A 109,889-nucleotide genomic window follows, 5' to 3' on the forward strand; every position below is an offset into this window, starting at 1 on the left:
GACCGTCGATTGCGATATCGCAGGCACCGCTGATCGGGCGGCCGAAATTGTCACGTGTGATCACTTCCCAGTTGGCCAAAGCCGTCTCGTCGATGTCGAGCACCAGTGCGGGGCGAGGCACCTCCGTCGCGCGCTTGACGACCCAGTCGCCGGCCTGCTTCGCCACTGCGGCAAGGTCGCGATCATAGTCGCCGGAATCATGATAATTGGCAGCCGCCAGCATCGCATCGCCGACATTGGCTGGCTGGGACGGGCTTGTGAGAAGGAGCGAATCGGAACGTGCCGGCACAGGAACATTTGTGCCGATCATCAGCACGATTGCCCCGACACGCGCAATTCTATTCCAACCAATCGCCCGCATCATGAGACTTTGCGGTCACGAGAAGTCCGCTGTCAAGCGAGACCGAACAGACGACCGTGCTCCCGGGTGAATTGTGACACGCTTTCGTAACCGACCGCGAACGCCGCGCTGCTCGCGGTCTTTTCCTCCGACAGGTGACGCACCGCCGAAATCTCCGGCGCAAGTGCGTCACCCCAGGTCATAGCCAACACGGCCTTGACCGTGCCCTACGCCGCCTGAACGATCTCGACCAGTTCAACGTCGAACACCAGATCCCGCCCGGCCAACGGATGATTGCCGTCGAGCTTGACGCTGGCGTCGTCCACGCCGACGACTGTTACCGGCATGGGGCGCCCTTCTGGGGTTCTGACCTGCAATCGAGTGCCGATATCGACGTTGATGTTGTCTGGTACGCGGGCGCGGTCAACGGTCATGACCGCTTCGGGGCGGTGGGGGCCATAGGCGGCCTCGGCGGGAACAGTCACGGTGCTTTTCGCGCCCACCTCCATGCCCTCGACATGGGTTTCAAGACCGGGAATCACCTGTCCTTCACCCAGCGTGAATTGCAGCGGTTCGTTGCCGGAAGAATCGAATTGGGTGCCGTCTGCGAGGCGGCCATTGTAATTGATGCGCACGGTGTCGCCATTCTTGGCCTGTGTCATGGTAGTCATCCTTTTGGAAGGTTTTGAGGGGCCGGCCAGAGCTCACGGTCCCGTCCTCGATCATCCACGCACTCAAGTGCACGGCGCGAAACGTTAAAACTAGGTGCCTGGCTGCCGATGTAAACCCCGATTGAGCTACGTCGGTATGACGCCGCCGGCGCTCGCCGCCTCCGGCAGGAGTGCGCCGGACTGGCGGTCATGCCGCCTCAACCCATTCAGGCGGCGTGCAAATGGCGGCTAGATCAGGTTATGGCCGCCATCGATGCGGATTGTCTCGCCGGTCGTGAAGTCACTTTCCATGAGGTAGAGGTAGGCGGCGGCGACGTCCGCAGCGGTCGGAATTTTTCTCGATGGCAACCGGGCAGCCATGTCGGCAAAGAAGCCGGATTTGGCTTCTCCAACGATGTCCCACATCGGTGTGTCGACCCATCCGGGCGACACGACATTGACGCGCGTCGGGCCCAGTTCGAGCGCCAGGGCGCGGGCGAAGTAGCTGAATGAGCCGGCAATCGCCGCGACGACTGAGCCTCCCGGCACCGGCGGCTTGTCCTTGTTGATACCCGACGTGAAGGTCATGGAGCCGTCGGCCCTCAGGGTGCGCACCGCGTGCTTGGCGAGCATGACGGCGCCAATCAGCTTGTTGTCGACGAAGCGCCGCACCGCCTCCATGTCGGCGCGCTCGATGGGGTCGCCGGGCGGCAGTGTTCCGGCTGTCGATACGAGGTGATCGAACGCACCGACTTTGTCGAACAGGCGAGCGACGCCCGCTTCGTCGGTCATGTCGGCGACCAAGCTTGTCACGCGATTACCCGCATTGAGCGCCCGTTCGGCGGCCTGCAGTTTCTCGTGCGACCGCCCGACGATCACGACCTTAGCTCCGCTGTTGAGCGCAGCTTCCGCGACGCCAAGACCGATGCCGGAACTGCCTCCGACGACGATGACTTTCCTGTCCACGAGCGATGTCACGGGAGGTCTCCATTCGTTTGCGATGTAGGTGAGGGTCAAGCCTTGCCGGCGTAGGCGGCTTCGAGGTCGGCGATGATGATCTTGCGCATCCCATACATCGCCTGCCGGACGCGGTTGGCCTTTTCGCGATCCGGATCGGCACTGAGCCGCGGCAGGATTTCCGGGATGACCTGCCAATAGACGCCGAACTTGTCAGTGAGCCAGCCGCAGGGTTGTTCCCTGCCGCCGCCGGCGGTGAGCGCCTCATAGTAGTAGTCGGTCTCGGCTTGGTCCTTGGTCTCGATGTAGAGCGAGAGCCGCTCGTTGAAGGGCGGCTGCGGCCCGGCGTTGAGCGCTGTAAGGTGCAGTCCCTCGAGCTCGAAATCGAAGGTGGCATGCGGGACCGTCTTGTTGGTTCCGGACACCCAGTCGGTGTATTCGATCGTCTCGAGCACTTTGCCGTTCTTGAAGACCGAGAGATAGAAATCGCGGGCCTCCTTGGCGTCGGTGTTGAACCAGAGGAATGGATGGATGGTGGCCATGTCCGTTCTCCGTTAATTCCTTGCGACAGCGATCTTTCGCGAAGAACCTGTCCGCCGTTACTTTCGTTCAGGCTAGCGGCGGTCCGACTGCCGATAGATCGAGCCGTCCCAGTCGCGGGCAAACCCGAGGTCTTCGAGCCGGCGGGTCGAGAAGCGTGCAATCAGCCGCTCGGTCCGGCGCCGGCTGCTCGAGGCGAGGATGCGGCCGGCCATGCCGGTCAGGACGTCGACGATTGGTTCAACTCGTTTGGCGCTCATGGTGCTCTCCGTGGATGTGGGCGGTTGCCCCGCGACTTTCGTCAGCGAGAGTATCAGTCACATCAGACTTGCCTCTTGCAGCGGCGGCGGATGACTGATTACGTGAGCAAACATGCCGTCTTCCGGTCTGGACGACAAACGACTTATCGGCGACAGTATGTGAGCAAAGCTCACACATGCAGGTATCGAATCATGCACCGGAAGCTGCCTCCCCTCACCACCTTGCCGAGCTTCGAGGCCGCGGCGCGCCTGTTGAGTTTCTCCAAGGCGGCAGAGGAACTTCATGTCACCCACGGCGCCATCAGCCGGGCGATCAAGAACCTTGAGGATCAGCTCGGTGTGCAGCTGTTCGAGCGCGGTACGCGTTCGGTGAGCCTGACCGCCGTCGGCGAGCCCTATGCGCGGGCGGTGCGCGAGGTGCTCGACCAGTTGGCTGCCGCCACCGCTGCAGCAACGGCCCGCTATTCGAGCTCGACACTGAACGTCAGTACCTCCGATGGCTTCGCGGGGAGATGGCTGGTGCCACGCCTCTATCGCTTTCACCGTGCGCATGGCGACATCGATGTGCGGGTTTCGACGAGCGGGAAGCTGACCAACTTCCTCGGCGACGGCATCGATGTCGCGGTCCGCTATGGCAGCGGAAATTATGCGGGGCTCACGTCAGAGTTCTTGACCGGCGAGGAGGTGTTTCCAGTGTGCAGCCCAAAGCTTCTTGAGGGTGCACATCCGCTCCGCACTCCTCAGGATCTTAAACATCACACGCTGATCCGTGACAGCTTTCCGATCGACTGGGCGACCTGGCTCGCAAGCGCCGGGGTCGACGGCGTGGACCCGCAGAGCGGGATTACCTTCGACTCTGCCACCTTTGCGATGGAGTCGGCAGCACAAGGCGAAGGGGTGGTGCTGGGCCGGACCATGCTCGTTGCAGCCGACCTTGCCGCCGGGCGACTTGTCCGCCCCTTCGGCCACGCCCTGAAATCCCCCTCCAGCTTCTATCTCGTCTACCCGCCAGCGGCGATCCGTCAGCGCAAAGTCAGGGCTTTTCGGGATTGGCTGCTTTCAGAAGTCACGCCGCAAATAGGGTGACGGGAAGGCCGAGCCGAGGGGACAGTTCGCCTACAGATCAATGTCCGAAAAACCGCTACTATCAGCTCGCCCGAACTGCGGTGATGATCCAGGCACGCGAGTCGAAAAGCACGCCGTCCGCGGTCAAGCGCGCGTCGAGCAGTTCGCGCAACCGCCGCAGCGCCGCAGCGACATCCACATCCGCGCTAGCCAGCGGATCCTTCACCAGTTGCAGGCCAAGCAAAGCGTCATAAGCCGCATCGACGTCCAGGCCATAGAAAACCGGTTCATGCACTTCGGCAAAGTCGACCGAAACAAAACCGGACGCACGCAAGACCTCCGCGGTGATGACGGGGTCACCGAGCGAAAACGGGGTGGCGGCGGCTGCCGATATGGCGGTCCCCGGCGCAATCGCCCGCTGAATGGCAGTCGCCCACTCGTTGCGGTCCTGGCCCTGCCATACCATCCACACAAGACGTGCCCCTGGTCGCATCGCCCTGCCGATATTGGCGAACGCCGCCGCCGGATCGGCAAAGAACATCACGCCAAAGCGACTGATGCACAAATCGAAGCCGGCAGGCGGAAACGCCAGCAATTGCGCATTGCCGCGCTCGAAGGCGACGTTTCGCAATCCCTCGTCCGCGCTACGCCTCCGGGCGAACTCGAGCATCTCGGCCGATACGTCCACCCCGAGCACGCTGCCTTCCACCGCGACGCGGGCAGCATCGCGAGAAGATTGTCCCGAGCCGCATCCGATATCGAGCACGCGATCACGCGTTCCCGCCTTGACGGCAGCCCTGAAGACCTCGTTGTGCCGTCGCAGCTCGGCGTCGTAAAACTCGGCGCAGTTCAACACCATCGCACGCCTGCCTGGACATGATGGGCACGGCGGCATTCCCAGCCGCTCCGCTCTGATCTTGTCGATGATCTCCTCAGCCGGGTGATGCACCGACTTCTGCTTCGGGTCACCCGAGCACTATCAGCCGCGCCGCGCTGCCTCGATCGCGGCAACGTCGATTTTCTTCATCTCCATCATCGCCTCGAATGCGCGCTTTGCTTCGTCGCCGCCGGCAGCCATCGCCTCGGTCAGAACGCGCGGCGTGATTTGCCAGGAGATGCCCCATTTGTCCTTGCACCAACCGCAGGCACTTTCCTGGCCGCCATTGCCGACGATGGCGTTCCAGTAGCGGTCGGTCTCCTGCTGATCGTCGGTGGCGATCTGGAAGGAGAAGGCTTCGTTGTGTTTGAACGCGGGACCGCCATTGAGGCCGAGGCAGGGGATGCCGGCGACCGTGAACTCGACCGTCAGCACGTCGCCCGCCTTGCCGGACGGGTAGTCGCTGGGAGCGCGGTGGACGGATTTCACCAAGCTGTCGGGGAAAGTCTCGGCATAGAAGCGGGCCGCAGCCTCGGCGTCCTTGTCATACCAAAGGCAGATCGTGTTCTTGGCGATTGTCATTGCTGGTCCCTTTGCTTTTGAATCAACCTGGGCTTTTGATCAACCTGGGCTTTTGGAAACAACCTGGGCTTTTGAAATCAACCCGGGCCTTGAAGTCAATCCGGGCTTTTGCACAGCCAGCCTCGGCGTTGCACTACGAAAATGGAATGCGCTCGTGCCATCTGACGTTCCGACAGCAACACCTGCACGGCATCAAGGTATCACGGCTGGCACTTTTAAGACCAGATGTGGGCAGTGACTCGAACGGGCGACGGTCCGCCGGGTCCCGACCGGTGGCCTTCACTTTTTTGTCTGGGGCAGCTTTGTCTGGGGCAGCGCCGCTTTGCTCAAGGGCGTGCTGGCTTTCGGTTGGGCGCCCCGGTGCCTCAGGAGGCGCACAAGCAAGTTCCGTCTGCCCTTGCGCGGGACGAGATCGATATCGCTGACAAGCTTTGCGCCGCCCTCGCGACGCTCCAACGTGATCTTGCGGCTATGAAAGGTTTCCAGCTCGGCGCGATGCGCTACGCTGATGATGGTGACCTTCGGCAATTCGCGAATGATCATCTCCATCATCTTGTCCTGGCTCTTCTCATCAAGTGCTGAGGTTGCTTCATCCAGCACTATGATATCGGGGCTGTGCAGCAGAAGACGCGCGAAGGCGAGCCGCTGCTTTTCGCCACCCGACAAGGTCTGGTCCCATGGCGCGTCCTCTTCGATCTTGGCGTTGAGATAATCGAGTCCCACCTTGTCGAGAGCCGCCTTGATCTTTTTCAGCGTCCAGTTGTCGGCGGCGCCTGGATAGGCGACTGCGCGGCGAAGCGTCCCGGTGGGGATGTAAGGCCGTTGCGGCAACATGAACAACCGTCTGTCGGCGTGGATGTTGACGCTGCCGCTACCCCACGGCCACAGGCCTGCGACGGCCCGCACCAGCGTGCTCTTGCCTGAGCCGGATTCGCCGGCAACGAGCACCCGCTCGGCTGGTTTGATCACGACCTCGGTTTCCTTGACCACGGCGGTACCGTCGTCGAGCGACACGGAGAGATTGTTCAGCCCAAGCATCGCATCGCCTTCGGTTTCGCCGCGCTTAATGCGTCCAAGGGTGTTGCTCTGTTCCGCCCGCTCGAGCCCGTCGAGCGACATCATCAGCGAGGCGATGCGCCGTGCACAGGCATTCCAATCAGCGAGACGGGGGTAGTTGTCGACCAGCCATCCGAACGCGCCCTGCACGATGGCAAAGGCCGAGGCAGCCTGCATTACCTGTCCAAGTGTCATGCTGCCTTCGAGAAACTTTGGAGCGCAAAGCAGAACCGGCACGACCGGCGCAAACAGGCTCGACCCCTGCGACACCAGCGCTGTGCGCATGTGCTGGCCTGCAAGGAGCGCCCACTGCCTGAGCACATGGGCGAATGTCTTGTCCATGCCGCTGCGCTCCTCCTCCTCGCCGCCGAGCAATGCGATACTCTCGCCGTTTTCCCGCACGCGCGTCAGCGTGTAGCGGAACTCAGCTTCCGCCTGGTTTTTTTCCTCGGAGAGGTGGACGAAATGGCGGCCGATGACCGCCATCGAGGTGGACGTGATTGCGGCATAGATTACCGCGGTGACGACCAGGAAGCCGGGAATGGTGACGGTCGAACCTGCAATCGGCAGGGTCAAGGCGCCGCCGATCGTCCACAGCACCACGATGAAGGTCGAGGCCGACAGAAATGCGACGATGACACCGGCAATGAAATCGACGGGCGATTCTGTGGCAATCCGCAAATCCTCGGCGATGCGGGCTTCGGGATTGCTGTGGTCGCCGCCGACGAGGTTCAGCTGATAGTAGCGGCCACTTGCGAGCCAACGCGCGATGACTGCGGTGGTGAGCCAGGAGCGCCAGCGGCGCTGTATCGTCATACGAAAGAAGACTTGTGCCACCACAAGGCTTGTGCTTCCGAGCACGAGCGGCACGAAAACGGCGCTCAGCCGATATACGGTATGGGCGTTGCGTTGCTCAATGGCGTCGAAAATTGCGCGATTCCAGACATTGATCCCATACTGGAAGCCGACATTGGTGACGATCAGGACCAACAGCCCGATCGTGCATGGCCAAGCGAGCCTATCGCCAATGCTGCCCCAGTAACCGCGCGCGCTGATCCAGAAACGCTTCAGCAGGTACCTCTTGCGCGCCTGCTCAGCCTCTTCGGGTGTCAGCTCCGGATCGGGTTCGATGAAATCCGGCGGCGGCGCGGCCTCGCCGACGACCTCGGACGCGGCTTCGACAGTCGAGTGTTTCTCGTGGCGCGACCTCTCGGCATCGCGCAATTGGGCGGCGTCAACCGATTTCGGCTTGAATCTAGCCTCGGGCATCCGGCGATAACGGCTTAAAAATCAGAAGGTTTCATAGCGTCCGCTTGAGATGGTCAGCTGCCAACAGCGCCTGGGTTTCGCTCATGATTGCCGGCTGCCCTAGCGGCCTCGCTCCTGCATCGGCTCCTGTGACCGCGACGCAGCTCCGCCGGCAGGCGCATCGCGTGCAGTTGCCTGGAGTGTCAGCGATGCACCGGGACGGCGTTTTCGTACCGGGCCATCTACGCCGACGCGGCCCTCGTCGGACAGAAAGGGGAGACCAGATTCTGGCGCAGAACCTGGTCGTCGGGACAATGGTTGGAGCAGACATTCTGCACCATTTGCGGATCGGTCGTTTTCATGCGGGCAGAAGGATTGAAGGATGCGCTGTCGGTCTCGGTCGGCTGTCTGGAGGACCCGCATTTTCCGGCCCCGGCAACGCTCCACTGGCCTGACAGGAAACATAAATGGCTTTGTTTGGAAGGCTTGCCCAAGGTCGCTTGAGGAGCGAAATGGCGATGCGTGCAGACGCTGGCACAGAGTTGCAACAGAACTTCAGGGATCACTCTGCTGGACGAGCAGTCTCGACAATTCGCTTCAGGCTCTCAAGATTTATTCGCATGCCGCGTTCGAAGAAGCTGGACGCGAGCGGCGCGAGAAGCGCCATCGGCCCGGGAAGCCCTTTTCCGGTAATCGAACCCTCGAGGTGGAGATGCGTTCTGTGGCCTGTCGGCGCCAGCCGAAAGCGGTAGGTGAATGGCGTCGGCCCGCTCAAGCTGGACAAAGTCAGCAGTGCATCGACTTCGAACTCGGTGACCTCCACGATGTTTTCGAGGACCCGCCCGACCGGGCCGGCCGTGAGCTTGGCTACGGACTGCACAGCCGAGTACCAGGCCGGAGCCGCTTCAATATCCTCGATATGACGGAAGACGGTCTGGGCAGGCCTGTCGATCTCGATTGATATGTCGAACATTTGTGACTTATTCCTTCGGGAGATCGGATGATGGCCCATCGCGCCGGGCGATTGCGTTGCCGGCGGCTGTTCCGGCGACCAGAACTCGCAGCAGCCCGACGGCGGTTGTGACCTCGTTCGGCGTGAGCCGCTGGCCCAGCCATCCGTAAAGCCGGGATTCGACCTGCCGGATTTCGGCGGCGAGCCGGTGCCCCTCCTGTGTCAGTTCGAGCTCCACCTGCCGGCGATCGTCGGAGTTTTCCCGCCTGACGACGAGCGCCCGCTCGACCAGCGTGCTTACCAGCCGGCTGGGACTGCCGGTCTCGCAGACCAGCAGCTTGCCAACAGCATTGAGCGACATTGGTCCGCCGGCCTTCAGGCAGCTGATGACTTCAGCCTGGGAAGGGGTGACGCCAAGCGGCGAGAGCAAGTCGGTAAGCAGCCTGTTGCCTTCGCGCTGGGCGCCGAGAATGAGGAATCGCAGCTCCTCTTCTGGTTTCATGCCGCCGCTCCCAGTTCGACCGGGGCGGTCACCAGCTGACGCGTCGCCAGCCGCACGGCGCTCTCCGGATCATGGGTCGGCAGATAGATCGTCGGCTGCTGCTCGGCGAGCTGCCGGACGGCTCGCAGGGTGGCGGCGGCAATTTTTGTATCGGGTCCCACGCCGTCCACCTTGCCGGCAAGCATCAGTGCCTGGTTGTAAGACGTGTCGCCGGCGAGAAAGAGCGTTGCGTCGCCATCCTCCACCAGCACCGAAAGATGACCGGCAGTGTGACCAGGAGTTGCGATCGCCACGACGTCGCCCGCTTTGGTCAAGCGCTTGCTCGCCGCAAATTGGCCGAACGGTCCATCGTCGAGCTCGAGCCGTATGGGGTTGAACCAGTCGGGCCAGCGCTGCGGCAGGTAGCCGCGGAGCATTCCCATGAAACCCGACGCCGTGTCGATCTCACTGGGGGCGGCGAGTATCTCGCTATGGGGAAAATGCACCAGGCCCGCATCGTGGTCCATGTGCAGATGCGTGAGCACCACCCGTTTGACGTCGCGCGGCCCGATACCCAGGCCACGCAGCTGCGGCCCGATCTCTTCTTCCGGCTCGATACGAAAGTGCACTTCCCAGCGAAAGAACGGATGCAGCGAGCGTCCGTGCCCGTTCAGCAGATGCGCCGCCTGTCCAGTGTCGACTACAATGACGCCTTCGTCATGCTCGATGGCCCAGGCGAAGGTCGGCAACCAGCCGGACCAGTTCCTGTCGGCAAAGATGCTGGCAAGCCCATGACCGCGTCCTTCGATCTGGGCCGTCTTGATGCGGACCGACCCGGTCCGGATGGCATGTACTTTCATTTTTTCCTCTCCATTAGATGATATGTCATCGTATGACACGTCATATATTTAGGAGTCAATAGGACGGAGGAGAAAAGATCAGCGCGATGGCGATCGCGAGCATCTGCCGCTCAGCCCGATCGCGCAGGCGCTGAATTCCGGAACAAGGGTGCGATTTTGCCGTTGAGCCAGAAACTGGAAGCGACCCGCATGTCCGAATTGCCGAATGAAGAGATCGAAGGGCGGCTGAACGCCCAGCGCGAGACTTTGGCGCTGGTCGTCGCACTGCTTGCCAACAAGGATACGGCACCCGAGCGAATATGGGCCGAACTGGAGGCCCGTTTTCAGCTTCAGAACAGTCAGGAGGACCCCGGCGTCCTGCCAAGCAGCGCATTCGCCATCGAGGCTGCGAAGATGCGGGAGTTCAAGCTGATCGCCGAAGAGGCGCGGGCGCGCACTGCGGAATGGAACGGCAGGGACAAGCCACAGGGCGCCAGCTGAAGCCCCGGCGAGTGGTTGCAGGACCGGCTATTTTGCGAGGGGCCGAGCAGGCGTCAGCTTTGCCCTAGAAGTGCACGCGCCAACTCTTCCCATTCCTCGTCAAGCGTTGAGGTCGACGGCGCGGCATTGCTGCGGCGATACCAATATTCGGCATTCGACTGGTCGCCTTCCTTGCGGTGGAGATAGGCATGCACGTGCATGCCCGCCGTATCGTCGCGCTGCTGCGCGCATTCGTGCGCCTTAGCCCAATCGCCCTTTGCATCCCACCACAGCGCCTGCAGGGCAGGGCTCAAGCCGGCTGGCGGCTGTGGTTTTGCAATCGAATCCCTGAAGATTTGCAGATCCATTTTTCCACCCTAGCAACGTACAGGGCGCCGATAATACCTGCACCGGCAGCCGACCGATAGCGTGCATCGGGCGGGACAACCGGAATGGGTGTCGGGAGCCGATAACCGCACGGCCAGATGCTTGATTTGGTGACGTGCATGAAATAGTGCGCACCACGGCACCATGATGCCTGAGACAGCGAGGATGGGTAGCGAGCCGATGACAGCCCCCGACAACGCACGCCAATTCTACCACGGCACCCGGGTCGACCTTAAACCGGGAGACCTGATAGAAGCCGGCTACAGCTCCAATTACGGTGCGAGAAAGCAGGCAGCCTGGGTCTATCTGACCGGCACTCTGGATGCGGCCATCTGGGGTGCCGAGCTGGCCGCTGGTGACGGGCGGGAAAGGATCTACATCGTGGAGCCAACCGGCCCGATCATGGACGACCCCAATCTTACGGACAAGAAATTTCCCGGCAATCCGACGCAGTCCTATCGCTCCCGCGAGCCGCTCAGGATCACGGGCGAGGTCGCCAAGTGGCAGGGCCACTCCCCGGAGCGGCTGAAAGAGATGAAGGACCATATCGAACGGCTGAAGGCGCAAGGCATCGAGGCGATCGATTGAACGCTAAGTCCTGCAATTGCCAGGCCTGGCTCTGACCTACGGTCGGCGGCAGTCGCCGCGAAACACGGCTCGCCGTCCGCAATGGGTCAGGACCCAACCGCACCGCCTCCTATCGCACGACCTCGCGGTGGGCGCCGGGCAGTCGGGTGGCGATGAGCTTGTCGATGCGGCGGCCGTCGAGGTCGACGACCTCGAAGCGCCAGCCTTGCGCGTCGACGCATTCGCCGGTCGCCGGCAGATGGTGCATATGCGACAGCACATAGCCGGCGACGGTTTCGTAGTCGCGGTTCTCGGGCAGATCGATGCGGAGAACCTCCGCCATCTCGTCGGCCTGCATGTAGCCGGCGAGCAGCCATGAGCCGTCCTCGCGCTTGACGGCGTTTTCCTCGTCGCCGGCATCGAGGTCCGAGCGGAAGACGCCGGTGATCGCTTCCAGTATGTCGGCCGGGGTGACGATGCCTTCGAAATGGCCGTATTCGTCGTGCACCAGCGCCATCGGCACGTCGGATTCCTTCAGCGTCGCAAGCACATCCAGCGCGTCGGCCTGGTCATGCACGATCGGGGCGGTGCGCACGTGCCGGCGCGGGTCCAGGGCGCGGCCGCCCAGCATCGCGGCCAGCACGTCGCGGGTCTGGACGACACCAATCATGGCATCGACGCCGCCGTCGCCGGCCGGCAGGCGCGAATGCTGGGTATCCATCAGCAGCTTCCTGATGGCGGCCTCGTCAGCTTGCAAATTGATCCAGTCGACCTCGGTGCGCGGCGTCATCACCGCGCGCACGGCACGGTCGCCGAGCCGCATGACGCCCGCGATCATGCGGCGTTCGTCGGATTCGATGGTGCCGTGGTGCTCGGCCTCGGCGACCAGCATCTTGATCTCCTCGTCGGTGACCTTCTCCTCGCTCTGGCCGCGCTGGCCAAGCAGCCACAGGAGGGCACGGCCGGAAAAGTCGAGCAGGAAGACCAGCGGCGCCGAGAAGCTGGCGAGGATGGTCATTGCCGGAGCGACCCTGACGGCGACCCGTTCGGGGTCGCGCAAGGCGATCTGCTTGGGCACCAGTTCGCCGATGATCAGCGAGCCATAGGTGATCAGGGCAACGACGATGCCGACGCCGAGCGGGTCGGCGAGGCTTTCGCGGATACCGGCCGACGCCAGGAAGGTGGCCAACCGCTCGCCAAGCGTGGCGCCGGAAAAGGCGCCGGACAAGACGCCGACCAAAGTGATGCCGATCTGCACCGAGGACAGGAATTTTCCCGGATTGGCGCCGAGCGCCAGAGCCCGGCCGGCGCCCTTGACGTTGCGGTCGATCATCGCCTTGAGCCGCGCCGGCCGCGACGAGACGATGGCGAGCTCGGACATCGACAGAAGGCCGTTCACACAGATGAGGACGACCACGATGGCTATTTCAGCATAAAGCATGCCGGGTCCATAGCATTGCCACGCGGTTTTCGAAAATAGGACGGTCGCGATTTTTCAGGGCAATCGCTTCAGACAGAAAAGATAATGCCCAATTCGTGTTGGAGGTTATCAATTGTCGAAGTCGGCGCCGCCCTGGCAGCGCAAACCTTAAGCAATGGCCCTTTGTCTTTTCAACTAGCCGGCGGAGCAATCAAGCGGCATCCCAGGGCGGCGCGGAAAAATGCTCGATCAGGGTGTCGACGACGACGCGCACCTTTGGCGCGAGGTTGCGTGTTACCGGCCAGATGGCATGCACCACGGTATTTTCGACAAGACAGTCCGACAGAACCATTTCGAGCTCACCGCGCCTGATGCTGTCGGCCGTCAGCCATGTCGGCAGAAAGACGATGCCGCAGCCGGCCAGTACCGCATCGAGCATCGGTTCGCCGTGGCCGAGCACCAGCCGCGCCTTGGGCGCGAATTTTTCGAGACGCCCGTCGGCATGCCTGACGGTCCAGGGATGGACAGCGCCGTCGCGGCCGTAGCCGATGAGGCTGTGCCTGGCGAGATCCTCGATCGATTGCGGCCTGCCATGGGCATCGAGATAGGCGGGGGCGGCGACGATGCCCGAACGCTGGGCATAGATGCGGCGCGCGGCGATCGAAAGGCTGTCGTCGAGATCGCCCATGCGCACCGCCAGGTCGATGCCTTCCTCGATCAGGTCGACGCGCCGGTCGTTGAACGAGATTTCCATCGTCAGATCCAGGAATTTTTTGGAAATGTCGAACAGCACCGGGGCGACGCATCGCCGGCCGAAAGCCAGAGGCAGGTCGACGCGCAGCCGCCCGGAAGGCACCTGCTTGCGGGAAGCGAGCAGTGACTGGGCGGCTTCGATCTCGGCCAGCGCCCTGACGCAGGCTTCATAGTAGCTCACGCCCTCGCTGGTTGGGCTGAGGCTACGGGTGGTACGGTTGAGCAGGCGAACGCCCAATCGCTGTTCCAGCTGTGCGATCGACTTGCCGACCGCCGATTTCGTGACATGCAGCCGGACAGCGGCGCCGGTGAAGCTGCCAGCCTCCACCGTATGAACGAATGCGACGATGCCCTGCAGATTGGCCGTTTCCAATGAAGCGCTCCTATTGTAGAGTTTCGCTCATTAATCTGTTGCGAAACATGCCACATCGAAGCGCTTTTCTCCATAGTGAAACGGCGTAAATGTCCGCGCAGCCATCAACCGCGGAGCGCGAACCAAATGAGCACCGAAAACAAATCCTGGCAGATGAACGGTTTCGGCCTGTCCAGGCTGAAGCCGGCTGAGGGAAAGCTGCCCGAACCCGGGCCGCATGACCTGCTGGTGCGCGTCACAGCGGTATCGCTGAATTACAAGGACAGGATGATCGTCGATGGCGTGCTGATACCCGACCTCAGCTTTCCGTTCGTGCCGACATCGGATGCGGTAGGCGAAGTGGTCGCTACCGGCGGCAAAGTCAGCCGCTTCGGCATCGGGCAGCGCGTGCTCGGCCAGGTCATCGCCGACTGGCCGGACGGCGACGCGCCGCCCGTGCTGCACAAGCATACGCTGGGTTCGTCACTGCCCGGCACGCTGTCCGAGCATGTGCTGTTTCATGAGGATGCCGCCGTGGCGGCGCCGCCGTCGCTCAGCGACATCGAGGCATCGACGCTGCCGATCGCGGCGCTGACGGCCTGGTTCGCGCTGGTCGAGGCGGCCAAGCCGATCCCGGGCGAAACCGTTCTCATCCAGGGCACTGGCGGCGTGTCGCTGTTTGCGCTGCAATTTGCCGCCGCCTTAGGCCTGCGCGCCATCGTCACCTCGAGCTGCGACGAGAAGCTCGAGCGGGCGAAGGCGCTCGGCGCCTGGAAGGGAATCAATTATCGCAGCCAGCCGGCATGGGACGAGGCGGCGCGCAAGCTGACAAACGGCGCCGGCGTCAGGCATGTGCTGGAAATGGTCGGCGGCGACAATGCGCGGCGCTCGCTCAATGCGCTGGGCGCCGACGGCAGGCTGTCGCTCATCGGCCTTCTCGGCAGCATGGAGCTTAGTTTCCCGATCATTCCGTTCCTGCGCAACCGGATCGTCGTACAGGGCATATCGATCGGCCATCGCCGCGCTTTCGAGCGGATGAACCAGGCGATCGAGACGCTTGCGATCAAGCCGGTGATCGACAAGGTGTTTGGCTTCGACGAGGTGCCGCAGGCATTTGAGCGATTGGAGACGGGACCGTTCGGCAAGATCGTGATCGCCGTGCCCTGAACCCCGTCGGCACGAAAATGGCTGTCAGACGGGAAGGCTGATGGCGCCTACGGCAGTTGCAGCAGCACGCCGACAATGGCCTTGCCGTCGGTGAAATAGGGATCGCCTTCGCCGTTGCGCCCGGCCTTTGTGGCGCCGACGCCTGGTATCTGGCTGGTCGAGATCAGCATGCCGGCAGCGGCGAGGTCGCGCATCAACCCGTCGCGCTCGGCGTCGATGTCGGGGCCGATGTGATGGGTGATCGCGCCGGTATCGTGGCTGAGGCCGACGCCGCGGTCGAAGCTTGCCGAGCCAAGCCAAAGCGGCCGGCCGTCGTCGCCGGTCGCATCGGTCTGCCAGAAACGGACGTGGTGGCGCCGGTCGGCGCTGTCGCCGACCGGCTTTTCGAAGGCGAGGTCCTGGGCGCGGCCTTCGAACAGCAGCCGGCTGACCGGCGCATCGGGATAGGGGCGGTTAAACAGCACGCTTTCGCCGATCTCGATCGCGGTCTTCAGCGTGATCGCGTCTGCCGTATCCCAGCCGGCGACGGCAAAAGCATGGACAAGCTCCTTCCTGGTGCCGACAAGGCCGACATTGATCGGATCGCCCAGAATGCCTTGCGGCGTGTGCGTCACCATCTCGAATTGCCGGCTGCGAAAATTGCGGTCCCGCAACGTCCAGAACTCAGGCGCGGCGAAATAGGCGAGCGAAAGATAAGCGGCACAGCATGCCACCAGCCAGGTCGTTGCACGTCGTCGAAGGCTTCGTTGGCTCATGCATTGGCGCTCGAATTGGCAGGCCCGTCAGGCCGTCGAAATCCTTGGCAAGCGGCGCGCAGCCGGTCTATCGTAGCATGAAATGGCGTAGAACCGGCTAGCACGAATGAGGGCGTGATGAAGGGCAAACCGGCGCGCGGCACTGCCATGGCGTTGACCGCCGACCTTGTCGCGCTGGTCGAACGTGTCGAGCCCGACCCCGGCCCCGAGCCCGGGACGACAGAGCACACCGACGCGGAGTTCGATGGTCTTGTCGAGCAACTGCTGCTGAAATACCGGCCCGAAATGCTCTGGGTCTTTGCCTACGGCTCGCTGATCTGGAATCCCGAATTCGACTATGTCGAGCAGCGCCCGGCCACGGCGCCAGGGTGGCACCGCTCGTTCTGCATGAAGCTGACCCGCTGGCGGGGAACCCGTGATGTTCCGGCCTTGATGCTGGCTTTGGACCGTGGCGGCAGCTGCAAAGGCGTTGTCTACAGACTTCCGGCAGAAGATCATTTCGGGCAACTCGGTCGGCTGATGCGACGGGAGATCGACGCCAACCCGCCTACCAACGTGCCGCGCTGGATCTGGGTCGAGACCAGCGATGGTCCGCTACGCGCCTTGGCATTCGTCGCGGCGCCCGACGGCAAGGCTTATGCCGGGCGGCTGCCGCTCGATCAGGTGGCACAGACATTGGCGCGCGCAGCCGGACATTGGGGTTCGTCCGCCCAGTATCTGTTCCGCACCGTCAGCATGCTCGAGGAAAGCGGAATCCGCGACAGAAACTTGTGGCACGTCCAGGGTCTGGTCGCGCAGCACATCAAGGCTTCCACCGGCGGCACGCAACGCAGCTGATCCGGACGCTCTCGCGAAATACTTGTTCCAATTTCATCTGAAAACCGGAACGGTCAGCGGCAGGCGCGGTAGCCGTTCTTGCGGTTCTTGATGTCGAAATGGAAATGGTTGCGGTGATCGTAATTGTAGCCGGGGCCGAGCACGGTGGTGAAGTACTGGCAGCCGTCGGCGCGCACATTGTTGAGGAAGCCGCGTGTGCGGAAGGCGAACAGGCCGGGCTTGCGGACGTCGATGTCGTCGCCATTGTTGAGCTCGATGCTCATCACGTCGAGCGCATTCCCCTTGCCGTGTTCCGACAAAACACCTTCGCCGGCAATCCTGCGGCAGGAATAGCTCGAGCCCTGGTGGATGGTCCTGACGCCTGAAAAATAGCGCCAGCGGGCCGACGGGACGAGTTCGTTCCTGGTCCAGCCGGCAAAGGTGGCGGCCATGTCGCAGGTCAGCGTCGCGGCCGGCTTCATCTCGACGCTGCCGATGGCCGAGACCTTGACCGGATAGTCGATGCCGCACTGGCCTTCGTGGATCGGCGCAACGTCGGTGTAGATGACGCCGAGGCGCTTCAGTTCCTTGCGGCAATCGATCTCTGCGGCCGGCATCTGTTCGGCCGGCGACATCGGGTTGTCCAAGCGCGGATAGGCGGCCGTCAAATAGGGGTTGGACGGGACGAGGCGCTGCATGCCGGAATATTCCGGACCGGAATCTTGGGGGCCGGAATCTTGCGGGTCGGAATTGGGCGGAACGGCAGCGGTCTGGCTGCCGACATCGACGGCCGGCTGCAGCGACAATACGCTGCCGGTGTTGCAGGCGGAGATCGCCGCAATGGCAAGCATGGCGGCAAGCCTGCCGGCCATGCGCGCGCGTCCTGTGTGCCGCGCAGCGGCAAGCGCAGCGCCAAATAGCCCGGCCATCGGAAGGGTCCCTGTCCCTGGATGGCACAGACTCTAAACCTGAAGTGTAAAGGAAAAATCAGCGGCGCCGTTCACGCCTGCGGCCAAATTGCGGCGCCACTGTCGGCGCCCGGCGTCATTGGCAAAACGTGCCGCCATTGCGGCGCGGTTCGAGGTCGAAGTGGAGATGCAGGGAATGATCGGCGTCGCTGCCCGGGCCAAGCACGGTCTTGAACGGCCCGCAGGCGGCCTTGCGCACTGCATCCAGGAATTCCGCGTCCTTCTGCGGCGGCGTTGGACCGACATCGATCTCTTTCCCGTCGGAAAGCGTGAAGCTGGCGATGTCGAGGGCGTTGCCGAAGGCGTGCTCCGACAGTTTGCCGCCGGCGTGGCGCGGCCGGCAGACGAAGGCGGAGGCCTGGCCGATCGATTTGATATCCGTGCCGAACTCGGCCTTTGCGGCAGGCTGGATGACCGAAGCAGCAAAGCGGGCGGCCGCTTCCGCCATCTGGCAATTGAGCTCGGTTTCGGGACCGATGGCGATGGATTTGCCGAGCGTTTTCAGCACGACCGGGTAAGGGATCGAGCAACCGACCGCCGTATCATGCTCGGGCTTGCGCTCCTCGAAATCGACGCCCATCGACTTCAGCCGCCTGCGGCAGGCCAATTCTTCGGCCGGCATTTCCTTCCCGGCAATGGCGGCCGAGCGAGGATCTGGAAGGATTTCTTGCTCCGTCTTTTTGTCTGCCTCGGCCGGGTTTGGTGGCGCGGCCGGTGGGCTTGCCGGCGGCTCAGCCTGCGCCGGCTTTTCAGGAGGCTGTGGTGCAATCGCCGGCGGCTCCGGCTGCTGGGTCTTGGGCTGGCCATTTTGGGGCTGCCCGTTTTGCGGCTGCTCGTTTTGGGGCGGCTCAGCCTCCGGGGCATCCGCCGGGCGCGGTTCGGGGACCGGGATGTCGGCTGGCGACGGCGGAGTGGCTTCCTGGTTGAACTGCGGAACCGGTGCAGTTTGCGGCAGTTCGGGCGCCTTGGCCAGAGCGGGTCCCGTCAGCGACGTAGCCGTAACGGCCAGGAGCAATCTACCCAATCTGAAAAAGCCAAACGCCGCCATTACTTCGCAACGGCCAGAATGCAGGGAAGTTGCCTTGGGCGAGGGGGGCCGGCGATCACAATCGGTAACCGCGCAGTCACGCGCCGATCGCTTCCAGGCCCTCCTCGAGCCAGTCCGCCAGCAGCGGCATGCCGAGCAGGTACTTTGCCGTGCGCTTGTTGGCGCGCTCGCGGGCGGCGGTCAGCGCGTCCGTCCATTCCGTCGCGTCATAGTCGCCGCGGCCGACCCAGGCCAACGCAATCAGTTCGGCCGCTTCGTCGACATTGAGGTCGTCGATCAGTTCGCGCAGTTCCTCCTCGGTGAGATTTTCGGAGCTTTCCTCGGCAAGGCCGTCGTGATGGTGGTTGTCGTGCGCGTTGCCGTCGAGCTCTACCTCGTGCTCGGCGCCGTCGGCATAGTCTTCGTTGACGGCGGCGCTGAGCGCCTTCGCCTTCAGGATGAACAGGCGCACGGTGTCGGGACCGATCGAAAGCTCCCAGTCTCGTTCAACGCGTTGCTGCACCGGCCGTCTCCCTGCTTCGTGCTCGGTCGGCCCGATGATAGCGGATTTGCAGCGCTCGTCACGTTCTCTTGCGCGTCGGCGTTGATCGTGAACCATGATTTCCGATGCCCTCTGTTCCAGGGATAAGATGGCCTTGCTGGGAGAGATCGCGGTTTTGAGATAGAATGGCATTTTCCGGGGACGAAACGGCTTCGGCCCGGCGTTAGTGTTGCATTGTCAGGTTCTAAGGAGAGTTCGATGCGCAGACGATTGCTGATTTGTGCCATGGCCATGGCCGCCCTGCCGCTGATTGCGGCTCCGGCGTTTTCGGCTGGTGAAGGCGGGGGAGGTGGTGGCGGCGGCGGCGGCAATGGCGGCGGCGGCCAGAGCCAGTGCAAGAAGGGGGAGGCCTGGGACAAGAAGCAGAAGAAATGTGTCTCGCCGAAGCAAGGTATGCTGGACGACGACAGCATCTATGATGCCGGTCGCGCGCTGGCGATGGATGGACGCTATGACGAGGCGATCGCCGTGCTCAGCCTCGCCGCCAACAAGCAGGACCCGCGCATCCTCAACTATCTCGGCTATTCGCACCGCCATTCCGGCCGCATTACCGTCGGCCTCGGCTATTACGAGGAAGCGCTGCGCATCGACCCCAATTACACGCTGGTGCGCGAATATCTCGGCGAGGCGCACCTGCAGATCGGCGATCTTGCCGGCGCCCAGGAACAGCTCCGCGAAATCGAGAAGCGCACGGGCAAGGGATCTCGCGAATACGGCATGCTGTCGGAGCAGATCGATCATTTCATGAGGAGCTGATCCTCCGGAACGCTCGTCATAACCGGCTGTGAGCGATCGCAGCCGGTTTTTTGCTGTGCTGCGCACGTTTGGCACAACCGGGATCTGGCATCACGGTACACGCGATACGATCTTGGAACCCCGCTTTACGTTGGGTCAGCCGCGCAATCGGTCGATGATTTTTCAAAAACCGACTTTTTGGACGTGAAAAACCCGCGAAGATTGCTATATCTTGCGAAATTGTGGTGAGACGGTTCCGTTAGCCCGAGGCTGCCGGACCGTTTTCTTTTTGTACCATCGACAAGGTCGCTCCCGATTGCGGGGGCGGCGGCAGGAAAGGTCAGGCATATGAACAAGGTCCCGATGACAGGCGAGGGGTTCGCGTCATTGAAGGAAGAACTGCGCTGGCGCCAGCAACAGGAGCGGCCGCGTATCATCGAGGCGATCTCCGAAGCGCGCTCGCATGGCGACCTCTCCGAAAATGCCGAATATCACGCGGCAAAAGAGGCGCAGAGCCTCAATGAGGGCCGGGTCAACGAACTCGAGGATCTGATCGCGCGGGCCGAGGTGATCGACGTCACCAAGCTCAGCGGCGACAAGGTCAAGTTCGGCGCCACCGTGGTGCTGGTCGACGAGGATACCGAGGAGAAAAAGACCTACCAGATCGTCGGCGACCAGGAGGCTGACGTGAAGTCCGGCCGCATCTCGATCTCCTCGCCGATCGCGCGTGCCCTGATCGGCAAGGAAGTCGGCGACGCCATCGAGGTCAACGCACCGGGCGGCGCCAGGGGCTACGAGATCGTCCAGGTGCAGTTCATCTAGGACCTTTTGATAATTCTACTCTGGCGGCCGACTAGCGCGGTTTTCTGCGCTTCCGGTGCTCACGTACTTTAAGTACGCTCCGCTCGGGTTCTCGAAAACCACGCTATTCGACTCGCCAGAGCGAGTTCTGAAAAGGTCCTATGCAGCGCCTTGTAATTTAAGCGCCAGCAATCTCTCGGCTTCCGCCATCACCTCCGGCGGCGTGATGCTGCGGCCGGGTCTGGCAAGCAGCGTCGATGAGAACGGGCCGCGCGGGCCGGTCAGGCCGGGCTCGGTGGCGAGGAATACCGCCACCGTCGGCAGGCCGAAGGCGCTGGCGAGATGGGTCAGGCCGGTGTCGGCGCCGATCACCAGCGCTGAGCCGCCGATGACAGCGGCGATCTCGGCAAGCGGCGACCTGGGAACCACCACGGTTTGCGAAACGGCGCCGGCGATCGCCTCGGCAACTGCCTTTTCCCGGTCGTTCGACCAGGTGGTGACCGGCGTCATCCCCTTATCCACCAGCAGGCGGGCGGTTTCGATCCAGTCCGCGACCGGCCATTTCTTGTCCTCGCGGCTGGTGCCGTGCAGCAGGAAGGCGGTCTTTTCGCCGACAAAAGTCGATCTTCCGGCTGGCGGCACGATGCCGGAGTCAAGCCGGGAAAAATCCGGCTCGTAGCCGAGCGCCAGCCCGAACAGCCGTCTCGTGCGCTCGATGGCATGCAGGTCGCGCGGCACGGCGTAGCGATGGCCATAAAACAGGCTCGCCGAAGGCTCGCGGGCGCTCGAGCGGTCGAACCCGGCGATCGGTCCTGCCGCCAGCCGCGCCACCAGCGCCGATTTCAACAAGCCTTGCGCATCGAGAACGAGGTCGTAGCGGCAATCGCGCAAGGCGCGGCACAAGCCGACCACTTCCCGCCATGTGCCGGGCTCGAGCAGCTTCCTGCGCCAGCGCCGGATCGCCACGCTGTGGATGGTTTGGATGGCGGGATGCAGCGCCACGATGCCGGCAAAGGCCTCTTCCACGCACCAGTCGAACGACAGGCCGGGCCGGGCGCGGCGCGCATCCTCGATCGCGGGAAAGGTGTGGATGACGTCGCCCATCGACGACGTCTTGACGATCAGCACCTTCATGCGGCGGCCGGCATTTCCAGCAGCCGCTCCGCCGCCACCACGACGCGTTCGACGTCCAGCGTCTTCAGGCAGTTGAGATGACCGAGTGGGCAGGTCTTCCTGTGGCACGGCGAACAGGACAGGCCGAGCCAGACCAGTTCGCGACGCTCTGCGAGCGGCGGCGTGTTCTGCGGCGAGGTCGAGCCGTAGACGGCGACAACCGGCGTGCCGACCGCGGCGGCGACATGCATCAGCCCGCTGTCGTTGGAGACGGCGAGCCTCGCCGCGGCGATCAGGTCGATGGCATCCTCCAGCCGCGTCTGGCCGGCGAGATCGACGGCGCCCGGCGCAAGCGCGGCGATTTCAGCCGTCACCTCGGCGTCGTTCTTCGATCCGAACAGCGCCACGCCAAACCCCTTCGCCATCATCTCGCGGGCGAGGCCGGCATAGTGTTCGCTCGGCCAGCGCTTGGCCGGGCCGAATTCGGCGCCGGGCATAAGTGCCACGAATTTCCTCGCCGTCAGCCCGAAACGGCCGAGCAGTGCCGCCTGGTTATCCTGATCGACGGCAAGCTTGGGAGCCCGGAAGCCGCCGCCCTGGGCAAGGCCGAAATAGGCCTGCGCGGTGCGCCGTTTCAGGCGATCGGGCAAGGGCACGATGTCGGTCAGCAGCCCATAGCGCATTTCCTTGAGATGGCCGACGCGGCGCGGAATGCCGGCAAAGAACGGGATCAGCGCCGACTTCCAGCTGCCCGGCAGGATATAGGCCATGTCGTAGCGGCCGCGCAGCAGGCGGCCGAAGCGCCTGCGGACGCGGAATTCGAACGCGCCGGATTTCAGCGGCAGATCGATCTGCTGGCGTATTTCGGGCATGCGCTTGACCAGGGGGGCTGCCCAGGCCGGCGCCAGCACGTCGATGGCGGCGCTCGGATGAAGCTCCCTCAGCGCCTGGAACAGGCACTGCGCCATCACCATGTCGCCCACCCAGCGTGGGCCGATCACGAGGATCGTTGGGCTTTCAGCCATTCGACATAGTCTCTGACGCCGGTTTCCACTGTGCGGAACTGGCCATTGTAACCGGCTGCGCGCAAGCGGGACATATCAGCTTGCGTAAAGCTCTGGTAGCTGCCCTTGAGGTGGTCGGGAAATTCGATGAATTCGATCTGGCCTTGGCCGAGCGTATCGATCACCGTTTCGGCAATGGCGCGGAACGGCTGGGCCTTGCCGGTGCCGCAGTTGAAGATGCCGCTCGAGCCGCGTTTCCACAGCCACAGATTGACGTCGGCGACGTCGCCGACATGGATGAAATCGCGGCTCTGCTCGCCGGGCCCGAAACCGTCATAGGCGCCGAACAGCTTGGGGTTTTCGCCGCGTTCGACCTGGTTGAACAAATGGAAGGCGACCGAGGCCATGGCGCCTTTATGCGCCTCGCGCGGTCCGTAGACGTTGAAATAACGCAGGCCCGCCACCGGCGAATGGTCGGTATCGAACACGGTGCGGCGGACATAGTCGTCGAACAGCTTTTTCGAATAGGCATAGACGTTGAGCGGCCGTTCGTATTGCGGATCCTCGCGGAACTCGGCGCTGCCGCCATAGACCGAAGCGGACGAGGCATAGAGGAAGGGTACGCGCAGGGCCAGGCAGGCGTGCAGCAAGTGCTTCGAATAGGTGTAGTTGACGTCCATCATGAACTTGCCGTTCCATTCGGTGGTGGTCGAGCAGGCACCCTGGTGGAAGACGGCCTCGATGCGGCCGAGGTCCCCGGCTTCCATCCGCGCCAGGAAATCGTCCTTGTCGAGATAATCGGCGATCTCGAGATCGGCGAGATTGGCGATCTTGTGGCCGTCGGTGAGGTCGTCGACGACGAGGATGTCGCTGAAACCGTCGGCGTTGAGCGCGGCGACGATGTTGGAACCGATCATGCCGGCGCCGCCCGTGACGATGATCATGAAAGCCTCTGGTACCTTGTGTCGGTTGTAGCCTTGTGGGATTCTGGCCTTATAGGGGAGCCGGGCCGGGCTGTCGACAAAGCAGGTGGCGGGCGGCAGGATGAGCGTCATAGTGGCGCCGCAAAGGTCTCGTTTCGGTCGGCCTGCCGGCCGACCGGCGACAGGAGCAAGGTAATGCCGTCAACCGAACTGCTTGTCGCCTTTTTCGCCACCACGGCGATCTTCGCCTATATCCCCGGTCCGGCGATGCTCTATGCCGCCGCGCAAACCATGGCGCGCGGCCGCTGGTCCGGCCTGATGGCGGCGCTCGGCATCCATCTCGGCGGCTATGTCCATGTCTTCGCCGCCGCTGTCGGCCTGTCGGTGCTTTTCCATGCCGTGCCGGTGCTTTACATGGCGGTCAAGCTGGTCGGTGCACTGTATCTGATCTGGCTCGGTGTTTCGCTGTTTCGCGCCAAGGCCCAAGGCGATGCGGTTTTGCCGGGAATTCAGCCGAAATCCGCCCGCCGCGCCTTTTTCGAGAGCGTTGCCGTCGAGGTGCTCAATCCCAAGACGGCGATTTTCTTCATGGCGTTCCTGCCGCAATTCATCGATGCCTCGGCAGGGTTTCCGGTCTGGCTGCAGTTCGTCGTGCTTGGAACGATCGTCAATTTGATGTTCTCGTCGGCCGACATTGTTTGCGTGATGCTGGCCGGCGCGGTGACCGCCAGGCTGCGGCGCTCGAGCCGGGCGCAACGACTGATGCGGCGCGCCGGCGGTGCGGTGCTCGTCGGGCTGGGCGTGCATGTCGCGTTGCAGAAAAGCTGACGCACCGTCGCGCTGCCGCGATCGGTCGAAGGCCTGCCGTTGCGTTGGCTGGAATTGCGGTATATCGGCATCGCCATGAACGGCCGGCCCTGCCAATCGAATTTCCCTGTCACTGAAATCGGCTCTCCCGCGCGTTGACATGATCAAGCTGCCTTCACCCGAACCTCTTCACCGCGCCATCTCGCGCTTCGGCAGCGCCACCGTGCTGGTGGTCGGCGATTTCATCCTCGACCGTTTCGTCAATGGCGTAATCGAGCGCATTTCGCCGGAAGCGCCGATCCCCGTGCTGCACGGGCGCGGCGAAACGCTGGCGATGGGTGGCGCCGGCAATGTCGTCGCCAATATCGTTTCGCTCGGCGCCGCCGCCATACCGGTCTCAGTGATCGGTGCTGACGAGGCCGGCAAGAACCTCATGCGCATGCTCGACGAGTTTGGCGTCGACACCGGCGGGCTGGCGCAGGATGCCGATCGCATGACGTCGTCGAAAAGCCGCTTCAGCGCGCTCAACCAGCAGGTGCTGCGTTTCGACGAAGAGGAAATCAAGCCGCTGGGCGATGCCGAGCGGGCGATGATGGTCGGGCATTTCCGCGACGCGCTGGCGCGCGCCGACATCGTCATCCTGTCCGACTATGGCAAGGGCGTGCTGCTCGACGGCGTCGCCGGCGAGCTGATCTCGATCTGTCGGGAAGCGGGCAAGCCGGTGCTGGTCGATCCGAAGGGCAGCGACTATGCGCGTTATGCCGGCGCGACGGCAATCACGCCCAACCGTAAGGAGCTCGGCGAGGCGGTCGGCCGCGCGGTGTTCGCCGACGACGAGATCGAGGCGGCGGCGCGCCAGCTGATTGCGGCGCACGGTTTCGATTTCGTCGTCGCGACGCGCAGCGAAAAGGGCATGAGCGTCATCGGTGCGGACGACGCCCGGCATATCGCCACGCAGGCGCGCGAAGTGTTCGACGTTTCAGGCGCCGGCGACACGGTGATCGCGACGTTTGCACTGGCGCTTGCTGCAGGGGCGGATCGCGTCATGGCCGGATCGATCGCCAACGCCGCCGGCGGCGTTGTCGTCGGCAAGCGCGGCACGGCGCGGCTGACGATCGAGGAACTCACCGGCGCGCTGTTTCGCTCGCATGGTCCGGTTGCCCACAAGGATGCCATCCTCGATGCCGCCGCCGCCGCGCGGCTGGTGGCGGGCTGGAAGGACGAGGGCTTGAGCGTGGGCTTCACCAATGGCTGTTTCGATATCCTGCATGCCGGCCATGTCAGTCTGTTGCACGCGGCGCGCAGCCTGTGCGACCGGCTGGTGCTCGGCCTCAACAGCGATGCCTCGGTGCGCCGGCTGAAAGGGCCGGGGCGCCCGGTCAACGACCAGCATGACCGGGCCTGCGTGCTGGCAGCACTTGCCTCCGTCGACGCCGTCGTCATCTTCGAGGAGGATACGCCGCTTTCGCTGATCGAGGCGCTGAGCCCCGACATACTGGTCAAGGGCGCCGACTATACGGTCGATCAGGTGGTTGGCGCCGATGTCGTGCAGAAGGCCGGCGGGCGCGTCGTGCTGGTCGACCTCGTCGCCGGCAAGAGCACCACCGGCACCATTGGCAGATTACGCGCCGGAAACTGAGGATTTCATGTCCGAACTGAACGATTACCTGGCCCGCTCGGCGGCCGCCATTTCGGCGATGGTCGAGCGCGACCTGACCAGCGAGATGGAGCGGGCGGTCAGCGCCGTCCTCGCCGCGCTTTCGCAGGGCAAGGCGCTGCTGATAGCCGGCAATGGCGGCTCGGCCAGCGACGCCATCCACATCGCCGGCGAGCTGGTCGGCCGCTTCCTCAGGGAGCGCAAGGCCTACAACGTCATCGCGCTGCCGGCCAACGCGGCGGTGCTGACCGCCTGGGGCAATGATTACGGCTTCGACACGGTGTTTGCGCGCCAGGTCGAGGCGCATGGTTCGGCGGGCGCCGTGCTGCTCGCCATCTCGACCAGCGGCAATTCGCCGAGCATCCTCGCCGCCGCCCAACAAGCGCGCATGATGGGCATGACGGTGATCAGCCTGACCGGCGACACCGGCGGCAAGCTGAAACCGCTCTCCGACATCCTGCTCAACGTCCCCTCGACCTCGACGCCGATCATCCAGCAGGGGCATTTGTGCCTCTACCACCATCTCTGCGAAATGGTCGAAACGCGCCTCTGCGACGCAGGGTGATTGTGCATTCGGAGTTGATGCCGTCGGCGAAGCTGCAATCTCCCCCGCAAGGGGGGAGATCGGCAGCTTCGTCGATGCCGCCACATTTTGTTCTTGCTTTGTGCCGGCAGCTATGCTACTAATTCAGCTATGGTGCTGATTCGCGCCGAGACCCGCCGTTGAGGCGGGTTGTTTGATGTCAGGCGCTTGGCAAGGTGCACGTAGATAGCGTGGATATGCCGGCTGCGACGTATGGCGTTCCGGGGTCCAGAGCCGCCAACGCCTCCTGACGAAGCCAGCAAGCGTGCGGCGCTTGGCGTTGATCTTCTCAGCGTCTCGCTCAATGCGACGCCGTTCAGCTGCCGCTTCGCCTTCTCCGCCCTGATTAGGCGCATGATCGTCGCCGGGTCCGGCAAGCGGACCGAAGATGGATTCGAGACGTGCGAAGTCATCACCGCTCAGCTTCGTGAGTTCGACGGTCTGGATCGGTCCGCCACCCCGGCCGGTGTGCTGCATGGAGGCGAGCTTGGGATACGGGGCTGGCGCTTTGGCCATGTCGTCCCGCCTCGTGGCGTCCGCTTTGCTGTCGCGCCAGAGAGGTGTCGCCGGTCGCAGCGACTTTTTTGACGCCCTACGCTCGCTTTATTCGGTGTACCACGCTTGCAGCCAGCACCAGGTCTATTGCCCCGGCGAGACATATTTGATTTCTCTGTTTCTAGTTTGATTGTTTTTCACCTGGAGGAGCGCTTGCAAATCTACAAGGTGGGCCAAGTATGCGTTAACGGCCATGCGATTACCGGGAATGTCGAGGCGGCCGCGAGCAGCAAATTTTGCCCTCGGTGTGGGGAAGAGACAATCGTCACCTGCCCCTCCTGTCGTGCATCAATTCGCGGCAACCGAATAATTCGTAGCGATTTTGGCAACATCTCTTCCGGGATGCACATTCCTGCCTTCTGCCATGCATGCGGGAAGCCGTTTCCCTGGACTGAACGTGCTGTCGCAGCTGCAAAAGAACTCGTCGACGAAGTAGAGGGTATCGAGACCGATGAACGCGAGAAGGCTAAGTCCAGCTTCATCGCCCTCGCTTCAGACACAGCTCAGACAACCGTCGCTGCTACTCGCGTGAACAAGCTGATCGCAAAAGCGGGACCAATCCTTGGAAAGGGCATTCGGGATATCGTGGTGTCAATCGCAACCGATGCCGCGAAGAAGGCCATGGGACTATAGCAAACCCGGCAGACCTTCGCTCTGCAACATCAGTTTGCTCGTTCGCCAGTCTTCTTGCCGGCAGTCATCTAACCTGATCTACTTTCCATCTATTTTAGACGGAGGGACATCGAATGGATCTGTCTGTGATTGCGAGTGGCTATTCGGCCCTCACAGCAGCCTTTGAAATCGCGAAGGGCCTGAAGAATGTTGACGACCAGGTAAAACTGAATGCTGCCGTCATAGAGCTCCAGCAGAAGATCGCAGATGCTCAGCACTCTGCCTCTGCATCGCGCGACGCCATGCGCGAGCTACAAGAAAAGATCGCCGAGTTTGAAAGATGGGAGAAAACAGCAGATCGCTACCTTTTGAAAGACTTTGGCGACCAGACTTACGCTTATGAACTGATAGCGGGGAAACCGGGCGATGAACCGAGCCATCTCGTCTGCCCGAATTGTTTTCAACAAAGGAAGCGATCCATCCTTCAGTATGACGACAAATACTCAGGGCGGAGACGATACAACTGCATGAACTGCGGGAAGCACGTTGATCTCGGGCGTTATGAGTATTCATAGTCGCCGACGGTGATTGATGACAGATGGCCCTAGGCTCTCAGGAGCATTTTGCAGGGAGCGTTGCGGCGCTGCTTGCCGGTGAGCGCCATGTATGATTACCTGCAATCGGGTTTGCTGCTGGCAAATAAGGGGTAGAATGAATTACTTGGATTTCTTTGCTTCCCTATTCGCATCAGCGACTTCCTTGGCATGGCCCGCCGCCATTGTGGCAGCCGTCTGGATCTTCCGCGGAGAGCTCCGCCCTTTGCTTCCTCGGCTTCATTTAAAACACAAGGATACGGAGATATCGTTTCGTCTCAGCGAAGCCGAAAAAACGGCAGAGCACCTGCCGCACAAGAATATCGAGATCCCTCCACCAACACCGGAAGAGATTTCTCGGTTTGACAAAATCGTCCAAATATCCCCACGCGCAGCTATCCTTGAAGTCCGTGCCGAATTGGAGTCGGCTGTTTACGGGCTGGCCGAAAGCTCGGGGCAAGCCCGTAAACTTCCGTTCGGCAACATGATCCGACTTCTTCGCGACAACGAACTCATAGACGCTGGCACGTCTGCTTTGCTCGATGATCTCCGGGTACTAGGCAATAGAGCTGCGCATGAAACGTCACATGATTTTAGCGTCGACGATGCCAGACGCTACAAGGCCATCGCTGATAGGGTAATGAACAGCCTGCAAGCGGCAAAATGGTTTGAACCTCAGGCCAGCTAGTAGGCCCCTCGCTTCGATATTCCTCGGACGCGGGTCAGGCGCCGCTTGCCACCATACCCACGTCTGATTACCTTGGATTAACTTCATACTGGAGGTGCGCATTTGGACTTAAATCCAAAGGAGAACTTGGGTCACCACCATCCGCAAGTAGTCTCTCTTCGCTGCCCTCATTGCCGTCATACCGGATCGTTTCATGGATACTCTAACTGCCCAGATGTCACATGGCTAATAACATGGGCGGATCCTAATGGGCGTAGGGTTGCCAAGTCGGCAGCGGCCGGCATGCGAAGGTGCCCGAACCCAGCGTGTTCGTCGCTTGTGTTTGTCGCTACGTCCAACAACGAAGTGGTCTCATACCCACCAGAAGTCATCGACTTCGATGCGACGAACCTCCCGCCAGACATCCTCTCCACCTTGGAGGAGTCAATAAAATGCCACGCTGCGGGCTGCTACCGAGCGGCCGCTCTGATGGTCCGGCGCACTTTGGAAGAGCTATGCGACGACAAAAAAGCGGCTGGAAAAGATCTCAAAGGTCGCTTGGCTGCGTTGAGCTCAGTCGCCGTAGTGCCTTCCGAGCTACTCACCGCGGCTGACGAGTTGCGGATTCTTGGTAATGATGCCGCACATATTGAGGCTAAGGATTATGACGCCATAGGCAAGGAAGAGTCCGAATTGGCGATAGAACTTGCCAAGGAATTGCTGAAAGCAGTCTACCAGTACACATCCCTGGTTGCGCGGTTGACCGCTCTAAAGAAACCGAAAGTCGTGCCCTAGTCGGACCCGATATCCGGGCGAGGCGCTCACGAGGACGTTCCAGCCACCATTAACCGACTGCGGCTTTGTTCGGCGTCCATCGCCTACGTTGCGCAGATCATTCCCACGAATTGTCAAGGAGCCGGTTTCCTGCGTGATGCTTGCCGCTGCCGCCGCATTTCGTTCCGCTTGGCAGCCCAAGAGAAATCGTCATGGTCCGAAGACAGAATTTTGGCGAAGGCGCCGTCTGTGGGGCCTCCTCAAGCCGAAAACGCCACTAGCCCTTCATCCTTGACCCGGCGGATGGTCAGCGCGGTTCGCACCGTATCGACATTGGCTGCCGAGGCCAGTTCCTCGATGACAAAGGTCTGGAAGGTGCCGAGGTCGCTCGCCACGCAATGCAGCAGGAAGTCGGACTCGCCCGACACCATCCAGGCATCGCGCACGATCGGCCAGCCGCGGGTGCGCTCGGCGAAGGTCTTGAGCTCGGCGTCGGCCTGGTGATGCAGGCCGATCAGGCAGAAGGCGACGACGTCGAGGCCGAGCGCCGGCGCGTTGAGCAAGGCGCGGTAGCCGCGGATGATGCCGGCTTCTTCCAGCCGCCTGACGCGGCGCAGGCATGGCGGCGCCGAAATGCCGACCCGGCTCGACAGTTCGACATTGGTCATGCGCCCGTCCTGCTGAAGCTCGCGCAGGATCTTCCAGTCGATGGCATCGAGATCGGCCTTGATCGGCATGGCGGCTTCCGTGCGGGCTTCCGTGGTGACGCGAAAGAATCTTTCGCGACTTTGTAGTTAAACGACTTTGCTGTCTATTCCATCCGGTGGATCGAGGATTTTCGCATCATCTTGCTACCGGTTGCTTGTCGCCGTCGCCGGTGCGGAAGCTTTCCGGGGACGAACGGCAACTTGCCTTGCTGGCGTCGCAGGCAACACTTACATTACGCGCAACAATCGACGAGAGTTCATGCCACAATCCATGGCTGCTCCCCCGCAGAGGCTTTTCATGATCACCAAGCACGCGCCTGTTCTCATCATCGGCTCCGGCCCTGCCGGCTATACGGCGGCGATCTATGCCGCCCGCGCCATGCTCAAGCCAATGCTGGTCGCCGGCCTGCAGCAGGGCGGGCAACTGATGATCACCACCGATGTCGAAAACTATCCGGGCTTCGCCGACCCGATCCAGGGCCCATGGCTGATGAGCGAAATGCTCAAGCAGGCCGAGCATGTCGGCACCGACATCGTCAACGACATCATCACCGAGGTCGACCTCAATGTGCGGCCGTTCCGCGCCAAGGGCGATTCCGGTACGACCTATACCGCCGACGCGCTGATCATCGCCACCGGCGCGCAGGCGAAGTGGCTGGGCATCCCGAGCGAACACACCTTCATGGGCTTTGGCGTCTCGGCCTGCGCCACCTGCGACGGCTTCTTCTATCGCGGCAAGGATGTCGCGGTGATCGGCGGCGGCAATTCGGCGGTGGAGGAAGCGCTCTATCTCTCCAACCTGGCCAAGAGCGTCACCGTCATCCACAGGCGCAGCGATTTCCGCGCCGAGCGCATCCTGCGCGAGCGGCTGCTGCAGAAGGACAATGTCCGCGTCATCTGGGATACGGTCGTCGACGAGATCACTGGCCGGCCCGGCAAGGCGCCGATGCCGCCTTCGGTCGAAGGGCTGAAGCTGCGCAATGTGGTGACCGGGCAGGAGATGCATCTCGTGGTCGACGGCGTGTTTGTGGCGATCGGCCACGCACCGGCGGTCGAGCTGTTTGCCGGCAAGCTGAAGCAGAAGCCGAACGGTTATCTGTGGACGGCACCGGATTCGACCCGCACCGACATGCCGGGCGTGTTCGCCGCCGGCGACGTGACCGACGATATCTACCGCCAGGCGGTGACGGCGGCCGGGCTTGGCTGCATGGCCGCGCTCGAGGCGGAAAAATATCTGGCGGGGATCGAGGTTCACCGCGAAGCGGCGGAGTGATTGTTGAACATGCGGCTGAGAAAAGCCGCGCAAAAGCCTGATTTTTCATTCAGACGCCAAAACAGGCGGACGCCAGAAAACAGGACGAGGGGAAATCATGGCGTTGGATTGGGACAAGCTACGCGTGTTTCACGCCGCAGCAGAAGCGGGGTCGTTCACCCATGCCGCGGAAACACTGCATTTGTCGCAATCGGCGATCTCGCGGCAGGTCAGCGCGCTCGAGCATGACGTCGGCGTGCCGCTGTTCAATCGCCACGCCCGCGGCCTGGTTCTGACCGAACAGGGCGAGATGCTGTTCCGCACGGCGCACGACGTGCTGATGAAGCTCGAAACCATCAAGTCGCGGCTGACCGAGACCAAGGACCGGCCCTCCGGCGTGCTCAGGGTGACGACCACGGTCGGCCTCGGCGCCGGCTGGCTGACCGAGCGCGTGCAGGAATTCATCGAGCTCTATCCCGAGGTCAGCCTGCAGCTTATCCTCGCCAATGAGGAGCTCGACCTCACAATGCGCCAGGCCGATTGCGCCATCCGGCTGCGCCAGCCGCAGCAGCCCGACCTCATCCAGCGCCGCCTGTTCACCGTGCATTTCCATCTCTACGCGGCGCCCTCCTATGTGAACAAATACGGCAAGCCGAATTCGATCGCCGAGCTGAAGGCCCATCGCATCGTCACCTTCGGCGTGCCGGTGCCGGCGCATCTGTCGGAACTGAACTGGCTGGAAACGGTCGGCGATTTCGAAGGCGGGCAAAGGGTGCCGACGCTGCAGATCAACGACATCCTGTCGATCAAGCGGGCGGTGCAAGGCGGCGCCGGCATCGCCATGCTGCCGGATTACGTGGTCAGCAAGGATTCGGGGCTGGTGCAGTTGCTGCCCGAGACCGAGGTGCCGTCTTTCGACACCTATTTCGCCTATCCCGACGCGATGAAGAACCAGGCGAAGCTGCATGTCTTCCGCGATTTCATCATCGCCAAGGCGCGCAGCTGGTCGTTTTAGTTTCTAGTGCAGCTCGCCGACGTTTCTGAGCAACATCGGCGAAAGCTTCGGCGAAAGCGTTCTTCTCCCCATCGTTATACGGGAGAAGATGGCGGCAGCCGGTAGTGGGTCAGTTTGAAATCTGGCTTTGAAACGCGCGGACGACAATGCCATATTGGCCGTATGACAGCTAACGCTCCAGGTACAAACCATCCTCCACGTCAGCGCTTGCAAAAGGCGATGAAGCGGCAAGAGGAACTCGCAGCCAAGTTGATGGCGGAAAACGCAGAGCTATCTAAAGAAGAGGCGATGGCTCGCGCGCAGGACATGATGCGCGACAACGGACGTGGCGATTGGCGGGCAGGCTGATGGCCGATAAGCACCCCAAGCGCCCGCGCGACCCAAACCAATTGGCGAAGTCGATTGTCGCGCTCGCCACCGGCGAGAGCGAAGATAAGAAGCCACTCACCAGCGCAGTCAAGGGCGGGACTGCCCGCGCGAAATCCCTGACGCCGAAACAGCGCGCCGAAATTGCCAAAGTGGCTGCAGAAGCCCGCTGGAAGAAATCCAGTTAGGCCGCTTCCGCTCCCGGTTCGTCGTCGCTGGCTTTCCGAATCTCGATATCGAGGCCAAGGTCCATTGGCAGGTTGATCGGATCCAATTCTGGATTGACGTTGTTCCAGTGGTCGAGGTCGAGGGTGAGGTTGTAGCCATCGCTGACCATCTGCTCCCGGCGGTTCACCGCTGATTTCAGCATCTGGTTTCGGCTCGCCTCGTCGATATCGATGTACACGAAGAGGTTTGTCTGCCCGCTGGCGGGAAGCGCGTGATAGACGCGGTATGGCTTGCCGGTTTTCTTGTCGTGCTTTCGTTCGGCCTGAGCGTCGTCGGCAAACTGTCGCGCCAAAAGCTCAACCTCGGATGGCGGCGTAGGCATTTTCCAGCCCATGGTTTTCGCGAACTCTGCGACCTTGTGCATATCGATTTCAGGTTCACCAGAAACGTCCCTGTAGTGCCTGATGAGGCGCTGTCTGTCTTGCCTTTTGCTCATGCTTACGCTGGTCCTTCTGTTAAGGCTCGATTGGAGCGACATCGCCCCAACCGTCTTTGAATGCGTTTGGCAAAATGATGTCGCGCACCTTGGCTAGGTGATCGCGGAACCGATCATATCGATTGGTCTTGCGCTGGAGTTGGCCGGCGATGATACCAGGATGAACTTTGCAGACGCGAGCGAAGCCGATTAGGTCACGCTCAGAAAAGAACGGAGCCTTACGCGCTATAAATGCATCCATGGTTGCCGATGGGACGCAAAACTCTTGTGCTGCCTCATTGGCCACGCGTTCTTCGGCGGCGACAGTTGGGCCGACACCTGCGCGCTCCTTTTCCAGCTCGGCATCAAGCATCGCAGCTATATGGCCATGTCCTTGAAGGACGTGTTCCAACTCATGCCGAAGGACAAACCAGAAATTATCGATACGGTCGAACCGAAGTGACAGGCCGATCACTGGCGAGCGATCATTCAACCAGAAGCAAACGCCATCGATCTTGGCCGATGCCAATGTCTCGACCACCACAAACCGGATACCGCATTCGGCCATGATCCTTGGCACACCCGCCGCCCCTTCTGCCGAGACCATCAAACCGCGTAATTTGGTCAAAGCAACCCGTGTGGCGTCTGGTGAATAAGGCCGCACCAGCATGCCTTCTGCAATCTGTTTCACCCGGTAAAGCCACGCGATTTGTGCCGGCGTGGCGTCGGAACTGACCTCCGTTTTTTTGGCCGCATGTGGGAGAATTTGAATATCGTCAATGCGGTTCACCCCGAAGAACCGCATTAGTTCGATATCTACTTGGCTTGTGTCGCGGACGCTCTCCGCATCGATCCAGCCGCGCTTAATCATCTCGGCAACAGGAAGATCACCGTAGAGCAATGCACGTGTGGCGCGCGTAGGGTCAGGCCGTGTTGTGATGCGAGCCTTGGCGAGATCAAAGCTCCGCTGAAGTTCCAAGAATTTCTCGGCTGGGACGTGGAAGACCTCTTCAAGCGCCAACGCCATCGGGGCGTCAACTGGGCGCTTGTCGGCGGCAAGCCGATTGATCCCCGTCTCATCCATGTCGAGAACGATGGACAAAACCCGTTGCGTCCATCCCTTTTCTGCCAGCAGCGCCAATATCAATTGTCCCGGTGTCTTGTGTTCCATGCTGCACTCTTGCCCCTGCGATTCGAAATAATATGCCGACCTGCGCAAAAACGCAAACTGACTGATAATGCTTGCTGTGCGCCGACAGGTATGGCACAACTACGGCATGAACAAGCTCGACACCAAGACCCGCTCGCAAATCCTGCACATGCTCTGTGAAGGTCAGTCCATCCGCGCTATCACGCGCGTCATGGGCATGAGCAAGAACACTGTCGCCAAGCTCCTTTCAGACGCTGGCGCGGTGTGTGCCGAGTATCAGGACCAGACCCTTCGCAACCTGACCAGCAAGCGCATTCAGGTCAATGAAATCTGGTCGTTCACCTATGCCAAGCAGAAGAACGTCGCGACCGCCAAGGCTGCACCGGAAGGCGCTGGCGACACTTGGACGTGGGCGGCTATCGATGCCGACACCAAGCATGTCATGTCGCAGCTGGTCGGCGGGCGCGACAGTGAATACGCAATGGGCTTCATGGACGATCTTTCCCGCCGTCTCGCCAATCGCGTCCAGCTGACCAGCGACGGCCGCAGGGCTTATCTAGAGGCTGTTGAAGGTGCTTTCGGTGGCGATATCGACTACGCTATGCTGATCAAGCTCTACGGCGCTTCCCCTGACAGCGCCAAGGGCCGTTACAGCCCCGCCGAATGTACCGGCATCAAGAAGAACCGTATCGAAGGCTCGCCCGATCTGGCGCACGTCAGCACATCATTTGCCGAACGCCAGAACCTGACCGTGCGGATGCACATGCGCCGCTTTACGCGCCTGACCAATGGCTTTTCCAAGAAAGTGGAGGCTCACGCGAACGCCGTTGCTCTGCACTTCATGTACTACAATTTTGTTCGCATCCATGCCACGTTGCGCATGACCCCGGCGATGGCCGCTGGCGTGACTGGCAAACTTTGGGAGATTGGCGACATCGTTGCGCTGATAGAGGCCAAGGAAGCGGAACAGCCGAAAGTGCGCGGCTCATACAAAAAGACCGCGAGCATCACCATCTAACGATCAAAAGCAGCTTCGCAAAAGTGCGAGGAGCCGAACCGGTTGAAAAAGCCCGGCGGTTGCAGAGTGCGGCGGCATTACAGCGCTTCCGCATCAGAGGGGTAGGCGTACGCGCCTGCCCCTTCTCAATTTCAAACTAACCCACTACCAGGCAGCCAGATGAGGGCAGCACCAGCCTTTGTCGTGACATCGTACTTGGCTCTGCGATGGGTAGTCCTGATGTGTCGCGCCGCCCCTCATCGCGCTGCCGGGCACTTCTCCCCGCATAGTGACGGGGAGAAGGGCTGTCTCGCCGGTTTCGCCAGTTGTCAGCGTCCAGGCTGGGACGCGAAATTCAACCATGCAACGCGCCTGGGCAGCGCCAATGTCGGCGGCTATCTCTTTGGCATTCACGCTCGTCTGAATTAGCCACGCCAAGATGTCAGCCGGGGCAGCCAGCCTGGTACGGCGCGGCGGTAGGCTTCGTATTCGGCGCCGTAGCGGCGGGCAAGCGTCGGTTCCTCATATAGTTTCACGAAGGAGATCATGGCGGCTGCGGCGATGACTAGATAGGCGGCGACCGTCCCGCTCGAAAACAGCAGTGCCTGGCCGAGGACGATCGACAGCACGGCGACGTACATCGGGTTGCGGACATGGCGATAGATGCCGCCGACGACCAGCCTCTCGGTAGGCGCGACTGGGGCTGGCGTACACAGGCCCTCCAGGGCAAAACGGGCAAAGGCGTGCAGCAGCACGACTGTGCCGGCGACAATCAGCAGCCAGCCCACAGGAACGAAACCGGGCAGTCTCGACCAGGGCAGGCGATAGCGGTCGGTCAGCAGCCAAGGCAGCAGTCCGGCGACCACGCCGGGCGCTATAGCAAGGAAGATGACGCTGCCGGCGATCGCCGAAGCGGGCCCGCATGGAGGTCTCCCTACCTAGAGCCTGTTCCATCCCGATGAAATCGGGATGGGCTCTATCTTCCTGTTCGACCGGGATCATGCTCTAAGGCGCGCCCTTGAACGGTTTCCTGCAACGCTCCTCAGGTCTTGTTCTTATTCATGCATCACAAACCGCTGCACTCTCGGGTCAAGTCCGAGGCGGGATTTTAGGCGACATGCACCAGCAAGGTCTGGCTGCCGAAAAAACAAACGCGTGCTGCACGATTCCACGTCATCCTGCGTTTTCGACTTTCCGAGCAAGAATCGCTGCTGATTCGCGGCTGCAGATCAATTTTTGCCTTGCCACAGGCTGCATTTCAGCGATTCAACTGGTCCTATTGCGCTTCGGGACGGATTAGACCACAGCCGGCGCCTTTTTGCATGTGTGTGTTGCAAAATAGATGCTTGTTTCTTGGGCATGGAGAGCACATATATAGATCATCTCCTGAGCGCGTTCTCCTCCCATTAGCGCTCTCGAGTGTTCCCCTCTGGAGGTTAGCCTTAACAGGCACTTCCAATCAAACTCAGCCGGGTCTTCATTGATCCGGCTTTTTTGTTGCCCGAAACCAACACATCGCCAGAAAATTGGCCGGAACGGTCGCGTAACAGTGACATGTAACCTCGGGTAACATGCCGCGGGCGCGCCAAATTGATTAAGCAGAACATAGGACGCGGTGTGGCTCGTCCGGGGGATGGGGGCATCACTCGGACGACCCGGGCTCAGGCGGCTACCGCGTCCGAACCTTCCTCCGCCGCCAGGCACCGGCGGCAAGCATGCGGCGGACCTGCCGTTTCGCCTCCCACGAAGACGGTCCGCAACGAAACGGCGCCCGGATGATCCGGGCGCCGTTTCCTTGTGTGCTTCCTTGTGTTCTGGCCGCAAGCTGCCGTTTCAGGCGGCCTTGCCGTTGGCGTTCAGCGCTTCGTCGGCCAGCCGGCCGGTGAGTTCGGCCATGTGGTCGAAGACGGCCCGGTAGCTGGCGACACCCGCAGTGGCCGAGCGCAGCTCGATGATGAGGTCGCCGATCTCGGCCTGCGGCATGGTCGCCTCAACAACGTCCCATCCCGGCCAATCAGGCCGCGCGTCGTAGCCGAGGATCTGGCCGCGCCGCTGCGGGATCAGCGCGATGATCTTGGACGTCGCATCCGACGGCGTGACGATCTCGACCTTCATCACCGGTTCGAGCAGCACCGGCGAGCACGCGGCCATACCTTCCTTCATCGCCAGCTTCGCCGCCATCTGGAAGGCCATATCGGAGGAATCGACGGCATGGTAGGAGCCGTCGGAAAGGTTGACGGCAACATCGACGACCGGGAAGCCGAGCGGCCCGGATTTCAGGTAATCGCGCACGCCGGTCTCGACCGACTGGATGTAGGTCTTCGGCACGACGCCGCCGGTGATCGTATCGGTGAACTGGAAGCCTGACCCGCGCGGCAGCGGTTTGATCTCGATCACCACGTCGCCGAACTGGCCGTGGCCGCCCGATTGCTTCTTGTGGCGGCCGCGCTGCTGCGTCGTTTTGCGGATCGTCTCGCGGTAGGGCACGGCCGGCACATGGCCTTCGACCGGGATCTGGTTCTTGCCTTCCAGCCGCTCGCGCACGACGCGCAGATGCATCTCGCCATGGCCGGACAGCACGGTTTCGGCCGAATCCTGGTTGTGATGCAGGTTGAGCGAGGGATCTTCCTCGGCCAGGCGCTGGATGGCCGCCGACATCTTCACCTCGTCCTTGCGCTCCTTCGGCCGCAGCGCGAAGGCGAAGACCGGTTGCGGCGGCGTCAGCGTGACCAGCGGCTTGATGCCGCCCTTGGTCGAGCTCAACGTCTGGCCGGTCCTGACGGCGTCGAGCTTGCCGAGCGCGACCGTGTCGCCGGCCTTGGCCGAAGTCAGCTTGACCTGGTCCTTGCCGAGCATCTTGTAGATGCCGGAGACCTTTGCCGTTTCGCCATTGGAAAGGAACAGCTCGGCGGCGTCGGCGACCTGGCCGGACAGGATGCGCGACACCGACAGCTTGCCGCCATGCGGGGTGTGGACGGTCTTCATCACCTGGACCACGGTGGCATTGCCATCGGGCGCGCCGAGACGCTGGCGCGTCGCCTCGATGTCGGGTGCGTCGTGACGGATTGTCTTCAACAGGCGCAGCACGCCATTGCCCTTCTCGGCGGTGCCGATCAGCACCGGTGTCACTATGCCGTCGCGCAGGTCGGCGGCAAGATCGTCGAAGATGGCATCCTTTGGCGGTTCGATCTCGTCCAGCAATTGCTCCATCAGCCGGTCGTCATGGTCGGCGAGCGTCTCCAGCATGGAAAAGCGCGCCTCGAGCTCGCGCGCCTTGTCGTCGCTCGGGATCTGCGCGACCTCGCTCTCGGCATATTCGCGGTAGATGTAGGCTCGCTCCAGAGCAAGATCGATCGAGCCGATGACGACGCCGTCCTTGCGCAGCGGGATCTGGCGCAGCAGCAGAGGCACCGAGCTTGCAGGCTGGAGCATCTTCAGCGTGTCGCGCACGCCTGCTATCGCCTTGTCGACCTTGTTCAGGAAAAGGATGCGCGGCACGCCGAGATCATCGAGCTTGCGCATGATCAGCTGCAGGGCAGGGATCTTCTTCTCGTCGGCTTCGGCGACGACCACGGCGACGTCGCAGGCGGCCAGCACCGGCTCGGCTTCGAAGGAGAATTCGATGGAACCGGGACAATCGACGAAGGTGAACGGCTCGCCCATGAATTCGGTGGTAGCGAAGGTCGCCTCGACGCTCATCGCATGGGCACGCGCCTCGGGCGAATGATCGGAAACGGTATTTCCCGACGAAACGGGATTCTGGCGGGGAATGGCGCCTGTACGGGCGAGTATGGCTTCGAGAAGTGTCGTCTTACCGCTTGCGAAGGGACCGACTATGGCAATGCATTTCGGTCCCGTGCGTCGTCCTCCGGCGCGAGTACCCATGGCTGACCTCCACTCAGGCGTTTCCCTGTGAGCGGCGGCCGGCCTGTCGGCCGTCGCGGGCGAGGCTTTTTTCAATTTGCCACCTACCCAAAGGGCATCGTCCCACGGGCAGGCCGGGAGGGCAAGGGATTTGAAGTTGAAGGGATTGGAAGTTGACGTTCAGCCGGTGCCGGTGCGCCGCGACGCCAGCGGGGTTGCGTCCACGCGCTGCACTGCCGCCGTCTCGGCAAAGCGCGCGAGCAACGGATTGAACAGGTCCGCACGCTCCCAGAAAGGCGCATGCCCGGCGCCGGGGATGATGTGGCAATGCTCCCACAGCGAGCCGTAGGCCAGCGTCTCAAAATAGCCGAGCCGGACGAAGGGGTCGTTCTCGCCATTGACTATGGCGACCGGAAATGCGGCTTGCTCGACCACCTGTCGCTGGTCGGCGCCCTTGCCTGTGAGCATGCCGCGCGTCACCGCGGCGCGCAGCCGGCCGTCGGTGCGCAGGATGGTTTTGCGGAAGGACGGATCTGCCGTGTCGCCGAAACACAGCGCCTCGAAGCGCTCGGCATCGCGTTCGGAATAGGTCTTTTTGGACGCCAGCAGCATGTCCCAATGCGCATGGAAGCCGCGCAGCATGCCGAAAGGGCCCTTGGATACCGGCGGCGCGCCGGTTAGCATCAGCCCGCCGACGGCGCGGTGGAAACTCGCGAGCTCGATTGCCACGTGCCCGCCAAGCGACCAGCCGAAGACGACGGCGCGGCCGATCCCCAAAGCATCGAGGAGATGAGCCGCCGATTGGGCAAGGCCGGAGGTGGTATAGTCCGTCGCCGGATCGCGGGCGTCAGACGATTCGCCATGGCCGGGCAGGTCGAAAGCAATCAACCGATGGGCAGCGGCCAACGGGCTGTCGAACTGGCGGGCGAATACGGCGCGCGAACTGCCCGAGCCGTGGATCAGGACAAGCGGGATGCCGCGTCCCGACGACTGGCTGAGGCGCAAATCCGCTTGCGGCGTGCGGATCGTGCGGTGGGAAACGGCCATATCTGGTTGGACCTTCGGATTGTCTCGAGGTCAACATCGCACGCCGAGATCACCATGTTGTTTAGAACGGTGGTTAAGAAATGATTTCTCGGCTTGCGCCGGGTATGATGCAGCGAATCCACCACAGCTAACCCCGGGACCCTGATGATGGAATCCACACTCGACCTTCTCCTCTCGATCAGCAGCATCGCCACGCTCGGCCAATATGCCTGGTCGATGCGCGCGCATTTCCAGTCATCGAGCATGTCTCAAGGCGCCATGATCATTTCGGCCGTCGTCGTCGGCACGGCGCTGTTCTTTCTTGCACTGCTGTGGATCGAGCGGCAGCCGGTTGCAGCGAAGATCGTCGGGCTCGCCATCGAACTGGCAAGCTCGGCGCTTTTCTGGTGGGCGATCTCGGTCTCGCGCAAGGCGCGGCTGCGTTTCGCGTTCGATCCGGACAATCCCGACAGCCTGGTGACCGAAGGCCCTTATCTCCATGTCCGCCATCCGTTCTACACGTCCTACATCATCTTCTGGATCGGATGGGGCATCGCGACCTGGTCGGTGTGGGCGGTGGTGCCGGTCGCCGGCATCGTTACGATCTATGTGATCGCGGCCTTGGACGAAGAGCGAAAATTTTCGCGGACAAGGCTGGCCGATGCCTACAACGCCTACCGCACGCGCACCGGCCTGTTCTGGCCTCGCCTTGCCCGTAGCCGGGCAGGACATGCAGCCGGCATCGGACGAAAGTGGTAGGGTCTAAGTCCGCACACCGAGGAATCAAATCGAGGATTGCGACGATGAAGATCATTGCCTGCGGCAGCGTGCCGACGATCGTTGCGCCGGAGACATATTTCACCGGCCGGGTTTTGCAGACGCCGATCATCGAGAAAGAGGCGCCGGCGCGGCTCAGGGCCACGCTGGTCAGCTTCGAGCCCGGCGCCCGCACCCACTGGCACACGCATCCGCTCGGCCAGACGCTCTATGTCACGTCCGGTGCCGGCCTCGCGCAAAGCTGGGGCGGGCCGATCCAGGAGATCAGGGCCGGCGACGTCGTCTCCTTTGCGGCCGGCGAAAAGCACTGGCACGGCGCCGCGGCCAAATCGGCGATGACCCACATCGCCATGCAGGAGGCGCTCGACGGCTTGCATGTCGACTGGCTGGAGAAGGTCAGCGACGAGCAGTATGGCGGCTGAAACGTCTCAGGCCAGCGAGGCAGTAAAGCGCTGGATGCGCGTGCAGGCCTCTTCGAGCAGTGTCTCCGATGTGGCGTAGGAGATGCGGAAGTTCGGGCCGAGGCCAAAGGCCGAGCCGAAAACAACCGCCACGCCCTCGGCCTCGAGCAGTTCCGAGCAGAAGGTTTCGTCGCTGTCGATCACCTTGCCGCTCTTGGTCTTCTTGCCGATCAGCTGGGCACAGGAGGGATAGACGTAGAAAGCACCCTCCGGCGACGGGCAGGTGATGCCGCGCGCCTGGTTGAGCATCGAGACGACGAGATCGCGCCGGCCCTGGAAGATCGCCTTGTTCTTCGGGATGAAATCCTGCGGGCCGTTCAGCGCTTCGACCGCCGCCCATTGGGCGATGGTGCAGGCGCCGGAGGTCTGCTGGCCCTGGATCATGTCCATCGCCTTGATCAGCGGCACCGGGCCTGCCGCATAGCCGATGCGCCAGCCGGTCATGGCATAGGCCTTCGACACGCCGTTCATGGTCAGCGTGCGCTCATAAAGCTTAGGCTCGACCTCGGCGATCGTCTTGAAGACGAAGTCGCCATAGGTCAGATGCTCGTACATGTCGTCGGTCAGCACCCAGACATGCGGGTGCTTCAACAGCACGTCGGCCAGGCTCTTGAGCTCCGCTTCGGTATAGGCGGCGCCCGAGGGGTTGGACGGCGAGTTCATCAACAGCCATTTGGTGCGCGGCGTGATCGCCTTCTCCAGCACGGCCGCCGTCAGCTTGAAGCCGTTGTCGATCGAGGTCTCGACAAAGGCCGAGGTGCCGCCGCAGATCGCTACCATTTCGGGATAGCTCACCCAATAGGGCCGCGGGATGATCACCTCGTCGCCGGGGTTCAGTGTCGCCATGAAGGCGTTGAACAGGATCTGCTTGCCGCCGGTGCCGACGATGGTCTGCTCCGTCCGGTAGTCGAGATTGTTCTCACGCTTGAACTTTTTCGCGATTGCTTCGCGCAGCGGCACGATGCCGGAGACCGGCGGGTACTTCGTCTCGCCGCGGCGGATCGCCTCGATTGCGGCGTTCTTGATGTTGTCGGGGGTGTCGAAGTCCGGTTCGCCGGCGCCCAGCCCGATCACGTCCCGGCCGGCGTTTTTCAGCTCGCGCGCTTTCTGCGTCACCGCGATGGTCGCGGAAGGCTTTACGCGGGAAAGGGCGTCGGCAAGAAAGGCCATGAGAGATATCTCCAGAAAGCACCGGCGCGGCGAAGGCGCCGCGGCGCCTCTCATGTCGCATCATCTGGTCAAGCGCAAGCCCCGGCGCAAGCCCAGCGCAGGCATTGTCGAATGAGCCAACGCGCAATGCTGGCAACAATAAATTCATCAACGATCGGTAAAAGCTTGAACGGCAGGACCGTGGCCGGTCTGCCAGTCTCGTACAGCGAGGAACCGTGACGCGCAGCATCGAGCTTGCCCATATCATCCGCCATGATGACGGCACCGCCAGCGGTGTCTGGGGGCTCTATACGCTGCAAAGCGCTTTCCAGCCGATCTTCGCCTTCAACAAGGGCAAGCTTTCCGTCGTCGCCTTCGAAGGGCTGATCCGGCCGTTCCGCGACGGCGAGCCGCAGCAGCCGATGAGTTTCTTCAACAGCTGTCCGGCGGTCGACCGCCTGCATATCGAGGCGCTGACACGGACGCTGCACCTTCTGAACGCCGGCGCCTGCCTGCCGCGAGACGCCTCGATCTTCATCAATTTCGATCCGTCGGTGTTCACCGACCGCGGCATCGCCGACAAGGCGCTGCGCGACATGCGGCTGGTGCTGCACGAGGCCGACATCGATCCGCGCCGCGTCGTCTGCGAGGTCACCGAGCAGAAATCGGCGTCGCAGGAAACGCTCTACAATTTCGTCGAGGCGCTCAGGGGCAACGGTTTGCGCATTGCAGTCGACGATTACGGCGCCGACGAATCCGACATCAATCGTATCAAGGAACTCAGACCCGACATCGTCAAGTTCGATGCCGACTGGATCATGACGCTGATGGAATCCGGTGCCGGCTTCGCCTTGCTGACCGCCATGGTGACCAGCTTCGAAGAGCAAGGCATCCGTACGGTATTCGAGGGCATCGAGACGGGCTGGCAGCTCGAGCTTGCCGAAAAGTCGGGCGCCTCGATGGTGCAGGGCTACGTGCTGGCGCGCCCTGAGCTCGCGCCGACCAGCTTCCGCGTCTTCGACACGAGCGGGCAGGCGGCCGCGGTGTCGGCCGATGCGGAGAAGGTGCCTGCGGCGGTTCCGCCATCGCGACGGCCGATGCGGCCCTTTGGCCGCAGGGTGGCATCGTGACCGGGCAAGCCGACATGCGGCGCAAGGTCGGAGAGGCGATCTTTGCCGACGAGGTCGGCATCGAATATGGCGTCTACGGCGCATTCCGGCTGAGGAGCGCCTACCAGCCGGTCTTCGCGTCGCGCGGCAGATTTCTCGCCGCCGTCGCGGTCGAGGGACTGATCGAGCCGCATCGTGCCGGCAGGCCGGTGGCGCCGCAAATGTTCTTCGAAGGCGTGCCGGCAGCGGATCGGCTATTTGTCGAAACCATATGTCGGGTGCTGCATTTGCGCAACTTCCGCAACATCGGCGTCGACGGGCTCGACCTGTTCTTCAACTACAATCCGCTGATCAACGATGACCCCGCACGGGCGCTGGCCGAAATCAGGCTGATGACCAGGCATCTGGCGGATTTCGGCCTGCATCCCGGCATGCTGGTCTGCGAGATCACCGAGCAGGCTGCCGGCGACAAGGTGCTTGTCAGCCTGGCGCGCGAGATGCGGCGCGACGGCGTCCGTATCGCCATCGACGATTTCGGCACCGGGCATTCGACGGAAGAAAGGGTCGCGCTGGTGCAGCCCGACATCGTCAAGATCGACGGCACCTGGTTCGCCGAATTCTGCCGCCATGCCGCCGCCGAGCGGTTTTTCCGGCCGTTGGTTTCGACGCTGCACGACCGTGGCGCCAAGGTGCTGGTCGAAGGCATCGAGAACGCCACGCATCTGCGCGTCGCGCTGGATGGCGGCGTCGACCTGCTGCAGGGTTTTTACCTCGCCCGACCGGCGCTGGCCGGCACGCTGTTCGACGAGGAGCCGCTGTCGATCGACGGGCTGCTTGGCAGGGATAGCAACGTCATTCCCTTGTTCGGCTAGGATATGTCGAGATTCAAGTGATGCCGGCCTGCGAACGGCGGTTTCCTGCGCTTCCGGTGCTCACGTACCCAAAGTACGCTCCGCTCCGGTTCTCGGAACCCACCAGTCTGGTCGCTTCGCGCCCGTCTTCGACTCCGGCTCGGCCTGACTTGAATCTCGATATATCCTGAAATGCATCAGCGGCGCTGATGGTTACGCCAAAACAAATCACTGGATGAAGCCGCCGCTGCCGCGATAGAGGCTGGATCAAGCCCGGAGACGGGTGGTTGCGAGCAAGGGGGAGCACCGATGATACTCTATGGAATGATCGACAGCGGCAATTGCTACAAGCCGCGCCTGTTGATGGCCAAGCTCGGCATCGCTTTCACCAATGTCGAGGTCAGCTCGCACACCGGCGACACGCGCAAACCCGACTATGTCGCGAAAAACCCGAACGCCATGGTGCCGCTGCTCGAACTCGACGACGGCCGCCGGCTGGCCGAATCCAATGCCATCCTGCTCTACCTCGCCGAAGGCACGCGGTTCCTGCCGGCGGACAGATACGAACGCGCGCTGGCCTATCAGTGGCTGTTCTTCGAGCAATACAGCCACGAGCCCTATATCGCCGTGCGCAGAGCGCTGCTGACCTTCCCTGAAAGAGCCAAGGACGCGACGCCCGAGCGGCTGGCGCTGACGCTGGAGCGCGGCAACAAGGCGCTCGGCGTCATGGATAAGCACCTGGCCGGGAGCAGCTTCTTCGCCGGCAGTGCGCTCAGCGTCGCCGACATTGCGCTCTATGCCTATACGCATACGGCCGAGACGGGCGGCTTTCAGCTCGACGCCTATCCGGCGGTCGCCGCCTGGCTGCAACGGGTCGAGGCCGACCCGGGACATGTGCCGCTGGAGTGGTTGCCTTAGTTCTGTGCTCACGCTTGTCGCCGCTTCGCGGCTCGCTCCGGACGTCGCGCCTGTGGCTTCGGCCCGTGGCGTGAATGGTCGCGCGGCTATTTCAGCAGGCGATCATATTCGGAATGGGTGCCTATCCAGAACCAGACCACGTCATCGTGGTCGCGAACAGCTACGGCGCGGTAATTGACATCAACCCGCGCCGACCAACAGCGCCCGACCTGTTTGAAAAGCAACGACGGGTGGAACGGCCCAGAATTCAGTTTGGCGAAACGTCTGTTCGCCTTTGCTTTGATCAACGAGGGCAGTTTTGCGTAAGCCTCCCAAAACGAGGGAGTGGCAAAATGCTTCACAGAGGCCGAGTCCGGCCGGCGCGATGATCAGCCAAGGCCTGCTCGGCAAGCCTGTCCAGCCTGCCGGCCTTGGCATCGCCTTCAAACTGCTGGTCCCACATGTCGGCCTGCAGCGCCTCGAACCATGCGGCGAACGCCTTGAGCTCTTCGGGGCTTAGTTCGGCGACGGATTTCTCAATCTGTTCAAGCTTGCTCATGGGTTGATGGTACCATGACCGGGGTAAAAACACCACAAAGTGGTCCCACAGGACCAAGGCGGTGGTTCATCGGAATCCAGACAGCAAAAAGGCGGGACAAAATCCCGCCTTCCCATGCTTGGTAGCCTGATCGGGAGCGTTTTGGCCGGGCCGGCAGCAATCTGCTGCTTCGACTTGTCGGGGTCTTTCGCTCCGGCGCGCTTCTCGCGCGACCGCCAGTACATCCGTGACTTGCCGCGCGCCCCGGGCTATCGCCCGGCGCGCACCATTCGCAAAATCAGGCTGCCTTGCTCAGAGATCCAGCGGACGACTTGCCAGTGCGGCGGTCCTGCTCGATCTCGAAGTTGATCTTCTGGCCTTCGACCAGGGTCGACAGTCCAGCGCGCTCGACTGCGGAGATGTGAACGAAAACGTCCGCGCCGCCGCTGTCAGGCTGGATGAAGCCGAAACCCTTGGTGGAATTAAACCACTTGACCGTACCTGTTGCCATTTCGATAGTCCTTTACGTTTGCTTTAGTTTGACTGGACCGAAACCCAGCCGGTTTGTATCGAGATTTTGGAGATAGAACGTCAGCAAACGCGAATATCGCGAGGCCCGGATCGATCGGCCGAAATATCAATGGGCCGCATATAATATGCTTTCGCGCGAAAAACAAGACGGGGCGGAAAATGGCGCGGCGGCAACGCTGCCCAACGGCCGCCCCAATCGCGTGAGAGCGTCGTCGTTGCGCGCCTGACGCGGGAGGACCGCGCCGGCTTCGGGCGCGACCGGGTTTTGGGGGAGAGGGCCATGAAAATCGTTCTGCTTGCCGCTTGCCTGACGCTGGTGGCCGCCGAGGCGCAGGCGGTCTCGCGCTACGACCCGACCCGCATGAGCTGCGGCAAGGTGCAGGCGACGATCGCGCGCGAGGGTGCGGTTATCCTGCGCTACAGATCGGCGCGCGTGCCGGGGCTGGCGCTCTACGACCGCTATGTGCGGAGCCAGCAATTTTGCGACATCGGCGAGGTCAGGGCGCGGGCCTCGGTGCCGAGTGCCGACACGAATTCCTGCACCGTCTACAAATGCAAGCGGGTGGAGATCGATCGGCGCTTCCGCCGGCGCCTGCTTCCGGATTAGGGGCGGTTGGCGTGCAGGGTGTCGGCCTCACCTGAATATCGACATACCTAAAACCCGAACGACACCTGCGCGGGCGGCGGCGGGCCAACCCGCACGCCTTCCATGGCCAACATCTTTTCCTTGGTGGCCGAGCCGCCGGGCGCGGAAAATCCGCCGATCTTGCCACCGGCGGCAAGGATGCGATGGCAAGGGATGACCAGCGGCACCGGGTTGGCGCCGAGCGCCGCGCCCGTCTCACGCGCGAGCCCGGCATGGCCAGCGCGTTTGGCCAGTTCGCCATAGGTGGTGGTTTCGCCGAAGGCGAGCTTTCGCGCCGCGTCATAAATCGCCAGGCGGAACTCGTCGACGCCGCTGAGATCGACCGGCACGCCGGAGAAATCGATATCCTCGCCGGCGGCATAGGCCTTGATCGAGGCGATCAGCTCCGTAACCCATTGCGGCTCGGGCTTGGCTGCCTGGTCGGCGGCGGCATGGCGCAGCAGCCGGCGCTCCACCGCGTCGCGATTGCGCTGCGGCAGGCAGAGCCGGGTCAGCCCTGCATCGCTCCAGGCTATGCCCATGAAGCCGAGCACGGTTTCGAAGACCGCGTGGCCGGCGGTGGCATGAGATGCATTCATGGCGTGCTCCTTCCGGAATCCTTCGAAGTACAAATCCAGAACAATATCGCATTTCCCGGCCCGGCTCGCCACCCGAAAACCACCGTCTCCCGCGGATTGCCGGGGGAAAGATGCTGGTGTAAGGACTTCTTAACACCCGACGAACCGGACCCGAGCGCCGCTTGCCAGCAAAATTCCTCTTTCCCGTCCTTGCGGCGGTGTTGGCCGTGGCCGCTCTCAGCGGTTGCACCTCGACTTCGCCGGTGACCTCGGCGCCCGCCTTCACGGAAAACTCTGCCAACACCGATGCCGGCTTCACGCTGGCGCTGCCCGACACGGTTTCGGTCCTGCCGGAACCGTCCGGCCTCACCCAGACGGCAGCGCTGCCGGTCGAGCCGGCCGCCGCCTTTGCCGGGCCGCCGCCGCTGGCGGCTTCTGCGCCAGCCGTCATGACGGCCGATGCCCAGCCAGCCATCGCAACGGCCGCTGTCGCCATGCCGGTCACCGAACAGACCGCCGCCATGCCCGGCGTTCAGCCGGTTTCGTACACCGTGCCGCAGAACCCGGCCGCTCTGGCCGCGACCGACCTGGCAGAGGGCCAGTCGAACGCCGGCGGCCGCAGCGAGATCGAGCGGCTGATCGAGAAATATTCCGCGCTTTACCAGGTGCCGGTCGATCTGGTGCGCAGCGTCGTCAACCGCGAGAGCACCTTCAACCCGAAAGCCTACAATCGCGGCCATTGGGGGCTGATGCAGATCAAGCACGCGACGGCGCGCGGCATGGGCTATAACGGGCCGGCGAGCGGCCTGTTCGACGCCGAGACCAATCTGAAATATGCGGTGAAATATCTGCGCGGCGCCTGGCTGGTCTCAGGCGGCAACCCCAAGCGCGCCGACCGGCTCTACCAGAGCGGCTATTATTACGACGCCAAACGCAGGGGGATGCTGGGCGAAACCGGCCTCGGCAGCGACCGCCTGCGCCGCCGCATGCAGCCCGATGCCTGAGCCGCGTCCGCCGGCGCCAAACGAAATAAGACTGCGCAAGGTCCTCGACGACACGCTTCTGGCGCCGCGCTGGCCAGAAGGTTTTTTCATGCGCGGCTTCGAAGCCGCCGATGCGCTTGCTCTGCATGCGCTGTTGACCGCGGTGTTCGACGACGGCGCCGACGGGCCGTTCGACGAATGGTGGCCGCGCATTTCGGGCGACGCCGAATTCGATCCCGCTTTGTGTTTTCTGGTCATCGACCGCAAGGGCCGGCTGGCGGGCGCGGCACTCTGCTGGACGCGGGCTTTCGTCAAGGACCTTGCCGTCCATCCCGAGGCGCGCGGCAAGGGCATCGCCGAGGCGCTGATGCGGCACGCCTTTGCGGTGTTTCAGGCAAGGGGCGCGGTGCATGTCGACCTCAAGACCAACACGGTCGAGAACGCCGCCGCCGTCAGGCTCTATCAGCGGCTGGGAATGGTCGAGGTGGATTGGGCGGGGTGAGAGGTCGGGGCAAGCGCCTCGGTAAGTGCGGCGATGCTCAGCAGAGGCTGCGACACTCAAAAGTAGCGGCATGGATCCTAGGGTCTCCGCGACGTCGCTTCGCTCCTGGTCCGCCCTAGGATGACGAAGGTACAGTGCATAAGGCCAATCGCGGACGTTGGAGATTGGCTGGAAACCTCCCCTCGCTTCGTCATCCTAGGGCGGAGCGAACGCGAAGCGGAGCGCAGACCCTAGGATCCATGCCGTTACCATGGCTGTGGAGCGCAGCGCCCCAAAAGGCCCTCATGTGATTTGACGCTGCCGCGCGCTGACCTACCCTCTAATGCCGGAACCGAGGAGACGAGCGATGCAGTCACCTTTCAGCCGGAGCGTCACGCTGGCGGCGGCGGTGATGCTTGCCGCGGCAACCGCGGCCTATGCGCATCATGGCTGGTCGTGGACGCAGGACGGGTTCTTCGAACTCAAAGGCAGGATCACGGCCATCTATATCGGCAATCCGCACGCCACGCTGGACGTCGATGCCGAGGGCGAGGCCTGGCGGGTGGAGATGGCGCCACCGTCCCGCACCATTGCCGCCGGCTTCACGGAAGGTGTTGCCAAGGTCGGCGACGAGGTGACGGCGATCGGCCATCGCTCGCGCGACGAGAGCGAAAAGCGCATGAAGGCAGTCCGCATCATCGTCGGCGGCAAGACCTATGATGTCTATCCCGACCGCTTGCCGCCGGCCTGAATGGACGGGTTTTTCGCCGGCATCGAGCAACTCGCTTTGGTGCGGGGCCTGAAGGCCTCCTTCGTCGCCTACCCCATAATCAATGCGCTGCACATCATGTCGATCGGCGCGTTGCTGACCAGCGTCTGGCTGATCGACCTCAGGATTCTGGGCGCCTTCCGGTCGCTGCCGCAGGCGGCGTTCGTGGCGCTGCTGCGCCGCACCGCATTGGGCGCGTTCGGCGGTGCGCTTGTTACGGGCTCGCTGCTGTTTTCAGTCAGGGCGAGCGAATATGCGGCGATGCCGATCTTCCTCACCAAGATGACACTCATTCTTCTCGCCGGCGCCAACTTCCTTGTCTTCGTGCGCTGCGCAAAAGGCGGTGACGAGCCGGCCGGTGGGGCCGTCACGGCTGTGCTTTCGCTGGTGCTGTGGACGTCTGTGCTGTTTGCGGGGCGGTTTATTGGGTTTCTCGGCTGAGGCGAGCGAGGCGCTGGCGTTCGCAGAGCGGGCCACAAGGCCATCAACCGCGATTAGGCCAAGGATTTTGCGCCGCAGGCATCAAGTTCCGCCGTCAAGTCCCCGTTGGGGGTTTACTGCCGGTTTCGTATGTGCCGAGGCTATGTTGGTCGTCCAGATTGACGGCGGCCAGTATGAGGGTTCGGATTTTTTGATGACGAGCGGGACATCGCTCTGAGGCGATGTGGTTTTCGCGCGTGGCGCTTCTAGAACGATGACGCGCTGCGCGAACTGGATTTCCGTCTGCGACACGATCATCGCCTATGGCAGGGACACGAGCCTGCAGCCGTGGCGGTGACTGCTATCAAAATCCGGCCGTCAAAATGATCACTCCCAAGGTCCAATCAAACGGCTAGTTTTTAAAAAAATCATCAAATTTGACATTGTACGTGTTGACTTTGATGAGAAGGCCGATCATTGTGATGGGGGACAGGAGATTGCAATGGATGTGAGACCTAGATCGCGCGAAGCCCTGCTAGAGTTTTTGGATTACCTAGCGAGAAAGGGCCTGCTCAATAAGACTACCGCTAATGCCAGGAAGGCAGCGGCGGGAAAAGTCCTTGCATTGCTTGATGATACCGAGGCTGCTGATTTAGCTAACGTCGATCTTGACCACTTGATGCATAGATTTTCGAATATCGCTGGCGGCGATTATACACCAGGGAGCCTCAATACTTACAAGAGCCGCATTAAGTCGTCGGTTGAAGATTTTTTAAACTACCAAGATAACCCAATGACGTTTAAAGTCGGAGGGGCGGCTGGAACGCGAAAGGTGAGTGAGCGCCAAAAGGTGGGCCAAGGGTCAGCAGAACGGCCTGCTGCTCGGTCGGCCGCCCCGGCGGTGATGGCTCCGCCGACCAGCGTATCGGTGCTTCCGATACCAATTCGCCAAGATTTGATCGTTCAAATCCAAGGATTGCCTTTTGATTTGACGACAGCAGAGGCAAATAAAATTGCAAATGTCGTGCGAGCTATGGCAACATCTGACTGATTCTCCCGTCCAAACGGAGAATCGTTCTCGGCCTAGCCGAGGCATCGGGGCCGCTGGTAATAGGGTCCATACCTAAGACCAGCGGCCTCCACCAATCTGAAAACTTTTCCAGATATTCAGATTAGATAGCCGATTTGCCGGCCCCAGGCAAACTGGCCCGGCTAAGAGAGCGACGTCCAGTAGACATCTGCCAAGCTGGAGCACCCCTCATCCGTCTCGGCGCCAAAGCGCCGATCCACCTTCTCCCACAGGGGGAGAAGGGGCCAAAGCGCCGATCCACCTTCTCCCACAGGGGGAGAAGGGAAGGCGCTAATCGCCTACGCAAAATACTCCTGCAGCGGCCGCACTTCCAGGCTTCCCGCCCGCAGCGCCGCAATCGCCTCAGCCACCGCAGCCGCGCCCGATAGCGTCGTGTAATACGGCACCTTCTGCATCAGCGTGGCGCGGCGGAGCGACTTCGAGTCCGAGACCGCCTTCTGGCCGTCCGTGGTGTTGAAGACGATCTGCACCTGGCGGTTGCGGATGGCGTCCTCGATGTGCGGGCGGCCTTCCAGTACCTTGTTGATTTTCTCGGCGGCGACGCCGTTTTCGGCGAGGAAGCGGGCGGTGCCAGAGGTGGCGAGCACCTTGAAGCCCTGGCCGGCGAGCCGCTTGACCGCCGGCAGGATGCCTTTCTTGTCCTCGTCGCGCACCGAGACGAACAGCGTGCCGGAGCGCGGCAGGTCGACGCCGGCGCCTAGCTGGCTCTTGGCGAAGGCCAGCGCGAAGTCGCGGTCGAGGCCCATGACCTCGCCGGTCGAGCGCATTTCCGGGCCAAGCAAGATGTCGACGCCCGGAAAACGGGCGAAGGGGAACACCGCTTCCTTGACCGCGATGTGGCCGGGATTGCGTGGGTCGGGCATGGCGCCGTAATGGGCGAAGGCGTCTTCCAGGCTCTCGCCGGCCATGATGCGGGCGGCGATCTTTGCGATCGGCCGGCCGATGGTCTTGGCGACGAAGGGCACGGTGCGCGACGCACGCGGATTGACCTCCAGCACATAGACCGTGCCGTCCTTGATCGCGTACTGCACGTTCATCAGCCCGCCGACATTGAGCGCGCGGGCAAGGGCCGCCGTCTGGCGCTCGAGTTCGTCGACGAGCTCCGAAGGCAGCGAGTGCACCGGCAGCGAGCAGGCCGAGTCGCCCGAATGGATGCCGGCCTCCTCGATGTGCTCCAATATGCCGGAGACGTAGGTCGACCTGCCGTCGCAGAGGCAATCGACATCGACCTCGATGGCGCCCGACAGATAGGTGTCGAACAGCAGCGGGTTCTTGCCGAGCAGCGTGTTGATCTGGCCGGTCTTGTCGTTGGGGTATTTCTGCTTGATGTCCTCCGGAACCAGGCCGGGCACGGTGTCGAGCAGATAGGATTGCAGCATGCTCTCGTCGTGGATGATCTGCATGGCGCGGCCGCCGAGCACATAGGACGGGCGCACCACCAGCGGGAAGCCAAGCTCGCCAGCGACGAGGCGGGCCTGCTCGACCGAATAGGCGATGCCATTCTTCGGCTGGCTGAGGCCGAGCTTGTGCAAGAGCTTCTGGAAGCGGTCGCGGTCCTCGGCCAGATCGATCATGTCGGGCGAGGTGCCGAGGATCGGGATGCCAGCCTTCTCCAGCGCATCGGCGAGCTTGAGCGGCGTCTGGCCGCCGAACTGGACGATGACGCCGACGAGTTCGCCCGAGGCCTGTTCGGCGCGCAGGATCTCCAAGACGTCCTCCGGCGTAAGCGGCTCGAAATAGAGCCGGTCGGAAGTGTCGTAGTCGGTCGACACGGTCTCGGGATTGCAGTTGACCATGATCGCCTCGAAGCCGGCGTCGCGCAGCGCAAAGGCGGCATGGCAGCAGCAATAGTCGAACTCGATGCCCTGGCCGATGCGGTTGGGGCCGCCGCCGAGAATGACGACCTTTTTGCGCGACGAGACCTGCGCCTCGTTGGCGAGCGCGCCGGCAAAGGGCACTTCGTAGGTCGAGTACATGTAGGCGGTGGGCGAGGCAAACTCGGCGGCGCAAGTGTCGATGCGCTTGTAGACGGGATGAACGTCGAGCTTGTCGCGTATCTTCTGGATCTCTTCGACGTCTTTCCTGACCAGCGACGCGAGGCGGGCGTCCGAGAAACCCATCGCCTTCAGCATGCGCAGATTGGTGGCATCCTCGGGAATGCCGTGCTCGCGGATGCGGGCTTCCATGTCGAGGATGCCGGCGATCTGCTCGAGGAACCACGGGTCGATCTTGCACATTGCATGCACGTCTTCCAGCGAGGTGCCCATGCGGATCGCCTGCGCCACCATGCGCAGCCGGTCCGGCGTCGGCGTGCCGAGCGCGGCGCGGATAGCGTTGCGGTCGTCGACATGGCTGGCGGGCGCGTTCCCGTGGCCGATGCCGGGGATCTCGATCTCGTCGAGGCCGGTCAGGCCGGTCTCCAGCCCGCGTAGCGCCTTCTGCAGCGATTCCTGGAAGGTGCGGCCGATGGCCATGACCTCGCCGACCGATTTCATCGAGGTGGTCAGCACCGGCTCGGCGCCGGGGAATTTCTCGAAGGCAAAGCGCGGGATCTTGGTCACGACATAGTCGATACTCGGCTCGAACGAGGCCGGCGTCGCGCCGCCGGTGATGTCGTTCTCCAGCTCGTCCAGCGTGTAGCCGACGGCGAGCTTGGCGGCGATCTTGGCGATCGGAAAACCGGTCGCCTTGGAGGCGAGCGCCGAGGAGCGCGAGACGCGCGGGTTCATTTCGATCACCACGAGTCTTCCATCGGCAGGATTCACGGCGAACTGCACGTTGGAGCCGCCGGTCTCGACGCCGATCTCGCGCAGCACCGCGATCGAGGCGTTGCGCATCATCTGGTATTCTTTGTCGGTCAGCGTCAGGGCAGGGGCGACGGTGATCGAGTCTCCCGTATGCACGCCCATCGGGTCGATGTTCTCGATCGAGCAGATGATGATGCAGTTGTCGGCCTTGTCGCGGACAACCTCCATCTCATACTCCTTCCAGCCGAGCACGCTCTCCTCGATCAGCACTTCGGTGGTCGGCGAGGCGTCGAGGCCGGACTGGACGATCTCGAAGAATTCGGCGCGGTTGTAGGCGATGCCGCCGCCGGTGCCGCCCATGGTGAAGGACGGGCGAATGATGGCGGGCAGGCCGACATGGTCGAGCGCTTGTGCTGCGATCGCCATGCCGTGGCTGATGTAGCGCTGCTTGCGGTCGCCCTCGCCGAGGTTCCAGCGCGTCTCCAGCGCGTCGAGCGCGGCGTCGAGATTTTCGGGCTTTTCCGCCTTCAGCGCGGCGCGCTCGGCCTCGTGTGTCTTGCGGTCGGCATTCTTGACGTCGGTGGCGTTGGCCAACATCGACTTCGGCGTTTCCAGGCCGATCTTGTTCATCGCCTCGCGAAACAGCGCGCGATCCTCGGCCTTGTCGATGGCCGTGGCGTCGGCGCCGATCATCTCGACCTGATAGCGGTCGAGCACGCCCATGCGGCGCAGCGACAAAGCGGTGTTGAGCGCGGTCTGGCCGCCCATGGTCGGCAGCAGCGCGTCGGGCCGCTCCTTGGCGATGATCTTGGCCACCACTTCGGGCGTGATCGGCTCGATATAGGTGGCATCGGCCAGTTCCGGGTCGGTCATGATGGTGGCCGGGTTGGAATTGACCAGGATGACGCGAAAGCCCTCTTCCTTCAGCGCCTTGCAGGCCTGGGTGCCGGAATAGTCGAACTCGCAGGCCTGGCCGATGACGATGGGGCCGGCCCCGATGATCAGGATCGACTTGATGTCGGTGCGTCTTGGCATGTCGAGGGTCCGTTCGGCGGGCGGCTTGCACAAAAAGCCGGACGGGATGACCCGGCCGGTTGTGCTCGCGATTCTGGTATCAGGCTAGGAGGGCCTTATAGGGAAGAGTTTTGCCGGATGTAACCCCCTAAAATGCGAGTAGGGGAGTAGGGCAGTAGGGCAGTAGGGGAGTAGGGCAGTAGGGCAGTAGGGGAGTAGGGGAGTAGGGGAGTAGGGGAGTAGGGGAGTAGGCAGAGGTTCGAGCGCCCTTTTAAACATACTGCCCTACTGCCCTACTGCCTTATTCCCTAACCCAGCCAACTGATCCGTGATCTCGAACCGCTCGGAAGCACCGATGCGGATCATGTTCAGGCTGCCTTCGCGCGTGAAGCGGAATTCGCCGGGCCCGTTTGAGCCGGCCGGCTTGCCGGCCTTGAAGCTGATGATGCGCGTGCCGCCATCGGGCCATGTCACGGTCACGTCGGTCTTGTCCCCGGTGCGCACGACCGCCGCCTTGCAGTTGGTCATCGGCTGGCCGAGATAGCGCGCGCAAGGGATGGCGTTGCCAGCACCAGGGACCGGTGTCCCCGGCGGCTGAAGCCGCGCAACGGTCTGTGCGTCGGGCGGAGGCGCCGCGTTGGCCGCGCCGAAATTTTGGACGGGACCCATTGCGGCGGGCGCCGATCCATCAACCTGTCCGGTCGAGGGGTTTCCAGCGGCCAGGGCCAGGCGGTAAGCATCCTCGATCGCCACCCTGCCGATTGCGTCAGCGGAGTTCAGCTCCGTCTCGGGAGCGGTCGCGCCGAGGCGCGTTGTCAGATCGGGCAGCGGTTGAGAGGCAGGGCTCTCCGTATTGGCCGCCGCCTGGGGTGTCACTTGCTGGGGATTGATAGGGTCGAGGTAGCGCGCGGGCGCCCATCCGCTCAGCTTGGGGTCGTCAATGTCTTCAACCTTGCACCACCGATGGCCGCTGACGTCGCCGCAGCCGAGATTTTTCAAGCTCGAACCAATCGGCAGCCGCGCCTCGATCTTGCCCATCGCCGATGCCGTGGCGCGCACGTTCAGGAGATCACCCGGAGCGAGACCAGTCACAATCGAGATGATGGGCTCCGGCTCCTGGGCACTGGCCGGCGGGCCCGCCAGCATCAGCGGAGCGGCAATCACCGCAAGCAGCGTCGTCGGGAGTGTTACTGTGCGCCTAATCATCTGCCATGGGCGGTAGGTTGCATTGCCGAAGGCGCGGCCAGGCACGGAAACGCCATCGCACGCCAGCCGGTTTTTATAGGCGACGAGGCGGCGCTGTGTAAGCCCCGAAAATGAGTAAGGTGCCGCGTGTTGAATCGCGGAGCAGGCCACTTCCGTGAGCTGAAAGCCGGCAAAATATTGCACATTTCATGTAAATATGCACTCTCTCAAGTAAGGTTTGGGAGGGAAAGATGGTCGACCTTGAAATATTCGCGCAAGTGGAAAACATAGTTCGCCAGCGTATCAAGAAAACGCGCGCGGAAATTGAGGCTTCACTTGGTCACATCGCCAACGGCAATCCGCTGGCCGCCGAACAGACCCTCTCCAGGCGACTCGACAGGTTGCAGGTAAAAGCGTCGCTCAGCCGCACCGAAGCGGAGATGATATCGGCAGCAATCGACATGAGGTCTGCCGGGGAGAGAAAGGCCGCCGCCAAACAGCCAGGACCGGAGGCAATTCTCGGCCCAACGCTCGATTTCATCGGTGTCGCATTTCTGGAGCGTGGGCGCCGTGTGGCCGATGCGGTCGGCCGCGTTGCCTTTCTCAACGGCAATCCACAAGGATCGGGTTTCCTGGTCGGGCCAAGGCTGTTCCTCACAAACAACCATGTGATTTCGTCGCCGGCAGATTCCCGGCGCTTCCAGGTCCAGTTCGATTATGAGCAGGACGGTGCGAATGCCGTGCGCACGCCGACGACGTTCCTGTTCGATCCTGAATCCTGTTTCGTGACCGATAGCATAGAGGGTCTGGACTATACGCTGATCGGGGTCGGTGAGCGGCGTTCCGGCCCAAAGGAACTGGGGGAGTTCGGTTTTATCTCGCTGTCGGACGCGCGCGACAAGCATATGCTTGGCGAAATCGCCAACATCGTTCAGCACCCCGATGGCCGCTTCAAGGAACTGGTGCTGCGTGAAAACCGGCTGGTGGCCCGCGACGAAACGGTTCAAGTGCTGCACTATGTTGCCGATACCGAACAGGGTTCGTCCGGTTCACCGGTTTTCAACAATGAATGGGAGCCAATTGCCCTGCACCATTGGGCCGGCCCGTTCCACGAGGTGACGGGCATAGCTGGCTATGCGCTTGCGCGCGAGATCAACGAAGGCATACGGATCAGCGCCATCGTTGACGATCTGGGCGCTAGAAAGTCCAGGCTGCCGGGCTCCTCGGCATCGGCGGTTTCGCAAGCTCTGGCGATTTGGGCCGGCACGCCGCGTATGATGGACGAGACAGTTCGGCTGAACGCCGACATTCGCGAAGATGTGCTGGACAAGCCGGTGCAGCGGCCGGAACCGGATGACAATCCACCGGCGACGAGACACAACGCCGATGGCTCGGTCACCTGGACTTTTCCCGTCGAGATAAATGTCCGGGCGCCCTTGATCGACCGCGACGGAGGCGATGCGAGACGAAGCGACGAAGGCCCGGCAAGCGAACCCGCAAAGTTAGCAATCGCCGAGGCAGCGGGTTGGAAAACGGAGGATTTCGACGATCGTGGAGGGTATGAACCCGGCTTCATACCAGGCTTTGTCCTGCCAATGCCGACGGTTGCCAATTCACCCTACCGGTTGGCCAAAAACCTCCTTGCCAAACCGGGCGAGGACCCACACGAATTGCGCTATCATCATTTTTCGATCTTGATGAACGCCGATCGCAGGCTTGCCTTCGTCACCGCCTGCAATATCGATGGATCCCGCACCAAGGCGGTCAATCGTGACGACAAGACCGTCATCGACAACCCGTCGCTTGTCGAGTTGGGAGTGGAGTCGATTTCCGGTTCGGAAGCCAGCGACGCTTTCCGGCCCGACCGTCGCATCGACCCTGGCGAGCAGATGACCCAGGAATTCTATTCGAGCCAGAATGTGCCTGGATTTCCCGTCCCAAAATCCAAGGAACGAATAGCTCGAATGTTCCAGAAGGGCCATATTACGCTTCGCGGCGACCCTGCATGGGGGGTGGATCAGGAGGCCGTCGCGGCAGAGCGGGACACGTTCTTCTATCCCAATGCTGCGCCGCAAGTCGGCTTTTTCAATCAGGGAAGCTCGCTTGACCATCCCGGCTCCAAGGGGAAACTGAGATGGCGCGCGGTGGAAACCTATGTGCTGCGCAACGCCTATACGACGCGAGGCCGTGTCACGGTGTTTGCCGGGCCAGTGTTCCGCGAGGACGATCCTCCTTACCGCTTCGACAGCCATATTCCGCTCAAGTTCTGGAAGATCGCGCTGTGGTCCGATCAAACTGGCCTGCGCGCCATCGCGCTGCTGGCGGACCAGAAGCCGGTTTTGGAAGTGATGCCCGAAGCGTTCGGTGGGCGTGCCGAGGCATTCGACGACCCGCTTGAAATTGCCAGGGTATCGGAGTTCCTTTCGACGGTGGCCGAGATTGAACGGCTGACCGGCCTGAACTTTGGCCAGCAGGTGCGCGCCGCCGACATTCGGGCCGGCTCCGAATCGGTTCCGGCACAGACTTTCAACCCAAAGCAACTGGCGCCCAGTGCGTCACGGCCAAAGGCTTCATCGCCCAAGACTTCGGCGGCCAAGACTTCGGCGGCCAGCACCCGACGTCCTGCCAGGCGATCGAAGCGATCCGCGTCCGACAAGTGAAGATTGGACCGGTCGCGGCCATTGAGGCTGCTTGCCTGCCGCTCGAAGGCGGTCATCCGTTCAGCCTGGCATGAGCAAGCTCAGCCCGGCATGAAGCCGGTGCGCAACGCGTGAGCCCATTCGGGCCATCCAGCCTGCTCGGCCCGACGCGCCGCCCCCTCGTGGTCATAGTCGACGGCGATGGCCTCGAAACGATCGGGATGCAGGTCGATGATACCATAGCGGGCGTGCGGCGAGCCTTGTTCGGAGACATGCGCCGGCGGCGTATCGTCGTGATAGGCCGAGCAACCGATGCTGCCTGGATTGAAAATGACCGGACCGCCGGGAATGCGGACCAGCTCGCTGCGGTGGCTGTGACCGCAAAGCATGATGCGGCAGGCGGGATCGATCGCGCCGAGCCGCCGCTCGATGGCAGCCAGCGGGGCGCGCACCAGCCGGCCGTCGACTATCGCGTCGGCAAGATATTTTTCGTCGTGGTCGGGCCGGGCGTGGAAGGCGAGTACGCCGGGCGCCACCTCCAGCGTGACGGGCAGCGCGAACAGCGCCTCGCGCTGGGCTGCCGTCAGCCGTTCATGCGCGTAGCGGTCGGACGGCCACATGGTCTCGTCGCCGGTGTCGTAGGCAACGCGGCGGTCGTGGTTGCCGCGCACCGTCGGCAGCTCGAGCGCTTCGAGCCGCTCCATAGTCTCGCGCGGCCAGAGAGGGCCGGAAACGCAATCGCCGAGATTGACGATGAGGTCGGCGCCGCCGCGTCGCCGCAGATCATCGAGCACGGCGTCGAGCGCCAGGACATTGCCGTGGATGTCGGCGAGGACGGCAATGCGCATGGCAGGCTCCGTTTGTTGGAATGGCTGGAGGACAATTATCTTCCTCACCTCGCGAAGCGGGCGAGAGCGGAATGCAGCTTCGGGGTCGCTCTAGGCGCGGACTTCGATCTCATGGCCGCCGACCGCCGGCAACGATGCATCGTCGCCGGCCGCGGCAATCACGCTGTCGAGCAGGCCCGGGAAGCGGCGGTCGAGATCGTCACGGCGCAGCGTGATCAGCCGGCTGGTGCCAACCGCCTCGGTGCGGGTAACGCCGGCCTCACGCAGCTTGGCCAAATGGTAGCTCAGATTGGTCTTCGAGCAGAGGTCGAGGAACCGGCTGCAATTCAGCGGCACGCCCTCCTTGCTCGCGAGATAGCGCACGATGGCCAGTCGCGTCGGGTCGCCGAGCACGGCAAGCACGTTCGGCAGGCTGATCTGGTCGGCGGTGGGATGGGGCAAGGTCATGACCAGGAATTAAGCACATTCGGGGCCGATTTCAACGCATCTGATCCTTCGCGGTTCTGGTGGTATTCGGGCCTGTCCTGACACAGGGCTGTCAGTAGGGTTCGATTAGTCTGCACAAGCTCATTGACATCATGCCCTGTTATGTCCAATTGTTCAATAACCTTTGAACTAAGGAAATTGCCATGGATAAGCGCCTCATCTGGCTTGCGCTCGGATCATTCACGATTTCGACCGAAGGTTTCGTCATCTCCAGCCTTTTGCCCGACATTGCAAAGGATGCCGCCATCTCCGTTCCGCTCGCCGGCACGCTGATCACGGCGTTTGCGCTCGCCTATGCGATCGGCACGCCGATCCTGGCAACGCTGACTGGCGAATGGGACCGGCGCCGCGTCATCCTGTGGACGCTGGTGTTCTTCGTGTTGGGCAACGTCGCCGCGGCGCTGAGTTCCTCCTTCGAATTGCTGTTGATCGCGCGCATCGTCATGGCGCTGTCGTCAGGCCTGTTCGCGGCGACCGCGCAGGGAACGGCCGTTGCGCTTGTCGACGATCATCACCGCGCCCGCGCCATTGCCGTGGTCGTCGGCGGCACCACGGTTGCGGTGGCGGTCGGCGCGCCGCTTGGCGCGCTTGTTGCGACGGTTGCCGGCTGGCGCGGCACCTTCTTTGCCATTGCCGGCCTTGGCGCGCTCGCCGGCGCGATCCTGTGGTACCGGCTGCCGCGCGGCATCGTCGGCACCAGGCTACCGCTCCGGATGCGGCTAGCAGCGGCACTCCGCCCCGGCGTCATGCCCATCCTGGTGACGACGATCCTGGCACTGATCGGCGCCTTCACTGTCTTTGCCTTTGTCGCGCCGCTCGCCATCGAAGGCGGCGGCCTGAGCCCGATCGCGCTACCCGGAATGCTGCTCGCCTTCGGCGTTGGCGCGGTCATCGGCAATATCGGCGGTGGGCAGGCCGCCGACCGTTTCGGCGCGACGCGCACCGTCTGCTGGTCGCTGGCGCTGAGTGCCGCCATGCTGGTCACGTTTTCGCTGATCCCGACATTCCTGCCGCGCGAGATCGCCGGGCCGGCACTGATGGCCATGATGGTGCCGTGGGGTATCGTCGGCTGGGCGTTCCCACCGGCGCAGGCCAGCCGCATCATCAAGCTGGCGCCCGATGCCGCGCCCATCGTGCTGTCGCTGAACGCTTCGGCGCTCTATCTCGGCGTCGCACTGGGGGCCGTGGTCGGCGCCGCGGTGCTGCGCTATGGCGCACCGGCCGACCTCGGCGTGGTCGCGGCGGCATTCCCGATCATTGGTTTGGGCGTGATGCTGGCGGGACACCTGGCCGCACGTCCGGTGGCGATGCCGGCCGAATAAGGCTTGTTAGCAAAGCTTGGCTGCCGGCCGCCGATAATTCAACTCGCGGCCGGCGCTGCGTCAAAATCCAGCGCGGCGATTTCGTCCAGCGTCGCTCGCAGGCTTGCCGCCTGCTCTTTTCCAAACATCTCCTCGAAGCGCTGCTGGGCGACTTGCCACAGCTTCAGAGCTTCTTCGAGCTTGGTCCAGCCCTGCGGTGTCAGCCTGACGCGCCTGATGCGGCGGTCGGCAGGGTCGGCGAAGGCCTCGACATAACCGTCCCGGATCAGCGGCTTCAGCGTATGACCGAGGGCCGACAGGTCCATGACGAGGGCTGCGGCAATGGCACCCATGGTCGGTTCATTGCCGACGTGGATTTGATAGAGCAGGCCCTGCTGCGTGGCCTTAATGCCGGAGGGCGCGAGCACATCGTCATAGAACTGGCCGAGTTTCCGCGTTGCGCGGCGTAGCATGGCGTTGTTGCAAAACACCAGGCCGGGCAGGGTGGTTTGGGACATTGGCGGATTTCCGATGAGGGGACCGGAAGGGACCCTCGATGCAAACCAGAAATAGTCCTTGCTCCGCGGATTGACAAGATGGTGGCATATGCCTACGTATCGATAGTGGCATATGCCATTAATCGATCTGCCAGTCGAAGCAAGGGTGTTGCGCTGCGGCACCGGCATTTGGGATCGAACCAGAAGGAACAAGACAATGAGCAATCAGGACAAAGGCACGGCGGTCGTCACCGGCGCCTCTTCCGGCATCGGGGCGGTCTATGCCGACCGGCTCGCCGGCCAAGGGTATGATCTGGTGCTGGTGGCGCGGCGCGCCGACCGGCTGGAGGAATTGGCGGAGAGGCTCCGCTACGCGTATGGCATCAAGGTCAGCGTCATCAGCGCCGACCTGGCCGACGACGCCGATCTGCGACGGGTCGAACAGGCGATATCAACCGACGACAGCGTGACGCTGCTGGTCAACAATGCCGGCCTTGGCGGCGCGCAGGTGGTGGCAACGGCCGACGCCGATGTCGCCGAGCGCATGATCAAGGTCAATGTGGTGGCGCTGACCCGGCTGACGCGCGCGGTGCTGCAGGGACTATTGGCGCGCAACCGCGGCGCCATCGTCAACATCGCCTCGGTGCTGGCCTTCGACACCTCGTTCGGCGGCATCTATAGCGGCACCAAGGCCTATGTCGTCAACTTCACCGAGGCCCTGCAGCGGGAAGTCGCCGACAGCAGTGTAGCCGTACAGGTCGTGCTGCCGGGGGCCACGCGGACCGAGTTCTGGGAAGTCGCCGGAAGCGATATTGCCAATGTGCCCCAAGAGATTGTCATGACTGCGGACGATCTGGTCGATGCCGCGCTTGCCGGCCTGGCCAAGGGTGAAGCGTTCACGGCACCGGGTCTTGCCGATGTTGCCGGGGTGGATGCCTTTCTTGGCGTCCGACAAGGCTTCTTCGGTAGCCTGCTGGCCGGCAAGCCGGCGGCACGCTACGCTGCCTGAAATAACTGGTCTTACGCTGTCCGCCACATCGGAATGATCGAGGCGGCCAGCAGCAAGCCAAGCACGGCGTTGAGGATGCGCCACTGCCGCTCGGTTCGCAGCAACCGGGCGAGCAGCGTGCCCGCCACGCACCACGCCGCCAGCGATAGCGCCGCGGCAAGGCCGAAGACCGTGCCGAGCAGCAAGGCGAGCTGCAGTGGCCCGCTGGCGAGCGCGGCAAAAGATGCCGCCGCTCCCAGCCCCATGGCCCAGCCCTTTGGGTTCATCCATTGCAGGCCGGCGCCGCCCAAAAAGCTGTTCGGCTTTGCCATGGTCACGTCCAGATTGGGCGGGCCGCTGCGGCCGATCTTGAGGGCAAGCCATACCAGATAGAGGGTGCCGGCTATTTTCATTGCCAGTTGCAAAGAAGGGGCGGCGGCCAGCAGACCGGCGAGCCCGGCAGCACCTGCCGCAGCCACCGTGGCCAGGCCGGCCGCACTTCCGGCCATCAGCGGTATAGAGCGGCGAAAGCCGAATTGCGCGCCGGACGCCGTCGACAAAGTCGTGGCCATGCCGGGTGTTGAGGTTGAGACCAGTGCAAACAGGACGAGGGGAAGGACGGTTTCAAACATGCTGCTTCCTTTGAAGCCTGCACGGTAGGCTGTTTGGCTCATCAGTAAATGCAATGTTTGCGATGACGCGCATTAGCAAATATAATGGCCAGATGCTCCGCAACCTCGATACTGCTCTGGTTCGAACCTTCGTCACCGTTGCCGACAAGGCAAGCATGACGGCGGCGGCCAACGCGCTGCATTTGACGCAAGGTGCCGTCAGCCAGCAGATCAAGCGTTTGGAAGAGGTTCTCGGCTGCAGCCTGTTCGAGCGCGACCGGCGTGGATTGCGGTTGACCCGATCCGGCGAGCGATTATTCGGCAAGGGCAAGCGCCTGCTTTCCCTCAATGACGAGATCCTGGCGGAGATGGCGGGCGATGCGGTTGCCGGTCAGGTGCGGCTTGGCGTGCCGTATGACCTTGTCGGCACCTTGCTTGCGCCGGTGCTCAAGGCCTATGCCGAGGCGTATCCGCAGGTCGAGATTTCGCTGATCTGTGCTTCGTCGCCGGAGTTGGCTGCGGCCTTGGCGGCCGGCACGATAGAGCTCGCGGTGATCGAGGAGCCGATCGGTCGGTCGGCCGGCGAATGCCTTGTTGTCGACCGGCTGGTTTGGGTCGGCGCCAAAGGCGGCGGGGCTCGCAGCAAGCGCCCCTTGCCGGTTTCGATGGTGGCCGAGACCTGCGCGTTCCGCCCGGTGGTGCTGGAGGCGCTTAACGAGCACGGCCTGGAATGGCGCACCGTATTCGAAAACGGCAGCATCGACGCGACGACGGCGACGGTGCGTTCGGACTTGGCCGTCACCACCTGGTTGGCGTCGACCGTGCCTGCCGACCTCGATATTTTGGCCAACGATCCGGAACTGCCGTCGCTGCCGAATTTTTCGATCAATCTGCATTTGCCGAAGCACGGCCTTGCGCCGGCTGCACTGGCGTTCGCGGGCCACCTCCGCGATGGGTTGGCACGGCGACGGGAGGCGGCTTAGAAAACAGCAAAAAGGACGGCCAGTGTTCAGCCGTCCTTGATCGCCTCGGCAGCCTCTATTTCCAGTTCTTGCGCCGCTCGATCTCGGCTTCGGACGGCTGCTCCGTGGCAAAGGACCCGGTCTTGATCTCGCCGGAGCGTTCATAGCTCGCCATGATGACACCGGTGGTCGATGCCTGCGAGCGGGTCAGCTTGAAGGCGGCAGGTATTGTGCCGCTGCCGAACAGTTTTTTGCCCTTGCCCAGCACCAGCGGGAAAATCAGCAGGCTGATCTCGTCGATCAGGTCATTGGCGAGCAAGGTCTGGATCAGCTCGCTCGATCCCTGAATGAGCAGGTCCGGGCCGTCCTCCTGCTTCATCCGGCGCAATGTCGCCACGACGTCGCTGCCGAGCGGCTGGCTGTTTTGCCAGGACAGCGTATCTGGCCTGTGCGTCGCCACATATTTGGTGACGGCGTTGAAGCTGTCGGCGATCGGGTCATTCTTCTGATAAGGCCAGTGGGCGGCGAAGATGTCGTAGGTTTTGCGGCCGAGGAGCAGCGCGAACGGTTTTGAAAACGTCTCGCCCATGGCGGCGCCCATCACATCGTCCCGCCGACCGGGTCCTCGTGCGGGCCGCCGGGCGCTTGCATGACGCCGTCGAGGCTGACGAATGTTGCGGCGATGATCTTCCTCATTGGAGCTCCCTTTCCCTGATCCGTGCCGTCATGGCCGGACTTCGAGCCAAGGACGGGCGAACGGACATTTGTCCGACAGCGGCCGGCAAATTTCCAGGGCTGGAAGGGCGGATGACTGCCGACCTTAGTTGCGTCAGTTTGGAGCAGACGCTCAGCCCAGACCGACGACCGTATCGTAGAGCAGCTTGAAGTTGAGCACCAGGATGAGGGCGGCAACCACCCAGGCCAGCACGGCGACGGCGCGGGAAATGGCGAAATTGCCCATTTTGCGCTTGTCCGAGACGAACTGCACCAGCGGGACGACCGCGAAGGGAAGCTGCATCGACAGGATCACCTGGCTGAAGACCAGCAACTGGCCGGTGCCCTTCTCGCCATAGAGGGCGGTGACGACCACCACCGGGATGATGGCGATGCCGCGCGTCAGCAGGCGGCGCGCCCATTGCGGGATGCGCAGCCGCAAGAAGCCTTCCATCACGATCTGGCCGGCCAGCGTCGCCGTCACCGTCGAGTTCAGGCCGGAGGCAAGCAGCGCCACGGCAAACAGAATGGAAGCAATGCCGAGGCCGAGTAGCGGCGACAGCAGCTCGAAGGCCTGGCCGATCTCGGCGACGTCATGATGACCGGTGCCGTGGAACGCCACCGCCGACACGATCAGGATGGAAGCATTGACGAACAGCGCCAGTATCAGCGCGATGGTCGAGTCGGTCGTCGCCCATTTGATGGCGTCGCGCTTGCCGCGATCGGTGCGCTCGTAGGCGCGGGTCTGCACGATCGAGGAGTGCAAATAGAGATTGTGCGGCATCACCGTGGCGCCGATGATGCCGATGGCAATGTAAAGCATCGCCGGATTGGTGACGATCTCGGACGACGGCACGAACATGGCGTGCAGGATGGAGCCGACCGGCGGCGCGGCGGCAAAGATCTGAATGGCGAAGCAGCCGAAGATGATAATCAAAAGCGCTATGATGAAGGCCTCGAGGAAACGGAAGCCCTTGTTCATCAGCAACAACAGCAGGAAGGCATCGAGCGCGGTGATGATGGCGCCGCCGATCAGCGGAATCCCGAACAGCAGTTGCAAGGCGATCGCCGTGCCAATGACCTCGGCCAGGTCGCACGCTATGATGGCCAGTTCGCAAGCGACCCACAGCATGAAATTGACCGGCCGCGGGTAATAGGCGCGGCACGCCTGCGCAAGGTCACGGCCGGTGGCGATGCCGAGCCGGGCGGCGAGCGCCTGCAGCAGGATCGCCATCAGGTTCGACAACATGATAATGAATAGCAGCGTGTAACCGAACTGGGCACCGCCGGCGAGGTCGGTCGCCCAATTGCCCGGATCCATGTAGCCGACCGAAACCATGTAGCCCGGCCCCACGAAGGCGAACAGCCGGCGAAGCCAGATCCCCGAGTGCGGCACCGCGATCGTTGCGTTGACTTCGCGAAGGCTGGGCTGCTCGTCGTCTTCCGGGCGGGCAAATCGCCACATGGATCGGGGGGCTGAGGTGGCTTCGGCTTCCGACATGAAATGGCTTTCCACTGGAACGATCGATGTTGTCTCCTTATCTATGCCACGGCTGAACATTATGCAATATGCTATATTTCATTGTTCATGCTTTTTCGTGTGCCCACTTGACGGTGCGACCGGAACGGCAGTGAACGCCGGTTGCGCCGGCCACCGAATGGAAATAAACGGCCAGAACCAATAGGGTTCCGTGTTATGACTGCAATGCCGATTCAAACTGCCGGGAGGAGCGCGTATTGGCGCTGAAGAAAAGACCGGTTCCTCGCGAAAAGCCGCTGCCTGACGCAGAAATCCACTCGGAAGGGTTCCGGCAGACGCGTGAAGCGCGCCGCAGCGCGCTGGTCGAGGATTATGTCGAGCTCATCGCCGACCTGATCGAGGACGGCAACGAGGCGCGCCAGGTCGACATCGCGGCACGGCTCGGCGTCGCCCAGCCGACGGTGGCGAAAATGCTGACGCGGCTGTGCGCAGACGGGCTGGTCTCCCGGAAACCCTATCGCGGCGTGTTCCTGACCGATGCCGGGCGGAAGGTTGCGGAAGAGAGCCGCATTCGCCACCAGACGGTCGAGGCTTTCCTGCGCTCGCTCGGCGTCAGCGCCGAGACGGCGCGCATCGACGCCGAAGGCATCGAGCACCATGTCAGCGCCGAGACGCTCGAAGCCTTTCGCAAGGCAATAATCGCCGCCCGCTGATTGATCGAAGCGATATGCAGTGCGACTGACCTGCTCACTCGTTCGTATCCTGCACCCAGTTGCGCGGGTGACCATCGACGCGAAACTGGAAGATGAAATAGGGTGGGATGCAAGTGCCCTTGCCGGGCTTTGCTTCCGGCAGATCGTCAAAACCGGCGGTGCAGATATAGTCCTCGCGGCAGGGATGGGCCTTGTCGCAAGCACGCAGGCCAGCGGTCTTGGTGAATTCCCTGGTGCAGAATTCGTGGTCCTTGCCGGAGCCTATGCAGTCGTTGAAGCCGGTCTTGGCGAGGCGGCCGCAGCTTGCCTCGTCGGGCAGCTTTTCGCAGGTCGCCTTGCGCAGCATGCCGCCGGGAAAGCCGCCAGTCTTCTGCTCGGGATTATCGTAACGCTGGCGCGCCGCGCCATAGCCGGCGAGCTTTATCGGCGGTTTTCTGTCCCTGGCCGGGTCGATGGCGCAGGCCTTCGCGGTTGCCGGTGACAGACGGCAATATTGGTCGTTGCCCCATTTCGACATCCTGATCTCGCCGAACTCCACCGGATCGCCGACTGCGGTGCCGGCCTCGCTGACGCAGGTACCAAAGCCCGGATGGATGGCGCTCTCGTGGACCCCGGCGCAACGCAGGCCTTCGTCGCAGGTCCAGTCCACGAAACTTGGGTCGGCGCCGCGATAGCAGATCGAGCCCCATCCATTGTAGAGATCGGTGCCTTTCAGCGCTTCGGCGTATTTTGCCTCCGGACGGCCGGCAAAGCCGCGGCTGAAATCCGGGTGTCTGCCAGCGGCGAACGACTCGACAATGGCGCGGCGGCGCGGCAGGTCGGCAAAAAACACAGCCGAGCCCGGCACGAACACCGCGTTGCGGCGCGGTTCGCTGGCCGGGTCGGCGCCGGTGTAATGGAACCCGGCGATGCCGTGCGTCTGGTGACAGCCGGTGCAGGTCATCTCGTTGAGGCGCAGATTGAAGCCGGCCACCGATTTGACGGTGCGAAGCGTATTGCCCTTTGCGACATAGTCCTTGAGCGCTTTGTCGATAGCATCGTCGTCGAGCAGCCCAAAAGCCAAATTGTTTTGCGACCGGCTCATACCGCCGGGTGCCACCGAAACCGCGGTGGTCGCGAGGAATTTTTCGTCGATCACCAGGCGGCCACGGTCGAGATCATAGATGTTGCGATCGGTGAGCAGCCATCTTTCGAAGGTTTGCCTGTCGGCCAGCACCAGCTTGCGGTCGATCTGGTTCTCCATTTTCGCTTCCTGGAAAATGGCTTTGGCCGGGTCCCACTTGAATATCTTCAACAGATACTCAGCGTGGCCGCCGAAATCGCGCCGGCTCGAAGCCGATAGGCGCACGACCTGCATGTTGAGCTCGAGCCGCATGATCTGCGAAGAATTCAACATCGCGCTGGAAAGCGGGCCTTCTTCCGAGCGCAGCCAGGCCGCCAGTTGATCCGGCTCCAGATTCTTCTGCCCGGCGACAAGCCAGCGCTTCGCCACGTCCGCGCAGGAACCGTTAGCCGAGCGCGGACGGTCCTTCGAGGCGCGAATCTGTGCCGAAGCCGGTATGGCGTTGAAGACCAGGCTCAGGGTCAGCGGCAGGCGCGACGAGATGCGTTGCCCAGGCTTCTCCTCGACCGAATAGTGGAAGCGGTAGATCAGCCTGATCTCGCCGCATTCGGTGTGGCCGAGATAGCCGCGATCCATGCGATTGACGATGCCGGTCAGGTCCAGCGTCGAACCGTCGTCGTCGATGTATTTCGGATTGAACTTCTGGGTGATGTCTTTCGAGTTTGCCAGAGCGGTTACATAGGAGTCGGGGCTGTTCCTTGGTTCGTCTACGATCTGCTGTTTGACGGCGTTGCGGACCGGGCTCAGCGCGCGCACCGAAAACAGCCCGCGATTGTCGACGTCGCGTGTCAGTCCGAGCGCTGGCCCAAGCAGACGGCTGATCGATAGCCCGCCGCGCTCGAGCGCCTGCAAGGTCTCGGGATCGGTGATTGCGACACTGGAATCGAGAGTGACGGCGCTGGCCGGCACGGGGCCTAGGCAAGACAATGCCGCAAACAGCAACAGAACCCGCCCGATCATCCGCAAGCGCCCCCTCGCTTCCACAGCCACGGTGGATGCTACAGACCTTGCGACGTCTAAGCCAGAGCAGACCCGCGTCAGCCGGCATTGCTTATTAGCGCGAAAAATACTGTGACTTGGCGTAACCATTGGGATAATTGTTTGCTGGGTTGGAACCGGCCAGGACATCGGCGGGTTGATTGCAAACATGCATCACGGGGGTTGCCATGCTCTGGAAGGGCCGTCGTCAGAGTGACAATGTCGAGGACGAGCGCGGCCAGAGCGGCGGGCTTGGCGGCGGGCCGGGGCAGTTTCGCATCCCGATCGGAGGTCGCGCCGGCGGCGGCGGCATGTCGGGCATCATCATCGTAGGATTGATTTTCCTGGCAGGGTGGTATTTCGGCTTCGACCCGAGTCAGATACTCGATAACAGCGGCTTGCAGCCCGGCGGCGGCGGCCAGATCACCGACAATAGCGGCGAGCAAGGCGGCGGTACCGGTGCGCCGGCCTCCGACGAGATGAAGCAGTTCGTGTCGACCGTGCTGGCCGAGACCGAGGATACCTGGACTGGTATTTTCCAGTCCGAGGGCCTGACCTATCAAGATCCAAAACTGGTCCTGTTCAGCGGCCAGATTCGCTCCGCCTGCGGTTCGGCCTCGTCAGCGGCCGGACCATTCTACTGTCCCAACGATCGCAAGGTCTATCTCGATACCACCTTCTTCCAGCAACTCGATCAGCAGTTCGGTGCCTCGGGCGATTTCGCACAGGCCTATGTTATTGCGCATGAGGTCGGCCATCACGTGCAGAACCTCGTCGGCATCCTGCCCAAATTCAACCAGATGCGGCAGAATATGAGCGAGGCCGACGCCAACCACATGTCGGTGCAGGTCGAGCTGCAGGCCGACTGCTTTGCCGGCATCTGGGCACATTTCACCGGCCAGAAGGGCATTTTGGAACAGGGCGACATGGCGGAGGCATTGAACGCCGCAAAGCAGATCGGCGACGACACGCTGCAGAAGAAGATGCAGGGCTACGTCGTGCCGGAAAGCTTCAACCACGGCACGTCGCAGCAGCGGCAGGCCTGGCTGGCGCGAGGCTTCCAGAACGGCAAGCTTTCGGACTGCGACACGTTCAACAATCCGATCTGAGCCGACGGTTTTCTCGCGAATCCGAGAGACTGGATAGCAGTCAGGGGATGTCAGGATGAAAACACCCTGCCCGTTCCCTCATTGTTCCCAGCGATGTGTTCGCCTATAAGGTGCGTTCGCCTTCGCCCCGGGCGGCCCGAGGAGATACCATCATGATAGACCCCAAAACCGCCAGGCGGGGCCTTGCGCTTGTTTTCACCACCCTGCTGCTCGACATCATCGGCTTCGGCATCATCATGCCGGTGCTGCCGGCCTATCTCAGAGAATTGACCGGCGTCGGCATCAGTGAGGCGGCTATCGAGGGCGGCTGGCTGTTCTTCGCCTATGCGGCGATGCAGTTCATTTTCGCACCAGTGATGGGCGGGTTGAGCGACCGGTTCGGACGACGGCCGATTCTGCTCGCCTCCGTGCTGACGTTTTCCATCGACAATCTGATCTGTGCCATCGCCTGGTCCTATCCGATGCTGTTCATCGGGCGTGTGCTGGCCGGCATTTCCGGCGCCAGCTATTCCACGACATCGGCATTCATCGCCGATATCTCGACCGACGAGAACCGTGCGAAGAATTTCGGCCTGCTTGGCATCGCTTTCGGCGTCGGCTTCGTCATCGGGCCGGTTCTGGGCGGGTTGCTCGGCACGTTCGGGCCGCGCGTGCCATTCTATTTCGCTGCCGGGCTTGCCTTCGTAAACTTTTTGATCGCGCTGTTTCTGTTGCCGGAAACGCTTGATAGCAAGCATCGTCGCCGCTTCGAGTGGAAACGCGCGAACCCGGTCGGCACGCTCGTCCAGATGCGCAACTACGAAGGCATCGGCTGGATCGGGCTTGTCTTCTTTCTGATGACGCTGGGGCACATGATGTATCCTGCGGTCTGGTCGTTCGTCTCCAGTTATCGCTATGGCTGGAGCGAACAACAGATCGGCTTCTCGCTCGGTGCCTTCGGCCTGTGCGGGGCTATCGTCATGGCGACGGTCCTGCCGCGCGTGATCCCCAAGCTCGGTGAGTGGAAGACGGCGGTAATCGGTCTGGCATTTACGGCACTCAGCGCCTTCGGCTACGCATTCGCGTCGCAAGGCTGGATGATCTATGCAGTGATCGTCGTCGGCTGCCTCGAGGCGTTGGCCGATCCGCCGCTCAGGAGCCTTGCCGCCGCCAAGGTGCCGCCTTCGGCACAAGGCGAACTCCAGGGCGCGATGACGTCGATCTTCTCGATCACCTCGATCATCACGCCGCTGCTTTATACGGCGATCTTTTCCTGGTTCACGGGGCCGAACGCGCCCGTGACCTTCGGCGGCGCACCCTACCTGCTCGGCGCGATTTTCCTGACGCTGGCGCTCATCGTCTTCGTCACGAAAGTAGCCAAGCCGGCGGCGCTCAGAAACGTCACGTCCGGCGTTGCTGAAGACGGAGCACAGATATGAGCCATGACGGCCGCATCGCCCTGACCAAGGACGGGCTGTGGAGACAGATCCGGCCAACGAAATGCCCGTCACACTGGTTCTTCGGGAGCCTTCTTCTCTTTGCGCGACTTAAACAGACCGGTTGACCGGTTTTAATGGCTTCATTGAAAAAAAATAGGAATGAGGGCAACAACGCAACTCCGGTAATCGCGCAGTCCGCCTCGAGGCATTCGCGCCGCATTTTGTAACTCTGACCATTCGAACTCCCGCCCTAGTTTACGTCAGAAGCAACAAACGCGGGGCCTGGATCGAAGAGGAGAGGAGAGCAACATGTTGAACCGGATACTTCATCGCGCGGCGCTCATGGCTGTGGCTGTCTGCGCGGTGCTCGTTGTAGTGGCGGCTCATGCGGCGCCTGCTGGACGGGCAGGTCAGGTGCCGCCCGGGTTCACCTCGGCCAAAGCCGCGGTGAACGGCAGCAGCATGCACTACCTGCGTGGCGGGCACGGACCAGCCCTTATCCTGGTGCATGGATTTCCGGAAGATTGGAACGAATACCAGGCCGTCATGCCGAGACTGGCGCAACGCTTCACCGTCGTTGCCGTCGACCTGCCGGGCATAGGCCGCTCGGAGCCTGCCAGGGGCGGCTATGAAGCCGCCAATCTTGCGGCGCAGATCCATGGGCTTGCCGACGCTCTGCATCTGGAAAAACCCTATGTGGTGGGTCACGACCTCGGCGGCATCGTCACCTATGCCTATGTCAGGCGCTTTCCCGACACGCTGCGCGGTGCGATGATCCTCGATGTTCCGATGCCCGGCATCGACGGCTGGGACAAGGCGATGTCGGGCACGTGGCATATCGGTTTCATCCAGGCGCCCGGCGGCCTCGCCGAAAAGGTGGTTCCCGGTCGGCAGGCCGCCGTGCTTGGCTGGTTCCTCGACTTCGGCAAGTTCACCAGGCAGGAACGCAAATACTATTTTCGCATCTATCGAGCGCCTCAACTGCATGCCGCGTTCGAGATCTACCGCGCCTTCCCCAGCGATGCCGAATGGAACGCCGCCCAGACGGCGCCGAGCACCGTTCCGCTCGTCATCGCCTTCGGCCAGAAGTCCCCCTTTGTTGCGCTGCTGCCGACCTTCCTCGCCGGCTACCGCGCCAAGGGCATGAGCCATGTCGAGCGCGCCGAGATCCCCGATGCGAGCCACTATGTGCTGGCCGACAATCCTGATGCGGTTGCCGAGCTGATTGAGAAGCGGGCGGGCGCCGGCGCGCCATGACCGGGATCAGCTAAAACCAAGGGAGAAGAAGCCGCAAACCAGTGTAGCATCACCTAGTGCTCAATCCATTCGGTTGGAATGTCGAGCGCCTTGACCAGCATTGCACCTGTCTGCGCCGATGGTTTGCGGCGATTGGACCCCAGGTCCGACAGAAAACCCTGGCTGACGCCGATCATGGCCGCCAAATCGGCTTGCGTCAGCCGCCGCCGGTTGCGCAGCGCCTTGAGCCGGCTGGAGCCCGCAAGATGTCCATGGTCACGTCCGCGGGCAGTGCCTTTTCCGCTCGGAGATCGGCCTTACGCTCGTCGTAGATCGCCGCATCGGCAGCGTCTTCCAGAGCTTCTTCGGCGGCACGCAAAAGGATCTCGTAGTCCCCTTGGGATAGCGACCAGCTCCTCACCGGTTGGGGTCTTGATGATTTGCGGGGCGTTCATGGTGTTCTGTCCTACTATGGCCGACGGGTAGGTTGTCGTTTCGCGTTTGCCGACATAGACCGCAAGGATCGTGGCGCGGTCTTCGTCAAACATGACTCGGTAGCGACCGATCCGAAGTCTGTAACCTTCCCTGCCGACGAGGCGCTTGGTATCTCCGCGACCGCCGACTGCGTAAGAAATCAGACTTTCTGAGACCTGCTCGCGGACGTCCGGAGGCAAGTTGTCCAGATCACGCGCCGCCGATATGTTATAGCTGATGCATCGGCTTGGTCAGCGCTCGGCCAGTGCCGGTTCGCCACGCTTTTCGCGGATCAGGTTGACGAAGCGGCGGAACAGATAGTGCGAATCCTGCGGGCCGGGCGAGGCTTCCGGATGATGCTGGACCGAGAAGACCGGCTTGCCGGTGAGCGCGATGCCGCAATTCGAACCGTCGAATAGCGAGACATGGGTTTCCTCGACGCCGCTCGGCAATGAGTCGGCGTCGACGGCAAAGCCGTGGTTCATCGAGACGATCTCGACCTTGCCGGTGGTGTGGTCCTTGACCGGATGATTAGCGCCGTGGTGGCCCTGATGCATTTTTGCGGTCTTGCCGCCCAGCGCCAGCGCCAGCATCTGGTGGCCGAGGCAGATGCCGAACAGCGGGATATCGGTCTTCAACAGATCCTGGATGACCGGAACGGCGTAGTCGCCGGTGGCTTCCGGATCGCCGGGGCCGTTGGATAGAAAGATGCCATCGGGCCGCATCGCCAGGATCTCCTCGGCGCCGGTCTTGGCCGGCACCACGGTGACCCTGGCGCCGAGGCCGGCAAGCAGGCGCAATATGTTGCGCTTGACGCCATAATCGATGGCAACGACGTGCATCGACGGGTCGGCCTGTTCGCCAAAGCCCTCGTTCCAGGCCCAGGGTGTCTCGCGCCAGACCGAGGATTGGCCGGAGGTGACCTCCTTGGCCAGATCAAGCCCGATAAGCCCCGACCATGCGGCGGCGCGGCGCTTGAGGTCTTCGATGTCGAAGATACCGTCTGGGGCGTGCGCGATAACGGCATTGGGCATGCCCTTTTCGCGGATCAGCGCGGTCAGCGCGCGCGTGTCGATGCCCGAAAGTGCAACGATGCCGCGCTTCTTCAGCCACTGGTCGAGACCGGTTCCGGCGCGGTAATTCGACGGGTTGGTGACATCGGCCTTGAACACGGCGCCGACGGCGCCGGCGCGGGCCAGCGGATTGAGATCCTCGATGTCTTCGTTATTGGTGCCGATATTGCCGATATGCGGAAAGGTGAAAGTGACGATCTGGCCGGCATAGGAGGGGTCGGTGAGGATCTCCTGATAGCCGGTCAGCGCGGTGTTGAAGCAGACCTCGGCAACGGCGGAGCCGGAAGCGCCCAGACCACGGCCCTCGATGACGGTGCCGTCGGCCAGCACCAGCAGGGCGGTCGGCTTCTCGGTGGCCCAAGGGGGGGTCGATGCGGCGGTCATCGTTGCCATGGCGGCACTCCTAAAGGCTGCGCTCCTCAATCGGCGCAACAAAAAGCGCGAAGCGGCAATCTCACAGCCTCGGCGCGCTGCATGTCGTTGCCCCAAAACCGCTACGCACTTTTGGGCGACGTGCACTAGAATTCAATTCATGCAAGGCGCAGTACATAGGGGAAGGCGCCAAGGCGGTCAATGATGCCGCGCCGTACGTGCCTGGATTTATTTCGTCGAACAATATCAGGGATTTGCCGGACAGACTTGAATTTGCCTTGGGCTTTCGGCACGGCTATTGTCCGCCGCATTCGAAGGAGAAAGCACCATGCGAGGCAAAATCGCCGAATCCCTGAAGAGCGCGATGAAGGCACAGGACAAGCGCCGGCTGCCGACATTGCGGCTGATCCAGGCGGCCATTCATGATCGCGACATCGCCAATCGCGGCGCCGGCAAGGAGCCGGCCAGCGACGACGAGATCCTGCAGATCCTGGCCAAGATGGTGAAGCAGCGCGAGGAATCGGCCAAGGCGTTCGATGACGGCAAGCGGCCGGAACTTGCCGCGCAGGAGCGCGACGAGATGGCGATCATCCGCGACTTCCTGCCGACGCAACTGGGCCAGGCCGAGACGGAAAGCGCCGTCCGTTCCGCTATCGCCGAGACAGGTGCCAGCGGCGTCAAGGAGATGGGCAAGGTGATGGCGGCGCTCAAGGAGAAATATGCTGGCCAGATGGATTTCTCCAAGGCGAGCGGCATCGTCAAGAGCCTGCTTCAGTAGGGATTTTTCCCGCCTTAGCGGTGCTCATGAGACTCGAAGAGACCATCGCGAGGAGCCAGGCCAGGAGCGGGCGGAGCGGACGGCAGTTCGCACCGACATGTTCATCGCCACGGCCGCGCGAATGAACCTGTATGTTCGACGTCTGGCGTCTCACGACGGCATCGATGCGGCGAGCCGTTTGCTTGTTAGGCCTCGTGCCGATGCCGGGCGGCAACGTCTCAAGTCGAGGAGGAACTTCCTCCCTGCGGACACGTTTGCGAGACGATCATGCGAAAATGGAGCTTCGATTTGGCGGCGCGTTTGTTGAATATTGTCGGTGCGGCCACGAGTGCCGGCGCCTATTCGCCGGGTCAGGAACAGGCCCCCGCGGCCTTTCGGCGAAATGGGCTCGCAGAAGCGATCACGAACCGAGGCAGATCCATCAGGGATCGTGGCGATGTTGCATCGTTCCGATGGCGACCGGACCCTTCGCGGTCGCAGGCTATGAACCTGGAAGCCGTGCGCGACGCCTGTGAGTTGGTCGCAAGCCACGTAGCGACGGCGATCGCAGCGCAGGAAGACGTGCTTGTTTTAGGTGGCGATTGTACTGTGGAACTGGGGACGGTCGCCGGGGCGAATGCGGCCGGCGCGCGGATCGGACTCGTTTACATTGACTTCGACTCCGATCTCAACACACCTGACACGAGCGACGGCGCCTTGGACTGGACCGGCGTCGCCCATCTGCTCAATATCCATGGATGCGAGCCTTCGCTCGCGAGGCTCGGCCCGACCCGCCCGATGCTCGTGCCTCAGCAACTCCTCTATTTCGGCATCGAGAACATCACCCCGCCCGAAGCGGCCGTGATCGGAAATCACGCGATCAAGATCATATCGCGTGAGGAAGCTTTGAGTGACATCGAGGCGGCGTCGGCGCGCGCGGCCGAATGGGCGGCGCGCTTTGACTGCGTGCTTATCCACTTCGATGTCGATGTGCTCTCCTTTATCGATTTTCCGATTGCGGAGAATGTGCGCCGTTGCGACGGTCTCAAACTGGAGCAAGTCGCCTTTGTGCTAAAGCAACTGACAGCCCTGCCGCAATGGCGCGGCCTGACCATCACAGAAGTTAATCCGGCCCATGCGCCAGACGAGTCCGCAGCATTCGCACGCTTGAATGAGATGCTTGCAGACGCCCTTGGATAGTTCGAGATCCATCTCACGGTCGTTCGCGGGCAATTGGCCGGCTTGCCTCATCCAAGCGGAGCCAGCCTTATGCGCCCGGTCGCAATCATTGCGCGACATGGGCGCAATGCGGAAAACTTGGGAATTACGGTCGATGGCGGGGCAGTTTTGTCGTAGTCGCTACAGCCGCAAGCCCGCCTTTGAGGGCCGACAGCCAAAAGCTCGCGCTCAATGATCGAACTCGTCAAACCGGCGTTTGAACACCTGCCGTCCTACAAGGCGGCCCTCGAGCGCGGCTGGTCGCCGGACAATGTGCGGCTGCTCGACGCGACGCGCGAGCAGCTTGCGGCTATCGAAAAGGATCCAGCGACTTTCCTTGCCGATCTCGACGATCCTGATGGCAAGGGACCGCCGATCGTCTTGCCGGACGGTTCGACGGTGCCGCGGCTGCCTGGATTTCGGCGCTGGATCTGGGACGGGGAAGTCTCAGGCTCGATCGGCTTGCGCTGGCAGCCCGGAACCGCGGCGCTGCCATCGCACGTGCTCGGCCACATCGGCTATGCGGTGGTGCCGTGGAAACGGGGATGCGGCTATGCGACGGAGGCGCTGCGGCTGATGCTGGAGGAGGCGAGGGCGGTTGGCCTGCCCTTCGTCGAAATCACCTGCAAGCCTCACAATGTGCCCTCGCAGAAGGTCGTTCTGGCCAATGGCGGCGGGCTCGTCGGGCGTTTCTTCGAGGATGCTTCCTATGGCGGCGCGGAAAGCCTGCGTTACCGGATCGATCTGTAGCCCTATTCGGCGGCAGCCGGCAGCGGCGGCGCCGCCCGGCTCCGCCATTCCCAGACATGCGAGGCAAGCGCAACCGCGACCGCGACCAGCATGGCGATCGCGCCAACCACCGGCAAGCTGCGATAGCCATAGCCGGCATTGAGCATCGCCGCGCCGAGCGATGCGGCGAGCGCGATGCCGACATTGAAGCCTGACGGAATGAGCGACGAGGCGAGATTGGAGGCGTCCGCGGTCCAGGTCAGGATGCGGGTCTGGATCGGCGTGCCGATGGCGAAGTTGAGGCCGCCCCAGACGAAGATCGCCATCACCATCGGCAGTGGGTAAGGACTGACGGCGTAGATCGAGGCGAGCATCGCCGCCTGCAGGAATAGCATTGCGATGAGCGACGGCATCAGCTTCCAGTCGGCGAGGCGCCCGCCGACGAAGACGCCGATTGTAGCGCCGACACCGTTGAGCAGGAGCACCCAAGGTATCCATTTCTCGTCGAGGCCGGTGACCTCAAGCAGCGTCGGCGTGATGTAGGTGAACAGGCCGAACTGGCCGATCATCAGCATCAGCATCATGATGAGCGAGGTCCAGACCTGCTGGCGTGCGAGCACGCGTACCTCGCTGCCAAGGCTGACGGACGGGCTCGACGATCCTGTCTTGCGCGGCAGCAGGGCGCCGATAGCGGCGAAGGCCACCACGCCGAGAGCGCACATCACCCAGAATGTCGCACGCCATCCCCAGATGTTGCCGATTGCCGTGCCGGCCGGAACGCCGATGACATTCGATACGGTGAGGCCGGACAGGATCAGCGCCACCGCCATGCCGCGCTGGTCTTCGCGCACGAGGCCGACGGCCACCACCATGGCAACGCCGAAATAGGCGCCGTGTGCCACGGCCACCGCAATCCGCAACAGCAGCATCGAGGCGAAGTCGGGCGCCAGCGCGCAGGCCGCCTGGCCGATGGTAAAGGCTGCAGTCAGTCCAAGCAGCAGGGCCTTGCGGGAGAACCTTTTGGTGGCGAGCGCCAGCAGCGGGCCGCCGACTGCAATGCCGCCGGCATAGCCGGAAACGAGATAGCCGGCGGTTGGGATCGCGACGCCAAGGCCATCCGCCACCTGCGGCAGCACGCCGGCGATGACGAATTCGGTGGTGCCGAAGGCGAAGGCGGCAATGAACAGGGCAATGAGGGGAAGCATGGCGGGAAGGCGATCCTCGGATAAGGTGACCTCAAACCACGGATAAGGGCACCGGGCAATTCAGAAATTGGCGACGCCGCTTTAGATTTTCTTTGTCACCGGTCAGGTGCCGGCCGCGGCGGCAAGAGCTACGCGGCCGCCCTCCTTCCGTAAGGAATTTTCAGCCACGCCCGCTCATGAAGGTAGTAGAGCAGCGACTTGGTGACGACCTCGGTCAGGCCGATGGCCGCAGCGAGCTTGATGCTTCCCGTCACGACGAGCGAAATGATCATCGTGTCGATGGTACCGGTGACGCGCCAGGAAAGCGCTTTGGCGAAGCTGCGAGAATGGGTGTCCATCGACTTTCCTTCCGGTAGATCTGGCGATCTTTAGCCGACAGACAGGAGGTGGCGCAAAGGTAATTTTGCGCATTGGCTCACAGCATAGGCGAGCTTCTGAAGCTACCGGCCTGTGGACGCAATCTATCCGGCCTTCAGCCGCGAACCGGTTAGCAGGCCGCGTTCCTCAAGCACGGGATAGGCCATCGAGGCGAGCAGCGAGTTGATCTGCTTGAGGTCGCGAATGGTGTCGAGATGGATGGAGCTGGTCTCGACGCTCTTGGCGGTGCCGTCGCGCAGCCGCACGAAATGGCTCTGGCTGGTTTCCTTCTCGCGGTCGCGCAGCCGGTCCTTTTCCAGCACCAACTGGCGAGCGGTCTCCGGATCGCGGGACACCAGGACGTTGAAGGCTAGCCTGGCATTGGCAAGCACCAAGGCGTGGAAGGCGCAAAGCTCGCGCCAGCCTTCCGGCGTGAACTCCAGTCCGCGCTCGAATTTCTTCTTCACGTGGACCAGCATGTTGCGCACGATGATGTCGCCGACCTGCTCCAGCTTGACGCAGGCGCCGATCAACTCCTGGCAACGCAGGGCCTCGTCCTCGCTCAGCGGGTTCTTGGTGACCTTGGCGAGATAGAGCTTGATCGCCGCGTGCTTCCTGTCGACACGGTCGTCGAGCGCGGCCAGCGCGCTGATCTTGTCGGCGTCGGCGCTCTCGTAGAGTTCGATGATCCGTTTCAGCATGATCTCGACCGTTTCGCAGACCCGCACCACCTCGCGGGTGGCATTGGCGAGTGCTTGGCTCGGCACGTCGAGCGCACTTTCGTTGAGCGCCGAAAGCTCGATGACGTCGAGCGCGTTGGCGGGCTGGGGCCTGGTGCCCAGCGCCACGATCTTTTCCGAGGCACGATAGACCAGGCGCGCCAGCGGCAGGCCGGCGATCAGGATCAGGATGTTGAAGACGATGTGGGCATTGACGATCTGCTCGGGGACGGTGCTGCCCAAGAAGGCGACTGGCGGCTTGAACGATAGAAACAGGATCAGCATGATCAGCGAACCCATGCCGCGCATCAGGAGATTGCCGATCGGCACGATGCGAACACCGGGTTCTGCGTTGCGGGTTAGAAGCGGCGCGATGATCGAAGAGCCGAGATTGACGCCGAGCATCAGCACGATGCCGAGTTCGGGCGGGATGAAACCGCGGCCGGCGAGCGTCACCATAAGCAGCACCGCGGCGATCGAGGAATGGAACAGCCAGGTGACCAACGCCGCCAGAAGGTAGGCGGTGACCGGATCGCCCGAGAAGTAATCGACGATGAGCGGCATCAGCGTGCTCTGGCGCAGCGGCTCCGACGCCTGGCCGATCATCTCCAGCGACAGAAGCAGCAGGCCGATGCCGACCAGGATGCGGCCGAACTGGCGCCAGTCGCGCCGCTCGGTGGCCATGAACATGACGGTGCCGGCGACCAGGCAGACCGGTACCAGCAGCGACAGATCGAAGGTAAGCAGCTTGACCACCAGCGCCGAGCCGATCTCGGCACCGCGCACCGCAAGCTGGCCCGACATGCCGCTGACAATGCCGGAGCCGGCGAATGAGCCGACCAGCAAGGTAACGGCGGTCGAGCTTTGCAGCGCGACCGCCAGGCCGCAGCCGGCCAGAACCGCCATGAAGGGATTGCGCATGGTGGCGCGCAGTTTGTGGCGCAGCACATCGCCATAGGCGCGCTCGACGCCGGTCTTCACCAAACGGGTGGCAAACAGCATCAGTGCGACCGCACCGGCAAGGTGCAGCAAAACGACCGAGCCGCTCATGCCCGACCCCGCAACCCGACCGGTATCAGCGACGCGGGCGCCGTGACGTCACGAGGGCAAAAGTGGGCGCGAATCGTGGACATTGCAGAGGTTGATATTACTCCGATTTATTTTAGCCGAATAATAAATTTTGCCCGGTTCGGACGAGTGTTGCCCCGCGACGGGGCGTGTCGGAAATGGATGGCCGGCAAAATGGTTGCATTGCCCGCGGAGTTGCGGAGGGTCATGCGTCCGTGCTCGGACAGCCGCTTTAAAGGTAGTGCTGAATTAGGCGTGCTAAATGTAGGAAATCATTACGAAAACGTAATCTCTGCGTTCAGTTTCGGTTCATCCTTCCGGCTCTATTCCAGAGGCATCGACAACCAAGGAGTACCCGCTATGAAACGCATCGTTCTTTCCGCCATTGCCTTCTCGATGCTGGCTGCAACGGCCTTGCAGGGCCAGGCTGCACCATTGAACCCACCAAACGCACCGCAATCGAGTTATAGCCAGGTCGACTGGCAAAAGCCCGGCAGGCATGTCGACGTGAACAAGCATGTCGAGGTGAACAAGCGCGTCGTAGTGACGAAAAAGATCGTGGTGAAGCGCAGCCATTGGCGCAACGGCCAGAGATATTCCAGCTGGAAGCGTCACCAGCCGATCCGCGACTATCGCCACTACGGCTTGCGCCGTCCCGGTCCCGGCCAGGAGTGGATCCGGGTCGGCAACGACTATCTGCTGGTCAGCAACCTCTCGGGCCTGATCTTCGGCGCTATCGCCGCGCAGTAGGTGCGGAACGGCTGACCGGCGCTGCGCCGGATTAGATCGAGAAGGCGGCCCGCAGGCCGCCTTCTCTTTTTGGCCTGTGAAAACCGGGTATGGTTCCGCATTAGGAGTCGTCGGGCTTGGCCCGTGTGATTATATGGAGGCCAAACGAGCTGTCCCTCATGCGCTTTCCGCCTGCTTTCCTCGACGAGATCCGCGACCGCGTGCCGATTTCTTCGGTGATCGGCCAGCGCGTCGCGTGGGACAGGAAAAAGACAAACGCGCCGCGCGGTGATTATTGGGCGTGCTGTCCGTTCCATGGCGAGAAGAGCCCGTCCTTCCATTGCGAGGACAAGAAGGGCCGCTATCACTGTTTCGGCTGCTCGGTTTCGGGCGACCATTTCAAGTTCTTGACCGAACTCGACGGGATGAGCTTTCCCGAGGCCGTCGAGAAGATCGCCGACATGGCCGGCGTGCCGATGCCGGTTCGCGACGCCGATGAGGAACGGCGCGAAAAGGAACGCGCCAGCCTGACCGATGTCATGGAGATGGCGACGGTGTTCTTCCAGGAACGGCTGCAGGGACCGGAAGGCGCAAAGGCCCGCGCCTATCTGCGCGACCGGGGACTGACACCGGCGACGCAGCAGTCCTTCCGCCTCGGCTATGCGCCCGACAGCCGCAACGCGCTGAAGGAGCATCTTGCCGCCAAGGGCGTCCCCAAGGCCGACATCGAGGCGTGCGGGCTGGTGCGCCATGGCGACGACGTCCCGGTTTCCTACGATTGGTTCCGCGACCGCATTATGTTCCCGATCCCGGATTCCAGGGGCAAGATCATCGCCTTCGGCGGGCGGGCGCTAGCGCCGGATGCGCTGGCCAAATATATGAACTCGCCCGATACGGAGCTCTTCCACAAGGGCAACGTGCTCTACAATTTCGCTCGTGCACGCCAAGTGCTGGGAAAGGGGGCGCTGGGAAAGGGGGCGCTGGCCAAGGGCGGCACGGTCATTGCCGTCGAAGGCTACATGGATGTGATCGCGCTGGCGCAGGCCGGCTTCGAAAACGTGGTGGCGCCGCTCGGCACCGCATTGACTGAAAACCAGCTCGAACTTCTATGGCGCATGGCCGGCGAGCCGGTGCTGTGCTTCGACGGCGACCAGGCCGGGTTGAAGGCAGCGTGGCGCGCCGCCGACATGGCGCTGCCGGCAGTCCAGGCGGGCCGCTCCGTGCGCTTCGCCCTGCTGCCCGAGGGCAAGGATCCCGACGATCTGGTCAAGGGTGACGGACCGGATGCGTTCCGCGCCGTGCTTTCCGAGGCGCGGCCGCTGGCCGACCTCTTGTGGATGCGCGAGACGGCCGGCGGCATCTTCGACACGCCGGAACGGCGGGCCGAGCTCGAAAAGAGGCTGCGCGAACTGACCAGCCGTATCCGCGACGAGAGCCTTCGCTATCACTACCAACAGGAAATGCGCGAGCGGGTGCAGAGCTTCTTCGGTGCCCAGCGCGGACGCCAGGGGCGTCAGGACGGACGGCCCGGCGAACGTTTCCAGGGCAAGGGTTCAGCACCCGGCGGACAGTTTGCGCGCGGCGGCAATGCCGGTGGGCGCACCGCGATCACCGAAAGCCTCGGTCGCTCGGCGTTGGTCAAGCGCGGCGGCGAGGGCATGTCGGTACGCGAGGCGACGATCATTGCCGCCCTCGTCAACCATCCCGTGCTGATCGACGAGAATTTCGCCCATGTCGAGTTCCTCGATCTCGCCAACTCCGATCTGAAGCGGCTGCACGCGGCGATCCTCGACGCCATGGCGCATGATATGGCCAATGACCGCGACGCGGTGATCGCGACGATCGAGCGGGCCGGCTGCGGCGAGATCTGGCAGCGTGCGGTGGCGCTGATCAAACGTGCGCGGCAATGGCCGGCGCTGGAAACGGCGGCACTCGACGATGCCCGCGATGCGTTCAGCCAGGCCCTCCACTTGCAGCGCAGCGCGCGCACCTTACATAAGGAGCTGAAGCAGGCGGAAGCAGCGCTCGCCAGCGACCCCACGGACGAAAACTACCGGCACCTGGTCGAAATCCAGGCGCAATTTCGTGATGTGCAGGCAACGGAAGCGCTGATCGAAGGGTTTGGCGTATCGTCGGGCAGGGCTGGGCGCGTTTAGATCGAAGCCTCCAGAAGACTGAATGTAAGGACGTGCTTGCGCGTCGAATCAAGCGTGCGGCGCTCTAAGTCGGGTAATTGATTCGCTTTTTTCATGCGAATCATGCGAGAGGCGCTTGACCTTCCGGCAGAATGGCGGAATCAGGTCGATTCGAAACGTTAACCCGCCCCGGCATCGACGGGAATGCAGCGATGTAAGGTACTGATCACTGGACAGGCAGTCAGCTTGCCACAGATATCAGGGTTAATCTGGACTTAACGAGAGATGCAGTTACTGGCCCGGTAAATCGCGTTCTGGAAAGAGCGCATCCAATTTGACCGGACCGGCAGCTTACGCGGCTTTGATACTCAGCCGCTTGGAGAAAATAAAGACTATGGCGACAAAAGAAAAGGAAGAAGTCGAGACCGAACGCGAGGCCGCGACCGATGGCCCTCTGCTCGACCTTTCCGACGATGCTGTCAAGAAGATGATCAAGGCCGCCAAGAAGCGCGGCTACGTCACCATGGACGAGCTGAATTCGGTGCTGCCCTCGGAGGAAGTGACCTCCGAGCAGATCGAGGACACGATGGCCATGCTTTCGGACATGGGCATCAACGTGGTCGAGGACGACGAGCAGGGCGAGGAGCCCGAAGCCGCCGATACCGCCGCTGACGCCGAGGAGGATGCCAACGAGCTGGCTGAGCAGACCGGCACCGCCGTCGCCGCCACCACGACCAAAAAAGAGCCGACCGACCGCACCGACGATCCGGTCCGCATGTATCTGCGCGAGATGGGCTCGGTGGAGCTTCTGTCGCGCGAGGGCGAAATCGCGATCGCCAAGCGCATCGAGGCCGGCCGCGAGACGATGATCGCGGGCCTCTGCGAAAGTCCGCTGACCTTCCAGGCCATCATCATCTGGCGCGACGAGCTCAACGAATCGAAGATCCTGCTGCGCGAGATCATCGACCTCGAGGCGACCTATGCCGGGCCGGAGGCCAAGCAGGCGCCGGTGGTCGAGCGTATCGAGGAAGCCAAGACCGAGGAAAAGCCGCGCCGTTCGCGCGAGGACGAGGACGACATCACCAATGTCGGCGGCGACACCCGTGGCCTGGTGGACGACGACGAGGAGGACGATGACGAGGCGAGCCTGTCGCTGGCGGCGATGGAAGCGGAACTGCGCCCGCAGGTGATGGAGACGCTCGACGTCATTGCCGACACCTATAAGAAGCTGCGCAAGCTGCAGGACCAGCAGGTCGAGAACCGGCTGGCCGCCGCCGGCACGCTGTCGCCAAGCCAGGACCGTCGGCTCAAGGAGCTGAAGGACCAGCTGATCAAGGCGGTGAAGTCGCTGTCCTTGAACACGGCGCGCATCGAGGCGCTGGTCGAGCAGCTCTACGATATCAACAAGCGCCTGGTGCAGAACGAGGGCAAGCTGTTGCGGCTGGCCGAAAGCTATGGCGTGCGCCGCGAGGAGTTCCTCAAGGAATATCAGGGCTCGGAGCTCGATCCGAACTGGACGCGTTCGATCGGCAATCTGACCTCGCGCGGCTGGAAGGAGTTCACCAAGAACGAGAAGGACGCCATCCGCGACCTGCGCGCCGAGATCCAGAACCTCGCCACCGAGACGGCGATTTCGATCCAGGAATTCCGCAAGATCGTCAACCAGGTGCAGAAGGGCGAGCGCGAAGCCGCGATCGCCAAGAAGGAAATGGTCGAGGCCAATCTGCGTCTCGTCATCTCCATCGCCAAGAAATACACCAATCGCGGCCTGCAGTTCCTCGACCTGATCCAGGAAGGCAATATCGGCCTGATGAAGGCGGTCGACAAATTCGAATACCGCCGCGGCTACAAGTTCTCGACCTACGCGACATGGTGGATCCGGCAGGCGATCACCCGTTCGATCGCCGACCAGGCGCGCACCATCCGCATTCCGGTGCACATGATCGAAACGATCAACAAGATCGTACGCACCTCGCGTCAGATGCTGCATGAGATCGGCCGTGAGCCGACGCCGGAAGAACTGGCGGAAAAGCTCGCAATGCCGCTGGAAAAAGTGCGCAAGGTGCTGAAGATCGCCAAGGAGCCGATCTCGCTCGAAACGCCGGTCGGCGACGAGGAGGATTCGCATCTCGGCGATTTCATCGAGGACAAGATGGCGATCCTGCCGATCGACGCGGCGATCCAGGCCAATTTGCGCGAGACGACGACGCGCGTGCTGGCCTCGCTGACGCCGCGCGAAGAGCGCGTGCTCAGAATGCGCTTCGGCATCGGCATGAACACCGACCACACGCTTGAGGAGGTCGGCCAGCAGTTCTCGGTCACCCGCGAGCGCATCCGCCAGATCGAAGCCAAGGCGCTGCGCAAGCTCAAGCACCCGAGCCGGTCGCGCAAGCTCAGAAGCTTCCTCGACAGCTGAGTCTGGGTGACGGATAAGCAGTTTAAAGGGCGCCGGTGGCGTCCTTTTCCGTTTGGGCACAGGCGATCACGATTGGACGCGCCGCTCTTGCGGGTCGTGCCCTACGAGAGGATAATTCCGCGACGGATGCATTTTCTGGGCGACAAACCCGGATGCCCGCCCCGGCTGTGACGCCGTGCTCCGTGGCCCCGGAGGGAGGTGTGCCATGACAACTTACATCGTGCTGATCAACTGGACGGAGCAAGGCGCCAAAAACGTGCGCGAGTCGCCGAAGCGGCTCGATGCCGCCAAGAAGCTGTTGGGAGACATGGGCGGGTCCTTCAAGGCATTTTATCTCACCATGGGGGATTGCGACATGGTGGCGGTGGTCGAAGCCCCCGACGATGCCGTACTAGCTCGTTTCTCGCTGATGCTGGCGGCGGGCGGAAACGTCAGGACGCGGACACTCAAGGCTTTCCCGGAGGATGCCTATCGCGAGATCATTACCTCGCTCGGCTGAGTGCCGTGCCTGAAGCGCGTCGCGCTTGAACGGCCTCTTGCGACGCGCTTTACGCTCTTCTTTTTAAACAGGTCGGTATGGCAAACCGCCGCGCACCCTCGGGCCAGGCCCGAGGACATGTTTTTGGGGCGACGTGCATTAGCCGAAGCCGGGACATTCCGCGGTGTCGCGTCACGTTGCGGCGCAACGGCATTTGCTGGATAGTCGTCGCGCGTCCTCCGCTGGTGTTGCGAACCATGGCCAAGCCTCTGCTGACCGTCTGGTACAATACGCGCTGTCCGGTCTGCGATGCCGGCATCAGCCGGCAGAAGCGGCGGCTGATCGAGGCGGTCAAGGCGGGGCGGATCGAATTTCGCGACATCAATGCCGAACCGACGGCGCTGGCCCGCTACGGCATCGGGCTGGAGGATATCCGGCGCCGGCTGCATGCGACCGACGCCGGTGGCAAATTGCTTGTCGGCGCCGATGTTGCCGTTGCGGTTTGGCTGATAACGCCGGGCGAGGGCTGGTTGGCGACGCTGTTTGGCAATCCCGCCACGCTGCCGTTGACGCGCTATGCCTATGATCGCTTCGCCGATCTGCTCTATGCCTGGAACCGCCGCAAAGGCCGTTGGTGATAGTGTCCGTTCACTTCGCACTGAAAGACCCGTAAGTTGCTTCGGGCCCTTGGCGCAGCCTGCTATCGAGCCACGGGCTCGCAAAGCCAGCCAACGATGCGGCGCACCGCCGGCAGCAACAGCAGCAGCGTCGGAAAGGCCACCATCCAGGACAGGCCCCAAGCCGTCAGCCAGGTGGCCGGCAGGTCGGGCTGGAAGCCAAGGCTTTTCAGTGTCGAGATGAACGACACGATGAACGTCATCAGCAACGACAGCACCAGCGGGCCGAGGACGGCGGCATAGCGCGCAGGCAGCTTCCTGCGCGGGGTTTTCATGGTCATTTGGATTTTTCCCTGAAGCATCCGGTCCGTCGCATTGGCATCCATTCGCCGGTCTTCCGGCGTAATTGCCCGGAAACGACCGGGGTGGATGCGTTGCTTCACGTCAGACGCTTACGGAGGGGTCTTCGACCCTCACGCGCTTCCTAGCTGCCCTTGCCGGCGAAATCAATCCTGCTGGCGCATTTTCAGATACATCGTAAGATATATCTTGACTCGATCGTGGCGAGCACCTAATTGAGATATATCGTAAGACATAACTCAAGGAGCAGACAATGCACAAAGACAATCATTTCGGGCATCATCGTTTTGGCGAACACGCCGAGCGCGTTTTCATGCATATGGCCGGCAAGTTCGGCGGACGCGGCGGGTTCGGCCCGTTCGGGCATGGCATGAGAGGCGGCGGCGGACGCGGCGGACCAGGCGACATGTTCCGCGCCGGGCGTATGCTGGCTGACGGCGATCTCAAGCTGATCACGCTGTCGCTGCTGGCCGAGGCGCCGCGGCACGGCTACGACATCATCAAGGCGCTGGAGGAGCGCACCAGCGGCGTCTACAGCCCGAGCCCCGGCGTCGTCTATCCGACGCTGACCTTCCTGGAAGAGGCCGGCTATGCCGTTTCTGCGGCGGAAGGCAACAAGAAGGTGTTTTCGATCACCGAGGCAGGGCAGGCGCATCTCAACGAAAATCGCGAGATGATCGACCACGTGCTCGACCATCTCGAGCGCTTCGGCCGCAAGATGGCGAAGGCGCGCGAGTGGTTCGGCTGGAACGATGACGGCGACGGTGGCCGGCGCGGCCGCGGCCGCTCGGAAAAGCGCGACGAATTCCGCGCCGTGCGCCACCGGCTGCGCGCCGCGCTCGGCGAAATCGTAGATGCGCCTGAAGCAAAGCAGGCCGAGGCAATCAGCATATTGGAAGCTGCCGCAGAGGCCCTGGAAGCGCTGTCGCGCGACTGACCCCTGAGTGCCAAGCCAGCTGCGGCCCTTGCCCGCTCGGCCAAGGACCGGTACTGAAAATCATCCTGCACCACGCTATGTGGTGCAGGATGATTGCCGTTGGAGGATACCCCATGTCTTTTCTGAAGCGTCTTTTCGGCGGCGGCAACGAAGCCGCTGAGCCAAAGACAGCGGCGCCGGTAAAGCAAATCGAGCACAAGGGATTTTTGATCAGCGCCACGCCCTACAAGGCGGAGGGCCAGTACCAGACCTGCGGCGTGGTTTCGAAGGAGATCGACGGCGTGATGAAGGAGCACAAATTCATCCGCGCCGATCGCTTTGCCGGGCTTGATGACGCTGTCGACATCTCGATCAAGAAGGGCATCCAGCTGGTCGATGAGCAAGGCGAGAAGATCTTCGGGTAGATCGTTATTACAGCCTTGGGTCGATTGGCTCGCTTTCCAGCGCCAGCACGGCGAAGACACACTCGTGAACGCGGCGTAGCGGCTGCTTGGCGACAAATCGCGTCAGCGCCTCGTGACCGAGCGCGAACTCCCTGAGTGCCAGGCTGCGCTTGCCGCTCAGGCCGCGTTCTCGCAGGCGGATGAGATTGTCCGGCGCGTCATATTCGGGACCATAGATGATGCGCAAATATTCCGGGCCGCGGACCTTCAGCGCCGGCTGGATGAGTCCCTTCTTGCCACGGCTGACGAAGTCGCGTGGTTTGACCACCATGCCTTCGCCGCCCGAGCCAGTCAGCGCCTCCCACCAGGCAATAGCCTCCGCACACGCGCTGCCGTCGGCCAGATCAACCGTACGCCATCGGGTCGGCGTGACCACGCCAACATGGGCAGCCAGACGGTCCGCGAGCGACATGTGCCAGACATGATCCTGGTCAAACCAAACACGTCCCTCGCTGGCGAGCAGGTGGAAAGGCGCGACCTTAAGGTCGTCGACGCCGGAGACCGGCCACACGTAAGGCGCCCAGGCCGTGGCGTATTTAGCCGCACGGGCGGCCCGGTCTTCAAGGCGTGCGTTCAGGCCGGCCGCATCGACGCCGCGCGCCATCGCACGGGCTAGCGCCTCGCGGCTGACCTTGAAACCGGCGGCTGAGGATGTCGCCACCGGCGCATACTGGCTTTCGATCAGGCTGCCGGCCTTTGCCGACCAAGGCATTATCTCGGTGTCCAGCAGCAGCCAGTCGCTGTTCAATTCCGTCCACAGATCCGCCGCGTCGACCTCGACCCGGAGACGGGCGAGCAGGCCTTCCGTCATGGTGCCGTCGTTGAAAAAGGAACGTCCGGTGCGGGTCCAGATTGCGCCGGTCTCGTCGCCCGGGATCCCGAAGCGGCTGCGCGCCGCCTGCGCGTTCCGGCACAGCGCGACCACCGCCCGCGAACCCATATGCTTTTCCTCGCACACGACCTGGGCGACGTCGCGTTCGCGGAAATAAGCGAAGGCATCTTCCGGACGTCCCAGCCAGCCGTGTTGGCTGCTGGTCTCGGACGGCGACATGGTCGGCGGCAGATAGATCAGCCATTGCGGCGACAGCGCGAAGCGGCTCATCACTTCCAGTGCCGCCGAGGCGTTCTCCTCGGCCACCACAATCCGGCCCCTCAGCCCGGTCTCGATCCAGCGGCGACCGGAGACATCCTGGTAATCGAGCACGCCGTCGGCGTCGGCCTGTGCCGATTTGCCCAGACAGGACCCGCCCAGCGGACGTATCGGCTCCGACCATGTCTGGATTGCCGGCACCTCTACCAGTTCGCGTTCCGGCCAGCGTAAGGCCGTCAGCTTGCCGCCGAACACGCATCCAGTGTCGATACACAGGGTGTTGTTGACCCACTCGGCCGACAGCGTTGGCGTATGTCCATAAATTACGGCTGTCTTGCCACGGTAGGCTGCGGCCCAGTCCGCGCGGACGGGCAGCCCGAACTCGTCAGTCTCGCCTGTGGTCTCGCCGTACAGAGCGAACTCGCGCACGGCGCCGGAGCCGCGTCCGATCATTTCCTCCTTGAGACCGGCGTGGGCGACGGCGAGGTGTCCGCCGTCCAGCCAGACGTGGCTGCGCAGGCCGTCGAGAAAGGCCGGCAGCGCCTCTCGCAGGCCGCGGTCCTGCGTGTTCAACTGGTCTATCGTCTGCTCGAGGCCGTGGGCGACCGTGACCTTGCGACCTTCCAGCCAGCGGCCGAGTTTGCGTTCATGGTTGCCCTGGACACAATAGGCGGTCCCGGCCGCGACCATGCTCATGGCGATGCGCAGTACGTCGGGCGAGTTGGGGCCGCGATCGACGAGGTCGCCGACAAAGACGATCTTGCGGCCCTGCGGCGGGATCACAGTGGCCGTTCGGTCGCCCTGATGTTCAGACCAGGCGACGCTGTAGCCCAGTCGAGCGAGCAGCATCTGAAGTTCATCCGAACAGCCGTGGATGTCGCCAATGATATCGAACGGGCCGTGGTCGTCGCGCTTGTCGGTCCATAGCGGCTGCCGCGACACCTCGGCCGCGTCGATGCTGGCCTCGCTGGTAAGCGTCCAGACCTGGCGGAAGCCCTCGCGTTGCAGGCCGCCAAGACCCTTGCGGATCTCGGTTGTCATGCGCTGGGCGACCCCGGCGCCGACCGGCCGGTCGGCTCGCACCGCATTGCGTGCGACGCACACCTCGACGCCTGGATCGAGGACCACGGCGACGGGCAAAGCGTGCCACTTGCGCGCCAGCTCAATCCAGGCCTTGCGGTCGGCGGCTCGCACGTTGGTGGCGTCGATGACGGCCAGCCTGCGGTGTTTAAGCCGCTTGCCGGCTATTTCGCGCACCAGATCGAAGGCATCTGCAGAGACGTCCTGGTCGGTCTCATCGTCGGAGACCAGCGCCCGGCACTGATCCGAGGAGATGATCTCGGTCGGCAGAAAATGCCTGGCCGCGAAAGTCGACTTGCCCGATCCGGTCGAGCCGATCAGCACGACGAGGGCAAAGTCAGGAATGGCGAGATCGGTCTTGTCCAGTTCTCTCATCGGGTGAACACCGCCATCTGCGTGGGCGCGCCGAGGGTAGAATCCTGGGCTCCGATACCGCTGAAGGTGGCTGCATAGCCATAGATCTCACCGATTTTGGCCGCCCAGGTTTCGAACTGAGCCCGGCTCCATTCGAAACGGTGATCGGGATGGCGAAATGCGCCAGGGGCCAATCTGGGAAACAGAGCGTTGTAGTCCGCGTTCGGAGTGGTCACGATGACGGATTTAGGCGCCGTCTCGCCGAAAACGATGCGTTCGACCAGGGGCAGCCTGTCCTCGTCGAGATGCTCGATGACCTCGACCAGCACGGCGACGTCGGCTGCCGCCCAGCGGCCGTCCCGGTATGTCAGAGATCCGTGCAGCAGCGTAACCCGGCCCCCCGGCGGCCCGCCAAACTCGTTCAGCTTGAGACGCTTTGCAGCCCATTCCAGTTCGCGTGCCGCTGGATCCAACCCGAACAGCTTATGGACCCATCGCTCGCGCACGAGCCGATAAAGTAGCTTGCCTTCGCCGCATCCCAGGTCCGCAACCGTGGTTGCACCCGTTGCCTGGATGGCTCGGACAACAGCTTCCATGCGCAGATCGTTGAGCCGGATCGGCGTCTCCAGCGCTTCCTCAGGTGTGACACGCAGTTCGGGCGGCAAAGTCTCCCTGGCCGTTTCAGGAACCAGTCGTTCCAGAGCGATGCGGGCCAAGGCACCGCGGTTGCGCAAGTATCGGCGAACTATCAGGTCCTTGGCGGGATGTTTTTCCAGCCAGCCCTCTCCCTTGGACAGCAGCTTGTCGACCTCTGCTTCGCCGACCCAATAATGCTTGGCATCGTCCATCACCGGGATCAGTACGTAGAGGTGGTTCAACAAGGCGCTGAGCCGGCCCGTGCCGGTCAGCTTCAGATGGCCGTACCGGGACTCGCCTGCACCAGACCCGATTCCCTCGATTGGCGTCAGATCGACTGTCCAGCCCAAGGGTTCGAACAGGCTTCGAACCAGAGCCTCACCGCCGCGCATCGGCAGTGGAGTCACGACTGCCTCCAGCGGCAGTTCGCCGCTAGCCAGTTCCTGGCGCTCCTTTGACATTCCGGTCATCGCCGTCCGCAGCATTTTGTTTAGCGCCACGGACAGGAAAGACGATGCCGCGTAAGGCCGGTCGTTCACATATTGGTCCAGCAAGCCTTCCGCCCGCCCCTTGCGCGCACTAGCCCTATCGGGTCGACATCGAGCAGGAGTGCTGCCTCGCAACGCTCTTCGGTCGCTTCGGGATAGAATAGCCACCCTTTGCCAAAGGAGAGGTCGGTCTCGTGCAAACGATCGGGATGCTTGTGCAGCAGGAAACCGAGATCGGTGGCCGGACGGTGCGTTGTGGCAACGGACAGGAACATCCGCGACCGATAGCGCAGACAAGCGGAATAACCAATGGCAGTTGTTGGCCCACCACAATAGGTTGTCGCCAACGACAGCAAGGGCAGGCACCGAGCGCCTGCCCTTGTTCAATTCAAACGATGCTGGCTTTACGCCGCGGCGGCGACGCGCTCGGCGCTTCCGGTTGCAGCCACAATGGCGTCGACCTTGGTCGAGGCCTTGGCCAGCGCTGCTGCTACCGCATCGGCGCCCATGCCGACTCCTTCGATGCGGATGACCTCCACATCGGTCATGCCGAGAAAGCCGAGCACGCTGCGCAGGTAGGGAATGGCATGATCGAACTGCACGGCTGCACCTTCGGAATAGATGCCGCCCGAGGCCAGCACGATATAGACTTTCTTGCCGGTGACGAGGCCTTTCGGGCCAGCATCGCCATAAGCAAAGGTTTTGCCGGAGCGGGCGACGTGGTCGACCCAGGATTTCAGCGTCGACGAGATGTTGAAGTTGATGAAGCCAGTGGCGAGAATGACGGTGTCGGCCGCAAACAGCTCGTCCAGTACAGTATCGGAAACGCCGACGACCTCAGCCTGGCGCTGGGTGCGCGCTTCGGCCGGCGTATAGATGCCGGTCGAATAGTCGGGGTCGATATGCGGCAGCGGGTTGGCGACGAGGTCGCGGGCGACAAGCTTGGCCGAAGGATCGGCGGCAAGCAGTTTGTCGGCGAGTTCGTTGGCGACGCGGGTCGAGTGCGAGGCGGCGCCGCGTGGGCTGGATGTGACAAGAAGGATGGACATGGTGACTCTCCAGGGTTGGATTAAAATCTCCCGGCAAATATGTGTGCGCAGACCCATTTGAAAAACTGGTATATTTTGTATATGATCCATCTAAATTGTGGATTGAAAGATGCAGCCCAACCCGACGCTTGACCAACTGCAGATCCTGGTTGCGGTGGCCGACACCGGTTCCTTCTCGGCTGCCGGCCGTAAGCTCAACCGCGCGCAGTCGGTCATCAGCTACGCCATTGCCAACCTCGAAGCGCAGCTTGGGCTGAAGCTGTTTGAGCGTGAGGGCACGCGTGAGCCGCAACTGACCGATGTCGGCAAGGCGACGCTGGAAGATGCGCGGCGCATGGTCGGCGTGCTGCAACGCATCCGCTCGCGTATCGACGGATATCGGCAGGGATTGGAGGCGGAAGTTGCGCTGTCGGTCGACGTGACGCTACCGTCGCCGGTGCTGGTTCGGGTGCTAAAGGCATTCGAGGTGCAGTTTCCGGCCGTGACACTGCGTCTGCATATCGGCTCGCTTGGCCTTATCCTCGATCATGTTGTCCGCGGACAGGCCGATCTCGGCATCGGAGGGCTTCTGGGCGAGGCGGACGTGAATCTGCTGCGCATCGGTTTCTTCTCCCTGGTGCCGGCCGCAGCGCCTGATCACCCGCTGGCGCTGCTGCCCAGACCAGTGGCGCTGGAGGATGTCCGCGAACACATCCAACTGGTCGTCTCGGACCAGTCCGAGCGTACGCGCGGGCGCGACTATGGCGTCTTCGCCTACCGCACTTGGCGGCTGACGGATGTGCGCACCAAGCACGTGCTGATGCGCGAGGGGCTGGGCTGGGGCGGGCTGCCGCGATGGCTGATTGCCGATGATCTGGCGAACGGCCGGCTCGTCGAACTCGATCTCGAGCCTTACAGCGAAGTCCGCTCGCCGCTTTATGCCATGCACCGCGCCGATCGCAGCCCGAAACCGGCGGCCGCCTGGCTGATCGATCAGTTCAAGCGCCAGCTTGGTTGTTTCAACGAATTCGAGCCGGGTGAGGTGCCTAAGGAGGAGCCGGAGACAGACCGTCGATCAGCGCGATGAGAACGGCGCGATAGTCCTCGATCGATGCTCCAGCTTCAATGGCGAGCGCTGCGCGGTCGAAGGCAGCGGCGAGCAAAGCGGTCAGAGCTTCCACAGGCAATCTCGTCATAGAGTGCGAGCGCATCGCGGCAACAAGGCCCTCACGCAGCGAACGGTTGCCATGGCGATTGTCGATCGCATCCATGGCGGCGCGGCCGAGCACGGCGGGGCCATCAAGCAGCAAGAGCCGAGTTCGGCCGGGGGCGCGCATGGCAGCCAGATAGGCATCCGAGCCGGCAATCAGCGCATCGCGGGCAAATAGCGAAGGCGGCGACGCGCGTTCGATCTCTTCCGCCACGGCTTGCGCCTCCTGTTCGACCACAGCGGCAAACAGCGCCTGCTTGTCTGCAAAGTGATGATAAAGCGCGCCGCGCGTTACGCCGGCAGCGGCGACGATCTCGGGTGTGCTGGTCTCGGCATAGGATTTTTCGGTGAACAGTTTTCGCGCCGCGGCGATGAGCTCGGCGCGTGTCGCTTCGGTGCGATCACGGTTGGAGCGGCGAGCGGATCGCTGTTGCATACATTCAGCCTGTATGTTAGTTACATTTACATGCAGATTGTATGTTGTTCGCCGGGAGAAGGAAAGATGAGGACGACGAGCTATTATCCGGTGCTGATGACGGGCGATGTTGCCGGCACTGCAGCCTTTTATGTCGCGCATTTCGGCTTCAAGCCGCTGTTCGAGGCCGACTGGTACATCCATCTGCGCTCAGCCGAAGATCGCCGCGTCAACCTCGGCATCGTCCAGGGCGATCATGAGACGATCCCGGAGGAGGGGCGGGGCCGCGCGTCTGGCGTGCTGATCAATTTCGAGGTCAGGGACCCGGATGCCGTCTATGAGCGGATCACCGCCGCCGGCCTGCCGATCCTGCTAACGCTGCGCGACGAACCCTTCGGCCAGCGCCATTTCATCACCAAGGATCCCAACGGCGTGCTGATCGACGTGATCAGGCCGATCCCGCCGAGCCCGGAATTCCTGGCGCAATATGCGCAGGGTGCTGCAGCGAGCTAGCTTGCCCTCGCCAACGGCATCACCGTGACCTGGGCAATGCCGGAGCGGCGCACCACCGTGCACAGTGTCTCGCGGCCGATGCGCTCGGCGTCGAGCATGCGCACAAGATCGTCGACGCCGGTGACCGGGCGGCCGTCGATGGCGGCAATAATGTCGCCTTCCCTGAGGCCGGCCTTGTCCGCCGGGCTGTTCTTCTCGACGCTGCGCAGGCGCACCGCCGTGCTGCTCGACACTTGCGACAAGAGTGCTGCGCGGCGCGGCAGGTTGGTGGTGTCGGCGGAAACGCCGATGAAGGCGCGGCGCACGCGGCCGAAGCGGATGATCTCCGAGATGACGAAATTGGCGGTGTTGGAGGCAACCGCGAACGCGATGCCTTGCGCTCCGTGGATCATCGCGGTGTTGACGCCGATCACCTCGCCGGCCGAGGACACCAGCGGTCCGCCGGAATTGCCGGGGTTGAGCGCGGCGTCAGTCTGGATGACGTCGTCGATCAGCCGGCCGGTGGAGGCACGCATCGAGCGGCCGAGCGCCGAGACGACGCCGGTGGTGACGGTCCATTCGAAGCCGAGCGGGTTGCCGATGGCAATTGCAATCTGGCCGCGCCTCAAACGCTTGGAATCGCCAAGCGGCGCAACGTCGGCAAAGTTGCCGTCGGCGCGCACCAGCGCAATGTCGGTGTCGGGGTCGCGGCCGAGCACGCGGCCTTCCCTGGAGGCGCCGTCCGGCATCGACACGCGCACACTGCGCGCATCGCCGACGACGTGGAAGTTGGTGACGACCAGCCCGTCCGGCGCGATGACGAAGCCTGAGCCATGGCCGCCCGGGCCACCGACACGCTCGATGCGGCAGACGGCGGGCCCGATGCGGTCGACGGCATCGGCGACCGTCGCCGAATAGGCATCGAGAAGGGCATCGTCATATTGCAATTGCTGGGCGGGCAGGGCCATCTGCGGGGCTCCGTAGCTTTTGGAACAAGATGAACAATGCCTATATGTGCGGAGCGGCCGGACCGGCCGCGACCTGACCAGATGGCCAGTCAAACGCCCAACTAGCCGTCAGGCGAGTATCCGCCAAGGCCCTGCCGGGCGATATCTGGGTCACGAGGAACCCAGGAGACAAATCATGAGCGATTTCAATCTGAGCACATTTTCCGACGCCATTGCCGACATCGCCGCAGCCGCGGCTCCAGCGACGGCCAGCTTCGCGACGCACCACCACCGCACGTCTACCGCTTTCCACTGGCAGGACGGCTATTTCGTCACTGCCGAGGAGGCGGTCGAGGCCGGCGAGGAGATCGAGCTGACGTTTCCTTCGGGCGAAACCGTCAAGGCCGAGCTGGTCGGCCGCGACCCGTCCACCGGCACGGCCGTTTTGAAACCCACCGGCGCACCAAGCGTGCCGTCCCTGGTGAAGGCGGATGCAGTGCGGCCGGGCAATCTGGCGATCGTCGCGGGCAATAGCGACGGCACCTCGCTCGCTACCTTCGGCACGGTCGGCGAGGTCGGCCCGGCCTGGCGTTCAATGCGCGGCGGCACGATCGACCGGCGCATCAACCTTGCCGTCAATGCCGGCGGCCGTTTCGAGGGCGGCCCTGTGCTCGACGCCAAGGGCGGACTGATCGGCATGCTGCTGTTCGGGCCACGCCGGCGGGCGCTGGTCATGCCTTACGAAACGATCGAGCGGGCAGTCACGACGCTGCGCGAGAAGGGTCATGTGGCGAGGGGCTATCTTGGTGCCGGCCTGCATCCGGTCCGCAATGGTGATACACAGGGCGCCATGGTGATGAGCCTTGACGATAGCGGCCCGGCGAAAGCCGCCGGTCTCAGTCTCGGCGACATCATCGTATCGTGGAACGCAGAGACGGTGCATGGCCCGCGCGAGCTGATCCGCAAGCTCGGGCCGGACAGCGCCGGTGCCTTGGTGACACTCGGCGTGGTGCGCGGCGGCGAGAACCGTGAGGTCTCACTGACCATCGGTGAAAAACCACTGAGCTGAGGGATAGATGGTAAGCGGTGAGGTCGCTGGCAGACGGCTGACGGTGCTGATCGTGCTCGGTGACGTCGAGCGCGCGCGAAGTCTGTCCGCGGCTCTCGCTGCGACCGATGACCTGCAGCCTTTTCTGGCGGGCGAAGTCGACGGGCGTTGGGCGGCGGATGTCGCCATCGTCGATGATCATGGGGTGCAAGGCGGGCTCGTCGACGCCGCTATGCCTCGGGTGCTGCTATCGTCGCGAGCGGCCGGGGAGCGGCCGGCCGATACAGTGTTTGCCGTGCTGCCGGTGGCAGCGGACGACGTGCTGATCGCCGCTGCGGCGCGGCTGGCGGCGGCTGGCTACCGGATTTCGCGTGACAGCCACGCTCTGTCAGACGGGCACGATTTTACCTTTCATGACAGCGACCGGTTCGACGAGGAACCGAGTAACGAGCAAATCGTCCGGCCGACGCTTTCGCCGCGCGAAAGCGAGGTGCTGGCACTGCTCGCCGAAGGCGCGCCCAACAAGGTCATCGCGCGGCGGCTGAACATCTCCGTGCATACGGCGAAATTCCACGTCGCAGCGATCCTGACGAAGCTCGGTGCCGCCAACCGCACCGATGCGATCGCCATCGCCATGCGGCAGGGCCTGGTGCTGGTCTAGCCGTGGATCAAACAGCCGGTTCGATGTCGGTCAGCCGGAAATCGTCACCCTTGAACAGCAACGGCATGGCTTCGATACGTGCCGCAGCATAGGCAATGCAGTCGCCGAAGTTGAGGGCGGCCGGATGCCGGCCCTTGCCATAGCGCAGGAACGCCTGACGAGCGACCGCGGCGTGGTCGGCCGTGAAGGGGATCGTCTCGATCGAGGCGGTGCGCAAAAAAGTTTCGAAGCGATCGATAATCTGGTCCTGCCAGCGGCCGACGAGCACCATTGTCGTTTCAAGCAGTGTCGGTGCCGGAAGCAAACGTCTTTCAGCCTGGGTGATCGCCAAAACGAAGCGGTCGTAGCCCGGCTCCGTGCGTAAAATGGCGACCAGCGCCGAGGAATCGATGATCATCGCGTCGGGATACCCAGTTCGTCATAACCGAGAATTTCATCGTCGCTCATCGCGTCTTTGCGCTCCGGTATTCGTGCAGCTCGTTCCGCAATCGCCATCAGACGTTGAAAAAGGTCACCGGTCTCGTCGCGCGGCACAAGCCGCTCGCGCGCAACCTCGCGCTCGAGGCTTTGACGGATGGCCTCCGTCACGGATACCTGGCGCCGGCGGGCGAGCTCACGTGCCAGTTGCTCGACCGCCATATTCTTGATCGATAAGGCCATTTATATATTCTCCCTTTTCGTATAGAATATATACCAACTTGCCCGACAGATTCAATGCGCGCTCCCGCGAAATCCACGACCCTCCGTAGCGTCACACCACCGCTGCGGGTTAAGGGCGCTTGTATCCGCCGGCGGTGCAGGCAAGGATCGCAAGGAGAAAAGATGGTAGAAAAGAGAGTAGCACAGGGAGGGGCGAGGATGTCGCTCAAGGGAAAGACGCTGTTCATCTCTGGCGGGTCACGCGGCATCGGGCTGGCGATTGCGCTGCGCGCCGCGCGCGACGGCGCCAATGTGACGATCGCGGCCAAGACCCCCGAGCCGCATCCGAAGCTGCCGGGGACGATCTACACAGCGGCGCAAGAGATCGAGCGGGCCGGCGGCAAGGCGCTGCCGGCGCTGTGCGACATCCGCGATGAAGCGCAGGTCGCCGAAGCCGTCGCCAAGACCGTGGAGACGTTCGGCGGCATCGATATCTGCATCAACAATGCCAGCGCCATCCAACTCACCGGCACGCTGGAGACCGACATGAAACGCTACGACCTGATGCACCAGATCAACACGCGCGGTACTTTTCTCGTCTCCAAAATGTGCATTCCACACTTGAGGTTGGCGGAAAATCCTCACATTTTGAATCTGGCGCCGCCGCTCGACATGAAGGCCAAGTGGTTCAAGAACCATGTCGCCTACACGATGGCGAAGTTCGGCATGTCGATGTGCACGCTGGGCATGAGCGCCGAGTTCGCCAGGGATGGCATTGCGGTCAATTCGCTCTGGCCGATCTCGACCATCGACACGGCGGCGGTGCGCAACCTCCTGGGCGGGGCGACGGTGGCGGCGATGAGCCGTTCGCCCGACATCATGGCCGATGCCGCACACGCCATCCTGGTCAGGCCGTCGCGCGGGGCAACCGGTAATTTCTACATCGACGAAGAAGTGCTGCGCGCCGAAGGCGTCAGCGATTTCTCAGCCTATGCGCCGGGCGCGACAGGCCCGCTCGCCGGCGACTTTTTTGTGCCGGACGAGGTGTTCGAGCGGACTGATACCAAAATCAAAGGTATTTACTGACGGAAAGCATCTAGCTGACAGGCGTATCTCTTAAAGACCGGCACAGACGCGTGCTCAGCCTTCGGCTTTCTTGGCTTTGCCAAGACCCATCAGCCGGTCGATATAGGCAAGCATCAGTGCCGACAGAACGAAGGCCAGATGAATGATGGTCAGCCACATCAGCTGGTCGGTCGTGTAGGAGACCGAGTTCAGGAAAACCTGCAAGAGGTGGATCGAGGAGATGGCGACGATTGTCGAGGCGACCTTGACCTTCAGCGAGCCGACATCGATCGTGCCCAGCCAATGCACCTTGCCGTCATTTTCATCGAAGCGGCTTACGAAGTTTTCGTAGCCCGAGATGATCACCATCACCACCAGTGAGGCGACCAGCGCGGCGTCGATGAGGCCGAGGATCTTCAGGATGGTATCGGTGTCGTCGAGCGTGAAGGCCACGGAGACGAACTCGAACAGCTTCTTGCCGAAGGACACGGCATAGATGGCAAGCGCCGCGCCCAGTCCGAGATAGAAGACGACCAGCAGCCAGCGCGAGGCGAGAATGATCGATTCGATGGCGAGTTCGAGGCGCTTCATGCGGCGATTCCGGGCTCCGTTGTCGGAGTGCCGTATTTCGGGCAGGCTGCGGCGGTTTGCAAGGTTCTAAAAAACGAAACCCCGCCGGGGAGGGGAACCGGCGGGGCTCGTGTGTCCCGCTGGAGTCGGGACGGGGCAGGGACGCCCTTTCCAAAATTTGGGATTGGTGACCTCGCGTTTCAAGATTGGTGACCGCGCGATTCAATGGTTGATCGGATCGCGCGGTTCACATTCCGCTTATTGGGCGCTGGCCACCGGCGCCACCAGCGAGGTGATGCGGCGGATGGCGACGCGGCGGTTCTCACGGTTGGGTCCCGACGTGTCTACCTTGAGATACTCCTCGCCATAGCCCTGTGTCGTCAGGTTCTCCGGCGGGATGCCGAAGGCATTGGTCAAGGCTTCGGCGACTGCCTCGGCGCGGCGGTCGGACAATGCAAGGTTCGCTTCCGGCTTGCCGACTGCATCCGTGTGGCCTTCGATCAGGAAGGTCTCGGCCGGGTTTTTCTTCAGCAGCTTGTCCATGGCGTTGGCAACACCCTCCAGCTTCTGGACCTCGGTGTCGGAAATCGAAGCCGAACCGAATTCGAAGTTGAGCGTATCGAGGTCGATGCGGCGGGCAATGTCGCGCACGCGGGCCGAGCGTTTGACCTCGTCGATCGAATAGAGGCGCTGGACCTTCTCCACCGGCGGTCGTTCGAGGAAGGTGTAGTAGTCGTCCGGATCCTCGACCTCTTCGGAATCCAGAATGTATTCCTCTTGCGGGATGGTAAGGCGCATCGGCGGCAGGTCGTCGCCCGGGTCGCGCCAGTCTGCATCATCGTCATAGTTCCGCTCGTCGACATAGCTCAGCACATATTCGCGTCCGTCAGGCGCGATGCGTGAACGCTGGATCACGTCGCCGTAGCGGTTGCGGATGGTGACGATCCGGAAACCGTTGTCACGCTCCACGATTTCCCGGGTGCGATCGCCCGACAGGTCCTCATAATAGACATTCCTGGCGCCGCGGTGCATACGCGGGGCGTCGCTGCTTTCGACGAACGTCTGGTTGTTGAACTGGAGGATGACGCGGTCGCCGAATTCCCTGAGGACATTGGTGCCTTGCGGGCGCCGCCGACGACGAACATCCTCGAAATCGGCTGAGCGCTCGACGCGCTTGCCTTTTTCCTCGGTCACGGGAGCGATCTTTTCAGGTTTGATCTCCTGCTGCGCTGCCCGGTCGTCGGTCGGGGGCGGCCCCTGGTCGACCGGAGCCGGTTTCGAGACTTCCGCCTGGTTGCCGTTCTCCTCGACGGGCTGGTTGCCTTCCTGACCACCCGTTTTGCCGCCATTTTGGCGATCCGCGTTTTGGCCGCCTTGGTCCTTGCCGTGCCTGCGCCTGACATCCTTCTGACTGTCCAGTATGGGCGCCTCGTTCGGGTTGGCCGCGGCTTCGCCCGAAGCAGGAGGCCCACCCTCGGCGGGTGCTGCCTGTTCGCCGGTGGCGGGTTGCTCACCGGTTGCGGGCTGCTGTTCGCCTGTCGCCGGCTCTTCCCCAACGGGCTTCTTGCCGCGTTTCTTCGTCTGGTCCTGGGGCTGTTCGGCTTGAGCAGGAGCGGCTTGCTTGTCGGTTGGAAGTGGCTCGGCCTGTGGGAGAGCCGGCGCCGCCTGCTGGTCCTGCTTATTCTTCCTCTTGCGCGGATTGCCCTGCTCGTTGTCGTTTGCAGGGGCAACCTGCTCGGCCGGCTGTTCAGCAGGTGCGGCTTCCTGCTGTTGCTGGTCGCGCTTCTTCCTGCGCTGCTTCAGCTGCTGCTGAACGTCGTTCGCGGGCGCAGCCTGCTCGGCCGGCTGTTCAGCAGGTGCGGCTTCCTGCTGTTGCTGGTCGCGCTTCTTCCTGCGCGGCTTGAGCTGCTGCTGATCGTCGCTCGCGGGCGCAGCTTGCTCGGCCGGCTGTTCAGCAGGTGCGGCTTCCCGCTGTTGCTGGTCGCGCTTCTTCCTGCGCGGCTTGATCTGCTGATCGTCATTCACGGGTGCAGCCTGCTCGGCCGGCTGTTCGGCTTCGATCTGCTGTTGCTGCCTCTTTTTCCTGCGTTGATTGCCCTGCTCCTCTCCGCCCGAGGGCGCGAGTTGTTCGGCGGGCGCGGATTCGGTCTGTTGCTGCTCGCGCTTGTTCCGGCGCGGCTTTTGCTCGGACTCGCCCGATTGTTCGGCGGGTGCTTCGGTTCGCTCCTGCCGTTCGCGCCTCTTGCCGGGCTTCTGTTCCGGCTCCGCCTGCCCGCCTTGGGCACAGGCTTCGGCCGACTCGCCTTCGGCGCAATTCGACTGCGCCGGGATAAGCACTGCGCTGTTCCGAGCGGGGCCGAATGCGGCGCTGCCTTGCAGCGGGAACGCGCCTAACGGCGCGGACGCCATCAACAGGCCAAGCGCCGTGCCTGCCAGAATCCGTGGTTGGCGTTTCATCATAAACACTCCTTGTGGCGTCCCATCCCTGCCCAAACTTTCAGCAACCATGTTTGGTTCCTGTTTGTAGGTCTTAGCGGTGGCACAGGGCGATTGACCGGCGTTTTGAAGGCGACTTCATGTCATTCGTATGGTCTTGGCGTATGGTCCCGGCGTATTGTTCGGACGAGGGTGCATGGGTTGCTGCGCTTGACCTTGACGCCTCCGAGGTCCACATGCCGACGATGGAAAAGCCGTTCTGGAAAACCAAGACGCTGGAGGCGATGACCCCGGCCGAGTGGGAATCGCTCTGCGACGGCTGTGGCAAATGCTGCCTGTCCAAACTCGAAGACGAGGACACCGGAGATATCTACTGGACCAGCGTCGGCTGCCGGCTGTTCGACGCTGGAAGCTGCCGCTGCTCCGATTATACCAACCGGCTGGCGCGTGTTCCGGATTGCGTCGGGCTGACGCCGCAGAATGTGCGCACCATCAGCTGGCTGCCCAAGACCTGCGCTTACCGGTTGGTTGCCGAGGGCCGCGATCTCTATTGGTGGCACAGGCTGGTGTCGGGAAGCGACGAGACTGTGCACGAGGCCGGCATCTCGATGCGCGGCCGGGTCAGCGCCAGCGAGACGGAGCTTGCCGAGCCGGAGGATTATTTCGACCATATGCTTGCAGACGAGCCTTAGGATTTACTCCGGAATCGAGGACCCAGAACCGACAGCAAAACGGACGTTGCCTATCCGCCCATGCCGGTCCACCCTATGTAGGACCGCCGTCCATAGCACCGGTTCCGGAAGCGAGAGACTATCCCGGTTCTGCCGCATGAACCGGAGATGAACGGCCGGTTCGCAAAAAATTCAGACAGGCGGGTGCATTCTCCTCCCATCGGTTCGACGAAAACGGGTGGAAACCCTCAAACAAGGAGAGAAGACAATGTTCAACACCATCAAGACGGCGGCTCTTTCGGCTCTTGTCGGCCTTGGCACGCTTGCTGCCATCCCAGCCCATGCAGACAGTATCTATCTCGGCTTCGGCAACAACCAAGATCCGCGCGTCGGCGTCTATACCGGCGACGAAGATGATGGTTACTATCGCGAACACCGCCGTGAGCGCAACTGGCGCCGCTCCTGTTCGCCGGAGCGTGCCCTCGACAAGGCCGAACGTATGGGCCTGCGCCGCGCCCGCATCGTCGACATCAACCGCCGCACGGTCAAGGTCGCTGGCCGCCAGTACGGCGACCGCGTGGTGATCGTATTCGCCAACGAACGCGGTTGTCCGATTATCTATCGCTAAGCCCGTCGAAGCTTTGCGGCCGGCGTCTTTCAGCCGGTAAAGTAGCGGAGCCTCTTTCCGCCAGGACGGAAAGGTGCGGCTCGAAAACCCCGGAGGATCGGTCCTCCGGGGTTTTTTATGCGCTGCGATCGACGATCACTTCAGTTCGAAAGTCACCGTCACCTGCGCGGTATAGGAATTCTCGCCGGCCTGCACGGGGACCGATGCGCCGGCCGCATCGAAAGCCTTGGCGTTGATTGGCATCGGCGGCGGTGCGAAATTCTGGTCGGTGATTTCCAGAACCCGGCCGATGCCGACGCCGGCCGCTTCGGCCAGCGTCTTGGCCTTGGCCATGGCATTGGCGACGGCCTTCTTGCGCGCTTCAGTGACGGCTGCCGCCGGATCGTCGTTGGAGAAGGAGATGCCGCCGCCCTGGTTGACGCCGAGCGACACCGCCTTGTCGAGAATGTCGCCGGTCTTGTCGATGTCGCGGATGCGCACCGAAAGCGTGTTGGTCACCTGATAGGCGACAAGTTCGGCCTCCTGGCTGCCGTCGGGCTTGTTGGTGTAGTTATAGCGCGGGTTGATCTGGATGCCCGCGGTCTGCAGGTCGCGCTCCTTGATGCCGGACGATTTCATTGCCGCGATCACCGCGGCCATGGCGTCGTTATTGGCATCGAGCGCGGCACGCGCCGTCTTGGCCTCGCGCATGACGCTGAGCGTCAGCAGAGCCAGATCGGGTGCTATCGCCGCCTCGCCTTCGCCGGTGACGACGATGCGCGGCGGCGGCGGCGAATCGGCGGCGCCGGCGATCGCCGGAAATGCGATTGCGGCGGCAATCGCCAGTGGCAAAATACGTCTGGTCATGAAATCTCCTCGATCTGCGATCCCAAGACTGCCGAGTGTCGAGCGGCTCCAATGGGGGACGTGCAATAGGTTATCAATATGGGCTGATTTGGGCGGTCTCGGCCAGCCCCCTCGGAAAGCCGCTCTGAAAGCCTTGTGCGGTTCAGGGAAAAACACTAATCCAACGCCGTGGGGCCTGTAGCTCAATGGTTAGAGCCGGCGGCTCATAACCGCTTGGTTGGGGGTTCGAGTCCCTCCGGGCCCACCATTGGCTTTTGTGGCCGTTGATTTAATTGGATTTTTTGGCCATTTTTGTCCCACCTCTTTCAACCCCCTCAGAAAGTGGGACAATTTTGTTCTCTTTTCGATCGATAACCAGCAGGTATTTCGCCGCTCTCGCTACCTTCCGGCGACGCGCTTTCTTGATGTAGTGGTCGGGCTGCTGGTACGTAGTCCACCCATATATCGCCTTCAGCTGCTCGTGCGTCGCGCCGTTCTCAGCGGCGATCGTCGCGCCGGCCTTCCGAATTCCATGAGCACTGCAGTGCGGCAGCTCAGCTTGATCACACCACTGGCGCATCTTGTTGCCCAGACCGTTCTCCGAGAACGGGCGACCATACTCATTGACCAGGAAGGTCATCTGGTCGGAAGGCGTGTGCTCAAGTTCCGCCTCTAGTTCGGGCAGAAGCGGGAGCTCCACCAACACCGCATCCTTGTTACGACTGGTCTTCCCAGGCTTAATTCTGATCCACTTCTCCCACTGCTCGGTCTCCTCGTTGTAGACGAGCGTGATGTGCTGTCGACCGAAGATCGCGACGTCGGACAACCGCAGGCCAGTAAACATGAAGATCGAGAGCGCACGTCTGGCTGCGGTACCCAGCGGATGCCGCTTCTCATATTGAACGATCTCCGACACGTCCCATGGGTGCCAGCCGTCGCCGCTCTTTAGCCGTCTGATGCCGCGGGCGGGATTGGAGTCGACGCCCGGAATCTCTGTGTCCTTTGCCCACTCAAACATCGCGCTGATGGCTTTTACGATATTGTTTGCCGCGCCCAGGGCGTCGAGCCTGGTGTCCCTGATCTCCTTAACATGAGACCGTTTCATACCGGCGAATGGCAGAGATCCCTTGGTGGGATACTGAGGATCCGGGTCACCTTCGAGGGGATGAGGTAATTCGCATACGCGCTCCAGAATTGCTCGTCGGCGCGCCATAGTGTCTTGGGTGATTTCCGTGCCGCCCCGACGGTAATACTCCTGGCAAAGCCACACTAACGTGCCTTTCTTCGCTGGCTCGGAAGGCTTGGGGAGGCGCCGGCAAATCTCGGGAAGAGTGCCGGGCCGAACATAAGAGACCTCGGCGCGTGCGCAGCGCAGTTCCTCGAGGAACTCGTCGCTGCCGGTCGGTTCACGGAGCCGGACCTTCTTCCGACCCGGTGCGCGAAAATAGTACCGATCATTGCCGTGGCGATCAGTGTCCTTCACTACGCCCTTAAGATCGATTTTCACGGGCTCATCCGTCATGTTCGTGGTTTTCGATCCCAAGGATTGTCTAGTGGCGGCGAATCTTCGTCAAGCTTTGGTGCTCCTCCGATTTGGCGGTGAGGGAGCTTTCGAAAGGCCAATACAAGTTCCTCGACGTCCCAAACAATGCGCCCCTTGCTCGGCATTCGTGGCTGCGGCATCCGGCCGTCCTGGACCATTTCATCAAAGGTCGTTGAGCTTACGCCGATGAACGTCGCAGCCTGCTCGCGATTGATTCCTACCGGCGGGAGCGAGGGCGGCAAGACGCTCGGGGTGCGTAGCATCGGTTTAGCGCGTTGAAAGCGCGTTTTTGACGCCTGCCTGTCTTCCTATGTACCTGTCCGAATATTGCAGACGCTCAATCATGTCCTGGCCCTGTGCTTGCAGGCTCACCCTAGGTCTCCAGACCTAGGATCGCTCAAGACACCGGACTCTTTTCCAGCCTTTGTGTACGATGATGGGTATCTTAATGCGCTCGAGGCCAAGAACTGAATGGTCGGCGACTTGGAAGGGCAAAATGACCGCGGAACCACGAATCTGAGTCAGAGGCGGAATCCAACTGAGGAAAGCATGGCTGTGTTTTCAGACGGTTATGACTCTCATGCATGCGTAACAACCAACAAGAATACAAACAAAATATTTCTGTGGATTACTTTCATTCCTCATGGAATGCGCGACTGATTTGGTCCGACAGCGGCTTCACAAAATAAGAAAGCGCCGTACGCTCGCCCGTCTGGATCATCGCTTCGGCCGGCATGCCGGGCACGAGCGTCAGGTCCTTGAGCTTCGTCAGTTCCGCATGCGGAACCGACAGACGCACCAGGTAATACGAAACGCCGTTTTTTTCGTCCGTCGCCAGATCGGCTGCGATCCGGCTGACATATCCGTTCAATACCGGCGTGGTCCTCAGATTGAAGGCTGACATCCGCAGCACGGCCTTGTGACCAAGCTGGATTTGGTCGATGTCCTTCGGGGTGATTCGTGCTTCAAGCGCAAGATCGTCGCCTTCCGGCACGATTAGCATAATCGGATCGGCGGGCGTGATCACTCCTCCGACCGTATGAACTGCGAGTTGTTGAATGGCGCCTGACTGCGGCGCGACAATATCGATCCGTCGCAGTTCCTGTTCAGCCGCCATCTTGCGCTCAACATACTCCCCAACCTGCGCCTGAACCTCTCTGAGCTCCTGGCCGACTTCCGTCTTGAAATCCGGATCGATCTGCAGGATCTGGAGGCGCGTTTCGGCTATGCGGGCTGCCGTCTGTGCCTGATGTGCAATCTTCTCACCGCGTTCGCCGCCGAAAGTGGCAACCTGCGTCTTCAGGCTGTTCAAGCGTTGGTCCGAGACAATGCCTTGGTCGCGCAGCCCACTCAGGGCAGCAATTTCCTTTTGGAGAATCTCGGTGCTTTTCTCAGAAGCGATTTCCTGCGCCTTGAGCCCCTCGATCTCGTGCTCATATTGAGTGATGCGTTCCGCTAGCTGCGCCTGCCTTCCGTCGCGGGATTGTCTGCGGAATTCGAACAGCCGCGTCTCGCCATGTACTGCCGAAGCTACGTCCGGAACATCTCTGCGGGCGAGCAGCCAGTCCGGGAAGGCGATCTCCGCCAGATCGTCACGCTCAGCTTCGAGTCGTGCCAGGTTGGCGGCCAGCTCATCGAGCCGCTTGGTGACTACAGCGAGAGTGGCGCGCGTCTGGGTGGCGTCGAGCCGCATGAGGATGTCGCCGGCTTTTACTTTATCACC

General features: G+C 62.5%; 116 protein-coding genes, 1 tRNA gene and 3 pseudogenes (2 of these 120 running past the window's edge). 58 read left to right on the plus strand and 62 right to left on the minus strand.

The window, feature by feature from the left end:
- From NKH63_RS18790 to NKH63_RS18815, 6 genes and pseudogenes are all read right to left on the minus strand, one after another.
- Positions 1-310: the 5' portion of an HAD family acid phosphatase gene (locus NKH63_RS18790; RefSeq protein WP_156948082.1), read on the minus strand. The gene continues 368 nt to the left of window position 1, outside the view; the window shows 310 of its 678 coding nt (coding positions 1-310); it begins with the start codon at positions 308-310; the stop codon falls past the left edge of the window.
- A gap of 83 nt (positions 311-393) precedes the next feature.
- Positions 394-477: pseudogene (locus NKH63_RS18795) on the minus strand (helix-turn-helix domain-containing protein); the annotation flags it as partial.
- 90 nt (positions 478-567) lie between these two features.
- Positions 568-1,002 carry an FKBP-type peptidyl-prolyl cis-trans isomerase gene (locus tag NKH63_RS18800; protein ID WP_023719136.1) on the minus strand — a complete coding sequence of 145 codons (435 nt, stop codon included), beginning with the start codon at positions 1,000-1,002 and terminating at the stop codon, positions 568-570.
- A gap of 237 nt (positions 1,003-1,239) precedes the next feature.
- Positions 1,240-2,007: an SDR family oxidoreductase gene (locus NKH63_RS18805; RefSeq protein ID WP_352494905.1), complete on the minus strand. Its 768-nt coding sequence runs from the start codon at positions 2,005-2,007 to the stop codon at positions 1,240-1,242.
- Positions 2,004-2,489 (minus strand): VOC family protein, encoded by a 486-nt coding sequence (locus tag NKH63_RS18810; RefSeq protein WP_352483124.1) that lies wholly within the window; start codon positions 2,487-2,489, stop codon positions 2,004-2,006. The genes NKH63_RS18805 and NKH63_RS18810 overlap by 4 nt, the downstream gene beginning before the upstream one ends.
- 72 nt (positions 2,490-2,561) lie before the next feature.
- Positions 2,562-2,747 carry a DUF1127 domain-containing protein gene (locus NKH63_RS18815; RefSeq protein ID WP_352483125.1) on the minus strand — a complete coding sequence of 62 codons (186 nt, stop codon included), beginning with the start codon at positions 2,745-2,747 and terminating at the stop codon, positions 2,562-2,564.
- A 192-nt stretch (positions 2,748-2,939) separates the two neighbouring features.
- Here NKH63_RS18815 and NKH63_RS18820 point away from each other — a divergent pair, with 192 nt between their 5' ends.
- Complete coding sequence (locus NKH63_RS18820; RefSeq protein WP_352483126.1) at positions 2,940-3,833, plus strand: transcriptional regulator GcvA; 894 nt, start codon at positions 2,940-2,942, stop codon at positions 3,831-3,833.
- Between the two features lie 61 nt (positions 3,834-3,894).
- Here NKH63_RS18820 and NKH63_RS18825 read toward each other — a convergent pair whose 3' ends face one another.
- Both NKH63_RS18825 and NKH63_RS18830 read right to left on the minus strand, forming a co-directional pair.
- Positions 3,895-4,671: a class I SAM-dependent methyltransferase gene (locus tag NKH63_RS18825; RefSeq protein ID WP_023719131.1), complete on the minus strand. Its 777-nt coding sequence runs from the start codon at positions 4,669-4,671 to the stop codon at positions 3,895-3,897.
- A 120-nt stretch (positions 4,672-4,791) separates the two neighbouring features.
- A complete protein-coding gene (locus NKH63_RS18830) occupies positions 4,792-5,265 on the minus strand; it encodes a VOC family protein (protein ID WP_352483215.1) in 474 nt (157 codons plus the stop codon).
- On the opposite strand from NKH63_RS18830, the gene NKH63_RS18835 reads away from it, so the two are divergent.
- On the plus strand, positions 5,258-5,509 hold the full coding sequence (locus tag NKH63_RS18835; protein ID WP_156948077.1) for a hypothetical protein: 252 nt from the start codon (positions 5,258-5,260) through the stop codon (positions 5,507-5,509). The genes NKH63_RS18830 and NKH63_RS18835 overlap by 8 nt on opposite strands.
- Positions 5,510-5,550: 41 nt before the next feature.
- Here the strand turns inward: NKH63_RS18835 and NKH63_RS18840 are convergent, their stop codons facing one another.
- Positions 5,551-7,596: an ABC transporter ATP-binding protein/permease gene (locus NKH63_RS18840; protein WP_352483128.1), complete on the minus strand. Its 2,046-nt coding sequence runs from the start codon at positions 7,594-7,596 to the stop codon at positions 5,551-5,553.
- A 159-nt stretch (positions 7,597-7,755) separates the two neighbouring features.
- On the opposite strand from NKH63_RS18840, the gene NKH63_RS18845 reads away from it, so the two are divergent.
- Positions 7,756-8,079, plus strand: coding sequence for a GFA family protein (locus NKH63_RS18845; RefSeq protein WP_352950948.1), 324 nt, complete (start codon positions 7,756-7,758; stop codon positions 8,077-8,079).
- Positions 8,080-8,137: 58 nt separating this feature from the next.
- Here the strand turns inward: NKH63_RS18845 and NKH63_RS18850 are convergent, their stop codons facing one another.
- Genes NKH63_RS18850 through NKH63_RS18860 form a run of 3 tightly spaced genes read right to left on the minus strand, consistent with a single transcriptional unit; the run spans position 8,138 to position 9,868 of the window.
- Complete coding sequence (locus NKH63_RS18850; RefSeq protein ID WP_023719128.1) at positions 8,138-8,548, minus strand: SRPBCC family protein; 411 nt, start codon at positions 8,546-8,548, stop codon at positions 8,138-8,140.
- A gap of 7 nt (positions 8,549-8,555) precedes the next feature.
- Entirely contained in the window at positions 8,556-9,029 is a 474-nt protein-coding gene (locus NKH63_RS18855; RefSeq protein WP_023719127.1) for a MarR family winged helix-turn-helix transcriptional regulator, read from the minus strand.
- Positions 9,026-9,868 (minus strand): N-acyl homoserine lactonase family protein, encoded by an 843-nt coding sequence (locus tag NKH63_RS18860; protein WP_023719126.1) that lies wholly within the window; start codon positions 9,866-9,868, stop codon positions 9,026-9,028. Before NKH63_RS18860 ends, NKH63_RS18855 begins: the two co-directional genes overlap by 4 nt.
- Before the next feature lie 189 nt (positions 9,869-10,057).
- Between NKH63_RS18860 and NKH63_RS18865 the strand changes: the two genes are divergently transcribed.
- On the plus strand, positions 10,058-10,348 hold the full coding sequence (locus tag NKH63_RS18865) for a hypothetical protein (protein WP_352483129.1): 291 nt from the start codon (positions 10,058-10,060) through the stop codon (positions 10,346-10,348).
- Positions 10,349-10,401: 53 nt separating this feature from the next.
- Here the strand turns inward: NKH63_RS18865 and NKH63_RS18870 are convergent, their stop codons facing one another.
- On the minus strand, positions 10,402-10,695 hold the full coding sequence (locus NKH63_RS18870) for a hypothetical protein (RefSeq protein ID WP_023719124.1): 294 nt from the start codon (positions 10,693-10,695) through the stop codon (positions 10,402-10,404).
- Between the two features lie 199 nt (positions 10,696-10,894).
- Here NKH63_RS18870 and arr point away from each other — a divergent pair, with 199 nt between their 5' ends.
- Positions 10,895-11,302, plus strand: a complete 408-nt coding sequence (gene arr / locus NKH63_RS18875; RefSeq protein WP_198030485.1) for an NAD(+)--rifampin ADP-ribosyltransferase — start codon at positions 10,895-10,897, stop codon at positions 11,300-11,302.
- Positions 11,303-11,411: 109 nt separating this feature from the next.
- Here the strand turns inward: arr and NKH63_RS18880 are convergent, their stop codons facing one another.
- Positions 11,412-12,722 (minus strand): hemolysin family protein, encoded by a 1,311-nt coding sequence (locus NKH63_RS18880; RefSeq protein ID WP_023719122.1) that lies wholly within the window; start codon positions 12,720-12,722, stop codon positions 11,412-11,414.
- Between the two features lie 190 nt (positions 12,723-12,912).
- The gene (locus NKH63_RS18885) at positions 12,913-13,827 is read right to left on the minus strand and encodes a LysR family transcriptional regulator (protein ID WP_352483131.1); all 915 of its coding nucleotides are present in this window, start codon (positions 13,825-13,827) and stop codon (positions 12,913-12,915) included.
- A 126-nt stretch (positions 13,828-13,953) separates the two neighbouring features.
- Between NKH63_RS18885 and NKH63_RS18890 the strand changes: the two genes are divergently transcribed.
- Positions 13,954-14,973 (plus strand): zinc-dependent alcohol dehydrogenase family protein, encoded by a 1,020-nt coding sequence (locus tag NKH63_RS18890; protein ID WP_352483132.1) that lies wholly within the window; start codon positions 13,954-13,956, stop codon positions 14,971-14,973.
- A gap of 47 nt (positions 14,974-15,020) precedes the next feature.
- Here the strand turns inward: NKH63_RS18890 and NKH63_RS18895 are convergent, their stop codons facing one another.
- Positions 15,021-15,728, minus strand: a complete 708-nt coding sequence (locus NKH63_RS18895) for an LssY C-terminal domain-containing protein (protein WP_352483134.1) — start codon at positions 15,726-15,728, stop codon at positions 15,021-15,023.
- A gap of 117 nt (positions 15,729-15,845) precedes the next feature.
- On the opposite strand from NKH63_RS18895, the gene NKH63_RS18900 reads away from it, so the two are divergent.
- Positions 15,846-16,565 (plus strand): gamma-glutamylcyclotransferase, encoded by a 720-nt coding sequence (locus NKH63_RS18900; protein WP_352483135.1) that lies wholly within the window; start codon positions 15,846-15,848, stop codon positions 16,563-16,565.
- 53 nt (positions 16,566-16,618) lie between these two features.
- Here NKH63_RS18900 and NKH63_RS18905 read toward each other — a convergent pair whose 3' ends face one another.
- The 3 genes from NKH63_RS18905 to NKH63_RS18915 all read right to left on the minus strand — a co-directional run bounded on the left by NKH63_RS18905 (position 16,619) and on the right by NKH63_RS18915 (position 19,062).
- Entirely contained in the window at positions 16,619-17,473 is an 855-nt protein-coding gene (locus tag NKH63_RS18905; RefSeq protein ID WP_352483136.1) for an extensin-like domain-containing protein, read from the minus strand.
- A gap of 115 nt (positions 17,474-17,588) precedes the next feature.
- A complete protein-coding gene (locus NKH63_RS18910; protein ID WP_352483137.1) occupies positions 17,589-18,560 on the minus strand; it encodes an extensin-like domain-containing protein in 972 nt (323 codons plus the stop codon).
- 76 nt (positions 18,561-18,636) lie between these two features.
- On the minus strand, positions 18,637-19,062 hold the full coding sequence (locus tag NKH63_RS18915; RefSeq protein WP_023719115.1) for a DUF3775 domain-containing protein: 426 nt from the start codon (positions 19,060-19,062) through the stop codon (positions 18,637-18,639).
- 237 nt (positions 19,063-19,299) lie between these two features.
- Here NKH63_RS18915 and NKH63_RS18920 point away from each other — a divergent pair, with 237 nt between their 5' ends.
- Both NKH63_RS18920 and greA read left to right on the plus strand, forming a co-directional pair.
- Complete coding sequence (locus NKH63_RS18920; protein ID WP_023719114.1) at positions 19,300-19,857, plus strand: tetratricopeptide repeat protein; 558 nt, start codon at positions 19,300-19,302, stop codon at positions 19,855-19,857.
- A gap of 327 nt (positions 19,858-20,184) precedes the next feature.
- Positions 20,185-20,658 carry a transcription elongation factor GreA gene (greA, locus tag NKH63_RS18925; protein ID WP_023719113.1) on the plus strand — a complete coding sequence of 158 codons (474 nt, stop codon included), beginning with the start codon at positions 20,185-20,187 and terminating at the stop codon, positions 20,656-20,658.
- A 138-nt stretch (positions 20,659-20,796) separates the two neighbouring features.
- Here greA and waaC read toward each other — a convergent pair whose 3' ends face one another.
- From waaC to rfaD, 3 genes are read right to left on the minus strand one after another with little or no spacing between them, the layout of a single operon-like run.
- Complete coding sequence (gene waaC, locus NKH63_RS18930; RefSeq protein WP_352483138.1) at positions 20,797-21,771, minus strand: lipopolysaccharide heptosyltransferase I; 975 nt, start codon at positions 21,769-21,771, stop codon at positions 20,797-20,799.
- Positions 21,768-22,775: a lipopolysaccharide heptosyltransferase II gene (waaF, locus tag NKH63_RS18935; RefSeq protein ID WP_023719111.1), complete on the minus strand. Its 1,008-nt coding sequence runs from the start codon at positions 22,773-22,775 to the stop codon at positions 21,768-21,770. The genes waaC and waaF overlap by 4 nt, the downstream gene beginning before the upstream one ends.
- Complete coding sequence (rfaD, locus tag NKH63_RS18940) at positions 22,748-23,698, minus strand: ADP-glyceromanno-heptose 6-epimerase (RefSeq protein WP_023719110.1); 951 nt, start codon at positions 23,696-23,698, stop codon at positions 22,748-22,750. Before rfaD ends, waaF begins: the two co-directional genes overlap by 28 nt.
- A 174-nt stretch (positions 23,699-23,872) precedes the next feature.
- On the opposite strand from rfaD, the gene NKH63_RS18945 reads away from it, so the two are divergent.
- The 3 genes from NKH63_RS18945 to NKH63_RS18955 all read left to right on the plus strand — a co-directional run bounded on the left by NKH63_RS18945 (position 23,873) and on the right by NKH63_RS18955 (position 26,706).
- Positions 23,873-24,505: a LysE family translocator gene (locus NKH63_RS18945; protein WP_023719109.1), complete on the plus strand. Its 633-nt coding sequence runs from the start codon at positions 23,873-23,875 to the stop codon at positions 24,503-24,505.
- Positions 24,506-24,644: 139 nt separating this feature from the next.
- On the plus strand, positions 24,645-26,123 hold the full coding sequence (gene rfaE1, locus NKH63_RS18950) for a D-glycero-beta-D-manno-heptose-7-phosphate kinase (protein WP_031194062.1): 1,479 nt from the start codon (positions 24,645-24,647) through the stop codon (positions 26,121-26,123).
- 7 nt (positions 26,124-26,130) lie between these two features.
- Positions 26,131-26,706: a D-sedoheptulose-7-phosphate isomerase gene (locus tag NKH63_RS18955; RefSeq protein ID WP_352483139.1), complete on the plus strand. Its 576-nt coding sequence runs from the start codon at positions 26,131-26,133 to the stop codon at positions 26,704-26,706.
- 123 nt (positions 26,707-26,829) lie between these two features.
- Here the strand turns inward: NKH63_RS18955 and NKH63_RS18960 are convergent, their stop codons facing one another.
- Positions 26,830-27,240, minus strand: coding sequence for a hypothetical protein (locus NKH63_RS18960; protein ID WP_352483140.1), 411 nt, complete (start codon positions 27,238-27,240; stop codon positions 26,830-26,832).
- Positions 27,241-27,432: 192 nt separating this feature from the next.
- Here NKH63_RS18960 and NKH63_RS18965 point away from each other — a divergent pair, with 192 nt between their 5' ends.
- The 4 genes from NKH63_RS18965 (at position 27,433) to NKH63_RS18980 (ending at position 29,946) form a co-directional block, all read left to right on the plus strand.
- Positions 27,433-27,912: a DUF2321 domain-containing protein gene (locus NKH63_RS18965; protein ID WP_198030484.1), complete on the plus strand. Its 480-nt coding sequence runs from the start codon at positions 27,433-27,435 to the stop codon at positions 27,910-27,912.
- 113 nt (positions 27,913-28,025) lie between these two features.
- Complete coding sequence (locus tag NKH63_RS18970) at positions 28,026-28,466, plus strand: hypothetical protein (RefSeq protein WP_023719104.1); 441 nt, start codon at positions 28,026-28,028, stop codon at positions 28,464-28,466.
- Between the two features lie 136 nt (positions 28,467-28,602).
- A complete protein-coding gene (locus NKH63_RS18975) occupies positions 28,603-29,172 on the plus strand; it encodes a DUF4145 domain-containing protein (RefSeq protein ID WP_051409668.1) in 570 nt (189 codons plus the stop codon).
- 282 nt (positions 29,173-29,454) lie between these two features.
- The gene (locus NKH63_RS18980) at positions 29,455-29,946 is read left to right on the plus strand and encodes a DUF4145 domain-containing protein (RefSeq protein WP_280940417.1); all 492 of its coding nucleotides are present in this window, start codon (positions 29,455-29,457) and stop codon (positions 29,944-29,946) included.
- Between the two features lie 239 nt (positions 29,947-30,185).
- Here the strand turns inward: NKH63_RS18980 and NKH63_RS18985 are convergent, their stop codons facing one another.
- Positions 30,186-30,662: an Lrp/AsnC family transcriptional regulator gene (locus NKH63_RS18985; protein WP_352483142.1), complete on the minus strand. Its 477-nt coding sequence runs from the start codon at positions 30,660-30,662 to the stop codon at positions 30,186-30,188.
- Positions 30,663-30,930: 268 nt separating this feature from the next.
- Between NKH63_RS18985 and trxB the strand changes: the two genes are divergently transcribed.
- From trxB to NKH63_RS19005, 4 genes are all read left to right on the plus strand, one after another.
- Positions 30,931-31,905 (plus strand): thioredoxin-disulfide reductase, encoded by a 975-nt coding sequence (trxB, locus tag NKH63_RS18990; protein ID WP_023719101.1) that lies wholly within the window; start codon positions 30,931-30,933, stop codon positions 31,903-31,905.
- A 97-nt stretch (positions 31,906-32,002) separates the two neighbouring features.
- Positions 32,003-32,899: a LysR family transcriptional regulator gene (locus NKH63_RS18995; RefSeq protein WP_023719100.1), complete on the plus strand. Its 897-nt coding sequence runs from the start codon at positions 32,003-32,005 to the stop codon at positions 32,897-32,899.
- 219 nt (positions 32,900-33,118) lie between these two features.
- Complete coding sequence (locus tag NKH63_RS19000; RefSeq protein WP_352483144.1) at positions 33,119-33,247, plus strand: hypothetical protein; 129 nt, start codon at positions 33,119-33,121, stop codon at positions 33,245-33,247.
- Positions 33,247-33,453 (plus strand): RNA-binding protein, encoded by a 207-nt coding sequence (locus tag NKH63_RS19005; protein ID WP_352483145.1) that lies wholly within the window; start codon positions 33,247-33,249, stop codon positions 33,451-33,453. The genes NKH63_RS19000 and NKH63_RS19005 overlap by 1 nt, the downstream gene beginning before the upstream one ends.
- On the opposite strand, the gene NKH63_RS19010 is transcribed toward NKH63_RS19005, so the two are convergent.
- Together NKH63_RS19010 and NKH63_RS19015 are read right to left on the minus strand one after the other, a co-directional pair.
- A complete protein-coding gene (locus NKH63_RS19010) occupies positions 33,450-33,929 on the minus strand; it encodes a hypothetical protein (RefSeq protein ID WP_352483146.1) in 480 nt (159 codons plus the stop codon). The genes NKH63_RS19005 and NKH63_RS19010 overlap by 4 nt on opposite strands.
- Positions 33,930-33,948: 19 nt before the next feature.
- Positions 33,949-35,079: an ImmA/IrrE family metallo-endopeptidase gene (locus NKH63_RS19015; RefSeq protein WP_352483148.1), complete on the minus strand. Its 1,131-nt coding sequence runs from the start codon at positions 35,077-35,079 to the stop codon at positions 33,949-33,951.
- 106 nt (positions 35,080-35,185) lie between these two features.
- Between NKH63_RS19015 and NKH63_RS19020 the strand changes: the two genes are divergently transcribed.
- Positions 35,186-36,076, plus strand: coding sequence for an IS1 family transposase (locus NKH63_RS19020; protein WP_352483149.1), 891 nt, complete (start codon positions 35,186-35,188; stop codon positions 36,074-36,076).
- 404 nt (positions 36,077-36,480) lie between these two features.
- Here NKH63_RS19020 and NKH63_RS19025 read toward each other — a convergent pair whose 3' ends face one another.
- The 3 genes from NKH63_RS19025 to NKH63_RS19035 form a co-directional block, all read right to left on the minus strand.
- Entirely contained in the window at positions 36,481-36,921 is a 441-nt protein-coding gene (locus NKH63_RS19025; protein WP_352483151.1) for a methyltransferase family protein, read from the minus strand.
- A 967-nt stretch (positions 36,922-37,888) separates the two neighbouring features.
- A complete protein-coding gene (locus tag NKH63_RS19030; RefSeq protein WP_352483153.1) occupies positions 37,889-39,940 on the minus strand; it encodes an elongation factor G in 2,052 nt (683 codons plus the stop codon).
- A gap of 159 nt (positions 39,941-40,099) precedes the next feature.
- Positions 40,100-40,966: an alpha/beta fold hydrolase gene (locus NKH63_RS19035; RefSeq protein ID WP_352483155.1), complete on the minus strand. Its 867-nt coding sequence runs from the start codon at positions 40,964-40,966 to the stop codon at positions 40,100-40,102.
- A 144-nt stretch (positions 40,967-41,110) separates the two neighbouring features.
- Here NKH63_RS19035 and NKH63_RS19040 point away from each other — a divergent pair, with 144 nt between their 5' ends.
- Both NKH63_RS19040 and NKH63_RS19045 read left to right on the plus strand, forming a co-directional pair.
- Positions 41,111-41,704: a methyltransferase family protein gene (locus tag NKH63_RS19040; protein WP_245278596.1), complete on the plus strand. Its 594-nt coding sequence runs from the start codon at positions 41,111-41,113 to the stop codon at positions 41,702-41,704.
- Between the two features lie 44 nt (positions 41,705-41,748).
- Entirely contained in the window at positions 41,749-42,144 is a 396-nt protein-coding gene (locus NKH63_RS19045) for a (R)-mandelonitrile lyase (protein ID WP_023719378.1), read from the plus strand.
- 6 nt (positions 42,145-42,150) lie between these two features.
- Here the strand turns inward: NKH63_RS19045 and NKH63_RS19050 are convergent, their stop codons facing one another.
- The gene (locus NKH63_RS19050) at positions 42,151-43,353 is read right to left on the minus strand and encodes a pyridoxal phosphate-dependent aminotransferase (protein WP_023719377.1); all 1,203 of its coding nucleotides are present in this window, start codon (positions 43,351-43,353) and stop codon (positions 42,151-42,153) included.
- Positions 43,354-43,568: 215 nt separating this feature from the next.
- Between NKH63_RS19050 and NKH63_RS19055 the strand changes: the two genes are divergently transcribed.
- The 3 genes from NKH63_RS19055 (at position 43,569) to NKH63_RS19065 (ending at position 46,210) form a co-directional block, all read left to right on the plus strand.
- Positions 43,569-44,462: an EAL domain-containing protein gene (locus tag NKH63_RS19055; RefSeq protein WP_023719375.1), complete on the plus strand. Its 894-nt coding sequence runs from the start codon at positions 43,569-43,571 to the stop codon at positions 44,460-44,462.
- The gene (locus NKH63_RS19060; protein WP_023719374.1) at positions 44,459-45,313 is read left to right on the plus strand and encodes an EAL domain-containing protein; all 855 of its coding nucleotides are present in this window, start codon (positions 44,459-44,461) and stop codon (positions 45,311-45,313) included. Before NKH63_RS19055 ends, NKH63_RS19060 begins: the two co-directional genes overlap by 4 nt.
- A 288-nt stretch (positions 45,314-45,601) precedes the next feature.
- Positions 45,602-46,210: a glutathione S-transferase family protein gene (locus NKH63_RS19065; RefSeq protein ID WP_352918393.1), complete on the plus strand. Its 609-nt coding sequence runs from the start codon at positions 45,602-45,604 to the stop codon at positions 46,208-46,210.
- A gap of 86 nt (positions 46,211-46,296) precedes the next feature.
- Here NKH63_RS19065 and NKH63_RS19070 read toward each other — a convergent pair whose 3' ends face one another.
- The 3 genes from NKH63_RS19070 to NKH63_RS19080 all read right to left on the minus strand — a co-directional run bounded on the left by NKH63_RS19070 (position 46,297) and on the right by NKH63_RS19080 (position 47,238).
- A complete protein-coding gene (locus NKH63_RS19070; RefSeq protein WP_023719372.1) occupies positions 46,297-46,551 on the minus strand; it encodes a type II toxin-antitoxin system RelE family toxin in 255 nt (84 codons plus the stop codon).
- Positions 46,548-46,748 (minus strand): hypothetical protein, encoded by a 201-nt coding sequence (locus NKH63_RS19075; protein WP_352495012.1) that lies wholly within the window; start codon positions 46,746-46,748, stop codon positions 46,548-46,550. The genes NKH63_RS19070 and NKH63_RS19075 overlap by 4 nt, the downstream gene beginning before the upstream one ends.
- 277 nt (positions 46,749-47,025) lie before the next feature.
- Complete coding sequence (locus tag NKH63_RS19080; RefSeq protein ID WP_023678332.1) at positions 47,026-47,238, minus strand: cold-shock protein; 213 nt, start codon at positions 47,236-47,238, stop codon at positions 47,026-47,028.
- Between the two features lie 300 nt (positions 47,239-47,538).
- Here NKH63_RS19080 and NKH63_RS19085 point away from each other — a divergent pair, with 300 nt between their 5' ends.
- Positions 47,539-47,865 (plus strand): hypothetical protein, encoded by a 327-nt coding sequence (locus NKH63_RS19085; protein WP_023719370.1) that lies wholly within the window; start codon positions 47,539-47,541, stop codon positions 47,863-47,865.
- Positions 47,866-47,912: 47 nt separating this feature from the next.
- On the opposite strand, the gene NKH63_RS19090 is transcribed toward NKH63_RS19085, so the two are convergent.
- Positions 47,913-48,482, minus strand: a complete 570-nt coding sequence (locus NKH63_RS19090; RefSeq protein WP_023719369.1) for a methylated-DNA--[protein]-cysteine S-methyltransferase — start codon at positions 48,480-48,482, stop codon at positions 47,913-47,915.
- Between the two features lie 206 nt (positions 48,483-48,688).
- On the opposite strand from NKH63_RS19090, the gene NKH63_RS19095 reads away from it, so the two are divergent.
- From NKH63_RS19095 to NKH63_RS19115, 5 genes are all read left to right on the plus strand, one after another.
- A complete protein-coding gene (locus NKH63_RS19095; protein WP_352918395.1) occupies positions 48,689-49,465 on the plus strand; it encodes a transglycosylase SLT domain-containing protein in 777 nt (258 codons plus the stop codon).
- Complete coding sequence (locus NKH63_RS19100) at positions 49,458-49,946, plus strand: GNAT family N-acetyltransferase (protein ID WP_023719367.1); 489 nt, start codon at positions 49,458-49,460, stop codon at positions 49,944-49,946. Before NKH63_RS19095 ends, NKH63_RS19100 begins: the two co-directional genes overlap by 8 nt.
- A 346-nt stretch (positions 49,947-50,292) precedes the next feature.
- The gene (locus NKH63_RS19105) at positions 50,293-50,676 is read left to right on the plus strand and encodes a DUF6152 family protein (RefSeq protein WP_352918398.1); all 384 of its coding nucleotides are present in this window, start codon (positions 50,293-50,295) and stop codon (positions 50,674-50,676) included.
- Positions 50,677-51,135 carry a hypothetical protein gene (locus tag NKH63_RS19110; RefSeq protein ID WP_352918400.1) on the plus strand — a complete coding sequence of 153 codons (459 nt, stop codon included), beginning with the start codon at positions 50,677-50,679 and terminating at the stop codon, positions 51,133-51,135.
- Between the two features lie 481 nt (positions 51,136-51,616).
- On the plus strand, positions 51,617-52,165 hold the full coding sequence (locus NKH63_RS19115; RefSeq protein ID WP_352859261.1) for a site-specific integrase: 549 nt from the start codon (positions 51,617-51,619) through the stop codon (positions 52,163-52,165).
- A gap of 317 nt (positions 52,166-52,482) precedes the next feature.
- Here the strand turns inward: NKH63_RS19115 and carB are convergent, their stop codons facing one another.
- Entirely contained in the window at positions 52,483-55,986 is a 3,504-nt protein-coding gene (carB, locus tag NKH63_RS19120) for a carbamoyl-phosphate synthase large subunit (protein WP_352856894.1), read from the minus strand.
- Positions 55,987-56,250: 264 nt separating this feature from the next.
- Positions 56,251-57,354, minus strand: a complete 1,104-nt coding sequence (locus tag NKH63_RS19125) for an SH3 domain-containing protein (protein WP_352494929.1) — start codon at positions 57,352-57,354, stop codon at positions 56,251-56,253.
- Positions 57,355-57,401: 47 nt separating this feature from the next.
- On the opposite strand from NKH63_RS19125, the gene NKH63_RS19130 reads away from it, so the two are divergent.
- On the plus strand, positions 57,402-59,810 hold the full coding sequence (locus NKH63_RS19130; protein ID WP_352918402.1) for a DNA/RNA non-specific endonuclease: 2,409 nt from the start codon (positions 57,402-57,404) through the stop codon (positions 59,808-59,810).
- 80 nt (positions 59,811-59,890) lie between these two features.
- On the opposite strand, the gene NKH63_RS19135 is transcribed toward NKH63_RS19130, so the two are convergent.
- Together NKH63_RS19135 and NKH63_RS19140 are read right to left on the minus strand one after the other, a co-directional pair.
- Positions 59,891-60,637, minus strand: a complete 747-nt coding sequence (locus NKH63_RS19135; protein ID WP_352918404.1) for a metallophosphoesterase family protein — start codon at positions 60,635-60,637, stop codon at positions 59,891-59,893.
- Positions 60,638-60,727: 90 nt separating this feature from the next.
- Entirely contained in the window at positions 60,728-61,084 is a 357-nt protein-coding gene (locus tag NKH63_RS19140; RefSeq protein ID WP_023719360.1) for an ArsR/SmtB family transcription factor, read from the minus strand.
- Positions 61,085-61,266: 182 nt separating this feature from the next.
- On the opposite strand from NKH63_RS19140, the gene NKH63_RS19145 reads away from it, so the two are divergent.
- Positions 61,267-62,445 carry an MFS transporter gene (locus NKH63_RS19145; protein WP_023719359.1) on the plus strand — a complete coding sequence of 393 codons (1,179 nt, stop codon included), beginning with the start codon at positions 61,267-61,269 and terminating at the stop codon, positions 62,443-62,445.
- A gap of 38 nt (positions 62,446-62,483) precedes the next feature.
- Here NKH63_RS19145 and NKH63_RS19150 read toward each other — a convergent pair whose 3' ends face one another.
- On the minus strand, positions 62,484-62,942 hold the full coding sequence (locus NKH63_RS19150) for a MarR family winged helix-turn-helix transcriptional regulator (protein ID WP_352918406.1): 459 nt from the start codon (positions 62,940-62,942) through the stop codon (positions 62,484-62,486).
- Between the two features lie 196 nt (positions 62,943-63,138).
- Between NKH63_RS19150 and NKH63_RS19155 the strand changes: the two genes are divergently transcribed.
- Positions 63,139-63,930 carry an SDR family NAD(P)-dependent oxidoreductase gene (locus tag NKH63_RS19155; RefSeq protein ID WP_352494933.1) on the plus strand — a complete coding sequence of 264 codons (792 nt, stop codon included), beginning with the start codon at positions 63,139-63,141 and terminating at the stop codon, positions 63,928-63,930.
- 11 nt (positions 63,931-63,941) lie between these two features.
- On the opposite strand, the gene NKH63_RS19160 is transcribed toward NKH63_RS19155, so the two are convergent.
- Positions 63,942-64,541: a LysE family translocator gene (locus NKH63_RS19160; RefSeq protein ID WP_352918408.1), complete on the minus strand. Its 600-nt coding sequence runs from the start codon at positions 64,539-64,541 to the stop codon at positions 63,942-63,944.
- Between the two features lie 53 nt (positions 64,542-64,594).
- Here NKH63_RS19160 and NKH63_RS19165 point away from each other — a divergent pair, with 53 nt between their 5' ends.
- The gene (locus NKH63_RS19165) at positions 64,595-65,503 is read left to right on the plus strand and encodes a LysR family transcriptional regulator (RefSeq protein WP_352918410.1); all 909 of its coding nucleotides are present in this window, start codon (positions 64,595-64,597) and stop codon (positions 65,501-65,503) included.
- 55 nt (positions 65,504-65,558) lie between these two features.
- Here NKH63_RS19165 and NKH63_RS19170 read toward each other — a convergent pair.
- A pseudogene (locus NKH63_RS19170) lies at positions 65,559-66,178 on the minus strand (dihydrofolate reductase family protein).
- Positions 66,179-66,329: 151 nt separating this feature from the next.
- Positions 66,330-67,697 (minus strand): Nramp family divalent metal transporter, encoded by a 1,368-nt coding sequence (locus NKH63_RS19175; RefSeq protein WP_352483177.1) that lies wholly within the window; start codon positions 67,695-67,697, stop codon positions 66,330-66,332.
- Between the two features lie 236 nt (positions 67,698-67,933).
- Between NKH63_RS19175 and mntR the strand changes: the two genes are divergently transcribed.
- Complete coding sequence (mntR, locus tag NKH63_RS19180; protein WP_023678308.1) at positions 67,934-68,389, plus strand: manganese-binding transcriptional regulator MntR; 456 nt, start codon at positions 67,934-67,936, stop codon at positions 68,387-68,389.
- Positions 68,390-68,423: 34 nt separating this feature from the next.
- On the opposite strand, the gene NKH63_RS19185 is transcribed toward mntR, so the two are convergent.
- Complete coding sequence (locus NKH63_RS19185) at positions 68,424-70,472, minus strand: hypothetical protein (protein WP_023719352.1); 2,049 nt, start codon at positions 70,470-70,472, stop codon at positions 68,424-68,426.
- A 206-nt stretch (positions 70,473-70,678) separates the two neighbouring features.
- On the opposite strand from NKH63_RS19185, the gene ypfJ reads away from it, so the two are divergent.
- From ypfJ to NKH63_RS19200, 3 genes are all read left to right on the plus strand, one after another.
- Positions 70,679-71,599 (plus strand): KPN_02809 family neutral zinc metallopeptidase, encoded by a 921-nt coding sequence (gene ypfJ / locus NKH63_RS19190; RefSeq protein ID WP_023719351.1) that lies wholly within the window; start codon positions 70,679-70,681, stop codon positions 71,597-71,599.
- A gap of 152 nt (positions 71,600-71,751) precedes the next feature.
- Positions 71,752-73,017 (plus strand): TCR/Tet family MFS transporter, encoded by a 1,266-nt coding sequence (locus NKH63_RS19195; RefSeq protein WP_023719350.1) that lies wholly within the window; start codon positions 71,752-71,754, stop codon positions 73,015-73,017.
- Positions 73,018-73,326: 309 nt separating this feature from the next.
- Positions 73,327-74,274 (plus strand): alpha/beta fold hydrolase, encoded by a 948-nt coding sequence (locus NKH63_RS19200; protein ID WP_352763224.1) that lies wholly within the window; start codon positions 73,327-73,329, stop codon positions 74,272-74,274.
- 53 nt (positions 74,275-74,327) lie between these two features.
- Here the strand turns inward: NKH63_RS19200 and NKH63_RS19205 are convergent, their stop codons facing one another.
- The 3 genes from NKH63_RS19205 to carA all read right to left on the minus strand — a co-directional run bounded on the left by NKH63_RS19205 (position 74,328) and on the right by carA (position 76,193).
- Complete coding sequence (locus NKH63_RS19205) at positions 74,328-74,450, minus strand: helix-turn-helix domain-containing protein (protein WP_352483216.1); 123 nt, start codon at positions 74,448-74,450, stop codon at positions 74,328-74,330.
- A 20-nt stretch (positions 74,451-74,470) separates the two neighbouring features.
- Positions 74,471-74,632 carry a hypothetical protein gene (locus NKH63_RS19210; RefSeq protein WP_023719348.1) on the minus strand — a complete coding sequence of 54 codons (162 nt, stop codon included), beginning with the start codon at positions 74,630-74,632 and terminating at the stop codon, positions 74,471-74,473.
- A gap of 346 nt (positions 74,633-74,978) precedes the next feature.
- Positions 74,979-76,193: a glutamine-hydrolyzing carbamoyl-phosphate synthase small subunit gene (gene carA, locus NKH63_RS19215; RefSeq protein ID WP_352483182.1), complete on the minus strand. Its 1,215-nt coding sequence runs from the start codon at positions 76,191-76,193 to the stop codon at positions 74,979-74,981.
- Between the two features lie 307 nt (positions 76,194-76,500).
- On the opposite strand from carA, the gene NKH63_RS19220 reads away from it, so the two are divergent.
- The 3 genes from NKH63_RS19220 (at position 76,501) to NKH63_RS19230 (ending at position 78,897) form a co-directional block, all read left to right on the plus strand.
- Positions 76,501-76,950 (plus strand): GatB/YqeY domain-containing protein, encoded by a 450-nt coding sequence (locus NKH63_RS19220; protein WP_023719346.1) that lies wholly within the window; start codon positions 76,501-76,503, stop codon positions 76,948-76,950.
- Between the two features lie 267 nt (positions 76,951-77,217).
- Positions 77,218-78,129 carry an arginase family protein gene (locus NKH63_RS19225; protein ID WP_352918411.1) on the plus strand — a complete coding sequence of 304 codons (912 nt, stop codon included), beginning with the start codon at positions 77,218-77,220 and terminating at the stop codon, positions 78,127-78,129.
- 210 nt (positions 78,130-78,339) lie between these two features.
- Entirely contained in the window at positions 78,340-78,897 is a 558-nt protein-coding gene (locus tag NKH63_RS19230; protein WP_023719344.1) for a GNAT family N-acetyltransferase, read from the plus strand.
- Positions 78,898-78,899: 2 nt separating this feature from the next.
- Here the strand turns inward: NKH63_RS19230 and NKH63_RS19235 are convergent, their stop codons facing one another.
- The 3 genes from NKH63_RS19235 to NKH63_RS19245 all read right to left on the minus strand — a co-directional run bounded on the left by NKH63_RS19235 (position 78,900) and on the right by NKH63_RS19245 (position 82,207).
- Positions 78,900-80,081 (minus strand): MFS transporter, encoded by a 1,182-nt coding sequence (locus NKH63_RS19235; protein WP_023719343.1) that lies wholly within the window; start codon positions 80,079-80,081, stop codon positions 78,900-78,902.
- A 128-nt stretch (positions 80,082-80,209) separates the two neighbouring features.
- A complete protein-coding gene (locus NKH63_RS19240; protein WP_352483185.1) occupies positions 80,210-80,419 on the minus strand; it encodes a DUF2061 domain-containing protein in 210 nt (69 codons plus the stop codon).
- Between the two features lie 123 nt (positions 80,420-80,542).
- Complete coding sequence (locus NKH63_RS19245) at positions 80,543-82,207, minus strand: Na/Pi cotransporter family protein (protein WP_352483186.1); 1,665 nt, start codon at positions 82,205-82,207, stop codon at positions 80,543-80,545.
- A 378-nt stretch (positions 82,208-82,585) separates the two neighbouring features.
- Between NKH63_RS19245 and NKH63_RS19250 the strand changes: the two genes are divergently transcribed.
- From NKH63_RS19250 to NKH63_RS19270, 5 genes are all read left to right on the plus strand, one after another.
- The gene (locus NKH63_RS19250; protein WP_023719341.1) at positions 82,586-82,975 is read left to right on the plus strand and encodes an RcnB family protein; all 390 of its coding nucleotides are present in this window, start codon (positions 82,586-82,588) and stop codon (positions 82,973-82,975) included.
- Positions 82,976-83,133: 158 nt separating this feature from the next.
- The gene (gene dnaG / locus NKH63_RS19255) at positions 83,134-85,110 is read left to right on the plus strand and encodes a DNA primase (RefSeq protein WP_352483187.1); all 1,977 of its coding nucleotides are present in this window, start codon (positions 83,134-83,136) and stop codon (positions 85,108-85,110) included.
- Between the two features lie 373 nt (positions 85,111-85,483).
- Positions 85,484-87,505, plus strand: coding sequence for an RNA polymerase sigma factor RpoD (rpoD, locus tag NKH63_RS19260; protein WP_023719339.1), 2,022 nt, complete (start codon positions 85,484-85,486; stop codon positions 87,503-87,505).
- A 205-nt stretch (positions 87,506-87,710) separates the two neighbouring features.
- Positions 87,711-88,004, plus strand: a complete 294-nt coding sequence (locus tag NKH63_RS19265) for a GYD domain-containing protein (RefSeq protein ID WP_023719338.1) — start codon at positions 87,711-87,713, stop codon at positions 88,002-88,004.
- 236 nt (positions 88,005-88,240) lie between these two features.
- The gene (locus tag NKH63_RS19270; protein WP_031194130.1) at positions 88,241-88,621 is read left to right on the plus strand and encodes a thiol-disulfide oxidoreductase DCC family protein; all 381 of its coding nucleotides are present in this window, start codon (positions 88,241-88,243) and stop codon (positions 88,619-88,621) included.
- A 62-nt stretch (positions 88,622-88,683) separates the two neighbouring features.
- Here NKH63_RS19270 and NKH63_RS19275 read toward each other — a convergent pair whose 3' ends face one another.
- Positions 88,684-88,941: a DUF2798 domain-containing protein gene (locus tag NKH63_RS19275; protein WP_023719336.1), complete on the minus strand. Its 258-nt coding sequence runs from the start codon at positions 88,939-88,941 to the stop codon at positions 88,684-88,686.
- Positions 88,942-89,213: 272 nt separating this feature from the next.
- On the opposite strand from NKH63_RS19275, the gene NKH63_RS19280 reads away from it, so the two are divergent.
- Both NKH63_RS19280 and NKH63_RS19285 read left to right on the plus strand, forming a co-directional pair.
- The gene (locus tag NKH63_RS19280) at positions 89,214-89,897 is read left to right on the plus strand and encodes a PadR family transcriptional regulator (RefSeq protein ID WP_023719335.1); all 684 of its coding nucleotides are present in this window, start codon (positions 89,214-89,216) and stop codon (positions 89,895-89,897) included.
- 113 nt (positions 89,898-90,010) lie between these two features.
- A complete protein-coding gene (locus NKH63_RS19285) occupies positions 90,011-90,301 on the plus strand; it encodes an HlyU family transcriptional regulator (RefSeq protein ID WP_023719334.1) in 291 nt (96 codons plus the stop codon).
- A 7-nt stretch (positions 90,302-90,308) separates the two neighbouring features.
- On the opposite strand, the gene NKH63_RS19290 is transcribed toward NKH63_RS19285, so the two are convergent.
- The 3 genes and pseudogenes from NKH63_RS19290 to NKH63_RS19300 all read right to left on the minus strand — a co-directional run bounded on the left by NKH63_RS19290 (position 90,309) and on the right by NKH63_RS19300 (position 95,037).
- On the minus strand, positions 90,309-92,885 hold the full coding sequence (locus NKH63_RS19290; protein WP_352483188.1) for a polynucleotide kinase-phosphatase: 2,577 nt from the start codon (positions 92,883-92,885) through the stop codon (positions 90,309-90,311).
- A pseudogene (locus NKH63_RS19295) lies at positions 92,882-94,263 on the minus strand (3' terminal RNA ribose 2'-O-methyltransferase Hen1). The gene NKH63_RS19290 and the pseudogene NKH63_RS19295 overlap by 4 nt, the downstream one beginning before the upstream one ends.
- Positions 94,264-94,392: 129 nt before the next feature.
- Positions 94,393-95,037: an FMN-dependent NADH-azoreductase gene (locus tag NKH63_RS19300; protein WP_023719333.1), complete on the minus strand. Its 645-nt coding sequence runs from the start codon at positions 95,035-95,037 to the stop codon at positions 94,393-94,395.
- Between the two features lie 109 nt (positions 95,038-95,146).
- Between NKH63_RS19300 and NKH63_RS19305 the strand changes: the two genes are divergently transcribed.
- On the plus strand, positions 95,147-96,103 hold the full coding sequence (locus NKH63_RS19305; protein ID WP_023719332.1) for a LysR family transcriptional regulator: 957 nt from the start codon (positions 95,147-95,149) through the stop codon (positions 96,101-96,103).
- On the opposite strand, the gene NKH63_RS19310 is transcribed toward NKH63_RS19305, so the two are convergent.
- On the minus strand, positions 96,063-96,662 hold the full coding sequence (locus NKH63_RS19310) for a TetR/AcrR family transcriptional regulator (protein ID WP_023719331.1): 600 nt from the start codon (positions 96,660-96,662) through the stop codon (positions 96,063-96,065). The two genes, NKH63_RS19305 and NKH63_RS19310, sit on opposite strands and share 41 nt — an antisense overlap.
- A 66-nt stretch (positions 96,663-96,728) precedes the next feature.
- On the opposite strand from NKH63_RS19310, the gene NKH63_RS19315 reads away from it, so the two are divergent.
- Positions 96,729-97,154, plus strand: coding sequence for a VOC family protein (locus NKH63_RS19315; protein WP_352483190.1), 426 nt, complete (start codon positions 96,729-96,731; stop codon positions 97,152-97,154).
- Here the strand turns inward: NKH63_RS19315 and NKH63_RS19320 are convergent.
- Entirely contained in the window at positions 97,151-98,101 is a 951-nt protein-coding gene (locus NKH63_RS19320) for a S1C family serine protease (protein WP_023719329.1), read from the minus strand. The two genes, NKH63_RS19315 and NKH63_RS19320, sit on opposite strands and share 4 nt — an antisense overlap.
- 175 nt (positions 98,102-98,276) lie before the next feature.
- On the opposite strand from NKH63_RS19320, the gene NKH63_RS19325 reads away from it, so the two are divergent.
- Both NKH63_RS19325 and NKH63_RS19330 read left to right on the plus strand, forming a co-directional pair.
- On the plus strand, positions 98,277-99,149 hold the full coding sequence (locus NKH63_RS19325) for a S1C family serine protease (protein ID WP_023719328.1): 873 nt from the start codon (positions 98,277-98,279) through the stop codon (positions 99,147-99,149).
- 7 nt (positions 99,150-99,156) lie between these two features.
- Complete coding sequence (locus NKH63_RS19330; protein ID WP_352483191.1) at positions 99,157-99,789, plus strand: helix-turn-helix transcriptional regulator; 633 nt, start codon at positions 99,157-99,159, stop codon at positions 99,787-99,789.
- A 7-nt stretch (positions 99,790-99,796) separates the two neighbouring features.
- Here the strand turns inward: NKH63_RS19330 and NKH63_RS19335 are convergent, their stop codons facing one another.
- On the minus strand, positions 99,797-100,186 hold the full coding sequence (locus tag NKH63_RS19335) for a type II toxin-antitoxin system VapC family toxin (RefSeq protein WP_023719326.1): 390 nt from the start codon (positions 100,184-100,186) through the stop codon (positions 99,797-99,799).
- On the minus strand, positions 100,183-100,449 hold the full coding sequence (locus NKH63_RS19340; protein WP_023719325.1) for a type II toxin-antitoxin system VapB family antitoxin: 267 nt from the start codon (positions 100,447-100,449) through the stop codon (positions 100,183-100,185). Before NKH63_RS19340 ends, NKH63_RS19335 begins: the two co-directional genes overlap by 4 nt.
- Positions 100,450-100,647: 198 nt before the next feature.
- Here NKH63_RS19340 and NKH63_RS19345 point away from each other — a divergent pair, with 198 nt between their 5' ends.
- A complete protein-coding gene (locus NKH63_RS19345; protein WP_352483217.1) occupies positions 100,648-101,514 on the plus strand; it encodes an SDR family oxidoreductase in 867 nt (288 codons plus the stop codon).
- Positions 101,515-101,568: 54 nt separating this feature from the next.
- On the opposite strand, the gene NKH63_RS19350 is transcribed toward NKH63_RS19345, so the two are convergent.
- Together NKH63_RS19350 and NKH63_RS31360 are read right to left on the minus strand one after the other, a co-directional pair.
- On the minus strand, positions 101,569-102,084 hold the full coding sequence (locus tag NKH63_RS19350; protein ID WP_023719323.1) for a TIGR00645 family protein: 516 nt from the start codon (positions 102,082-102,084) through the stop codon (positions 101,569-101,571).
- Between the two features lie 237 nt (positions 102,085-102,321).
- The gene (locus NKH63_RS31360) at positions 102,322-104,520 is read right to left on the minus strand and encodes an OmpA family protein (RefSeq protein ID WP_502896343.1); all 2,199 of its coding nucleotides are present in this window, start codon (positions 104,518-104,520) and stop codon (positions 102,322-102,324) included.
- A 224-nt stretch (positions 104,521-104,744) separates the two neighbouring features.
- On the opposite strand from NKH63_RS31360, the gene NKH63_RS19365 reads away from it, so the two are divergent.
- Positions 104,745-105,191 (plus strand): YcgN family cysteine cluster protein, encoded by a 447-nt coding sequence (locus NKH63_RS19365; RefSeq protein ID WP_023719321.1) that lies wholly within the window; start codon positions 104,745-104,747, stop codon positions 105,189-105,191.
- Between the two features lie 247 nt (positions 105,192-105,438).
- Entirely contained in the window at positions 105,439-105,798 is a 360-nt protein-coding gene (locus tag NKH63_RS19370; RefSeq protein WP_023719320.1) for a hypothetical protein, read from the plus strand.
- A 135-nt stretch (positions 105,799-105,933) separates the two neighbouring features.
- Here NKH63_RS19370 and NKH63_RS19375 read toward each other — a convergent pair whose 3' ends face one another.
- Complete coding sequence (locus tag NKH63_RS19375) at positions 105,934-106,644, minus strand: SIMPL domain-containing protein (protein ID WP_023719319.1); 711 nt, start codon at positions 106,642-106,644, stop codon at positions 105,934-105,936.
- Between the two features lie 171 nt (positions 106,645-106,815).
- Here NKH63_RS19375 and NKH63_RS19380 point away from each other — a divergent pair.
- A tRNA-Ile gene (locus NKH63_RS19380) sits at positions 106,816-106,891 on the plus strand.
- 21 nt (positions 106,892-106,912) lie between these two features.
- Here the strand turns inward: NKH63_RS19380 and NKH63_RS19385 are convergent.
- The gene (locus tag NKH63_RS19385; RefSeq protein ID WP_245278594.1) at positions 106,913-108,130 is read right to left on the minus strand and encodes a tyrosine-type recombinase/integrase; all 1,218 of its coding nucleotides are present in this window, start codon (positions 108,128-108,130) and stop codon (positions 106,913-106,915) included.
- Between the two features lie 670 nt (positions 108,131-108,800).
- Positions 108,801-109,889: the 3' portion of an HlyD family type I secretion periplasmic adaptor subunit gene (locus NKH63_RS19390; RefSeq protein WP_023719317.1), read on the minus strand. It continues 225 nt past the right edge of the window; only the last 1,089 of its 1,314 coding nucleotides appear in the window; its start codon lies off the right edge, out of view — the gene reads right to left on this strand; the stop codon is at positions 108,801-108,803.

This window comes from Mesorhizobium sp. M0960, from assembly GCF_040319055.1.
Taxonomy (GTDB): domain Bacteria; phylum Pseudomonadota; class Alphaproteobacteria; order Rhizobiales; family Rhizobiaceae; genus Mesorhizobium.

Bases quoted from the DNA above. Each gene is read 5' to 3' on its own strand.
- NKH63_RS18800 (WP_023719136.1), bottom strand. From the start codon at position 1,002: ATGACACAGGCCAAGAATGGCGACACCGTGCGCATCAATTACAATGGC.
- NKH63_RS18810 (WP_352483124.1), bottom strand. From the start codon at position 2,489: ATGGCCACCATCCATCCATTCCTCTGGTTCAACACCGACGCCAAGGAG.
- NKH63_RS18815 (WP_352483125.1), bottom strand. From the start codon at position 2,747: ATGAGCGCCAAACGAGTTGAACCAATCGTCGACGTCCTGACCGGCATG.
- NKH63_RS18820 (WP_352483126.1), top strand. From the start codon at position 2,940: ATGCACCGGAAGCTGCCTCCCCTCACCACCTTGCCGAGCTTCGAGGCC.
- NKH63_RS18825 (WP_023719131.1), bottom strand. From the start codon at position 4,671: ATGGTGTTGAACTGCGCCGAGTTTTACGACGCCGAGCTGCGACGGCAC.
- NKH63_RS18840 (WP_352483128.1), bottom strand. From the start codon at position 7,596: ATGCCCGAGGCTAGATTCAAGCCGAAATCGGTTGACGCCGCCCAATTG.
- NKH63_RS18850 (WP_023719128.1), bottom strand. From the start codon at position 8,548: ATGTTCGACATATCAATCGAGATCGACAGGCCTGCCCAGACCGTCTTC.
- NKH63_RS18855 (WP_023719127.1), bottom strand. From the start codon at position 9,029: ATGAAACCAGAAGAGGAGCTGCGATTCCTCATTCTCGGCGCCCAGCGC.
- NKH63_RS18860 (WP_023719126.1), bottom strand. From the start codon at position 9,868: ATGAAAGTACATGCCATCCGGACCGGGTCGGTCCGCATCAAGACGGCC.
- NKH63_RS18865 (WP_352483129.1), top strand. From the start codon at position 10,058: ATGTCCGAATTGCCGAATGAAGAGATCGAAGGGCGGCTGAACGCCCAG.
- NKH63_RS18870 (WP_023719124.1), bottom strand. From the start codon at position 10,695: ATGGATCTGCAAATCTTCAGGGATTCGATTGCAAAACCACAGCCGCCA.
- arr (WP_198030485.1), top strand. From the start codon at position 10,895: ATGACAGCCCCCGACAACGCACGCCAATTCTACCACGGCACCCGGGTC.
- NKH63_RS18880 (WP_023719122.1), bottom strand. From the start codon at position 12,722: ATGCTTTATGCTGAAATAGCCATCGTGGTCGTCCTCATCTGTGTGAAC.
- NKH63_RS18890 (WP_352483132.1), top strand. From the start codon at position 13,954: ATGAGCACCGAAAACAAATCCTGGCAGATGAACGGTTTCGGCCTGTCC.
- NKH63_RS18895 (WP_352483134.1), bottom strand. From the start codon at position 15,728: ATGAGCCAACGAAGCCTTCGACGACGTGCAACGACCTGGCTGGTGGCA.
- NKH63_RS18900 (WP_352483135.1), top strand. From the start codon at position 15,846: ATGAAGGGCAAACCGGCGCGCGGCACTGCCATGGCGTTGACCGCCGAC.
- NKH63_RS18905 (WP_352483136.1), bottom strand. From the start codon at position 17,473: ATGGCCGGGCTATTTGGCGCTGCGCTTGCCGCTGCGCGGCACACAGGA.
- NKH63_RS18910 (WP_352483137.1), bottom strand. From the start codon at position 18,560: ATGGCGGCGTTTGGCTTTTTCAGATTGGGTAGATTGCTCCTGGCCGTT.
- NKH63_RS18920 (WP_023719114.1), top strand. From the start codon at position 19,300: ATGCGCAGACGATTGCTGATTTGTGCCATGGCCATGGCCGCCCTGCCG.
- greA (WP_023719113.1), top strand. From the start codon at position 20,185: ATGAACAAGGTCCCGATGACAGGCGAGGGGTTCGCGTCATTGAAGGAA.
- waaC (WP_352483138.1), bottom strand. From the start codon at position 21,771: ATGAAGGTGCTGATCGTCAAGACGTCGTCGATGGGCGACGTCATCCAC.
- waaF (WP_023719111.1), bottom strand. From the start codon at position 22,775: ATGGCTGAAAGCCCAACGATCCTCGTGATCGGCCCACGCTGGGTGGGC.
- rfaD (WP_023719110.1), bottom strand. From the start codon at position 23,698: ATGATCATCGTCACGGGCGGCGCCGGCATGATCGGTTCCAACATCGTC.
- NKH63_RS18945 (WP_023719109.1), top strand. From the start codon at position 23,873: ATGCCGTCAACCGAACTGCTTGTCGCCTTTTTCGCCACCACGGCGATC.
- rfaE1 (WP_031194062.1), top strand. From the start codon at position 24,645: ATGATCAAGCTGCCTTCACCCGAACCTCTTCACCGCGCCATCTCGCGC.
- NKH63_RS18955 (WP_352483139.1), top strand. From the start codon at position 26,131: ATGTCCGAACTGAACGATTACCTGGCCCGCTCGGCGGCCGCCATTTCG.
- NKH63_RS18960 (WP_352483140.1), bottom strand. From the start codon at position 27,240: ATGGCCAAAGCGCCAGCCCCGTATCCCAAGCTCGCCTCCATGCAGCAC.
- NKH63_RS18970 (WP_023719104.1), top strand. From the start codon at position 28,026: ATGGATCTGTCTGTGATTGCGAGTGGCTATTCGGCCCTCACAGCAGCC.
- NKH63_RS18975 (WP_051409668.1), top strand. From the start codon at position 28,603: ATGAATTACTTGGATTTCTTTGCTTCCCTATTCGCATCAGCGACTTCC.
- NKH63_RS18980 (WP_280940417.1), top strand. From the start codon at position 29,455: ATGCGAAGGTGCCCGAACCCAGCGTGTTCGTCGCTTGTGTTTGTCGCT.
- NKH63_RS18985 (WP_352483142.1), bottom strand. From the start codon at position 30,662: ATGCCGATCAAGGCCGATCTCGATGCCATCGACTGGAAGATCCTGCGC.
- trxB (WP_023719101.1), top strand. From the start codon at position 30,931: ATGATCACCAAGCACGCGCCTGTTCTCATCATCGGCTCCGGCCCTGCC.
- NKH63_RS18995 (WP_023719100.1), top strand. From the start codon at position 32,003: ATGGCGTTGGATTGGGACAAGCTACGCGTGTTTCACGCCGCAGCAGAA.
- NKH63_RS19000 (WP_352483144.1), top strand. From the start codon at position 33,119: ATGAAGCGGCAAGAGGAACTCGCAGCCAAGTTGATGGCGGAAAACGCA.
- NKH63_RS19005 (WP_352483145.1), top strand. From the start codon at position 33,247: ATGGCCGATAAGCACCCCAAGCGCCCGCGCGACCCAAACCAATTGGCG.
- NKH63_RS19010 (WP_352483146.1), bottom strand. From the start codon at position 33,929: ATGAGCAAAAGGCAAGACAGACAGCGCCTCATCAGGCACTACAGGGAC.
- NKH63_RS19015 (WP_352483148.1), bottom strand. From the start codon at position 35,079: ATGGAACACAAGACACCGGGACAATTGATATTGGCGCTGCTGGCAGAA.
- NKH63_RS19020 (WP_352483149.1), top strand. From the start codon at position 35,186: ATGAACAAGCTCGACACCAAGACCCGCTCGCAAATCCTGCACATGCTC.
- NKH63_RS19030 (WP_352483153.1), bottom strand. From the start codon at position 39,940: ATGGGTACTCGCGCCGGAGGACGACGCACGGGACCGAAATGCATTGCC.
- NKH63_RS19035 (WP_352483155.1), bottom strand. From the start codon at position 40,966: ATGGCCGTTTCCCACCGCACGATCCGCACGCCGCAAGCGGATTTGCGC.
- NKH63_RS19040 (WP_245278596.1), top strand. From the start codon at position 41,111: ATGATGGAATCCACACTCGACCTTCTCCTCTCGATCAGCAGCATCGCC.
- NKH63_RS19045 (WP_023719378.1), top strand. From the start codon at position 41,749: ATGAAGATCATTGCCTGCGGCAGCGTGCCGACGATCGTTGCGCCGGAG.
- NKH63_RS19050 (WP_023719377.1), bottom strand. From the start codon at position 43,353: ATGGCCTTTCTTGCCGACGCCCTTTCCCGCGTAAAGCCTTCCGCGACC.
- NKH63_RS19065 (WP_352918393.1), top strand. From the start codon at position 45,602: ATGATACTCTATGGAATGATCGACAGCGGCAATTGCTACAAGCCGCGC.
- NKH63_RS19075 (WP_352495012.1), bottom strand. From the start codon at position 46,748: ATGAGCAAGCTTGAACAGATTGAGAAATCCGTCGCCGAACTAAGCCCC.
- NKH63_RS19080 (WP_023678332.1), bottom strand. From the start codon at position 47,238: ATGGCAACAGGTACGGTCAAGTGGTTTAATTCCACCAAGGGTTTCGGC.
- NKH63_RS19085 (WP_023719370.1), top strand. From the start codon at position 47,539: ATGAAAATCGTTCTGCTTGCCGCTTGCCTGACGCTGGTGGCCGCCGAG.
- NKH63_RS19090 (WP_023719369.1), bottom strand. From the start codon at position 48,482: ATGAATGCATCTCATGCCACCGCCGGCCACGCGGTCTTCGAAACCGTG.
- NKH63_RS19100 (WP_023719367.1), top strand. From the start codon at position 49,458: ATGCCTGAGCCGCGTCCGCCGGCGCCAAACGAAATAAGACTGCGCAAG.
- NKH63_RS19105 (WP_352918398.1), top strand. From the start codon at position 50,293: ATGCAGTCACCTTTCAGCCGGAGCGTCACGCTGGCGGCGGCGGTGATG.
- NKH63_RS19110 (WP_352918400.1), top strand. From the start codon at position 50,677: ATGGACGGGTTTTTCGCCGGCATCGAGCAACTCGCTTTGGTGCGGGGC.
- NKH63_RS19115 (WP_352859261.1), top strand. From the start codon at position 51,617: ATGGATGTGAGACCTAGATCGCGCGAAGCCCTGCTAGAGTTTTTGGAT.
- carB (WP_352856894.1), bottom strand. From the start codon at position 55,986: ATGCCAAGACGCACCGACATCAAGTCGATCCTGATCATCGGGGCCGGC.
- NKH63_RS19130 (WP_352918402.1), top strand. From the start codon at position 57,402: ATGGTCGACCTTGAAATATTCGCGCAAGTGGAAAACATAGTTCGCCAG.
- NKH63_RS19135 (WP_352918404.1), bottom strand. From the start codon at position 60,637: ATGCGCATTGCCGTCCTCGCCGACATCCACGGCAATGTCCTGGCGCTC.
- NKH63_RS19140 (WP_023719360.1), bottom strand. From the start codon at position 61,084: ATGACCTTGCCCCATCCCACCGCCGACCAGATCAGCCTGCCGAACGTG.
- NKH63_RS19145 (WP_023719359.1), top strand. From the start codon at position 61,267: ATGGATAAGCGCCTCATCTGGCTTGCGCTCGGATCATTCACGATTTCG.
- NKH63_RS19150 (WP_352918406.1), bottom strand. From the start codon at position 62,942: ATGTCCCAAACCACCCTGCCCGGCCTGGTGTTTTGCAACAACGCCATG.
- NKH63_RS19155 (WP_352494933.1), top strand. From the start codon at position 63,139: ATGAGCAATCAGGACAAAGGCACGGCGGTCGTCACCGGCGCCTCTTCC.
- NKH63_RS19160 (WP_352918408.1), bottom strand. From the start codon at position 64,541: ATGTTTGAAACCGTCCTTCCCCTCGTCCTGTTTGCACTGGTCTCAACC.
- NKH63_RS19165 (WP_352918410.1), top strand. From the start codon at position 64,595: ATGTTTGCGATGACGCGCATTAGCAAATATAATGGCCAGATGCTCCGC.
- NKH63_RS19175 (WP_352483177.1), bottom strand. From the start codon at position 67,697: ATGTCGGAAGCCGAAGCCACCTCAGCCCCCCGATCCATGTGGCGATTT.
- NKH63_RS19185 (WP_023719352.1), bottom strand. From the start codon at position 70,472: ATGATCGGGCGGGTTCTGTTGCTGTTTGCGGCATTGTCTTGCCTAGGC.
- ypfJ (WP_023719351.1), top strand. From the start codon at position 70,679: ATGCTCTGGAAGGGCCGTCGTCAGAGTGACAATGTCGAGGACGAGCGC.
- NKH63_RS19195 (WP_023719350.1), top strand. From the start codon at position 71,752: ATGATAGACCCCAAAACCGCCAGGCGGGGCCTTGCGCTTGTTTTCACC.
- NKH63_RS19200 (WP_352763224.1), top strand. From the start codon at position 73,327: ATGTTGAACCGGATACTTCATCGCGCGGCGCTCATGGCTGTGGCTGTC.
- NKH63_RS19205 (WP_352483216.1), bottom strand. From the start codon at position 74,450: ATGATCGGCGTCAGCCAGGGTTTTCTGTCGGACCTGGGGTCCAATCGC.
- carA (WP_352483182.1), bottom strand. From the start codon at position 76,193: ATGGCAACGATGACCGCCGCATCGACCCCCCCTTGGGCCACCGAGAAG.
- NKH63_RS19220 (WP_023719346.1), top strand. From the start codon at position 76,501: ATGCGAGGCAAAATCGCCGAATCCCTGAAGAGCGCGATGAAGGCACAG.
- NKH63_RS19225 (WP_352918411.1), top strand. From the start codon at position 77,218: ATGCGAAAATGGAGCTTCGATTTGGCGGCGCGTTTGTTGAATATTGTC.
- NKH63_RS19230 (WP_023719344.1), top strand. From the start codon at position 78,340: ATGATCGAACTCGTCAAACCGGCGTTTGAACACCTGCCGTCCTACAAG.
- NKH63_RS19235 (WP_023719343.1), bottom strand. From the start codon at position 80,081: ATGCTTCCCCTCATTGCCCTGTTCATTGCCGCCTTCGCCTTCGGCACC.
- NKH63_RS19240 (WP_352483185.1), bottom strand. From the start codon at position 80,419: ATGGACACCCATTCTCGCAGCTTCGCCAAAGCGCTTTCCTGGCGCGTC.
- NKH63_RS19245 (WP_352483186.1), bottom strand. From the start codon at position 82,207: ATGAGCGGCTCGGTCGTTTTGCTGCACCTTGCCGGTGCGGTCGCACTG.
- NKH63_RS19250 (WP_023719341.1), top strand. From the start codon at position 82,586: ATGAAACGCATCGTTCTTTCCGCCATTGCCTTCTCGATGCTGGCTGCA.
- dnaG (WP_352483187.1), top strand. From the start codon at position 83,134: ATGCGCTTTCCGCCTGCTTTCCTCGACGAGATCCGCGACCGCGTGCCG.
- rpoD (WP_023719339.1), top strand. From the start codon at position 85,484: ATGGCGACAAAAGAAAAGGAAGAAGTCGAGACCGAACGCGAGGCCGCG.
- NKH63_RS19265 (WP_023719338.1), top strand. From the start codon at position 87,711: ATGACAACTTACATCGTGCTGATCAACTGGACGGAGCAAGGCGCCAAA.
- NKH63_RS19270 (WP_031194130.1), top strand. From the start codon at position 88,241: ATGGCCAAGCCTCTGCTGACCGTCTGGTACAATACGCGCTGTCCGGTC.
- NKH63_RS19275 (WP_023719336.1), bottom strand. From the start codon at position 88,941: ATGACCATGAAAACCCCGCGCAGGAAGCTGCCTGCGCGCTATGCCGCC.
- NKH63_RS19280 (WP_023719335.1), top strand. From the start codon at position 89,214: ATGCACAAAGACAATCATTTCGGGCATCATCGTTTTGGCGAACACGCC.
- NKH63_RS19285 (WP_023719334.1), top strand. From the start codon at position 90,011: ATGTCTTTTCTGAAGCGTCTTTTCGGCGGCGGCAACGAAGCCGCTGAG.
- NKH63_RS19290 (WP_352483188.1), bottom strand. From the start codon at position 92,885: ATGAGAGAACTGGACAAGACCGATCTCGCCATTCCTGACTTTGCCCTC.
- NKH63_RS19300 (WP_023719333.1), bottom strand. From the start codon at position 95,037: ATGTCCATCCTTCTTGTCACATCCAGCCCACGCGGCGCCGCCTCGCAC.
- NKH63_RS19305 (WP_023719332.1), top strand. From the start codon at position 95,147: ATGCAGCCCAACCCGACGCTTGACCAACTGCAGATCCTGGTTGCGGTG.
- NKH63_RS19310 (WP_023719331.1), bottom strand. From the start codon at position 96,662: ATGCAACAGCGATCCGCTCGCCGCTCCAACCGTGATCGCACCGAAGCG.
- NKH63_RS19315 (WP_352483190.1), top strand. From the start codon at position 96,729: ATGAGGACGACGAGCTATTATCCGGTGCTGATGACGGGCGATGTTGCC.
- NKH63_RS19320 (WP_023719329.1), bottom strand. From the start codon at position 98,101: ATGGCCCTGCCCGCCCAGCAATTGCAATATGACGATGCCCTTCTCGAT.
- NKH63_RS19325 (WP_023719328.1), top strand. From the start codon at position 98,277: ATGAGCGATTTCAATCTGAGCACATTTTCCGACGCCATTGCCGACATC.
- NKH63_RS19330 (WP_352483191.1), top strand. From the start codon at position 99,157: ATGGTAAGCGGTGAGGTCGCTGGCAGACGGCTGACGGTGCTGATCGTG.
- NKH63_RS19335 (WP_023719326.1), bottom strand. From the start codon at position 100,186: ATGATCATCGATTCCTCGGCGCTGGTCGCCATTTTACGCACGGAGCCG.
- NKH63_RS19340 (WP_023719325.1), bottom strand. From the start codon at position 100,449: ATGGCCTTATCGATCAAGAATATGGCGGTCGAGCAACTGGCACGTGAG.
- NKH63_RS19345 (WP_352483217.1), top strand. From the start codon at position 100,648: ATGTCGCTCAAGGGAAAGACGCTGTTCATCTCTGGCGGGTCACGCGGC.
- NKH63_RS19350 (WP_023719323.1), bottom strand. From the start codon at position 102,084: ATGAAGCGCCTCGAACTCGCCATCGAATCGATCATTCTCGCCTCGCGC.
- NKH63_RS31360 (WP_502896343.1), bottom strand. From the start codon at position 104,520: ATGAAACGCCAACCACGGATTCTGGCAGGCACGGCGCTTGGCCTGTTG.
- NKH63_RS19365 (WP_023719321.1), top strand. From the start codon at position 104,745: ATGGAAAAGCCGTTCTGGAAAACCAAGACGCTGGAGGCGATGACCCCG.
- NKH63_RS19370 (WP_023719320.1), top strand. From the start codon at position 105,439: ATGTTCAACACCATCAAGACGGCGGCTCTTTCGGCTCTTGTCGGCCTT.
- NKH63_RS19375 (WP_023719319.1), bottom strand. From the start codon at position 106,644: ATGACCAGACGTATTTTGCCACTGGCGATTGCCGCCGCAATCGCATTT.